Source organism: Sphingobacterium phlebotomi, assembly GCF_008180195.1.
In the GTDB taxonomy this organism is placed as follows: domain Bacteria; phylum Bacteroidota; class Bacteroidia; order Sphingobacteriales; family Sphingobacteriaceae; genus Sphingobacterium; species Sphingobacterium phlebotomi.
Genome location: NZ_VTAV01000013.1, coordinates 57,672 through 146,150, shown reverse-complemented (window position 1 = coordinate 146,150; position 88,479 = coordinate 57,672). Strand labels below are relative to the sequence as shown.

70 protein-coding genes and 2 tRNA genes (1 of these 72 cut by a window edge) are annotated in these 88,479 nt (G+C 40.9%); 42 read left to right on the top strand and 30 right to left on the bottom strand.

All coding sequences use genetic code 11. From position 1 onward, the window contains the following. Positions 1-131: 131 nt before the first annotated feature. Entirely contained in the window at positions 132-1,091 is a 960-nt protein-coding gene (locus tag FXV77_RS16535; protein WP_148920348.1) for a TIGR01212 family radical SAM protein, read from the top strand. A 33-nt stretch (positions 1,092-1,124) separates the two neighbouring features. Here FXV77_RS16535 and FXV77_RS16530 read toward each other — a convergent pair whose 3' ends face one another. Further along, entirely contained in the window at positions 1,125-1,592 is a 468-nt protein-coding gene (locus FXV77_RS16530) for a pyrophosphohydrolase domain-containing protein (RefSeq protein ID WP_148920347.1), read from the bottom strand. Positions 1,593-1,605: 13 nt separating this feature from the next. Then, positions 1,606-2,751, bottom strand: a complete 1,146-nt coding sequence (locus tag FXV77_RS16525) for a pseudouridine synthase (protein WP_148920346.1) — start codon at positions 2,749-2,751, stop codon at positions 1,606-1,608. A gap of 297 nt (positions 2,752-3,048) precedes the next feature. On the opposite strand from FXV77_RS16525, the gene FXV77_RS16520 reads away from it, so the two are divergent. The 7 genes from FXV77_RS16520 to FXV77_RS16490 all read left to right on the top strand — a co-directional run bounded on the left by FXV77_RS16520 (position 3,049) and on the right by FXV77_RS16490 (position 9,784). Further along, positions 3,049-3,810, top strand: a complete 762-nt coding sequence (locus FXV77_RS16520; RefSeq protein ID WP_246162499.1) for a lytic transglycosylase domain-containing protein — start codon at positions 3,049-3,051, stop codon at positions 3,808-3,810. A 173-nt stretch (positions 3,811-3,983) separates the two neighbouring features. Continuing rightward, positions 3,984-6,128, top strand: coding sequence for a cytochrome-c oxidase, cbb3-type subunit I (ccoN, locus tag FXV77_RS16515; protein ID WP_148920344.1), 2,145 nt, complete (start codon positions 3,984-3,986; stop codon positions 6,126-6,128). An 11-nt stretch (positions 6,129-6,139) separates the two neighbouring features. Beyond that, a complete protein-coding gene (locus tag FXV77_RS16510) occupies positions 6,140-6,334 on the top strand; it encodes a hypothetical protein (protein WP_148920343.1) in 195 nt (64 codons plus the stop codon). A gap of 6 nt (positions 6,335-6,340) precedes the next feature. Next, complete coding sequence (locus tag FXV77_RS16505; RefSeq protein ID WP_148920342.1) at positions 6,341-7,231, top strand: cbb3-type cytochrome c oxidase N-terminal domain-containing protein; 891 nt, start codon at positions 6,341-6,343, stop codon at positions 7,229-7,231. 35 nt (positions 7,232-7,266) lie between these two features. Further along, positions 7,267-8,658 carry a cytochrome c oxidase accessory protein CcoG gene (gene ccoG, locus FXV77_RS16500; protein ID WP_148920341.1) on the top strand — a complete coding sequence of 464 codons (1,392 nt, stop codon included), beginning with the start codon at positions 7,267-7,269 and terminating at the stop codon, positions 8,656-8,658. A gap of 8 nt (positions 8,659-8,666) precedes the next feature. Continuing rightward, complete coding sequence (locus FXV77_RS16495) at positions 8,667-9,089, top strand: FixH family protein (protein WP_148920340.1); 423 nt, start codon at positions 8,667-8,669, stop codon at positions 9,087-9,089. A 2-nt stretch (positions 9,090-9,091) separates the two neighbouring features. Continuing rightward, a complete protein-coding gene (locus FXV77_RS16490; protein WP_148920339.1) occupies positions 9,092-9,784 on the top strand; it encodes a sulfite exporter TauE/SafE family protein in 693 nt (230 codons plus the stop codon). Between the two features lie 10 nt (positions 9,785-9,794). Here FXV77_RS16490 and FXV77_RS16485 read toward each other — a convergent pair whose 3' ends face one another. From FXV77_RS16485 to FXV77_RS16475, 3 genes are all read right to left on the bottom strand, one after another. Then, positions 9,795-11,252 carry an efflux transporter outer membrane subunit gene (locus FXV77_RS16485; protein WP_246162498.1) on the bottom strand — a complete coding sequence of 486 codons (1,458 nt, stop codon included), beginning with the start codon at positions 11,250-11,252 and terminating at the stop codon, positions 9,795-9,797. Between the two features lie 13 nt (positions 11,253-11,265). Beyond that, positions 11,266-14,424 (bottom strand): efflux RND transporter permease subunit, encoded by a 3,159-nt coding sequence (locus FXV77_RS16480; protein ID WP_148920337.1) that lies wholly within the window; start codon positions 14,422-14,424, stop codon positions 11,266-11,268. A 248-nt stretch (positions 14,425-14,672) separates the two neighbouring features. After that, positions 14,673-15,827 (bottom strand): efflux RND transporter periplasmic adaptor subunit, encoded by a 1,155-nt coding sequence (locus FXV77_RS16475; RefSeq protein WP_148920336.1) that lies wholly within the window; start codon positions 15,825-15,827, stop codon positions 14,673-14,675. 180 nt (positions 15,828-16,007) lie between these two features. On the opposite strand from FXV77_RS16475, the gene cls reads away from it, so the two are divergent. Beyond that, complete coding sequence (cls, locus tag FXV77_RS16470; protein ID WP_148920335.1) at positions 16,008-17,486, top strand: cardiolipin synthase; 1,479 nt, start codon at positions 16,008-16,010, stop codon at positions 17,484-17,486. Positions 17,487-17,565: 79 nt separating this feature from the next. Further along, positions 17,566-20,286 carry a carboxypeptidase-like regulatory domain-containing protein gene (locus FXV77_RS16465; RefSeq protein ID WP_148920334.1) on the top strand — a complete coding sequence of 907 codons (2,721 nt, stop codon included), beginning with the start codon at positions 17,566-17,568 and terminating at the stop codon, positions 20,284-20,286. A 49-nt stretch (positions 20,287-20,335) separates the two neighbouring features. Here FXV77_RS16465 and FXV77_RS16460 read toward each other — a convergent pair whose 3' ends face one another. Continuing rightward, on the bottom strand, positions 20,336-21,106 hold the full coding sequence (locus FXV77_RS16460; protein WP_317132161.1) for a DeoR/GlpR family DNA-binding transcription regulator: 771 nt from the start codon (positions 21,104-21,106) through the stop codon (positions 20,336-20,338). 202 nt (positions 21,107-21,308) lie between these two features. Between FXV77_RS16460 and FXV77_RS16455 the strand changes: the two genes are divergently transcribed. From FXV77_RS16455 to FXV77_RS16385, 15 genes are all read left to right on the top strand, one after another. After that, complete coding sequence (locus FXV77_RS16455) at positions 21,309-22,577, top strand: MFS transporter (protein ID WP_148920333.1); 1,269 nt, start codon at positions 21,309-21,311, stop codon at positions 22,575-22,577. Between the two features lie 39 nt (positions 22,578-22,616). Further along, on the top strand, positions 22,617-24,011 hold the full coding sequence (locus FXV77_RS16450) for an FAD-dependent oxidoreductase (protein ID WP_148920332.1): 1,395 nt from the start codon (positions 22,617-22,619) through the stop codon (positions 24,009-24,011). Further along, positions 24,008-24,940, top strand: a complete 933-nt coding sequence (locus FXV77_RS16445) for an endonuclease/exonuclease/phosphatase family protein (protein ID WP_148920331.1) — start codon at positions 24,008-24,010, stop codon at positions 24,938-24,940. Before FXV77_RS16450 ends, FXV77_RS16445 begins: the two co-directional genes overlap by 4 nt. A gap of 104 nt (positions 24,941-25,044) precedes the next feature. Then, on the top strand, positions 25,045-26,295 hold the full coding sequence (locus tag FXV77_RS16440) for an MFS transporter (protein ID WP_148920330.1): 1,251 nt from the start codon (positions 25,045-25,047) through the stop codon (positions 26,293-26,295). 28 nt (positions 26,296-26,323) lie between these two features. Further along, positions 26,324-27,337, top strand: coding sequence for an NAD(P)-dependent oxidoreductase (locus tag FXV77_RS16435; RefSeq protein WP_246162497.1), 1,014 nt, complete (start codon positions 26,324-26,326; stop codon positions 27,335-27,337). A 2-nt stretch (positions 27,338-27,339) separates the two neighbouring features. Beyond that, on the top strand, positions 27,340-28,788 hold the full coding sequence (locus FXV77_RS16430) for an FGGY-family carbohydrate kinase (protein WP_148920329.1): 1,449 nt from the start codon (positions 27,340-27,342) through the stop codon (positions 28,786-28,788). A 1-nt stretch (position 28,789) separates the two neighbouring features. Further along, entirely contained in the window at positions 28,790-30,223 is a 1,434-nt protein-coding gene (locus FXV77_RS16425) for an FGGY-family carbohydrate kinase (RefSeq protein WP_148920328.1), read from the top strand. Beyond that, complete coding sequence (locus tag FXV77_RS16420) at positions 30,224-30,820, top strand: histidine phosphatase family protein (protein ID WP_148920327.1); 597 nt, start codon at positions 30,224-30,226, stop codon at positions 30,818-30,820. Positions 30,821-30,854: 34 nt separating this feature from the next. Further along, positions 30,855-31,733, top strand: coding sequence for a glycerophosphodiester phosphodiesterase family protein (locus tag FXV77_RS16415; RefSeq protein ID WP_148920326.1), 879 nt, complete (start codon positions 30,855-30,857; stop codon positions 31,731-31,733). A gap of 57 nt (positions 31,734-31,790) precedes the next feature. Continuing rightward, positions 31,791-35,024 (top strand): SusC/RagA family TonB-linked outer membrane protein, encoded by a 3,234-nt coding sequence (locus tag FXV77_RS16410; protein WP_148920325.1) that lies wholly within the window; start codon positions 31,791-31,793, stop codon positions 35,022-35,024. A 10-nt stretch (positions 35,025-35,034) separates the two neighbouring features. Further along, on the top strand, positions 35,035-36,849 hold the full coding sequence (locus FXV77_RS16405) for a RagB/SusD family nutrient uptake outer membrane protein (RefSeq protein ID WP_148920324.1): 1,815 nt from the start codon (positions 35,035-35,037) through the stop codon (positions 36,847-36,849). A gap of 11 nt (positions 36,850-36,860) precedes the next feature. Next, positions 36,861-38,132: a BACON domain-containing protein gene (locus FXV77_RS16400; RefSeq protein ID WP_148920323.1), complete on the top strand. Its 1,272-nt coding sequence runs from the start codon at positions 36,861-36,863 to the stop codon at positions 38,130-38,132. Between the two features lie 2 nt (positions 38,133-38,134). Further along, entirely contained in the window at positions 38,135-39,715 is a 1,581-nt protein-coding gene (locus tag FXV77_RS16395; RefSeq protein ID WP_148920322.1) for a calcineurin-like phosphoesterase C-terminal domain-containing protein, read from the top strand. 33 nt (positions 39,716-39,748) lie between these two features. Beyond that, positions 39,749-42,739 (top strand): glycosyl hydrolase, encoded by a 2,991-nt coding sequence (locus FXV77_RS16390; protein ID WP_148920321.1) that lies wholly within the window; start codon positions 39,749-39,751, stop codon positions 42,737-42,739. 99 nt (positions 42,740-42,838) lie between these two features. Further along, on the top strand, positions 42,839-43,666 hold the full coding sequence (locus tag FXV77_RS16385) for an endonuclease/exonuclease/phosphatase family protein (protein ID WP_187444162.1): 828 nt from the start codon (positions 42,839-42,841) through the stop codon (positions 43,664-43,666). A gap of 29 nt (positions 43,667-43,695) precedes the next feature. Here the strand turns inward: FXV77_RS16385 and FXV77_RS16380 are convergent, their stop codons facing one another. After that, on the bottom strand, positions 43,696-44,637 hold the full coding sequence (locus FXV77_RS16380; RefSeq protein WP_148920319.1) for a YihY/virulence factor BrkB family protein: 942 nt from the start codon (positions 44,635-44,637) through the stop codon (positions 43,696-43,698). Positions 44,638-44,649: 12 nt separating this feature from the next. Then, positions 44,650-46,410: an AMP-dependent synthetase/ligase gene (locus FXV77_RS16375; protein WP_148920318.1), complete on the bottom strand. Its 1,761-nt coding sequence runs from the start codon at positions 46,408-46,410 to the stop codon at positions 44,650-44,652. A 173-nt stretch (positions 46,411-46,583) separates the two neighbouring features. Between FXV77_RS16375 and FXV77_RS16370 the strand changes: the two genes are divergently transcribed. Continuing rightward, entirely contained in the window at positions 46,584-47,123 is a 540-nt protein-coding gene (locus FXV77_RS16370) for a hypothetical protein (protein ID WP_148920317.1), read from the top strand. A gap of 25 nt (positions 47,124-47,148) precedes the next feature. Here FXV77_RS16370 and FXV77_RS16365 read toward each other — a convergent pair whose 3' ends face one another. Continuing rightward, a complete protein-coding gene (locus FXV77_RS16365; RefSeq protein ID WP_148920316.1) occupies positions 47,149-48,894 on the bottom strand; it encodes a M61 family metallopeptidase in 1,746 nt (581 codons plus the stop codon). A 111-nt stretch (positions 48,895-49,005) separates the two neighbouring features. Between FXV77_RS16365 and FXV77_RS16360 the strand changes: the two genes are divergently transcribed. Together FXV77_RS16360 and FXV77_RS16355 are read left to right on the top strand one after the other, a co-directional pair. After that, positions 49,006-49,869, top strand: a complete 864-nt coding sequence (locus tag FXV77_RS16360; protein ID WP_148920315.1) for an N-acetylglucosamine kinase — start codon at positions 49,006-49,008, stop codon at positions 49,867-49,869. A 19-nt stretch (positions 49,870-49,888) separates the two neighbouring features. After that, entirely contained in the window at positions 49,889-50,404 is a 516-nt protein-coding gene (locus tag FXV77_RS16355; RefSeq protein ID WP_148920314.1) for a glutathione peroxidase, read from the top strand. Here the strand turns inward: FXV77_RS16355 and FXV77_RS16350 are convergent. Next, positions 50,391-50,987 carry a thymidine kinase gene (locus FXV77_RS16350; protein ID WP_148920313.1) on the bottom strand — a complete coding sequence of 199 codons (597 nt, stop codon included), beginning with the start codon at positions 50,985-50,987 and terminating at the stop codon, positions 50,391-50,393. The genes FXV77_RS16355 and FXV77_RS16350 overlap by 14 nt on opposite strands. A 166-nt stretch (positions 50,988-51,153) precedes the next feature. On the opposite strand from FXV77_RS16350, the gene FXV77_RS16345 reads away from it, so the two are divergent. After that, the gene (locus tag FXV77_RS16345) at positions 51,154-52,161 is read left to right on the top strand and encodes a hypothetical protein (RefSeq protein ID WP_148920312.1); all 1,008 of its coding nucleotides are present in this window, start codon (positions 51,154-51,156) and stop codon (positions 52,159-52,161) included. Between the two features lie 30 nt (positions 52,162-52,191). On the opposite strand, the gene FXV77_RS16340 is transcribed toward FXV77_RS16345, so the two are convergent. Further along, positions 52,192-52,626 (bottom strand): ABC transporter substrate-binding protein, encoded by a 435-nt coding sequence (locus tag FXV77_RS16340; RefSeq protein WP_148920311.1) that lies wholly within the window; start codon positions 52,624-52,626, stop codon positions 52,192-52,194. A 165-nt stretch (positions 52,627-52,791) separates the two neighbouring features. Here FXV77_RS16340 and FXV77_RS16335 point away from each other — a divergent pair, with 165 nt between their 5' ends. Continuing rightward, positions 52,792-53,115: a YbaB/EbfC family nucleoid-associated protein gene (locus FXV77_RS16335; RefSeq protein ID WP_148920310.1), complete on the top strand. Its 324-nt coding sequence runs from the start codon at positions 52,792-52,794 to the stop codon at positions 53,113-53,115. A 38-nt stretch (positions 53,116-53,153) separates the two neighbouring features. Continuing rightward, positions 53,154-53,837 (top strand): metal-dependent hydrolase, encoded by a 684-nt coding sequence (locus FXV77_RS16330; RefSeq protein WP_148920309.1) that lies wholly within the window; start codon positions 53,154-53,156, stop codon positions 53,835-53,837. Positions 53,838-53,896: 59 nt separating this feature from the next. On the opposite strand, the gene FXV77_RS16325 is transcribed toward FXV77_RS16330, so the two are convergent. After that, a complete protein-coding gene (locus FXV77_RS16325; protein ID WP_148920308.1) occupies positions 53,897-54,751 on the bottom strand; it encodes an N-acetylglucosamine kinase in 855 nt (284 codons plus the stop codon). 590 nt (positions 54,752-55,341) lie between these two features. On the opposite strand from FXV77_RS16325, the gene rho reads away from it, so the two are divergent. Then, positions 55,342-56,835, top strand: a complete 1,494-nt coding sequence (gene rho / locus FXV77_RS16320) for a transcription termination factor Rho (RefSeq protein ID WP_148920307.1) — start codon at positions 55,342-55,344, stop codon at positions 56,833-56,835. A gap of 76 nt (positions 56,836-56,911) precedes the next feature. After that, a complete protein-coding gene (gene pssA, locus FXV77_RS16315; RefSeq protein WP_148920306.1) occupies positions 56,912-57,601 on the top strand; it encodes a CDP-diacylglycerol--serine O-phosphatidyltransferase in 690 nt (229 codons plus the stop codon). A gap of 16 nt (positions 57,602-57,617) precedes the next feature. On the opposite strand, the gene FXV77_RS16310 is transcribed toward pssA, so the two are convergent. Both FXV77_RS16310 and folK read right to left on the bottom strand, forming a co-directional pair. Then, on the bottom strand, positions 57,618-57,968 hold the full coding sequence (locus FXV77_RS16310) for a hypothetical protein (protein WP_148920305.1): 351 nt from the start codon (positions 57,966-57,968) through the stop codon (positions 57,618-57,620). Further along, positions 57,958-58,461, bottom strand: a complete 504-nt coding sequence (gene folK, locus FXV77_RS16305) for a 2-amino-4-hydroxy-6-hydroxymethyldihydropteridine diphosphokinase (protein ID WP_148920304.1) — start codon at positions 58,459-58,461, stop codon at positions 57,958-57,960. Before folK ends, FXV77_RS16310 begins: the two co-directional genes overlap by 11 nt. Before the next feature lie 85 nt (positions 58,462-58,546). Between folK and sppA the strand changes: the two genes are divergently transcribed. Together sppA and FXV77_RS16295 are read left to right on the top strand one after the other, a co-directional pair. Further along, positions 58,547-60,313: a signal peptide peptidase SppA gene (sppA, locus tag FXV77_RS16300; protein ID WP_148920303.1), complete on the top strand. Its 1,767-nt coding sequence runs from the start codon at positions 58,547-58,549 to the stop codon at positions 60,311-60,313. Positions 60,314-60,396: 83 nt separating this feature from the next. Continuing rightward, positions 60,397-61,587 carry a phosphoglycerate kinase gene (locus FXV77_RS16295; protein ID WP_148920302.1) on the top strand — a complete coding sequence of 397 codons (1,191 nt, stop codon included), beginning with the start codon at positions 60,397-60,399 and terminating at the stop codon, positions 61,585-61,587. A gap of 96 nt (positions 61,588-61,683) precedes the next feature. On the opposite strand, the gene FXV77_RS16290 is transcribed toward FXV77_RS16295, so the two are convergent. Further along, entirely contained in the window at positions 61,684-64,353 is a 2,670-nt protein-coding gene (locus FXV77_RS16290; RefSeq protein ID WP_246162496.1) for a hypothetical protein, read from the bottom strand. 771 nt (positions 64,354-65,124) lie between these two features. Between FXV77_RS16290 and mgtE the strand changes: the two genes are divergently transcribed. Continuing rightward, positions 65,125-66,498 (top strand): magnesium transporter, encoded by a 1,374-nt coding sequence (gene mgtE / locus FXV77_RS16285; protein WP_148920301.1) that lies wholly within the window; start codon positions 65,125-65,127, stop codon positions 66,496-66,498. Between the two features lies 1 nt (position 66,499). On the opposite strand, the gene FXV77_RS16280 is transcribed toward mgtE, so the two are convergent. Genes FXV77_RS16280 through FXV77_RS16270 form a run of 3 tightly spaced genes read right to left on the bottom strand, consistent with a single transcriptional unit; the run spans position 66,500 to position 70,391 of the window. Then, entirely contained in the window at positions 66,500-69,031 is a 2,532-nt protein-coding gene (locus tag FXV77_RS16280; RefSeq protein WP_148920300.1) for an ABC transporter permease, read from the bottom strand. After that, a complete protein-coding gene (locus tag FXV77_RS16275; RefSeq protein ID WP_148920299.1) occupies positions 69,028-69,696 on the bottom strand; it encodes an ABC transporter ATP-binding protein in 669 nt (222 codons plus the stop codon). Before FXV77_RS16275 ends, FXV77_RS16280 begins: the two co-directional genes overlap by 4 nt. Positions 69,697-69,704: 8 nt before the next feature. Further along, positions 69,705-70,391 (bottom strand): arylesterase, encoded by a 687-nt coding sequence (locus FXV77_RS16270; protein WP_148920298.1) that lies wholly within the window; start codon positions 70,389-70,391, stop codon positions 69,705-69,707. 291 nt (positions 70,392-70,682) lie between these two features. Here FXV77_RS16270 and FXV77_RS16265 point away from each other — a divergent pair. Together FXV77_RS16265 and FXV77_RS16260 are read left to right on the top strand one after the other, a co-directional pair. After that, positions 70,683-70,756: transfer RNA gene (locus FXV77_RS16265), tRNA-Asn, on the top strand. A gap of 268 nt (positions 70,757-71,024) precedes the next feature. Then, positions 71,025-71,098: transfer RNA gene (locus FXV77_RS16260), tRNA-Asn, on the top strand. Between the two features lie 112 nt (positions 71,099-71,210). Here FXV77_RS16260 and FXV77_RS16255 read toward each other — a convergent pair. Further along, positions 71,211-71,660, bottom strand: coding sequence for a hypothetical protein (locus FXV77_RS16255; RefSeq protein ID WP_148920297.1), 450 nt, complete (start codon positions 71,658-71,660; stop codon positions 71,211-71,213). 213 nt (positions 71,661-71,873) lie between these two features. Here FXV77_RS16255 and FXV77_RS16250 point away from each other — a divergent pair, with 213 nt between their 5' ends. Next, positions 71,874-73,910, top strand: coding sequence for a heavy metal translocating P-type ATPase (locus FXV77_RS16250; protein WP_148920296.1), 2,037 nt, complete (start codon positions 71,874-71,876; stop codon positions 73,908-73,910). Here the strand turns inward: FXV77_RS16250 and FXV77_RS16245 are convergent. Genes FXV77_RS16245 through FXV77_RS16205 form a run of 9 tightly spaced genes read right to left on the bottom strand, consistent with a single transcriptional unit; the run spans position 73,907 to position 84,392 of the window. Continuing rightward, complete coding sequence (locus tag FXV77_RS16245) at positions 73,907-75,427, bottom strand: AMP-binding protein (RefSeq protein WP_148920295.1); 1,521 nt, start codon at positions 75,425-75,427, stop codon at positions 73,907-73,909. The two genes, FXV77_RS16250 and FXV77_RS16245, sit on opposite strands and share 4 nt — an antisense overlap. Next, entirely contained in the window at positions 75,411-76,382 is a 972-nt protein-coding gene (locus FXV77_RS16240) for a hypothetical protein (RefSeq protein WP_148920294.1), read from the bottom strand. Before FXV77_RS16240 ends, FXV77_RS16245 begins: the two co-directional genes overlap by 17 nt. Then, on the bottom strand, positions 76,379-77,059 hold the full coding sequence (locus FXV77_RS16235) for a diacylglycerol/polyprenol kinase family protein (RefSeq protein ID WP_148920293.1): 681 nt from the start codon (positions 77,057-77,059) through the stop codon (positions 76,379-76,381). Before FXV77_RS16235 ends, FXV77_RS16240 begins: the two co-directional genes overlap by 4 nt. Then, positions 77,059-78,144: a DUF3419 family protein gene (locus FXV77_RS16230; protein ID WP_148920292.1), complete on the bottom strand. Its 1,086-nt coding sequence runs from the start codon at positions 78,142-78,144 to the stop codon at positions 77,059-77,061. The genes FXV77_RS16235 and FXV77_RS16230 overlap by 1 nt, the downstream gene beginning before the upstream one ends. After that, positions 78,137-80,773 (bottom strand): PEP/pyruvate-binding domain-containing protein, encoded by a 2,637-nt coding sequence (locus FXV77_RS16225; protein ID WP_148920291.1) that lies wholly within the window; start codon positions 80,771-80,773, stop codon positions 78,137-78,139. The genes FXV77_RS16230 and FXV77_RS16225 overlap by 8 nt, the downstream gene beginning before the upstream one ends. Before the next feature lie 30 nt (positions 80,774-80,803). Then, positions 80,804-81,766 carry a UbiA family prenyltransferase gene (locus FXV77_RS16220; RefSeq protein WP_148920290.1) on the bottom strand — a complete coding sequence of 321 codons (963 nt, stop codon included), beginning with the start codon at positions 81,764-81,766 and terminating at the stop codon, positions 80,804-80,806. A 43-nt stretch (positions 81,767-81,809) separates the two neighbouring features. Then, positions 81,810-82,520: a phosphatidate cytidylyltransferase gene (locus tag FXV77_RS16215; protein ID WP_148920289.1), complete on the bottom strand. Its 711-nt coding sequence runs from the start codon at positions 82,518-82,520 to the stop codon at positions 81,810-81,812. 6 nt (positions 82,521-82,526) lie between these two features. Then, positions 82,527-83,105: a CDP-alcohol phosphatidyltransferase family protein gene (locus tag FXV77_RS16210; RefSeq protein WP_148920288.1), complete on the bottom strand. Its 579-nt coding sequence runs from the start codon at positions 83,103-83,105 to the stop codon at positions 82,527-82,529. Between the two features lie 6 nt (positions 83,106-83,111). Next, the gene (locus FXV77_RS16205; RefSeq protein ID WP_148920287.1) at positions 83,112-84,392 is read right to left on the bottom strand and encodes a hydroxymethylglutaryl-CoA reductase; all 1,281 of its coding nucleotides are present in this window, start codon (positions 84,390-84,392) and stop codon (positions 83,112-83,114) included. A gap of 119 nt (positions 84,393-84,511) precedes the next feature. Between FXV77_RS16205 and FXV77_RS16200 the strand changes: the two genes are divergently transcribed. Continuing rightward, positions 84,512-85,468: a helix-turn-helix domain-containing protein gene (locus tag FXV77_RS16200; protein ID WP_148920286.1), complete on the top strand. Its 957-nt coding sequence runs from the start codon at positions 84,512-84,514 to the stop codon at positions 85,466-85,468. Positions 85,469-85,548: 80 nt separating this feature from the next. Further along, positions 85,549-86,469, top strand: a complete 921-nt coding sequence (locus FXV77_RS16195; RefSeq protein ID WP_148920285.1) for a PfkB family carbohydrate kinase — start codon at positions 85,549-85,551, stop codon at positions 86,467-86,469. 41 nt (positions 86,470-86,510) lie between these two features. Here the strand turns inward: FXV77_RS16195 and FXV77_RS16190 are convergent, their stop codons facing one another. Beyond that, the gene (locus FXV77_RS16190) at positions 86,511-87,023 is read right to left on the bottom strand and encodes an RNA polymerase sigma factor (RefSeq protein ID WP_148920284.1); all 513 of its coding nucleotides are present in this window, start codon (positions 87,021-87,023) and stop codon (positions 86,511-86,513) included. 275 nt (positions 87,024-87,298) lie between these two features. Further along, positions 87,299-88,315, bottom strand: coding sequence for a UDP-N-acetylmuramate dehydrogenase (murB, locus tag FXV77_RS16185; RefSeq protein ID WP_148920283.1), 1,017 nt, complete (start codon positions 88,313-88,315; stop codon positions 87,299-87,301). A gap of 114 nt (positions 88,316-88,429) precedes the next feature. Between murB and FXV77_RS16180 the strand changes: the two genes are divergently transcribed. Further along, on the top strand, positions 88,430-88,479 hold the start of the coding sequence (locus FXV77_RS16180; RefSeq protein ID WP_148920282.1) for a TetR/AcrR family transcriptional regulator. Its footprint extends 565 nt past the window's final position; only the first 50 of its 615 coding nucleotides appear in the window; it begins with the start codon at positions 88,430-88,432; its stop codon lies off the right edge, out of view.

Here is an 88,479-nt window from a genome sequence, read left to right as displayed (position 1 = left end):
AAAAGGTGGGAGAGTAGGTCGGTGCCGAATCCTATACAGGCCCCTGCAGTCATAACTGCAGGGGCTTTTTTGTTTTGCGGACCGCCTTCACTGCACACATTACTCGTTACTAATTAGTATCTTTGTAAAAGATGGCTACTTTACTAGATAGCGGTATAAAACCGTATAATCATTATGGAGCATACTTAAAAGAAAAGTATGACGGACAAAAGGTGTTTAAAGTTATTGTAGATGGTAATTTTACTTGTCCTAACCGGGATGGCAGTAAAGGCTATGGCGGTTGTACATACTGTAACGTAGACTCTTTTACACCCGATACTGCCCGTAAAATACCTTCTATTCGAGAGCAGGTTGAAAATGGTATAGCAAGAGCGCGAAATTCATACGGTGCGGAGAAATTCATTATTTATTTTCAACCGAATACTAATACGTATGCACCTACACATTTGCTAAAGATGATGTATGACGAAGCTTTAAGCATAGACCCAGAAAATACACTAGGTCTATCTGTTGGCACACGTCCGGATTGTTTGGATTTTGAGAAAATTGATTTATTGGAATCTTATACTGATCAGTTTGATGTCGATCTGGAAATGGGCATGGAATCGATTTATAATGATACATTGGAGCAGATCAACAGAGGTTGTTCTCATGATGAATTTCTTTCCACTATGCGTATGCTTCAAAAGACAAAATTGGAGCTATGTGTACATACAATTTTCGGTTTCCCTTGGGAGACAGAAGAAATGATGCTTCGGTATGCCGACGAAATTAATAAGCATCCTCAAATAAAGTTTGTCAAATTGCATCATCTCCATATTGTAGAAGGTTCTATCATGGGCGTAAAATATAAACGAGATCCATTTAAGTTATTTTCTATAGAGGAATATACGGATTTCTTGGCTAAATTTATTCCTTTATTGCGCCCTGATATTATCATCCAACGTATTTTTGGTATTGCTGATAGGGAATTGTTGATTGCGCCTAATTGGGGTTTTCCAAAATCAAAAATACAGACCCATATTGATAAAGGTTTAGAAAGCCGAGGAGTGAAGCAAGGAAGTCAATATATAGAAGATTATAAAAATTGATAGGAGCTAAAATATTTAGCCCTTATCAATTTTCTATTTTTCTAAAATATCTTTTAGATTAGCGGGGGAATAATTAATGGATTTCAGTGTTTTGTTGTCACCCTCTCTGTACACTAAAAACAGCCCGTCAATTTCTTTATAGTAAGAGTTAACACCTTTGGCAAAATAATGGGCTTGAGTTGCCTTTGCTTCTTCTTCTGTTTTACATGCTTTGCTCATGTTAGAGCGCTGTACTTCTTCAAATAGTGCGTTGAATTTATCTTTTAATCCAAATTCTAATACAGCACCTGAAAGTACATACTGAATATCGCATAACGCATCCGCCACTTCTACAATATCGTTGTTTTCAATAGCTTCCTGTAATTCCTTTAATTCTTCCGCTATTAACGCAACGCGTAGATTGCAGCGTACCGCCGAAGGAATGGTTGGTTCTTCCAGAACAGGATGTTGAAAGGTTTTGTGAAATTCAGCTACAGAAGTCAATGTTTTAGGATCTGTCATGTTTTAATTCTTCTTATTTAATGAAATGTTTTAACTGAATGAGTTCTCTCTCTTCTAGGTATCTCCATCTTCCACGTGGCAAATCTTTTTTTGTGAGATTGGCATAAACTACGCGGTCTAATTTAATAACTTCATAACCTAAAGATTCAAAAATGCGTCTTACGACCCTGTTTTTACCGGAATGAATTTGGATACCGATTTCGCTTTTGCTCCCACCTTGTACATAACTGATATCGTCAGGTTTGATAACCCCATCTTCTAATTCAACCCCAAATTGTATTTTATTAAAATCGCCCTGCGTTAAGTTCTTGTTCAATTCAACATGATATATTTTGCTGATGTTGTTGCGAGGGTGAGAAAGTTTTTCTGCAAGTGCACCATCATTTGTAAGCAGTAGCAAACCCGTGGTATTTCTATCTAAGCGTCCTACCGGATAGATTCGCTCTTTTGAGGCTTTTGCTACAAGTTGCATAACAGTTCTACGCTCTTGTGGATCGTCTGTAGTTGTAATAAAATCTTTTGGTTTGTTCAACACTACATATACCATTTTCTCCCGTTTCAATCGCTCTCCATTGTATCTTATTTCATCTTTCGCAGGATCTACTTTAGTTCCTAATTCAGTGACGACTTCACCATTTACGGTTACTACTCCGGATTCGATTAATTCATCCGCTTTACGACGTGAACATACACCGGAATTGGAGATATAACGGTTTAAACGGATTAGACCATCGTCTTTTGGTTCCGCAGTAGCGATTTTTTTTCTAGGGTACGACGGCTTATGTGTCTCTTTATTTTTGTATTTGTCTTTATTCTTATCATCAAATCGATTAAACGATCTTTTTTCCGGTTTATCAAACTTCTTAGAACGACTATATTCTCCTTTTTCCTCTTTCTGAAAAGGACGTTCTGCGTTTCTCTTTACTAGTTTATCGGATTTATTGAAAGAACGACTGGAATCATCTTTTCTATTTTTCTTTTCAAACTTGCTGAAAGGGCTTGATTTCTTGTTATCTTCTTCTTCAAATCTGGATTTTCTAAATTCATTTGTTGAAGATGACCGTTGTGAGCGACCATTTTTTGAGCGGAAGTTTTCGGAGTTGCTTCTGCTTTTTTTGGAGTTGTCGTCGCGACTGTTCCTTTTGTTATTGAATGGCATATTTATAGAATTAAGGTACAAAGGTAGCGTTTTTATTCGATTCTGAGAAAAAAAATAATTTGATAAAAAATGTGTCCTGTTTATAATAGATAGGGTTTTTCATGGTGGAGATCGTATTGATAAGAGAACGTTGGTTTGGAGGATAGGCAAATTCTTTGTATATTTGCAGGCTGAAATTGAACCAAGCTATTTTTGATCGTTTTTTAAGTACTTTGAACTTAATTTCGTGGATAGGTAGCAGTAAGGGATTGAATGATAAAAAAAAGAGTACTGTGTTGCAGTGTAGTTTTGTCAGTAATGATTTTGTCAAAGCTATATTCCACGCCCAACTCAACATCCAAAAAGGATCCAATACGGAAGGCCTTGTTGGAACAAGTTGAGAAACAAAAAAAAGCGATTGCCTTATCGCCAGAAAAACAAAAAGAAGCGTATTACCGCTCTGTAATGTTTGCTAATAAGCAGGTTCCTCTACACAACCCCTCGGTAGAGCGAAAGTTTGAGAGATATTTGGCCAATTTCTCTTTTCGCAAACAACAAACGTATGATTTGCATAAAAAAGCAGCAAAACATTTACCGCAGATCGCAACCATACTGAAATCATATGGGATTCCAGAGGATTTTAAATACGTTCCACTCGTGGAAAGCGATATGAATCCTCGAATAACTTCTCATAAAGGCGCGGGAGGATATTGGCAATTTATGCCTGCTACTGCGCGGCTATATGGTTTGAAAGTTAATGCAAGTGTGGATGAACGTAAGGATTTAATCAAATCCACACATGCTGCAGCACGGTATTTAAAAAGTCTATACAAAGAATTCAATGACTGGACATTGGTAGCCGCAGCCTATAATGTAGGCGGCGGCAGTTTGAAGAATACCATACGGCGTCAAGGAACAAAAGATTATTATAATTTAAACTTGAACAAAGAAACGGGTTCTTATGTTTATAAATTGGTCTCGATGAAACAAGTTATAGAGAATCCTTATAAACATGGATATAAACGTTACGCCCAGGTGAAGGATAAATATCAGCACTCGAATGAGGCAAATTTATTATAAGCTATAGGCATATATAAGAAAAAAAGGCTTTCCGAAGGGGAAGCCTTTTTTTGTAATCACAAGACGTGTGTAGAGGAATGACAAGTGATTAAAGTCATTTTTTTATCAAAGATATATCATTACAGTGTCATAAGAAAAGATTTACCTTTACCGCAGAAATCAACTAGTAGATTATGCAGGTAGAGCAATTTAATTATGACAATAAGATTGTACGGGACTTCGGGATCGCAACAATTATTTGGGGCTTGGTGGGCATGTCCATCGGTCTACTCGTAGCCACGCAATTGATTTGGCCCGAGATGAATTTTTTAAACCAGTACACGACATTCGGCAGGGTTCGCCCTGTACATACGAATGCGGTCATCTTTGCTTTCGTCGGGAACGCAATTTTTATGGGTGTATATTACTCCATGCAACGTGTTTTAAAAGCAAGGATGTTCAGTGATTTGTTGAGTAAAATCCATTTTTGGGGCTGGCAATTAGTTATTGTGGCTTCGGCTGTTACCTTGCTGTTAGGGTACACGTCTTCGCACGAATATGCGGAAATGGAATGGCCGATCGATATCGCTATTACCTTAATCTGGGTAGTGTTCGGCATAAATATGTTCGGCACTATCATAAAACGCCGCGAACGTCACATGTATGTAGCGGTGTGGTTTTATATAGCAACTTTTGTAACGGTCGCTGTATTGCATATTGTGAATTCTATTCAGCTTCCTGTTAGTTTTTGGAAAAGTTACTATGTATATGCTGGTGTACAGGACGCTTTGGTTCAGTGGTGGTATGGACATAATGCCGTTGCTTTTTTCTTGACGACACCTTATTTAGGTATGATGTATTACTTCTTGCCTAAAATGGCTAACCGCCCTGTCTATTCGTACAAATTGAGTATTCTTCACTTTTGGTCTTTGATATTTATTTATATCTGGGCAGGACCTCACCACCTTCTTTATACCTCATTACCATCATGGGTGCAGTCGTTGGGGGTTGTATTTTCTATCATGTTGATAGCACCGAGCTGGGGGGGGATGATCAACGGATTATTAACATTGCGCGGGGCTTGGGATAAAGTGCGTACAGAACCCACGCTTAAGTTTATGGTGGTTGCGTTGACAGCCTACGGTATGGCGACTTTCGAGGGACCCTTATTATCGTTAAAACAAGTAAATGCGATAGCACACTTTACGGACTGGATTGTAGCGCATGTACACGTAGGTGCATTGGGATGGAATGGTTTCTTGACATTTGCTGTTTTGTATTTTATCATTCCGAAAATTTATAAAACACCGTTATATTCAAAAAAACTGGCGAATGTCCACTTCTGGATCGGTACATTGGGGATTTTATTCTATGCTATCCCGATGTATTGGGCTGCTGTAGTACAAGGTTTGATGTGGAAGGAATTTACGCCGGAAGGTGTGTTGAAATATCCAAACTTCTTAGCTACCACCTTGGAGATTCTTCCGATGCATATGATGCGTGCTGTAGGTGGCGCGTTGTATCTAACGGGTGTTATCATCATGACGTACAACTTAATTAAGACGATGAAAGCCGGAAAATTGGTTGCCGACGAAGCCGCTGAAGCACCTGCTTTGGAACCTGTTGTGAAAAGTGAACCTACGAAGCATCGTCGTTTGGAACGCAAACCAGTTTTATTTATGGTATTAGCCTTAGTTGCTATTCTTATTGGTGGTATTGTGGAGATGATTCCGACATTTACGATTAGTAGCAATATACCTAAAATAGCTTCTGTACAACCCTATACTGCACTCGAACTTCAAGGACGTGATCTATACATCCGGGAAGGCTGTGTCAACTGTCACTCGCAGACGGTTCGACCATTCCGTTCGGAGACCGCTCGTTATGGTGAGTATAGCAAAGCTGGAGAGTTTGTTTACGATATGCCGTTCTTATGGGGATCTAAACGTACCGGACCGGATTTGCATCGTCTCGGAGGTAAGTATCCGAATAAATGGCATTTTGACCATTTGTTGGATCCAACTATTACATCTCCCGGAAGTATTATGCCGGCTTATCCGTGGCTAATCGAGCAAACATTGGATAATAGCCTTTTGGATAAGAAGATGAATGCTATGCGGGTATTAGGTGTGCCTTATTCAGAAGACGAGATCCAAAATGCTTTTACAAATTTGCAAAAACAAGCGGATGAAATAACAGCAGATCTAGTGGCAAATCAAGTAGAAGTTCGGTCTGACAGTGAAATTATTGCCATGATCGCTTATTTACAACGCTTAGGGAAGGATATCAAAGCTGAAGCACCGGAAGCAGCTGAGGATATTGTGGTATCAGATAACTAAAAGGAGGACTTATGTTTAAGCAGATAACAAATTTAAATGGCGATGAGATTTATCTAATCGCATCCTTGTGGGTCTTTTTGGTATTTTTTGTACTCGTGGCCTGTATGTTATTTTGGATGAAGAAAGATCACATCGACCATATGAAAGATATTCCTTTTGACGATGGGGAGTCGGAAAAGGAGAGTGACCAATCATTGCAGAAATAGAGATTTATGAATACATTATTATTAGCAGCCGAAACTACTACAAAAGCCTCCGAATGGGTCTTTGGGTCGGGAAATATATACAACGATATTCTTATTGTCGCCCTTATCATCGTTATGATAGCCCTTTTGGCGTCAGCATTGGTGGTAAATAAGGCAATGAAATCTATTATTAACTTGACGATGCCGCAATTGGCAGCTGAGCAACAGAAGAAAAAGACTAAAAAAATAGATTGGCAGGCTATCTGGGCTAAGTTGCTAAGTTTGCGACCAATTGAAGAGGAGAAAGATCTGGAAATCGATCATGAATACGATGGTATCAAGGAATTGGATAATCCCGTTCCTGCGTGGTTTAATGCGTTGTTCTATTCTACGATTACGTTTGGTGTAGTTTACTTGCTGGTTTATCATGTTTTTGGATGGGGACCTAATCAAGACCAAGAGTATCAACGAGAAATGGCATTGGCGGAAAAGGCAAAACAGGAATTTTTGGCCCAATCAGCAAATCAAATTGATGAGAGTACGATAGAAGTAGACGCTACAGGTGCATTGGCCGCGTCTGGGAAGGCAATCTATATGGCGAATTGTGCCGTTTGTCATGGAAACGCAGGTGAAGGAGGAATTGGTCCGAACCTGAGTGATGAATATTGGCTACATGGAGGTGATATTAAGGATGTTTTCACCGTGGTGAAATATGGTGTTCCAGAGAAAGGAATGGTGCCTTGGGAGCAGACATTGACACCAGGGCAGATAGCGGAAGTAAGTAACTATATTATCACATTGACTGGTACAAATCCACCGAATCCTAAAGAGCCTCAAGGAGAAAAGGTGAAGCCGAAAGCCAATGAAGAAAGTGCTGAAGCCTTAGCAGAGCCGGTGGCTGCCGAAAATGAGGCATAATTAGTATAAATCCGATAATTTTTATTGAAGTAATCATGGGAACAGTGGTAGATGGAAATAGTGCCCGTACAAATTCTGGGAAGGAAAATCGTCAATGGATTTACGCAAAAAAGCCCAGTGGTAAGTTGTACAACTATAGGCAATGGGTAGGATATTCGTTACTACTGTTCCTTTTTGCCGCTCCGTTTATTAAAATAAATGGAAATCCCTTTTTGATGTTCAATATCATCGAACGAAAATTCTCTATTTTCGGTTCCGTTTTCTATCCGCAGGATTTACATATTTTCGTTTTCGGCATGCTGATTATGATGGTAGGTATTGTTCTTTTTACGGCGGTCTACGGTAGAGTCTGGTGTGGATGGACTTGTCCGCAGACTATTTTCATGGAATTGATATTCCGACGTATAGAATATCTTATCGAGGGTGATTGGATACAACAGCGGAAATTAAATGAGGGGCCTGATTCAGATGCCAGAGCTTGGAAGAAAGTATTGAAACACACGATTTTCTTAGTCATATCTTTTTTTATATCGAATATCTTCTTAGCCTATATTATTGGTGTTGATGCACTACTTAAGATTATGACCGATCCGGTGGATCAACATGTCATTGGCTTTGCGTCCATTATTGTGTTTACCCTCGCTTTTTACGGTGTATTTGCGTATGTACGTGAAATTGTCTGTACAACGTTGTGTCCCTATGGTAGGCTACAAGGTGTATTACTCGATGAAAAAAGTTTAACGGTAGCGTATGATGTGGATCGCGGGGAACCGAGAGGGAAGCTGAAAAAAAATGATACAGAACATGGTGACTGTATCGACTGTAAACTTTGTATACATGTATGCCCGACAGGTATTGATATCCGTAATGGTACACAGTTGGAATGCGTGAATTGTACCGCTTGTATTGACGCGTGCGATACTGTTATGGATAAAATAGGAAAACCGAAACGCCTTATCGGTTTTTATTCCATGGATGATTTATCTGAAGAAGGGAAAGCAGGCAAGAAAAATAATACGCGTACTATAGCTTATTCTGCTATACTGGTTGTATTGATTGTCGTATTTGGTTTCTTGTTGTTTAGCCGTTCGGAGATAGACGGGCGCCTATTGCGTGCAACCGGAAGTTCTTATCAACTTCGGGAAGACGGAATGGTGAGCAACTTGTATACGCTGGAACTACTGAATAAATCCGGAAAAGATATTAAATTTGATATTGAAAGTGTTGATGAAAGGGTTAGCGTGCAAATGGTGAACAATATTCATGATTTGAAAAAGGAGGGAAGTGCAAAACTGAGCTTTTTCCTTTTGATGGACAAGGGAGAAATAGCGCAATATAAACAAAATGTCAAGGTGAACATCGTTTCTGACGGGAAAGTAATGGAGACTTTAAAGACAACCTTTATAGCTCCTCCAAGTAAAAAATAAGGATAAGCATGAACTGGGGATTAAAGATCGTATTCGGATTGGGGGCTTTTATTATATTTATTGTGAGTGCAGGAATATATATGGTGACCAAGAATACGGATACATTGGAAGATGAAGACTACTATGAAAGAAGTTTATCTTATGATGAGGTTTACCGACGGAAGCAGAATTTATTAGATAATAATGCCCGCCCAACCGTGAGCGTCAAAAATGATACGCTATATATTACTTTCAGCCAGCCACGTAATCGTGGTGAGCTTATCTTTAAACGGCCATCCGATAATACGTTGGATATGGCGTTGCCCTTCGTAACGGAAAGTCCGCATTACAAATTACCTGTAGGGAGTTTTACAAGAGGGAGCTGGCGACTGGAAATTTCTTGGCAACAAGGCGGAACACCCTATACTTCCGATCATAATTTATACTTTTAATAATGGCTTACCACTATTTAGCTTTTTTTATGGGACTTTTTGGTAGTGTGCATTGTGCCGTCATGTGTGGTCCGCTATTGATCGCTATAAACAGCCAAATGGGGTTATCTTGGAAAGTGATTTTTAATAGGATGCTTTATCAAACAGGGCGTATTCTTACCTATGGGATAATGGGATTCTTTTTGGGAATATTAGGGGGGATGGCAACAGTACAAGGATGGCAAAAAGGATTGAGTGTGACCGTAGGAATCGTGCTCGTGACCATCGGCATGTTTTATCTCTTTGGGAAAAATACACAAGCGTTAACTCGCTTTCAAACGAAAGCTGTCCAGCCCTTTACGAAATATATGGGGCGATGGCTCTATAGGCCCGGAGGTTCTTTTGTCGCAGGAACGTTAAATGGTATCCTGCCTTGTGGGATGGTTTATATGGCATTGGCATCGGCTATGAACGCAGATTCTTCGGCAAACAGTTTTCTTTTTATGGTACTTTTTGGCTTGGGAACGTTGCCCTTGCTGTTCATCTTCTCGTTTGCAGGAAGCTTTTCCAAACCCCTTTTTAAACGTGGGTTTAACCGGGTAATGCCATTTCTTTATTTGATCATGGGTATTTGGTTCATATTGAGAGGAGCGAACCTAGACATTCCTTATCTAAGCCCGCTATTACATGTGGATGGAGCAATTAATTGCGCTTAATCATTACACATTACTCCATGGTGTCCTGCCATCCGCCACCGAGCGCCCTATATAAATCTACATAAGCTTCTAGTTGTTTCTGTCTGATGTCAACCAACGCAAGTTCACTAGAGAGCGCATTACTTTGAGCAGTAATTACTTCGAGGTAAGTCGCATAATCACTCATAAACAGAAGCGAAGCATTTCTAACGGCTAATTCGGAATTTTCTACCCTTCTTCTCGTCAGTTCGATTTGCTCTTTCTGTTTCTCCACAGTAATGACGGCATTGGATACTTCATGCACGGCTTCCATGACCGTTTTTTGTAGTTCTAGTTCTGTCTTTTCACGTTCTATCTTCGCGACTTCCCAAGCGTTCTTTAACCGTCCGTTTCTAAAAATTGGCGTAGTTAATCCTCCAACTACCCCTCCGAGCAATGCTCCGGGGATATTAAACCAATTCTTCGGTAACATTGCATTTACTCCAAATACGCCTCCCAACGAAAGTTGGGGGTACCTCATAATCTGATTAATATTCATTTCTGCGTTTGCAGCCACGAGCGCATATTCTGCTCGTTTGATGTCTGGTCGATTTCTGACTATCTCTACTGGGGAGCCTAACGTAATGCTATTTGCTGTATTCATTAAGCTGTCTATTTTAAAACCTCTGGTTACCACGTTTGGCATTTCACCGATTAAGACGTTCAGCGCATTTTCCTGTAAGGCGATTTCTTTCTCCAATTCGGGGATCAGAGAAGCTGCAACTAATCGTTGTGATTCTGTTTGTTGAATGGCCAATGCCGTAATCTCTCCTGCGTCATATTGCAACCGGATCATACGTAATGTGCTGTCATTGAGTTGTAAGTTACGTTTTGCAACTTCGATTTGAGCGTCTAGCATGATAAGGTTAAAGTAACCTTTGGCAACATCGGCAACCAACATGGTTTGAATTGCATTTTTTGCCTCATAAGAATCTAAAAAGTCTGATTTTAATGCATCTTGTTGATGGGCGATTCTGCCCCATATATCTAATTCCCAGCTAAGCTCTAATCCTGTCGAAAATTGTGACTGATAGTTGAAAAGATGGTCAGGAGCTTCTTTATCTCCATACCAACCGGACGAAGGATTAGCGTAAAAATCTTTTGACCTATATTGTCTATTTACCGTCGCGATATTTCCGTCTAGGGAAGGAAGATATTCTAGCTTGTTCTGTCTCAAATTACGGTTGGCAATTTCGATATTCTTCAATGCCGTCCGCATATCATAGTTGTTTACAAGGGCTGTATCAATAAGTGCTATGAGCTGCGGATCATTAAAAAAATTACGCCAGGAAACCTGTGCGAAGGTAATTGTGTCTTGCTGATAGACCAGCGTGTCTCCTCGAAAATTTTCGGGTAGATTTAGTTCCGGTTGGACATACCGCTTACCGACTTTGCATGCTGATAAGCTGACCAATATTGCCGTAATATATACCAGTTGTTTCAGTGTCATAATTTTCATGCTTTTATTCGTCAGAAGATTTAAGTTTCTCCCTTACTTTTTCATCTAATGTTTTAAACACCATAAACAAGACAGGGATGATAAATATACCAAATATCACACCGGAGAGCATACCGCCCGCAGCACTAAAGCTGATCGAGTGATTTCCGATAGCTGATGGGCCCACAGTCCACATTAAAGGTACTAGTCCAGCTACGAAAGCAAGGGAGGTCATCAGGATAGGGCGGAGACGTAATTTTGCGCCCATGATGGCGGCATCGTAAATACTAAGACCTTTATTTCTTTGTTGTATTGCAAACTCAACAATCAGGATTGCATTTTTTGCCAGTAATCCGATCAACATAATCAGTCCTACTTGTACATAAATATTATTCTGTAAGCCTACTATCCAGATCGTGGAGAATACACCAATTAATCCCACCGGGACAGACAATAATACCGCCCATGGAAGAATATAGCTTTCGTATTGTGCTGCTAAAAGAAAGTAAATAAAGATGAATGAGAGTCCAAAGATAAGAATGGTTTGTGAGCCAGCCTGACTTTCTTCATAAGCCATCCCAGTCCACTCGTAACCATAGTTAGCGGGTAGTTCTGTGCCGGCAAGCTCTTCGATCGCGGCCATTGCATCTCCTGTACTGTATCCGGTGGCGGGGGTCGCGTTCACCGTAATGGCATTATATAAGTTGTAACGGGAAACAGATTCCGGACCAATAACCTTATTTAGCGTCATCAACGTACCTACAGGTACCATTTTACCGTCTTTGTTTCTAACAAAAATAGAATTCAATGATTCCGGATCAGTTCGGAAGTCAAAATCGGCCTGTAAATATACCCGGTAAGTTCGGCCAAAGCGGTTAAAGTCCCCGCCATTTACACGGGCGAAGTAAAGCCGGATGGTGCTCATCATCTCTCGAATATCGACACCAAGACTTTTCGCCTTGACCACATCTATATCGGCTTCAAATTGAGGGAAATTAGATTTAAACGTTGTGTAAGCATTGCCCACTTCGGGAAGCTCATTGATTTGACGGATAAATGTATCGGCAACAAGATCAAAGTCACGAATATCACCTCCCAAACGGTCCTGTAATACCAATTCTAAGCCTGCAAATTCACCGAAACCTTGTACGGTAGGACGTGGAAACACGGTAAACGTAGCTTCGTCAATTTGTGATAGGTCATTTCTGATGGTATCCATAAACGCATCTATGGATGTAATATCCGTACGCTCTTTATGAGATTTTAGGTTGATATAACCTGCAGCAAATGCAGGGCTAGCTCCTCCATCCAACGCGTTAAAGCCAGATACGGTTGTCATACCCGCTATATCTTCTCGCTTTTTTAAGATACTGTCCGCTTTGCGTAATACAGCAGTAGTTCTGGACAAAGAAGCGCCTGGGGGCATAGCCAATGAATACGTTAGGAAGCTATCATCTTCTGTAGGAATAAAGCTTCGAGGGGTATTCATCAAGAACACCACACCAATAAGGGTGATAATCGTTAGACCCAAAAATGCAATCTTTTTATGATTCAATAAATACTTTACACCGACAAGATATTTGGTGGTGAATTTATCAAAAGCTGTATTGAAGGTTTTGAAGAACCTTGTTTTATACCTTTGAAAAGTATTCAGCTTTTTTTCTTCCTCTATCTGCTGGGGATGTATTGGCTTGAGCAATAAGGCACATAGAGCAGGAGAGAGTGTTAGCGCGTTCACAGCCGATATTAATATCGCCGTTGCTAGGGTATAAGCAAACTGTTGATAAAAAATACCTGCAGGACCTTGCATAAAACCTACTGGAAGGAACACTGCGGCCATGACCATCGTAATCGAGAGAATCGCACTTGTAATTTCCGACATGGTTTGAATAGTAGCTTCTTTTGCTTTCAATCCCGTCTCATGCATTTTTTGGTGAATTGCCTCAACAACAACAATGGCATCGTCTACCACAATTCCGATAGCGAGGACGAGCGCAAACATCGTAAGTACATTTAATGAAAAACCAAAAAGGTTTAGAAAGAAAAATGTACCAACGAGAGATACAGGGATAGCAATCGCGGGTATCAATGTGGAGCGGAAATCTTGTAAGAAGATAAACACGATTATAAATACCAAAATAAAGGCTTCAAAGAGTGTATGCTTTACTTGGTTGATAGATTCGTCGATTTGATCCCGAACACTATATGATATCTCGTAATGCACCCCTTTTGGAAAAGCTACCGATATCTCCTCTAGAACTTTTCGTACTTCTTGGTCGATCGCGTGTGCGTTCGAACCACTGGTTTGTGTAATATTAAGGGTTAAACCAGGATAACCGTTCACCTTGTTGTCGCTATTTAAGTTTGTTGCGCCAAATTCAATGCGGGCGATATCTTTTAAATATAGGACAGAACCATCGATATTGGTCTTGATCACCATATTCTCAAATTCTTCCGGTTGCGAAAAACGTCCTTTATGTCGAATAACGGTCTCAAATACTTCGTCGGTAGCCTCTCCAAACTTACCGGGGGCCATTTCGAAATTCTGATCACTTAAAGCTTTCGTAATATCTTGTGGCACTAAATTATATAGCGCTAATTTTTCAGGATTTAGCCAAACACGCATGGAGTAATCCCGTGCACCGATTCTTGCTACTTGCGCTACGCCATCAACCCTTAAAAGAGGGCGAATCATATTAATCTGTGCATATGCCTGCAAGAAGGTTTCATCATAAATGGAGTCTTTATGATCAGAGTATAGATTGATCGTCATGATAGCCCCGCTCTGTCGAGGCTGCACCGTTATACCATTTTCGTTAACTTCTGCTGGAATAGTGGATATTGCTCTGGAAATACGGGTTTGTACGTTAACAGAAGCAATATCCGGATTCGTTCCTGTTTTAAAGAATACTTGTATACTACCTGATCCGGAGTTTGTTGCCGTAGACCGTATGTAGGTCATATCTTCTACACCGTTGATTGCCTCTTCTACGGGAAGCAATACACTTTCGGCTACAGTTTCCGAGTTTGCTCCAGGATAACTTAAGGATACTACGACACTAGGAGGAGCGATTTCGGGAAACCTACTGATGGGAAGTATCATCATTCCGACCAGACCCAAAATGACTAAAATCAAGGACACTACGGTGGCTAACACCGGTCTATTTATAAATGTTTTTAACATTGAACGATACTTTTAAAATCAATCTAGTGAGGTTGCTAACGTGTGTTTGTGTATTATGTCGCGTAGCATTCCCCTAATACCACTTGACTAAAGGTTGATAGCGATATTATGTTGTTACGGTAGCAAGAAAAAATTATGCCACATCTGTACGTGTTTATGCCTTTCGGTGTATTTTCCTCATAAGTAAACAAGCCCTTTTTACCAGCGGCTGTCTTATAACTCTTTATAGGCAAAGAATGTATGTATAATTATTGTGAGATAGGTGTTACGACAGAACCGTCCGTAATTTTATCAATCCCGGAAAGTAGCACCCTGTCTCCAATGTTTAAACCGGAGACAATATAGTTATCTTTACTAGTGCCCTCAATTTTAATAGAACGACGTTCTACTTGATTGTTGTCATCCAAGGTATATACAAATGTTCTATCTTGCAATGAACTGGTCGCAACTTGCGGAATTTGAATAACACCTTTTTTTGTTTCCGAAATTTTTAGGGTACCTGTACTACCGTTTCTTAAGATATTATCTTCATTCGGAAAAGATGCTCTTAACGATATAGCGCCTGTTGTTCTATCGACCTGTCCGTCGATGGCATCTACAATACCTTTTTTACTATATTCTTCGCCGTCAGCAAGAATTAATGTTGCCTCTGGGAAAACAAGTCTATTTTTTGAGTTTTTGATACCAAGTAAGCTATCTTCCCGTGCTTTTATTTTTGAGAAATATAAAAAATCTGATTCATTCATGGAGAAATAAACATATACTTCCTGCACATCCGATAATACGGTCATCGGCTCGCTGTCACCTTTGGAAACAAGGTTTCCTATTCTTTTCGGAATCCGACCAATATAACCGCTAACAGGTGCTGTTAGAATCGTAAATTCTTTGCTAATTTCAGCGTTTCTTACTTCTGCAGCAGCTTGATCAAGTGAGGCTTTTGCAACGTCATAGTCTGACATGACTTTCCGGAGCCTAACTTCCGATATGACATCATTCTCCACTAAAGGCCGTAACCGCTCTACTTCCAATTTCGCATTTTCCAATCTTGCTTTCGCCACATTTTGATTGGCAAGCGCGTTATTAAGGCCTTCCTGATAAACCGAAGCATCTATTTTAAATAAATTTTGGCCCTTTTCGACGTATTGGCCTTCGTCCACGTATATTTGTTGCAATATACCCTCAACTTGTGGGCGAATTTCAACATTTACCTTGCCTTCAATGGTGCCTAAATAATCTTTTACCGTAACGGCACTACTCGTATCGACCATATGTACCGGTAAAGCTAGCGGCTTATTTGCAATGTCTTCTGATTTGCTTGTATTACAGTTTGTGAAAGTAGCTACAGTACCTACAGCCATCAAAGTGTATACAATTTGTTTTAACTTCGAATTTCTTGTGTTCATTTTTTGCCTTATATCTTGTCACACCTGGTCCATCTCTATTTGTAACGGTTTAGTTACAGGTGGTGTGCAATTATAACGTTTTTTATGTGAAATAGTTGCTCGTTTAACAATTCTTAACGTAAACTAATTGTTCGTTTAATTCAGGTAAAAGCACTATTTTTATTGGACGTTGGTTAATATATGGAATTTACACAAGAACTCCTACATTTTTTGAAACAATGGTATTGGATACCTGTTGTTTTTTTGTATTTGGGGGTACTCAGTACTATTTTAATTGAGAATAGGAATCCTACAAAAACTTTATCTTGGATTTTGGTCATTGTTTTCCTGCCTATTATTGGGTTGCTAATTTATTATTTTTTCGGACAGAAATTTAATAAGGTTAGACGTCTTAAGCGTGTGAACGATATTCAGATGACGCGTTTGAAGAAAGAATGGGAGCGTTTGGAACCTTACATGGAACAGAATATTGTCCACATCAGTGACCGGATAGGAACACTTTCTAGGGTGTTTACTTTTTTAAAAAACGAACGGGTGTCATCACCGACAACCGGAAACAGCGTAAAACTGCTCATCAATGGCGAAGAAAAGTTTCCTGAATTTCTGAAATCCCTACGTGAGGCACTTCATTCCATTCATTTAGAATATTACATCTTCGAAGTAGATACGATTGGTAAGGAGGTCTTACAGATTTTGGAAGAAAAGGCGAAGGAGGGGGTTTTTGTTCGTTTATTGGTGGATAGTTTTGGTTCACCGGCGTTGGTAAGACATTTGTCGCGAAGAAAGGATTTAAATTTCGAATATCGTCGTTTTCTTCCCGTGACTTTTACATCTATGGGAAGCAGTAATTATCGAAACCACCGTAAGATAGCCGTCATTGATGGGAAGATAGGATATATTGGGGGAATTAATATTTCGGATAGATATATTAATGATCCAGCAAATAATAATCCTGTTTTTTGGCGTGATACTTCTTTAAAGATAGAAGGGCCAGCTGTTGCGATGCTTCAGATTGGTTTTTGGAATTCTTGGAACTTAGCAGATGGAACACCTTTTCAATTGAGCGAGGGATACCTTCTCCATCAAATGCCTAACCTAGAAAAGAAAGGGAGTGCAGCGGTTTCCTTTGTTGAAAGTGATCCAGGGTCACTAGGGCCCTTTAATATGGAAGCTATTCTTGTCGGATTGGGGGAGGCTGACAGAAAAATCCAACTGGTAACACCTTATTATGTGCCCAGCGATGAATTATCAACGGCATTAAAGGTAGCAGCAGCTTCGGGTTTGGAAGTGGAATTGATGTTGCCGGAGAAATCAGACTCTTTCATCGTGCAGCATGCCAGCCTTTCGTTTATTAAGCCGCTGTTGGAACGGGGAGTAAAAGTCTATTTTTATAAGAAAGGTTTTATCCACGCCAAAACGATCAATATTGACGGAAAGCTTTCTTACATTGGGACCGTTAATTTAGATACACGTAGTTTCTATATTAATTACGAAATAGCAGCGGTCGTCTCCGACAATACGGTTTGTAAACAATTGGAAGAGCAATTTGAACGTGATAAAAAAGATTGTGAACGCATGACCTTAGCAGAATGGAAGAAGCGGAATGTATGGAAACGTGGCCTTGATTCTGTATGTCGCTTACTTGCTCCTTTGTTATAAGGTGTTAAACCCATTGAGAAAACGTACGTTTTCAGAAAAAAAATAGATATATTTAACTCCGCGAAAAAACTGTATATTAATGAAGAAGCTTTTTATTTTCTTATTTGTTATTTTCCTCATCCTTGGATCAAGAAATGGGTTTGCCCAACAATTACCCGCTATACCTATCAATACGGTGGTAGAGCGTGTGCAAAAATATTTTGGAGTTTACCCGGTCGAGAAAGTGCATTTGCATTTTGACAAACCTTATTATGCTGTAGGAGATACCTTGTGGTTCAAGACCTATCTACAACATAATTTATTTGATTATAGCCCTAGTAAGATTGTCTACGTGGAGATGTTGACGAGCAAGGATTCGTTGATACAAACTTTGCGTGTGCCGCTTACAGACAATAGTGGGAAAGGACAGCTGGTGTTAGATCCGCAGTTTATTGCACAAGATAATTATCGTTTTCGGGCGTACACAAAATGGATGGCAAATTTTGATCAGGCTTATTTTTATAATAAGATTGTGCCCGTTGGAGATGCCATTAATAAAAAATTAGGAGCTGAAATTACGTATACGCCTGATGGCAATAATAAAACAAAAGCCACTATACAGTTTAGGAACAGAGAAGGAAACTTGCTAGGAAGACGAAAGCTAACATGGGAAGCCATTGATGGTTGGGATCCATTTAGTAAAGGAAAGGGTGAGACGGATGATATGGGGCGCGTAACCATCAATCTGACCATAAAAGAGAAGGAATACTTGAAAAAGGGACGGCTTAACGTGAAGATTGACGGGAATAAAATAGAGCCGGATTTGATCGGTAGCTACTCCTTACAACACGCTTTATGGGATGCAGACGTACAGTTTTTTCCCGAAGGCGGCGATCTCCTGGCGGGGGTATCTAAAAAATTAGCATTCAAAGCGGTTAGCTCCACTGGCAAGGGTTTAAAAATAGAAGGCAAGATTATAGACAGTAAAAAGAAAGAAGTCGTATCTTTTAACGACGTTGCATTTGGTATGGGAGCAATTGACTTCATGCCTGTTGCGGGTGAAAGCTATAAGGCCATGGTATCTTTTGAAAACGGCGAGCAACGTACGTATGATCTTCCTGAAGTCAAAGCAGAGGGAATCAACGTCGTGTTACATAGTGAAGATGATGCTTCGCTGCAGATGGGATTGATTGCAAATGACGTCTTTTATGAAAAGATGGCAAACCAACCATTCTATGTTTTAGGACAGTCGAATGGACATTTGGTATACGCTGCGCAAGCTACTTTAAAGAACTCGTCGGTATTGATCAGCCTTCCGAAAGATAAACTCCCGAATGGTATCGTGCAATTGTCGATCATGCAGCCCGATGGAAAATTGCTGAGCGAACGATTGGTGTTTAATCAATCTCAACCGTTGTTGAATATTGATGTGAAAACAGATAAAACAACTTACACGAAGAAAGAGGGAGTAAAATTGTCCCTTCATGGGCTAATCACAGACTCACTGAAAAGCAATTATTCGGTATCCGTGATTGACGATGCTAAAGTGCCTTATAATGATGACCAAGAGTTGGGGATTTTGAGCAACTACCTATTAACATCCGACCTTAAGGGATATGTGGAACAGCCGAATTATTATTTTAATGAAAAAAATGAAAATAGAGAGGAAGCCCTAAATGCATTGTTGATGACACAAGGGTTCAGAAGGTTTTCGTACGATGATTTGGTTACCGAAAAGCTTCCCCAAGTACAATTTATGCCGGAACAGGGGATTACGCTTTCAGGGATATTGCGGTTGAATACGGGACGTCCTCAGCCCAACGGTGGGCTTTTGTTGTCGATTCCATCGAGAAACATACGGAAGGATGCCTACACGGATAACCAGGGAAGATTTATATTTGAAAACTTAGTATTCCCTGATTCGTCTAAAGTAACCATAAACGCTCGAGGCAATGATAACTTTAGAAACTTGGTTATTAACATGGATCAAACCTATTTTCCGGGAATCGACCAGGGAAATCCTTATGCAAGTGACAATGTGCAAAATATTGATCAAGAAATGAAAGCCTACTTGAACAATAGTAAGAATGAATATAGAACCTCTATTTTGATAGATGAAGTCCAGGTTACGGGCGTTCAGCGGAAAATGGTCACCAGTAAAGAGTTCTCATCTCTATCTGGGCTGTCTATGCCAGAACATCGTATTGAGGGGGAGCGTCTTTCGGGCTGTAACGTACTGACCATGTGCTTAACAACAATGCTGACTGGTATTACCTATGATAACCAGACGTTGAAATACCATGTCACACGGAACTACAATCAAGGGAGCAGGGTACCGGTTCAGTTCTTCTTAGATGGTATGCCCATTGACGAACCAGCTCTAAATTCTATTATCCCGTCGGACATTGAAGCTATCGAGATTTTTTTGCGGGATGAATTGGGAACAGTAAGCCGTATGTACCAAAATGACGGAGTGGTCTCTATTATGACGAAGAAGAAAGACCAAAGTAAGCAGCCAAGGATGTCATTGGCTGAAATTGAAAGTATGCTGCCGAAGACAAACGTCATTGACATGGTGCCACTTGGTTATGTAAAAGAAAGACAGTTTTATTCACCAAAATATGATACCCCGGATAGCAAAAATACAAACGATTACCGAACAACCATCTACTGGAATCCGGATGTGGTTTTGGATGATGAAGGTAACGCTACCTTAAACTTTTACAATGGTGATGGTAACGGTCGGTATAAGGTGGTTGTAGAAGGACAAGATGAAACAGGAAACGCTGGACGAGCTGTTTATTATTACAATGTGAAATAAGCTTTGTTGTAAATGAAATAGAAGAGGCAATGGGGTATCCCATTGCCTCTTATGCAATAATAACTTGTATTCCGGCTTCTTCCAAAGCACTGACATATTCCTTCGGAACTTTATTGTCTGTAATGACGTAGTCCACATCTTCAATATTGCAGATTTTGCCTATCCCTCGTTTCCCGAATTTCGTGCTATCAGCTACAATAACTACAATCTGGGAAGTATTGATCATTTTTTGGTTAATATTCGCTTCGGTAAGGTTACTTATCGAAAAACCGAAATTCAGATCAATGCCATCTACTCCGATAAAGATTAGCGCACTTGATAACGATTCCAATATATATTCTGCATAAGAGCCAGCAACGGACGAAGAATTTTTACGAATAACACCGCCAAGTTGTAGTACTTCCATATTAGGACGGTCACACAATTCTAAACTCACTTTTATAGCTGGTGTTATGACCGTTAAGGGGGTCGTCGGATGGAGATGCTGTGTTATACTATAAGCCGTTGTTCCTGAGCCGATGATAATGGAGTCGTTTGAACCAATAAGTTTGACAGCAGCGCGTGCTATATTGTTTTTCTGTTCCGCATTAATGGTTGCCTTTTCTTGAATCGGCCTATCGCTGGAGTAAGGATTATGGATGGATGCGCCCCCTCTGGTTATATAAAGTAAACCCTTTTCTTCCAGTACTTTTAAATCTTTACGAATGGTTACGCCTGATACATCGGTGAGTGCTGTCAATTCATTAATGGTTGCACGACCGTGCGTATTGATATGATTTATAATAAAACCATGCCTATCTGTAATATTTTTCATGTCCATCGCTGGCCTGTTTAAAAAGTTGATCCTATGATATATAATTCCATATATAAAATCAAAAATAAGACTTTGTATGTGAAATTAAACATAATGTTAAATTTTTAACATCTTGAAGTTAAAAGTAATTTTATTTTAATTTTATTTTGTTTAATTATGTTTTATTTAGTTATATTCGGTATATCAAAAACGCTACCGCCAAATTTCTATGTCAAAACCTATATTTCAAATACACCCCAATCGACGAAGATGGTTGATCATCGCTGTCATATTTTTGGCTATTGTCTTTAATTATTATGATCGCCAGATTGTTTCTATCCTGAAGCCAATGTTAAAGGATGAATTTGAATTGGGAGATGAGGGATATGCATTGGTTTTGAATGTATTTACGGTTTTCTATGCATTAATGTATCCTGTTTCGGGGTGGTTGGTTGATCGGTTTGGCGAAAGGAAAATTATGCTAATTGGTGTGTTAGGATGGTCTACAGCCTGTTTGGGAGGTGGCCTATCCAGAACGTTTGGCTCCTTTTTGTTTTTTAGAGGATTGCTAGGGGCTGCGGAGCCGACGAACTTTCCTGCACAACTGAAAGTAATTACCGTTTGGTTTTCGGGAAAGCTTCGTGCTACTGCTAATAGCCTATGTGTTGCGGGGAGTTCGGTAGGAGCGATTATTGCGCCTCCTATAGTTGCGTGGCTGGCTATACAATATGACTTCCATACCGTGTTTATTGTTGCGGGCATTGTAGGATTTATCATTGCATTATTGTGGTATCTAATATATATAGAGCCGCCTGCGGAAATATTTAAAGAAGCGGTAAGTGAAACAAGGGTGGATGATTCAAAGATTGGTTTTTCCTGGGGACAATTGTGGGGGCGAAAATCGCTGTGGGGCATTCTTCTCATTCGGTTTATAAGTGATCCCGTTTGGTATTTTTGTCTTTTTTGGCTTCCAGGATATCTACAAGAAGAATCGGGTTTGACATTGGCGCAAATAGGTACGTTTGGTTGGATTCCGTTTTTAGTAGCGGATATCGGCGCCATCGGTACCTCAGCATGGTCGGATAAGATGGTGAGGAAAGGGGTGAAACCACTAAAAGCGCGGAAAATTATGCTGTCATCCGTAGCTGTTCTCGCCCCATTGTGCTGTTTAACAACCTATGTGCATAATCCTTATCTTACGATTTTGATTTTTGCGCTAGTTGCGGTGGCGTGTTTAAGCTGGCTCTTTACCGTTAGTGTGGTTATCGCCGAAGCATTTCCCGTAAAGAACGTCGCATCTGTACTTGGAATAGCAGGTGGATTTGGTGCATTGGGTGCTGTTCTTTTTAATTATTTCGTCGGACAAATGATGGGATCTGTCGATGCAAGTACCATATTTGTTGCGATGGCTTTTATGCATCCATTAGCGGTATTGGTATTGTGGACAATGGTCAAAAAGGAAGCTCCCGCGGACATAAAACCGATAGAGGTTAGGTGAAATGAAAACGAAATAGATCGTATATAAAAAAGTGTAAATATGGAAAAGCTAAAAACAATCATGGAGCCGGCGAGGCAAACACCGGTGAGAATGGAAGTGGATGTATTAGTTGTAGGAGGAGGGCCCGCAGGTATCATGGCTGCGCAGGCAGCTTCTGGAGATGGGGTGCGTGTAGCTTTAATAGATAACCGAAGTTTTGTAGGTGGAAATATGACGATCGGTTTGCCCATTTTGGGTTTTTTAGGGCAAAAAGGAAACCAGATTATTAAGGGGCTGCCGCAGAAATTTATTGATAGACTGAAAGAAGTGAATGCGGCATCTGAACATAGGCCGTGCCCATTACACATGAGTTTGACCTTGGTAGAACCAGAAGCGGTAAAAAATATCGGGCTAAAAGTATTGGAAGAGGCAGGTGTTAAGGTACTGCTCTATGTTTTTTCTGCCGGAGTGGTAATGGACGGGAACGAACTCAAGGGTGTCATTATTGAAAGCAAATCTGGTAGAGAGGTGATTTTAGCCAAAACGATTGTTGATTGTACCGGCGATGCGGATGTAGCTTTCCGTGCCGGCGTAGAATGCGATCAAGGCAATGAATTAGGCGGTGTACAGCCGCCAACGTTAATGTTTTGTATGGGTAGTGTGGATACCGAAAAATTACGTGTGAGTATCGCTAAAGAGCCCCGTACTTATTTAACCGATTTTATTCCTGCCGAATATTTTGGTCAAAATAATCAGTTTATTGTTGTAGGGTTGCGCAGTGTGATGCAAAAAGCGCGGGAGGCAGGTTTTAATTTGCCGGTAGAGCGTACCATCTTGATTACAGGATTGCGGGAAGGGGAGATTTGGGTGAATATGTCTCGGGTTAATGGCGTAGATGGTACCGACCCGGAGAGTCTCACCTTTGGAGAAATGGAGGGGCGCCGACAGGTACAGGAAATCCAGCGTTATCTTAAAGAATTTGTGCCTGGATTTGAAGAGGCTGTCTTTACCAAGATGGCGCCCTTTTTAGGCATACGTGAAACCAGAAGAATCGTAGGTAATTATGTGTTGACAGCAGAAGATTTATTAGACCAACGCCGTTTTGAGGATGCAATAGCAGTCGCTAGCTATCCTTTAGATATTCATCATCCCGAAGGTGGAGATTGTACACTAACTTGGTGTGGAGATAGTTATGATATTCCTTATCGTAGCTTAGTGCCCCAAAAAGTGAAGAACTTATTGGTGGCCGGTCGTTCGATTTCGACTACACATGAAGCGATGTCGGCTATACGTGTCATGGCTCCCTGTATGGCGATGGGAGAAGCAGCCGGTAGAGCGGCTAAATTAGCGATAAAACATCAGGTCTCGCCTGGGGATATTGATGTAGACGAATTGCGGACGGAATTGTTGAAGCATGATGTCTATTTGGGGGAAGAAGAAAAAATAAACAGATGAAAAAGAATAACCGACGACACTCTCGGCGTATATTCCTGCAGTGTGCGGGAACCGCTATGGCTTTGCCTTTTTTAGGTGGAATAAAACTGGAGGCGAAGGATTTGTCTGTAGTAAAGAATAGCTTAAAAATATTGACGTGTAATATCCGGGTAGATCTAGAAGACGATGCGAAAAAAAGAGTAGGATGGCGTGATCGCCGAGAGGCCTGTTTGCATATTATAAACCAGCAGGAAGCAGATGTCATCGGCTTTCAGGAAGTTCTCAAAAATCAGTTTCTAGATCTGAAAGAAAACCTTAAAGAATTTTGGGGAATTGGATTTGACGGGCCTGAAATGGATCAACATACCACGGGATATCATGGTATCGCGAAAAATCCGATTTTTTTTAGAAAAAAGCGTTTCGAATTATTAGCGGCGGGCGGATATTGGCTTTCAGAAACCCCGCTCGTAGCGGGTAGCATGTCATGGGATTCGGCGCGCGCTAGAAATGCTGCATGGGTGCGTTTGTTGGATAAGTCTACGGGGAAAGAGTGTAGGATAATAAACTTACACCTGGATCATGTTAATAAGGAAGCTAAGTATAAACAGATAGAAGTTGTGTTAAAAGAATCTGCTCAATATCCATCTGGTTTTCCGCAAATTCTCGTGGGAGATTTTAACGCTTCCGTTGAGACGCCTGTTGTGCAAAGTGTATTTAAATATGGATGGAAAGACTCTTATGCAGAAGTTAACGGCGATGAAGAACCAGGGTATACCGTGCATCTTTTTAAGGGGGAGAAGTATGAAAAGAAAGATGTCGGTAAAAAAATTGACTTTATTTTTACTCGAGGAGGTATTAAAACCGAGGCCTCCTCTATAGTGAAAGATGCTTATAACAGCAGGTATCCCAGCGATCATTATTTTGTTGAATCTACGCTTGTTTTCGATTAGGAATATTAAAAATAGTTTTATTTATGTTTTATTTTGTTTAATAAAGTTTTTTTTTGTTACATTTGATTTGTGTTCACATGCGAATACCATTATAAATCTTTTTGATGATACAGAACCAAAATCTATTAAACAAAGCAGGACTGCCTAGACATTTGGCATGGGGCTATTTAGGTGTTTTAATTTTCATGATGGGAGATGGTGTAGAACAGGGGTGGTTAAGCCCTTACCTCATCGAGCACGGGATGAATATCCAGCAATCTGCTTCCCTTTTTACCGTATATGGTATTACCATTGCCATTTCATCCTGGTTTTCAGGAGTCTTGGCGGAGAGCTATGGGCCACGTAAAGCGATGCTTATGGGCTTACTCCTGTATATTATTGGAACCATCGGGTTTGTCGGCATCGGAATGGCAAAACTGGACTATGGAGCGATGTTATTTTTTTATGCTATTCGTGGTTTTGGATATCCGCTATTTGCCTATTCGTTTATGGTGTGGGTTACCTATCGTACCCCACAAAATATGTTAGGAAGAGCGGTTGGCTGGTTTTGGTTTGTTTTTACAGGAGGATTGAATGTGCTTGGTGCTTATTATTCCAGTTGGGCAATAGGACGTTTAGGATATGAAAACACGTTGTGGAGTTCCATATTATGGGTTTTGGTGGGGGCGTTTTTTGCCTTAGTTCTCAATAAAGATAAATTTGAAACAAAAGCTTCCCAAGGATCGAAATGGAAGGAATTGGCTAATGGGCTTACCATTGTGAAAAAAGAACCTAAGGTGTTGTTGGGAGGGATTGTACGGGTGATTAATACAACAGCACAGTTTGCATTTCCGGTATTTCTTCCTTTATACATGGCGGAGCATGGCTTTACAACAAAAGAATGGCTGCAAATATGGGGAACAATTTTCACGAGTAACATCATCTTCAATTTGATTTTTGGCTTTGTGGGCGATCGGATGGGCTGGCAAAACACGATTATGTGGTTTGGTGGCGTGGGGTGTGCCATTACTACCGTGTTGTTCTACTACTCGCCAATATGGTTTGATGGTAGCTATTGGGCAGTTATGGCATCAGGCGTGGCGTGGGGTGCGTTACTGGCTGGATATGTGCCTTTATCGGCTTTGGTTCCTTCATTGGTAAAGGAAGACAAGGGAGCGGCGATGGCTATTTTGAATTTAGGTGCCGGACTCCCTGTATTTGTAGGGCCGGCACTAGTTGGTGTTCTGATTGGTACAATAGGTAGTGCTGGCGTTATTTGGGTACTGGCGGGGCTTTATGTATTGAGCGCTATCTTAACCAAGTTTATCACCATAGATAAAGTAGCGGAGTCGAAAGAAGTGAAAGAAATTGTATAACGAGAATAAGATTAAACATTAGCGGATAATGATGAAAGTATTACTGACTGCGCCTTATGAGAATGAGAAAGCGCTGAGAGAATTAGAGGGGTTATTTGATGAAATTATCTACAGATCGTGGAAGCCTCATGGACGGGCGTATAATCCAACCGAATTGAAAGCTTTATTGAAAGAAACAAAAGCAGATGCATTGATATCCGAGCATGATGAAATTACAGCAGATGTTTTGCGCGCTAACCCGCATTTAAAATTTGTGGGCATCTGTCGAGGTACACCTTCCAATATTGATTTGGCTGTTGCTACCGAGCTGGGAATTCCGGTTTTCAATACACCGGCAAGAAATGCACAAGCGGTAGCCGAAATGTTTATTGCGAATGTGATTACACTTATGCGGAATACGATGCCTGCAATTGATTGGCTGGAAGGCAAGAATTGGGGTGAGGGGGCACATACATCTTATCTTCAGTTTAAAGGAAATGAGTTGGCGGGAAAAAAAGTAGGCATGGTCGGATTTGGAGCAGTAGGGCAGTATACAGCACGGATGTTGTTGAGTTTTCCAACAGAGATTTTATACTATGACCCTTATTACGAGGATCCTAATCCTGTGTTTAAAAAAGTGGAATTAGATGAGTTGTTTTCCGTGTGTGATGTAGTGGGAATCCATTTGCCAGTTACGGCTGAAACCAAAGGCATGATTGATAGAAAGTATCTTTCTCTGCTAAAGAAGAATGCCATTTTTGTGAACACCGCCCGTGCTACGGTGGTAAATAGGGAAGATCTTTTAGAGTTGTTGGAAACAGAACAGATTCGTGGAGCTGTTTTGGACGTGTTTTACCATGAGCCTCCCGATGAAATAGATTATAAGATGATTCATCATAGAAATGTGTTAGCAACACCACATATTGCCGGAGCAACGCACGAAGTGGAGGATCACCACGCTTTTATTATGAACAACAACCTGCGGGCATTTTTTCATGAAGGCGATAAAACTATCAAACAGCTTGTCAACAAAGCGGTTTTGGAAAAACAAACAACAAACTGACTATGGCACAAAAAGAAGCGTATTTAATCGTCGATATAGGTACTGGTAATGCCCGGGTGGGCGTAGCGACACCGACAGGCGACATACTAGCTATAAAAAGGGAGAATGTACAGTATCATGCCGATACGAAGTACGAGGAATCCATTTATTTTAGTCCGGAGGCGTTGTGGCAACAGATTTTAAAATTGGCGACAGAGGCGCTGTCGGATGCAGGAGAAGTTTGTATTAAAGCGGTCACAGCCACGAGCCAACGCGAAGGAATCGTTGTGGTCGACAGGGAAGGGATGTCCTTGTTGGGTATGCCTAATATCGATCATCGCGGCCGCAAATGGGAGGAGGAACTGACACAAAAGGATCGGGTTTATGAACTGTCAGGACGTTATCCCACATCCCTGTTTTCTGTATATAAGCTGATTGGTCTCCGTAACGTATATCCCGACTTGTTTGAAAATACGACCTGTTTTATGAGCATTAGCGATTGGATACAATTTAAGTTTTCGGGTGTTACGTGCTATGAGCATTCACAGGCGTCAGAAACGTTATTATACGATGTGGAAAAGAAACAGTGGTCTGCAGAACTCATAGCGCTATTTGATATCCCTAATGATATTTTCCCCGCGTTGAAACAATCCGGAACGGTATTGGGAGAAATACTTCCGGATGTCTCCCAAATATTGCATATCTCAACAGAAGCTGTTGTGGTAGTAGGTGGTGGCGATACGCAGTTGGCGATACGCAGCATGGAGCCATCGACAAACGACCTGGTCATTGTTTCCGGAACGACTACACCCATTATCAAGATTGTGGAACGGTACGTTAAAGATAAAAATCAACGTACATGGACGAGCAGACATATTGACGAATCCCATTTTATTTTAGAAGCTAATGCTGGCGTTACAGGCTTGAACTATCAGCGCTTGAAAGAGATTTTCTATCCGAATGAAGGTTATGACGTGATCGAACGGGAATTGGATGATACCAGTTATTCCCAGTGTGTAGCATCTTTGGGGTCGTTGATCGCCGATGAAGATGAACCATTGACCAAGGGTGGATTTATTTTTAATGCACCTGTCTCACATCAGCTTACTCGTGGAAGCTTCGTGTTTTCCATTTTATGGGATATTGCCTGCTCTATTTATGAGAACTATAAATTCCTGTGTGATGTTTCCGTACATCAGGAAAGCTATATCTGGGCATGTGGAGGTGGGATAGAAAGTAGGAAGCTGAGACAGTTTTTAGCAAATCTACTTGGCAAGAGCATCCGGATTCGGGCTACATATCGACAAGCGTCAGTCTTGGGTGGCGTTTTTGTTTGTAACGATGCGCTCGGAATAGACAATGCAACACCGGTATTGTTGGACGAAACATTTCCAGAAGACCATGAACAATTTGAACAGTTATACGTGGAGTGGAAGAATGCCCGCAAAACCTTTAAACAAATCATATCCTAACATGCGGGCATATTTTATAGGGATAGATATCGGAACACAAGGAGCCAGGACTGTTCTCGTTGATCAGCGAGGAGCATTGATCGCTTCTGCTTCCCGTTCTTTTGTCTTAGACGAGCGTGCACGAGAAGAACAGTCGCCTACCATTTGGTGGAATGCTGGTGTAGAACTTCTTGATGAAGTTTTGAATAGTTTGCCGGCAGATTTTGATAAATCAGCCATACGGGCTGTATCCGTTACCTCGACATCCGGTACGGTTATTCCTTTAGACCAAAATAACCAGCCGCTTCATAATGCTATTATGTATAGCGACGGACGGTCTGCTGAACAAGGAAAACGTATTCAGAAAATAGCTTTGCGACATGTGAAAGACGGCTATACCGGATTTAATGCTTCCAGTGGTATCAGTAAGATGCTTTGGTTTATGGAGCGTTATCCCGACAAAAGAAACCGTATTGCCCTATGGATTCACGCGTCAGATTATATGGTCGGCAAGTTATCGGGGGTTTATAAAACAACAGATTATACGAATGCATTGAAATCGGGATATGATGTTGCCAATTTAAAATGGCCGGCGTATATAATCGATGAGTTGGGATTGAAGAAAGAATGGTTACAAGCGGTAGTTCCATCGGGTACGGTGGTTGGACGGTTACAGGAGGATTTAGCTACCCGTTGGGGGCTAAAAGAGATAGAAGTGGTCGTCGGGATGACGGATGGTTGTGCAAGTCAAGTGGCATCCGGTGCGGTTAAGCCGGGGGATTGGAACACGACTATTGGCACCACGTTGGTTATAAAAGGCGTAACAAGAAACCAAGTGATTGATCCACTAGGAAGGTTATATAGCCATCGACACCCCGAAGGGTACTGGATGCCGGGTGGTGCAAGCAACACGGGAGCAGATTGGATTACTGTTGATTTTTCTTCGGATATATTACAATGGAATCAGGCAGCAGAGAAATTAATACCTACCGGTAAGATTGCTTGGCCTTTGCTTCAAGACGGCGAACGGTATCCGCTATCGGCACCACACGCGCGAGCGATTGTGCCGGAACAGGCGTCTAAAGCGGAATTGTACGCGGCAAACTTGGAAGGCGTGGCTTGTATTGAACGGCTTGCCTACGAAATTATTGAAGAGCTCTCCGGCGAAAAAGTTGCTGCGGTGTATACCGCAGGAGGTGGTAGCAATAGTGATGTGTGGTTAAAGATAAGGGCGTCAATGTTAAATGTACCTATCTATAAATGTAAAGCTGCAAGTGGCGCATTAGGTGCTGCGATTATGGCAGCTTCCAATACATATTATCAATCCGTCATAGAAGCAGCTCCGCAGATGACTACAATGGAAAAAGAGGTTTACCCTGACGACCGATTGGTTGTTCGGTATGAAGATCAGTATCAGCAATTTAAACAGAAACTTAAGGTATTAAATTATTTATAAATGGTTACGATTTGTTTGCTCAGACATGGCGAGACGCTATTCAACGCCGATGGGAATAGATACTGTGGACGGACGGATATTCAGCTGACAGAAAAGGGTGTTTCTCAGGCAAAAAGAATGTATGAATTGTTGGAAGAATACCGCTTTGATGCTGTTTATTCCTCACCACTGCAAAGAGCCCGAAAAACGGCAGAAATTGCTTCCGGTAACACTAAAAAAGTATGGGTTGACGATCGTTTGATAGAGGTCGACTTTGGCGAATGGGAAGGGCTACGTCCAGAAGAATTCCAAACAAAAGATCCCGAATCTTGGGAAAACTGGTTGGCAGCTCCTGAACGTTTTCCCGCAGGAAGAACCGGAGAGACGGCTATGCAGGTGGTTTCCCGGCTACAATCCTTCTACAATGAGCTGATCGAGAAATATAGTGGTAAAACCGTTTTGGTCGTTGGACATAATGGGGTTAACCGATTGTTTTTAGCGAGTCAATTAGGGATGCCGTTAAAAAACTATAGACGCTTGGTTCAAGAAAATTCAGCGCTGACACTACTCACGTTAACACCACATCACGGTTGTCAATTGCTAAAGTTAAATACTTAAAATAAATAGATTTATTCATTAACAAATTTATATTATGAAAAGAATTCTATATCCTACTACGCTCTTCTTTGTATGTATATTCATCTTCTCCTCTGTAACCGCACAAAAACTTCATAAACTGAACTTTAACAATGTGGAAGAGATGTACGCGTACTTTAGGTATGTGCCCGGTAAAAAGATTATTAGCGGACACCGCGGAACAATGGAGCAGGGGCTTCCGGAAAACTCCATTGTAGCCATGAATGGGGTGTTGAAACATACCCCGGCGATTTTTGAAATAGACCCGCGTTTATCCAAAGATGGTGTGCCGGTTATGGTTCACGATGCAACCTTAGACCGTACAACGACCGGAACAGGGAAAGTTGCCGATTATACTTGGAAAGAGCTTAAAAAATTGCGGTTGAAAGATCATGATGGTAATCCCACCAAATATCGTATCAATACCTTAGACGAAATGATCAAGTGGGCGAAGGGAAAAACAATCCTAAACCTGGATAAAAAAGACTTGCCTATGGAGGTAACGGCTGAAATAATTCGGAAGCATAACGCCTACAAATGGGTATGGGTTACGGTGCATAATGTGGAACAGGCGAGGTTCTACCTAAATAAAAACCCCAATCAATACCTGTCCATGCACATAAAGGATAAAAAAGCATTGGAGGAGTTTAAAGCTTCCGGACTTCCCTATAATAGGATGATTGTCTATATCGGCCCTGAAATAAAGGAAGCTAACCAAGCGATGTATGATTTTTTTAAATCCAAAGGCGTGATGTGTATGATATCGACTGCGCCAACGTATGATAAACTACCAACGAAAGAAGAGCGCGCAAAGAAATACCGTGCTGTATTTGCCGATGGTGCTGCAGTGTTAGAGTCTGATTTACCTATCGAGGTGAGTGAGGCGATAAAATAGGGTGGCTGATTTCTGATGGATGTGAATTAACTAACAAAGAATTTAACAAAAACGTGTATGAAAAAGAAAATCTATTTACTCAGCATCCTGGCGATGATTTTTATGTGTTCTTATGCACAGCAAACCAGGACTGTGGACGGCGTTGTACTTGGAGCAGATGGGGCACCACTACAGAGTGCTACGGTATCGGTTTCTAAGGGAGTAACGACAACAACAAATCCAAGCGGGGAGTTTTCTGTAAGCGTAAATAGAGGGGACGTAATTACCGTCAGCCTCATTGGATATAAAGAAGAGATATTCTTTTATAAAGATGAAAAGTCCTTACGATTTGTACTGACTGCAGAGGAGAAAAATCTGGATGAAGTAGTGGTCATCGGGTATGGTACAGCGAAGAGAAGAGATTTGGTAGGAGCAGTAGATCAGATCAGCGGCGACAAGTTACAGAACAGGGGAAACATGAATATTTCTCGTGCCTTGCAGGGGCAGATGCCGGGGCTGAACATAAGCATGAGAGATGGTAAGCCATCTAGAGGCGCAACATTGAATATCCGTGGACAGGGTAGTATCGGCGCTGGTGGCTCTGCATTGATTTTGATAGATGGTGTCGAGGGAGATATGACAACGGTAAACCCGGATGATGTAGAAAGTGTATCGGTTTTAAAAGATGCGTCTTCGGCGGCTATTTACGGTGCCAGAGGTGCATTTGGGGTTGTTTTGATTACCACCAAAAGGGCGAAGCAGGGCAAACCGAGAGTCAGCTATAGTGGCGGATATACAGTCAATGATAGGATTGTGAAAATGGAAAATAATATCGTTGACAATGGATTGGAGTGGACGGATGGCTGGTATAAAGCCTATATGGAAGGTATGGATCTAGGTACACCTCCTGCGGGGATTAATAATGTTTTTAAATATTCGACGGATTGGTACAATGAGCTGGTAAAACGAAATTCGGACGATTCGTTTGAAAAGATGCGGGTGAATAGCCTTGGGGAGTATGAATATTTCGGGAATACGAATTGGTTTGATATTATCTATAAAGACTATAATTTAAGCAGTGAGCACAACGTGTCTGTAACGGGAGGAGGCGATAACGCTAATTATTATGTCTCGGGACGAGTCTACGATCAAGATGGGATATATAATGCGGGTAACGAAAACTATAGACAATACAATTTCCGTGCAAAAGGAGAGGTTAAAATTTTACCTAATCTGGTGCTGAATAACAATACAGATTTCATCCGTCGTAATATCCACCAGCCGATGGTGATGTACGATAGGCAATTGTTACCGCGGATGTTGGAACACCAAGGATATCCCATGACCTTGGAGAAAAATCTCGATGGTACTTGGACGGAGGCAGCTGTGTACATGGGCTGGGCTGGTTTCGTAGAAGGTACATCTTATCAGAAAAACAACAAGTTCGATTTGCGCAATACGACTACGTTAACTTATGACATTATACCCAATAGCCTAATTGCAAAAGCAGACTTCACCTATCTTTATAATCACTCAGATAGAACCCGTGTGGAGAATATGTATGATTTTTATACAGGGCCGGCTATCATGAAATCCAGACAAACATTTAGCTCTTTGGAAGTTTGGAACTATACCAATCAATACATAGCATCCAATGCTACATTGAACTATATCCCCCAATTTAATAATGAGGACCATTCTTTGAATATCCTTGCAGGATTTAATATCGAAGAAAAAATAACGAGAAACCAAATGGCATACCGAAGAGGTCTGCTCTATCCGGATAAACCAAGCTTTGCATTGATGGATGGTGATTTTTATACCCTCAACCAAACGGGTGAGGAATGGGCTTATGCCGGAGCTTTGTTTAGGGTGAATTATAACTATAAAGGAAAATATTTAGCAGAATTCAGTGGGCGCTACGACGGGTCGTCGAAATTCCCAACAAATCAACAATGGGGATTTTTCCCCTCGGCTTCCGTGGCATGGAGAGCATCGGATGAATCTTTCATCAAGGATAATGTCAATTGGATTTCGGATTTGAAATTTAGGGCTTCGGTAGGAAGTTTAGGTAATGGAAATGTGGATCCTTTTCTTTTCATTCCTACAATGAATATTGCACGGACCTCCTATATTATTAATGATGGATTGGTACCCTATACGTATATGCCGGCTAATATCCCAGAATCGTTAACATGGGAGCGCTCCACGACTTATGATGTGGGAGTAGATTTGAATGTGCTTAATAACCGGATGTCTTTGGTATTTGACTATTACCAGCGCTATACGACAGATATGTTTACGCTCGGGCCGGAGTTGCCTCATGTATTTGGTGCAACAGTGCCAAGAGGTAACTATGCGGACTTGAAAACTAAAGGTTGGGAGGTTTCGCTGGAATGGAGAGATCAGTTTTCTTTGGCGGGGAAGCCATTCAATTACGGTGTGAGAGGGATGTTGTGGGATAACAGAAGTTGGGTGACAAAGTTTAATAACAATGAAAAACTGTTGTCTATGACGTATTACGAAGGTATGGAGATAGGCGAGATATGGGGGTATTCTGTTGGAGGTTTGTTTAGAGACCAAGATGAGATCAACAACTATGGTGTGGACCAATCTAGGATTCCTGTATCTGGTAGCAATATTTTAAAACCTGGTGATATGAAATTTCTAGATTTGAATGAAGACGGAGAGATCAATCAAGGTGCGAATACCGTGGGCGACCCAGGAGATCAAAGGATTATCGGGAATTCATCAATCAGGATGCAATACGGATTTCACGTAAATATGTCTTGGAATAACATCGGGTTAAGTGCATTTTTTCAAGGAGTAGGTAGGAGAGATTGGTATCCGGCACGGGAATCAGCTTATTTCTGGGGACAGTACAGTAGACCTTATGGTTATATGTTAAAAGAGCATGTGGGTGATAATGTCTGGACGGAAGAGAACCAAAATGAAAATGCTTACTGGCCGCGCTATAGAGGATATTTAGCTCAAAATGCGAACAGAGCTATGACCGTGACCAATGATAGGTTCTTGCAGAATGCTGCCTATCTAAGGTTGAAGAACTTTCAAATCGATTATACGTTGAGGCAATCCTTTGCATCCAAATATGGATTTCAACAAGTAAAAGTTTTCGTTTCGGGCGAGAATGTATTTACCTGGTCTCCACTTTACAAACGTACAAAAAGCTTCGATCCGGAGGTTATCCATGCAGGGGACACAGACTTTAGATCTACCTCAGGTACTGATGGAGATGGGTATGGTTATCCAATGCTAAGGACATTTTCATTAGGGTTAAATTTAACATTGTAAACAACGAGATATGAAGAAGATATTTTTTCTATATGGTGTGCTGTTAATAGGGGTAACAACATCATGCGAGAAATTTTTGACAAGGGAGCCGGAAAACGAAATAGGTTCAATAAACTTTATGACAAAGGAGGCCGATCTGGAGCTGTATGCCAATGGTTTTATCCAAAGACATATGCCTAGTGAGGAAACGTTGGCTTGGGGAGATCAGTATAGTGATATTACAGCGACGAGAACTTCTACTGCTTTTTTGATCAGAGATACATGGACGGCTGATTTGCAAGGTGGATGGAGTGGGGGATCGAGCGGTACATGGTCCGAACTGCGAAACGTAAATTATTTCTTGGACAATCTACCCAAGGCCCGAGCTAACGTGTCAGATGAAGTCTACCGACATTATGAAGGAGTTGGACGATTTTGGAGAGCATATTTCTACTATGGGATAGTACAGACTTTTGGAGATGTACCTTGGTATGATAAAGCGCTAGAAGTCGATGAGGAAGAGTTACTTAAAAAACCGAGAGATAGCCGGGAATATGTCATGCAAAAAGTACTGGAAGACTTGAGTTTTGCAGCTGAAAATTGTTCTACGGATCCGAGATATGTAGCGAGTTCAACCGTGATTAATAAATGGGTGGCTTTGGCATTCAAATCTAGAGTTTGCCTATTTGAAGGAACATATCGTAAATACCATCCCAAAAATCTTTCTACTGAGAAAGATTGGGAAGATGGCGATCAAGGTGCGAATCTATTTTTGAGAGAGGCGGCGAATGCAGCACAAACCTTAATGGATGCACAGGTGTATGGGTTGGTGAATAATCCTGCTAATGTCGGTACACAATACCGATCATTGTTCACTTCGGAAGCACTGAATACCAGAGAAGTTATTTTGGGCATCAAGTTTCAGACAGATGTACGTATGCACTCCATGACCTGGAAACTTTTCTCCGCTTCCTTTGGTAATAACTGGTCGTTAACCCAGGATTTTGTGAACCATTATCTCCACTTGGATGGCTCTCGTTTTACTGACGACCCAAATTATATGACCAAGAGCTATCAAGAGAATTTTGTAAACCGCGACAATAGACTAAAACAAACCGTTGTCGGTCCGGATTATGAACGGAGGGTAGGTGGCACAGTCAGGAAAGATGCACCGAATTTTGCACTGACTTCTACAGGCTACCAATTGATCAAGTGGGCTATTGATGATGATGTGCATGTGGGTATTGCCACATCCTACAATTCGGCTCCCATGTTCCGTTATGCAGAAGTGTTGCTAAACTATGCGGAAGCTAAAGCTGAACTCCGTGAATTTGGCATACCGGAATGGAATAATTCTATTCGGCTATTGCGGGAGCGTGCTGGTGTCAATGGTACTCCACCTACTTCGGTGGACTCCTATTTGGCTAATTATTACCATAATATATCGGATATGTGGTTATTGGAAATTAGACGGGAAAGGACAGTAGAGTTAGCACATGAAAACCTACGATATGATGATCTGATGAGATGGAAATTGGGTGATAAGACTGCACAGACTTGGAACGGGATTTATTTTGCTGCGAAAGACACACCTTATGATTTGAACAATGACGGAATCATGGACGTGGCTGTTGTAGATGCAGAACCTCCTGCGGCTTCTAGAGTACCGGGTGTAGTTTATGTTGTATTAGGTTCGACTTATAGACTGACAAATGGCACATCGGGCAATTTAGAGTTCGGATTTCAGCAGAACCGCGAATGGTCCGATAAAAAATATCTGAGACCAATTCCTACTACCGCTTTACAAATGAATGAGAATCTTAAACAGAACCGTCACTGGGAGTAAACTATATTGTTATGAAGAATTTTTATTATATGGGGATAGCTGGATTGTTATTCTTTTTCGTACTCTCGTGCTCGAAAGATGAAAACAGCGCACTGTTTTTAAAACGAGATACAGATCAGCTTAGTTTTGCTTATGAAGAATCTAACGAAACATTTACCGTAAGGGCAAATGGCTCCTGGTCTATTGATTTGAGCGAGGCGGATTGGGTGTCCGTAGACCCAATAGAAGGGGTGGGCGATGGAGAGACGGTGCAGATCGTCAATGTAACAGCATCCCGGAATGTAGGGGATATGCGAAATGGTATTATCAAGATTGTATCCGGAGAAAAAGAGGCTTTAATTAATATCAGCCAAGAGGAAGGCAAGGTAATCTTCGGCACACCCTATTTCACGGCTGGACTGGTCTCTAACTTTCCCTTGGAAGACACTTATCTTGTGATACCTTATAATAAAGGAGGTTTAGAAGAAGGGGTCTCGGTAAGTACCCAAATTAGCGGTATCGGATCTGCTGGTATTCAAGTGTCTAATACCGACGTGGATATGTCTTCCGAAAACGGAGAAGTAAGGTTGCCGATTACCGGAACGCCGACGACAGACGGGCAGGTTACTTTCAACATACAGATTTTAGGTCAGACATTGATTGTGAATACTGCGGTGAGAGAGCAGGGTAACAACGACCCGATAGGTACGGTATATTTATCACAGGATTTTGATCTTTTGGTGTTAGGAGGGGATCATGTAGGAAATGCTCAAGGATTACATTTGGTGGGGACCTGGCCTACAGAAGCAGGACTGAGAGTGCTTCCTCCAAATCCAGCATATGCTGTCAGCGGTACGCGGAATACAGATGGTACAGGAGATTATTTTGCGACAATGCATCCCACGTTTGTAGCTTCCAGGGGATTAGAAGGATGGACGGGTCTAAGAGTGTACGAAAGACCTGGTTACATTAAGATAGGCACAGCGGCTAGTCCGGACGGATATTTGGCTACGCCGCCACTGACTGCGATAGCGGGTTGGGCAGATGTGAAAGTGAAATTTACCGCAGCCAGATGGAGTGAAAGTGGGTCTTTGGATCCCAACGCTACCGTTACGGTGCGCGTATTGAACGCCGGTACATCGGATGATGCCAATCGCGAAATATCTTTGACTCCAGGCTGGACGGATAAGGAAATCATCGTGGAGGGCGCAACAGCAGAGACGGTAATTGAGTTTAGAGCCAGAAATGCAGGCAACGGTAGATTCTTATTGGACAATATTGAAATTTCTAAAGTAATTAAATAGTGATGAAGAGCATATTTGTAAATGTGAGAGGTCTATTTGTCTTCCACTTTATCTTAGCCTTTTTGATCCTCGGCTGTTCGAAAAACAACGGAAGTGGGGACAATGGACCGGGTAATGGAAAAGGTGATGATGAACCCGACCTACCCCAGGTGGAATTGGTTAACGGAAATAATGTGTATGGTTATATTTTGGATGAGGCCAATAACCCTATCGCAAATGTGGTTGTTACAGATGGATATACGGTAGTAAAAACGGACAACAAAGGTGTATATCAATTTAAAAAAGATAATAACGCTAAATTTGTACATTACTCTACACCGGCTGAATATGAAATTGCAGTGGAATCGTCCAACAGAAAAGCACCTTTATTCTATAAAACGTTGAACACGTCTAATAATCCTCAACAGCATAATTTTACGTTAAACAAAAGAACAACAGTAGATAAGAATTTTGTTTTGTTTGGATTGGGCGATCCGCAGGTCGCTAGTCAAGCAGAGGTAGGAAGGTTTACAGAAGAAACGCTAATAGATGTCACAACAGAGTTAGCAACGATTTCGCAACCGGTCATTGGAATATCTTTGGGCGATGTGGTGGCGGATAATGCTAGCCTATTGAATACGATGAAAATAAGACTGGGATCGACAGCAATGCCGGTCTTTACCACTATTGGTAATCACGATAAATTTTCCAGTGGTACTGTAAAAACAAATGAGGTGTTTGAGAATGTATTTGGTCCTACGAACTATTCATTCAGCATGGGCGATGTACACTTTGTCTGTCTGGACAATGTGGTTTTTTCGAATACTTCGGATTATAGTATGGGAATAAGTCAAGAACAGATTCATTGGATGGAGCAAGATTTAAGTCATGTTCCTAAAGATAAAATGTTAATTGTGTATTACCATATGCCATTGAGAGGAACCAATTTTTCTACCAGAACACAGTTTTTTAATCTGATTAAAGATTTTAAGACCGTGCATTTAATGAGTGGTCACACCCATTACGCAGAAAATTATATTCATAGCGTTTCGGGCAAGGAAATATATGAGCACGTACATGCGGCAACTTGTGGGGCTTGGTGGAAATCGACTATTAACGGTGATGGTACGCCGAATGGTTATATGATTTTTCAAATCGAAGGTACGACTATTAAGGATTGGATTTATAAACCCACAAAACTGCCGCGAGATTTTCAATTTAGACTACATTGGGGTGATATGTCGTTTGGGGGACAATATGGTTATTTTACTTATGGACAGCCAGGAAATACATTAATCGCTAATGTCTGGAATGCCGATCCGGCTTGGAAAGTTGAGGTGTATATGGATGGTGCCAAGCTGGGTGATATGACTTTAACGACAAGTAGCCCGTTAAATCAAGATGCGTGGTCTAAAGGTTATCATTTAGGTGTATTGAATAGAAATCCAAGTAACTATAGTACAACCACAAGACATCTATACACGTATAGGATTGATAATCCTAATAGTACCTTGAGGGTCGTGGTGACGGATCGATTTGGCAGAACTTATGAACAAAATCATGTAGACATCGTTACCGAGTTGAGCTCGGCAGCGGGTTACTAATATGAGCTATAAACACTAAATAAAGTTATTTTCATGAACAGAAGAACGTTTATTTCATCGACTGCGCTGTTAGCTGTATCCAAAAAAATATTTTCGCAGGGTTTGACCTTTCCGGAACCAGATCCCTTGCTTGATTATTATCAAGGATTTAGTAATCCGGCTGATGAAAATAAAGCGGGGTGTTATTGGTGGTGGCTTAATGGTTTGATAGATAAGGAAGGTATTGAGCGAGATTTGACGGAATTCAAGGACAAAGGAATCATGGATATTTTATTGGTGAATTCTGCCGGGTCGAATATGCCAGTAGGTGTTCAGTTTCTTTCTGATGAATGGCGGGAGCTTTTTTGCTATGCATTACGCCGAGCGAAAAGCCTAAATATAAAAATTGGTGTTAACCTGTGCTCAGGATGGGCAATGGGTGGCCCTTGGATTACGCCTGATATAGCAGGAAGATGGTACTTACAATCTGAACTCAAAGTCTCGGGACCAACCAAGTTTCATGACAGACTTCCGTTACCGGGAAATCGGGTAGGTTACAACAACTTGCACAATGCACCTGGATACAAGAATTATATCGATCTTCCTCTACACGAGCTGGATTATAGGGATACTGCAGTCGTTGCCTTTCCGTACAGAGGAAATGAGAAAATTCTAGATGAAGAAAGACTAGATAATATTACAACTCGTGCAAACAGAGCAGATGCGAGTCATGGGCTCAAGGCAGATGAATTGATGGAAACGGTAACGATTCCCTTGGAAAGTTTACCGACGGATGGAGCAGTATCTAAAGATAGTGTTATTGATCTTACGCAATACTTTTCAGCTGATGGTACATTAAATTGGGATGTACCTGAAGGTGATTGGATGATCATTAGAACCGGTCATCGCATGACCGGTTCCAGATTATCTATAGCGCAGCCCGAAGCTGACGGGCTTTCCGTGGGATGGTTGAATGGTGAAGGCGTAATTAAGCAATTTGAACATTTGGGGAAGATTCTGCTGGAAGATGCAAAAAAAGAGGACTTCAATCTCCATTTTTTTGCGGACGACAGTTTTGAGGACGGTTTCCCGAATTGGACAGACCAGATTATAGCGAAATTTATCCATTACAGAGGCTACGATCCTGCACCGTATTTACCGGCACTTGGAGGTTACATTGTTGATACGTTGGATGTGACTGGGAGGTTCTTGTTAGATTACCGTAAAACAGTTGCAGATTGTATGGCTGATGGTCATTACAAGAAGTTTGCGGAATTATGTCATGAGAATGGTTTGTTAGTTCAGAATGAATCGGCGGGGCCAAGTCGATCAGCCTCTATGTCGATGGATGGGATGAAGAATCTGGGTCGCAGTGATCTGCCGACGGGAGAATTTTGGTTAGGAATTAAGCATGATGAACCAGACGGTCTTTCTGAGAACCTATCTTATTGGACAAGAAGACTGGACGATGGTTATAATAAAGTTTGTAAGATGGTGGCTTCTGCGGCCCATATTTATGGTAAACCTCTCGCTTCGGCGGAATCCTTTACCACCTATCGTCATTGGAAGGACTCCCCAGCAACATTGAAGCAATCTACCGACCGAGCTTTTTGTGAAGGAATAAATCGGATATTAATCCATACTTCTACGGCTACTAGACCGCAGGATGGAAAACCTGGGTACGAATATTACGCCGGTACCCATTTTAATCCCAATGTAACCTGGTGGGAATACGCTGCTGATTTCCTCAATTATATTGCCCGATGCCAGTATTTACTCCGGAAAGGAAAATTTATTGCGGACGCCCTTTATTACAATGGAGATACTATTCCCAATGTTGTCGGCGTAAAAGGTTCGGTCAAACAACTCGGGGAAGGGTATGATTATGATGCTTGTAATGAAGAGGTTCTGTTGACAAGATTAAAAGTAAAGGATGGATTGTTAACCTTACCAGACGGCATGCAGTATAGTGTGTTGATTTTGCCGGACGATGAAAGTATGCCAGAAGCTGTATTAAGGAAGGTTCAAGGTTTGGTAAAAGAGGGAGCGATTGTTGTCGGAAAACCACCGACAAAAGATTCTGGACTTTTGAATTTTCCGGCGTCGGATAAGCATATTCAACAGATTGTTTTGGATGTCTGGGGAAAATGTGATGGCCATACCGTTCTGATGAACCGATATGGCAGCGGTAGGGTATATTGGGGGAAGACTGCTCATGAAGTTTTGAACGATATACGTATTACGCCGGATTTTGTATCAGATTTGGGATCTGATACAATTGATTTTATTCATCGGAAGGACGACGTGGCTGATATTTACTTTGTTTCGAATAGACTTAATAAAGAAGTAAAATCTGTATGTACATTTCGGATGAGTGGGCGTAACCCCGAAATATGGCATCCCGTGAAAGGCGAACGAATCCGAGATATCGCTTTTAAAGACATCGACAACCATACGGAAATTTCGTTGAAATTTGCACCGTTCGAATCCTTTTTTATCTTGTTCCCTAAAAAAATACAAAAACGAAACACATTAAGTGCTCTTCCTGATTATTTAAAGGATGTGCAGGTTTTAAAAGAGATTTCAGGCTCTTGGACGGTAGACTTTGATAAAGAATGGGGAGGACCGGAAACAATAACATTTGATCAACTGCAGGACTGGAGCCAACATGCATTAGATAGTATCAAATATTATTCGGGAAAAGCAATTTATCAGAAAGATTTTCAGGTGGATAAGCAAATGACGTCGTATACGAAGTTATTCATCAACCTTGGCGTCGTGAAGGAAATTGCTTCGGTAAGATTAAATGGAAAAGATCTGGGGGTGATATGGACTTCTCCTTGGAGGGTAGACATTACCCACGCAGTTAAGTTAGGTGCTAACCGATTGGAAATTGCTGTAATCAATTTATGGCCGAATAGACTTATTGGCGATATAGGGCTACAATCGTCTGAACGGTTGACCCGTACGAATATCTCATTTGAAAAGGATCAAAAATTATTGCCCTCGGGCTTGCTTGGCCCTGTGAATATTGAAGTAATATAAATTTTTGTATTATTGTAAATAAGAGATCAACTTAAACTTACTATGCAAAATAGACTTCCAATTTTTTTATTAACCGTTTTTTTCGTTGCTTGTATAAATGTGACGACGATAGCCCAACAGAAAGTTAAAATTTTATCCTACAATGTGCTGTATGGTTTGCAAAAGGATTCTGTTGAGAATATCGAACGATATAAGCAACTGATTAAAGATTTGCAACCCGATATCGTTGCTACGCAGGAAATGAACGGCTGGACTCAAAAAGCATTGGAAGAGCTTGCCAAGGATTATGACCATCCGTATGCACTGCAATCAAAAGAAACAGGATTTCCGGTGGCGCTAACATCGAAGACGCCCATGGTGAACTTTAAGAAAGTAACGGAAAATATGTGGCACGCCTATATCTACGCCAAAGTGAATGGGATCCATATTTTTGTTATTCATTTCTCACCTTTCAGCTATCAAAAACGTTTGGAGGAGGTGACCAACATTATTGCGCAGGCCGCTGAGATACCAGTTGATGAACCGATATTGATCATGGGTGATTTTAATTCCATGGCGGAATCGGATCGCGAACATTATGGAGACAACCTTGCGAAAGGAATGAAAAAAAGTGAGGAAAAACATGCTCATATCCGTAATTTGAATAATGGGCAAATTGATTATTCTGTTTTGAACAAGCTCAAAGATGCTGGATTTAAGGATTCGTACAGATTGTTGAACAAAGATTTTGCTAGCAGTATGCCTACTTTCAAAGATGGTAACGGAAACATCAAGCAGACGCAGTCAGGAACCCCGAAACGTATAGACTTTTTGTGGTGCAATGATGTGGCAGCTAAGCGGGTGACAACCAGCACGGTATTGAAGAACGCACAAACACATTATATCTCCGATCATTACCCGGTATATGTAGAACTGGCGGTTGAATAACCATTTTCCATCCTTCGAGTTCGTGGTTTTTATTCCACCTCTTTTACTTCTACGCGAACTGCGTACGAATTAGGTCTTACGCCTCGTCCGTATTTAATGGCGTAATGTTTGGTGAACTCGGCTCCGAAATACAAAATGGCCGCAGAATAATAGACGAAGCTCAGCAAGATTATAATCGAACCGGCTGCTCCAAAGGAGCTTGCGGTAACATTGGAAGATAAATACCAGGAAATAAGCGATTTTCCCAATAGAAAGAGTAAAGCCGTGAAAATCGCGCCCCATAATACATCTCGGAAGCGCGTCTTCGCATCGGGAAGAAAAGCAAAGACACAAGCAAATAAGGTCGCGATAATTAAAAACGATACGCCGGTATTAATTAAGCCGATCATCTGCAGGTTGATGTTCGGAATATATTCACTTAAAAAATCACCCACTTTGCCCATCAACAGTCCGATCACACTACTAAGGATAAGAGAGACCATGAGGAGAAATCCCAAACCTAAAATCATAGAAAAAGAAAGAAGACGATCTATTATGACTTTAAGCCAGCCCTTTTTAGGTTTTGCCTTGATTTGCCAAATTTCGTTAATGGAGTTTTGAATATCCACGAAGATCGTTGTGGAAGAAAAAATAAGGGTACCGATACCGATATAGAGACCGATGCTATTTTTACTCTCTAACGATATTTTTTGGATGGCGGAGTCGAGCATACCAGCAATATCGGGGCCGAACAGCTCATTTAGCTCCGTCATAATTTCATCTCGAGCACCGTTTGGTCCCTCCATCTGGCTACCATAAAAGAAACCCAGTGCCCAAATTAGAATCAAAATCAAAGGACCGATAGAAAATACGGTATAGTAAGCTAAAGAAGCACTTTTTTTAAAACATTTGTCATTGAGGAAACCATTCACTGTGTCGAATAAAAGTAGTCCAAATCCTTTTAGTTTTTGCCAAAGCGTTTCTTTTTCCATGCGTGTGATTTTTTAATGTTCGTATAGTCGGTTGATTATATCTTCCGTATTTTTTAGAATAATTTTTCGTTTCAGACTCAGCTTAGGTGTTAGTTCGCCGTTGTCGATGGTCCATTCTGTGGGAAGCAGCTCAAACTTTTTCACTTTTTCCCATTGTCCAAAGCCAGTATTCAAACGGTCAATTTCTCGCTGGTATTTTTCGATGACCCGTGAATCCTTAACGACCTCTTCTTTCGAAACAAAAGGTATGTTTTTATGTTTGCACCATTTTTCCAATTCCTCGAAAGCGGGTACAATTAGTGCTGCAGGGAAACGCTGATTTTCACCAATGACCATGACTTGTGCAATCAGGGTAGACTCCATTAGTTTGTTTTCTATTGCCTGTGGTGCGACATACTTGCCACCTGCAGTCTTAAACATTTCTTTTTTTCGGTCAGTGATTTTGAGGAAACCATCAGATGTAACCTCGCCAATGTCGCCGGTATGCAAATAACCTTCTTCATCAATTACCTCACGGGTAGCCTCTTCATTTTTATAGTATCCGGGACTAATGCTTGGTCCCTTAACAAGGATCTCTCCGTCGTCTGCAATTTTTACGTCCAGATTCTTCAACACCCGCCCTACGGTACCAAATTTAACGTCGGTATCAACAGGAGAGTTGACGGCTATAACGGGGGATGTTTCTGTTAAGCCATAACCTTCTAATACTTTAATGTCCGCAGCCCAAAAAATGCGACCCAATCGTTCTTGAAGAGCAGCCCCACCGGATACAATTAATTTGATGTTACCACCCAGGGCATCTCGCCATTTGGAGAAAATTAGTTTACGTGCTATCGCCAGCTTCAGATTATAGAAGAAGCCGTTTTTTGGAGGTTCTTGATATTTATGTCCAAGGTCTACTGCCCAAAAAAACAAAGCTTTTTTTATGCCAGTTAGCGCTTTCCCTTTTTCGATTATTTTATCATACACCTTTTCTAACACCCGAGGCACCGTTGTAAAAATCTGAGGTTTGACATCGTTGATATCGGCGACGATATTATCAAGATTCTCTGCATAATGAATTTGGATGCCCTTGGAAAGGTAGATGTAAACTACCATCCGCTCAAAAATATGGCATAGCGGCAAAAAACTCAGCGCCTTCGTTATATCTTCTGGAACCAGATGTTGACAAGCTACTACATTGCTGATAATGTTTTTATGTGTCAGGAGTACGCCTTTCGGTTTTCCGGTTGTGCCGGAAGTATAAATGAGTGTAAGCAAATCATCGCCTTGTACAGCATCCTTATAAGGTTGCAAGTCCATATTTTGTGGTGCACCCAGATCGATGAGCTCTTGGTAACATGGTTTGCCCGGCACATCGTCGAAGGTGTATATTTCCATGGACAATTGTTGTTCTTGTATAGCTTGTTCTGCTTTATGGGTCAATTCAGCATTACTCGCAAAGAGCAGTTTTACTTCTGCATTATGGAGGATATAAGAGAGGTCCTGAGCCGATAGCGTTGGATACAGTGGAACGATAGCAATTCCAAGTTGGTTACAAGCGAAGTCTACAATATTCCATTCAGGACGGTTTCCAGACATCAACGCCACCTTATCACCCTTTTTTAATCCTTTGGAAAGCAACGCTTTGCTCAAATTGTTGGTGAGTGTTATAAAGCGCTCGCGAGGGTAAAGCTGCCATTCACCGTCCTTTTTTCCCGCAACCATACAGGTATTGGCGTTTGCGGATGTATATCCGTCTAGAATATCAAACAATCTATTTAGCTGACTCATATATCGCTCCTGTTACGAGGTTTACAATCTGTTTTTCCTACACTAATATAACGTTTTATCAATAAAAATGTTAGTATTGATACAAATATATGATAGAATGATAACAGAATTTAACTTTTGAACGTTTAAATAAAGTATTACTTTTGATCTACGTAAAACTTAGTATAATATTCATGAAGAAAGCAAATTGGCTGTTATTGACATTAGGGATTGTTTTATTTTCATTTGATACATCATGGGCGCAATTGAATAGCCAGCATGCTGTGGGTGGACGTTTTGGAAGTGCCACCGGCTTTAGTTACCGTTATACGTTGGCGGATGATCGGGCTGTAGAGGGACTCCTCAGCGTACAAAGCAATTCCAAATATAGACGTTTCCGTTTAGGTGGGCTTTATCAATATCATCGGCCGTTAGCGGAAAATTTCACTTGGTTCTATGGTTTTGGGGGAAGTATAGGTAGTTTTAAATATAAGGAGATTGTCACACAAACCCAGCATACGGACGAGGATGGTAAAACATGGGTCAACACAGAACGAACTAATCCTAGTTCAGAATTGGCGTTAAGTATAGACGGAATTATAGGGATAGAATACAACATCCCCACGACGCCATTATCTATTTCGGTTGACGTTAAACCCTATTTCGAGTTTCTACAGGAAAGCAGTATTAGGCTGTTTGACCCGTTTGGGTTGACGATTCGATATAAATTTTAGCTGTAGAGACATCAGATGGATGTCTCTACAGATATTTTGATACGGAAAGCCAGATCTCCGCTATTTTCTTTTCTATAGATGTTGCTTCTGGCTTTTCTCGAATACACCATTGCTGTTTGGTTGAGGGGCGAATTGGGGCATGGATAGTACGTATTAAACCGTCTCTGGAAATCAGGACGTCAACGATTTCGTCTATTTGACCATTTTGTAGTATAAACTCCAGTTCTTTGCCGGCGGTATCTAATCTGTTTCCGTTGATGGCAATAAGTTCATCGTCCACATTTAAACCTGCATCCCAAGCACCTGAGCCACGTTCTACATTTTTAATGAATGTTCGCCCGTCTTGGGTTGCTATTTTTATCCCCAAAGATAATTCTTGTCTGTCGCGATTTAAATCGATCAATTCGTATCCCACGCGATTGAAATACAGATTGTAGTCAAGTTCCTCCGTACTATGTGCGGCTTCAAATATCGCAGAAAGATTTACACCGGTTACATTTTCTGCCAACGTCTGAAATTCTTTCTCATAGAAGCCCCTATTCTCTTGTTTGTAAAAAGAACGATAGGCAGCTCGAAGCACATCATCTAGTCGTTTTGTACCTTGTGTTTCCGTGAGAATATAAAGATCTAATGCGACAGCGAGCATGGCGCCTTTATTGTAATAGGATATACTCGTATTTGCGGAATTTTCATCGGGTCGATACTGTTTTATCCAGGCATCAAAACTCGCTAAAGCTGCGGATTGGATGCGATAACCCGGACGATTGTACACTTGGTTGAAATCGTTGGCGAGCATATCGAGGTATTCTTGTACGGAGAAGAAGCCGCATCGCCGGATGACGAGATTGTCGTAGTACGATGTGAATCCCTCCATTATCCAAAGACCTGTAGTATAGTTCTCTTCATCATAGTTGAAAGGACCTAGCTCTTTCGGTCGAAGTCTTTTGACATTCCAAAGATGAAAATATTCGTGCGCGATGAGACACAGAAAGTTTTTATAGGCATTAGGCACTTGGTAAGCATTTCGGCTAGCACCCAACACGGTAGAATTGAGGTGTTCCAGACCACCACCCCCTGTTTGATAGTTGTGTGTAATAAAAACATAATTTATATTCGGATTTTCTCCCCATATAGCGGTCTCTTCTTTTATGATTTTTGTTATATCAGATGTTAATTGTTGCTTGTCGTAATTTCCACTACCGACCATGGCGAACTCATGTTGGACACCTGCTGCTTCGAAATACCAGATATCTTGATTTCCGATTTCGATAGGAGAGTCGTACAACACATCAAAATTTTCAGCATAAAAAGTGTGCTCATCGTTTGCTGTTTTTGGCAAGCCTGTTGAAATATGGTGCCATTTTTCCGGAAGGATAACTTGTACAGTACAGGAGAGGTCGATACGATTTTTTATATACATAAAGGTAGCCGACGGACTAAGAAATGCACGATCTACATTGATCATATTTGTTCTCACGGATATCTCGAAGCCGTATACCCGATATCGTATTTTGGTATGAAGGGGTGGATCTTGTATACGCCATGTATTTTTAGAAATCTTCATGCAATGGATACGATCTGTCCCTGCAAAAGCTTCGACAACCTCAACATGGCGCTCATATTCGCGAATCAAATAGGATCCTGGTGTCCACACGGGCATCCCGATATCTAACGTTGTTTCGGTGAAATCAGTGATGTCCATTTCGATTTCTACGTAGTGTGCCTGAGGTTCTGTAAATGAAATGGTAAAGCGTATGCGAGGGTCTGACATAATCTGTTGATTTTATCGCAAAGCTACATAGATTGAAGCAAGCTTCAAAAGTATTTTATACACGAAAAATTGTTATCTTTGGAATGCACAATGTAAATTTAAACATCATATATGATTTTAGTTGCAGATAGTGGTTCTTCCAGTTCTGATTGGATGCTTAATTTGCCAGATAGCGCTCCTTTATCTTTTCGTACAAAAGGATTGAATCCATTTTTTGTAAATGAGAAAGAAATTGCCCGTGTGATGCAGGAGGTGCCGGAAATATTGCCCTATGCTAGCGAGATTCATGAAGTTTATTTTTTTGGAGCAGGGTGTGTTACACCTGATAGACGAGAGATTGTTTCCAATGCGCTTACAGAAATTTTTCCAACGGCATTCATTTCTGTTGAAAGCGATATGCTAGGGTGCGCTTATGCTACTTGTGGACATAGTAAAGGGTATGTTTGTACGATAGGCACGGGATCGGATATCGGTTATTATGACGGTGAAGAATTGCATCCGAGTGTACATGGAGTAGGGTATGTGCTAGGCGATGAAGGATCGGGAGCTTGGTTGGGGAAAAGGCTTATTGTTGATTTTCTTTACGAGAAGATGCCCAAAGACCTTAGTAAAAAATTTGCAGAGAAATATCGTGTTAATAAAGATATCGTCATTAAGAATGTTTACCAGAAGGACCGCCCAAATGCTTATTTGGCATCGTTTGTGGAATTCATGGCCGAAAATAGATTGCACCCCTATATTGACACATTGTTGAAAAATGGGTTTGACGAATTTATCCGCACACACGTGATTACATATCCAGACTTTTGGGAGTATAAAGTGAATTTTGTCGGACGTATAGCCTACTATTTTGATTTACAATTACGGGAAGTCTGTGAGGTACTGGGTGTCCGTGTTGGTACAATTTTAGGTAATCCGATAGAACAATTATTCCATTTTGTTGTTGAAAGAGAAACGAAATTGATCATTAAGTAAAGTGTAAAAAAAGATAACAATGAATATAATAGCGAGCATAATGTTGTGGGCTTCAGTGATGTCGCCGGCAACGTCGATTTATGATTTCAGTTTCACGTCAATTGATGGCAAAGAGGTCAAGATGTCGGATTTTAGAGGTAAAAATATATTGATTGTCAATACCGCTTCAAAATGTGGCTTCACGAAGCAATATAAAGATTTACAGGCTTTGCACGAACGGTACGGTAATAACTTGGTTATCCTTGGTTTTCCATCTGATAACTTCGGTGGACAGGAACTCGACAGCAATGCGGAAATCCAAGATTTTTGTGAGAGAAATTATGGGGTTACCTTTTTGTTGTCCGAAAAAATAAATGTAAAAGGCGAAAATATCAATCCGCTGTTTAAGTTTTTGACTACGGAGGAAAATCCCGATTTTACCGGGGATATCAACTGGAATTTTGAGAAGTTTTTAATCAATAAAGAGGGGAAGTTGGCACATCGTTATCGTTCTCGTACAAATCCGATGGACAAAGCGATTGTCAGCAATTTATAGGTTTGTCCGATAAACCAAAATAACAAGCGCGACAACGGGGCTCATAGCTGTCTTTCTCACCTAAAAGTATGCGATTTTCACTTGCTGCTATTCGGTGGGAATAGGTTGCGGGTGCACCACATCGAACACAGACAGCATGTACTTTCGTAACATGTTCGGCCATAGCCATGAGGGCGGGAATCGGTCCAAAAGGAAGCCCCTTGTAATCCATATCCAATCCGGCGACGATGACACGAACACCTTTATTGGCCAGCTGCACACAAACGTGGGGAAGTTCATCGTCGAAAAATTGTGCTTCATCGATACCAACTACCTTTGTTTCTGCACTTAATAGCAAAATTGCGGAGGAGTTTGGGATCGATGTGGAAGGAATACTGTTGCTATCGTGCGACACAATCGCTTGATCAGCGTAGCGAATGTCTATTGCTGGTTTAAAAATCTCGATGGGTAACTTAGCAAATTGCGCTCTTTTCATCCGCCGGATGAGTTCTTCTGTTTTACCGGAAAACATCGAGCCACAAATGACTTCGATACTGCCTGCCTGTCTATTCTTTTGTATAAAATTATGTTCGGAAAATAGCATGGGATTCTTTAAATTATTCTTCCCTATAATCTGTGCTAATATCGAAATTATATCTTAAATTTGAGTGTTCTATATCAGAACAAAGTATCTATCAATGTATTCTGTTATCGATGGAGGGCAGGAATGTATTGTTGAAAAAGACATTAAAGCAGATAAATAAATAAAAATGGCATATACAAAGGAATCTATATTTTCAAAAATAGGAGAGTTGTTGGTGGAGATTAACGATGATTATACAACATTATCGGATAAAAATATAGTAGAATCAGATGAAGCCTTGTTATTATTGGAAGCAAAGGCTAAATTTTTAACCAGCCATATCGAAGTATTACGAAAATTAACCGTAACGATAGGAAGAGAACCCGCGTCTATACAAGTAGAGGAAGGATTTACACCTCCTGTAGCCTTGGAGGGAGCAACAGATAAGCAGCCTGTTTACGATGAGATTCAGGAAGTAACAAAGGTAGAAGTGCAGCGACCAGAAGAGGAAGCTGTAGAAGCAGTGCAGGAAGACCCGTTGCAAGTTGTTGAAGAACCTGTGTCTGAGGCGGAAGAGGCACCGTTAGTAGAAAACCCAGAACATATCGCCGCTGATGAAGAGGAGCCATTGACTTCACAAATAGAATCAACACCTGTTGAAAAAGGAGAACAACCTCATCAAGTAGCAGAAGAGTCGAAAGGCGTGGTGCAGGAAGAAATTAAGTTTCAACAAAAGCCTGAGGAAGAATCGAAGGCAGAGGTTGTTATCAACGAAGTTATAGAGGAACCCAAGGAAATTGTATTGGAGCAAAATCAAAATGTACCGGCAGTTGAGGAAGCGAAACCAGCACGTCCGTTGACATTGAATGAAATTCTTCAACAACAACGTAAAGCAGGAGCGATGGCGGCAGTATCCGGCACGACATCTTCGGCATCGACAGGAGGGGATAGGGATAAAATCGTGGATCTTAAATCGTCTATCAGTTTGAATGATAAGCTCTTGTTTATTAAGGATTTGTTTAATGGATATTCCCTAGCATATAGCGAAGCAATTGAACTTTTGAACAGATATGCTACTTTCGCGGAAGCAGATGCTTTTCTGCAGACAAATTATGCCTTAAAAAATAACTGGGCAGATAAACCACAAACGGTAGAGAAACTTTATGCTATTCTGCGTAAGAAATTTATGTTATAAAAGAAAAGAACGGGCATATTGCCCGTTCTGTTATGCTATATCAAACTGAACCCAATCAGTTCCTTTTCGACCATAAATAAAATATTTCGGCTGTATAATCTCGGCGCTTATTTCGATGTCGTGTAGAAAATCGACGCTTTCCGTTCCAAAATTTCTTTTTTGGATAATATAAACGTTATTTGACTGTAAGGCATCTGTTCTGCTTAATATTTCATCTTGAAGAAGATCGGGAACAGCTGTATAGAGCTTATCGTTTTCTTGAACAATGAATAATAATGAGGGATTATCGTATTTCTCCGTAAGCAACTTTCCGCCCGCAATAGCTATGCTATCCGCAAGCTGTTCATTAAATAGCGGATGAAAGCCAATTTGTGTTAGTATAAGAACCGAGGGTCGTTGGTCTTCGGAAATGAATTTGAGTTTGTGTATGAGAATATTAACCTCTTCTTCCAAATATTCAGCCATATTGGGCTCAGTTTGTTGTGTGTTTTGGAGTAATGTGGTGTAAAAATTAAGATTTTGCATGTATGTTACGCTCATATAAGTACTGCAAAGTTAAGTTTTTGTTTGTTCTTTTTTGCCCCTATGTCAGAGGTTTCGTAAATTGCATCATAAATAAAGGAATAGATTATGTTTGACAAGTTGTTTCAAGCGCAGCAAAAGGCTGAAGAAGTAAAAAAACGTTTAGATAGCATTTCTGTTTTTGGAGAAACAGAGGGAGGCAAAGTGAGAGTCGTGGCTTCCGCTAGTAAAGAAATAAGAGAAATTACGATTGATGACGAATTTCTTAAGCAACTTCATGATAAAGAAGAGCTGGAAGAATTGTTGGTCGTTGCATTGAACAAAGCTTTGCAACAAGCCGAAAATGTTAGCCAAGCGGAGATGCAAGTGGTATCACAAGATTTGCTTGGTGGGCTTGGTGGCTTAGGGAATTTGTTCGGTAGCAATAAATAGTATTGCATCCGACTTATAGTTTATATAAAGGAAAATATATGGAAGTTACTTATTACGGACAGTCGTGTGTAGTGTTTGATTTTAATGGCAGCAAGATTTTATTAGATCCTTTTATTACGTATAATCCGTTGGCAAAAGATATCGATGTCAACGTTTTAAATCCTGATTATATTTTTTTAACGCACTGCCATCAAGATCATGTCGCAGACATGAAGAATATTCAATCGAATAGCGGCGCCACCGTGGCGGCAGTTGTAGAAACGGCAGCGTGGGTAAGAAAACAGGGCGTGCCAGATGAAAAGGTGATTGAATATAATTTTGGAGGAACACTTTCTTTGCCTTTCGGAAAGGTAAAAATGGTTTACGCATTGCACACCAACAGTACACCCGAGGGCGATTATGCAGGAGTACCTGTAGGATACGTGTTTTTTGTGGACGATAAGAAAATTTACTTTGCAGGAGATACAGCGTTGACACTGGAGATGAAACTATTGGAAGATTTAGCGTTGGATTGGGCATTTCTGCCTATCGGCGGACACTATACCATGGACGTTGACGATGCGATTAAAGCTGCGCAATTTGTGAATTGTAAAAATATTATCGGGGTTCATTATGATACCTTTCCGCCTATTCGTATTAATACGGAAGAAGCTAAGCAGAAATTTGAAGCAAATGGATTGCGATTGTATCTGCCGAAGATCGGCGAATCGGTCGCATTATAAAAAGTAGAGGTGAGTATCTTCCGTCTGACAGATAGATACTCACCTCAAAAAAAAATATATTAGTTTTTTGCTCTATTGATGTGGAAAACTACTAAATCATCTATTGGTGAGCGTATAATTTTGCCCACTTTCATTCCGTAACGCGTCGCTGTCTCTTCTAAAACATTGCGGAAATTATAGGCTACAGAACCAATACAATTAAAAGTATGTTTTTGATAATCGGGGTATTTGCTTACGAGGTTCTTAAAGAATGTATCAAAGGCTTCTGTCACTATACTGCGTGTATACTCCATATTAACGTTGTTATCGTATACAAATTTACTGAAGCTAGCACAGAACCGGTTAGCTAGCGGTTTTGTATAAACGTTGTCCATGATTTCATCAGGAGTCAATTTATATGTTTCAAAAAACAATTTTTCTACCGCTTCTGGCATTAATCCACGGATAAAGTCTGCTAACAATTTCTTTCCGATATAGCTACCACTTCCTTCATCACCTAATATATATGCAGCAGAATCAATGTTATGGGTAATCTTCTCGCCATCATAAATACAAGTATTTGTACCCGTTCCTAAAATTGCGGCAAAACCAGGTTGATCTGCCAACAATGCGCGTGCGGCGGCAAGCAAGTCGTGACCAACTTCTACTTTGGCATTCGGAAATACCTTTTGCATAGCCACTTCTACGATTGTAGCTTTCTCTTCGTTATGTACTCCGGCTCCGTAATAATTTACTTCGGTAATCTTTTCGAAAGGCAAATCGCTGGGTAATCCTTTTTTTAACGAATTAACAATATACTCACTGTCGACAAAATAGGGGTTATAGCCCTCCGTGTTGAAGTATATCTTTTTGTTTGAGTCATCTAACAAACACCAGTTTGTTTTTGTCGATCCTCCGTCCGCAATGATTATCATTATAGATTTGGTTTTATTGTGTTATGTTTTTGTTGCTAATTTATTCTTTAATTTTTTGCTAATACTTGCCCGAAAATACGGGTTTCTGTTCAAAAACAAGAATTTTAAATATTAAAAAATAAGCCATTAATAAAAAAAGAGAACCTTTTTTTAGAAAAAATGCCCTTTAAGGCCTTGTTAAGGCGGTTTTTTTTATGTCATGATTTTTTTGAAGCTTAGTGTATTTTGTACAATATGTTTTAGGGTATTTAGGAAAATCTCTTTTTCATCTAGCTGTTAAAATAATTTTGGGTTATGAACGTTATAGTAGTGGTTGTTCGGGAATCTTAGTATCCCCGGTTCGTTAAAAACGAACAGCTTCAAAAAAATATTTAACAAAATTTTCTTTGAATATACAAATGTTATGTTATTTTTGTGCCAATTCTCAGATTTATCCTGAAGAGGGGGCAAATAGCTTACATTATTAATTAAAATAGTTTAGTTATACACCCCTATCATATTTTTAGCACATCTAAAAACAGCATTTGCTAAAAGTATAATTTGGATAAATTCAAAAAAAGTAAAATCCTATATCTCATAGTAAAAAGTTAATGGATATTAATGCACTAAACACCAAACTCGTGTCAGAGTTACGCGAGATTGCAAAAGTATTAGGCATCACTGATGCCGATAAACTGCGCAAACAAGAATTGATTGATCGTATTAAGGTTATAGCGAAGCGATCTATCGAAGAAGAAGATCAAGAAGAGAAAGCGGTCGAAAGCTCTGCTGCGGAAAGAACGAGAAAGCGAGTCAGAACATTAAAAACGGAGCCTGTGGCGATAACCAAACGGACATCACCAGCTGATTTTTCAAAAACAGATGACGTTTCGTCAACTGAAGCAGAATCCGAAACCAACGTAACAAGAGAAAAAGAATCTACTTCCGTTCCTAAAACAGAAACTTCATCTCCGGTACTTCCAACAGATTTTGACAATGTTATCGTTAATGAAGGCGTGTTGGAAATTATGCCGGATGGCTACGGTTTCTTACGCTCATCGGATTATAACTATTTAACATCTCCGGATGATATTTATGTTTCTCAATCCCAAATTAAATTATTTGGATTGAAAACAGGTGACAATGTGCGTGGTTCTATTCGTCCACCAAAAGAAGGGGAAAAATATTTTCCGTTGGTTCGAGTAGAATCTATCAACGGTCAAAACCCTGCGGAAATTCGGGATCGGGTACCATTTGATTACCTGACTCCTTTGTTTCCAGACGAGAAACTAAACCTAGACTTAGGAGCAGGTAACCATTCGACACGTATTATGGACTTGTTTACACCTATCGGTAAAGGTCAACGTGGATTGATTGTGGCGCAACCTAAAACTGGTAAAACAAATCTATTGAAAGAAGTCGCTAATGCGATTGCAAAGAATCATCCAGAGGTTTACCTTATTATCTTACTGATTGACGAACGTCCAGAGGAGGTGACCGATATGGCAAGAAATGTACGTGCTGAAGTGATTTCTTCTACTTTTGATGAGCCTGCAGATCGTCATGTGAAGATTGCTAATATTGTGTTGGAGAAGGCAAAGCGAATGGTCGAGTGCGGACATGATGTCGTTATTCTATTAGACTCCATTACGCGTTTGGCTCGGGCGTATAACACAGTTGCTCCAGCATCTGGGAAAATCCTATCGGGTGGGGTAGATGCTAATGCGTTACACAGACCAAAACGTTTCTTCGGAGCGGCACGTAATATCGAGAAAGGCGGGTCATTGACGATATTGGCAACCGCTTTGACAGATACAGGTTCAAAAATGGACGATGTGATTTTCGAAGAATTTAAAGGTACGGGTAATATGGAGCTTCAGCTTGACCGTAAGCTGGCTAACAAACGTATTTTCCCAGCCATCGATTTGACAGCTTCCAGTACGCGTCGTGACGACCTACTTGTAGATCGCGATATCTTGCAACGTATGTGGGTATTACGTAATCACTTAGCCGATATGAATTCTACGGAAGCAATGGAGTTCCTGTTGACACAAATGCGTGGAACAAGATCAAACGAAGAGTTTTTGATTAGTATGAATAAATAGCTAATTTCTTTGATATTTTCTATTTTTAAGCCATCCTTTGTTCTCAAAGGGGTGGCTTTAATTTTTTGTAATTGTGATGAAAAAACATATTCCAAATACATTAACGTGTCTCAATCTTTTTAGCGGTTGTATTGGTGTTCTATTTGTATTAAAGGGAGAGTTTCTGTTGGCGTTCTACTGTGTCCTCGTTTCGGGAATATTTGATTTTTTTGATGGAATGGTGGCTCGGTTACTTGATGTTAAATCGAATATTGGGAAAGAATTAGATTCTTTGGCCGATGTCATCAGCTTTGGTTTTTTACCGGGAGCGGTTTTGTATAAGTTACTGGAGGCATCTACAGACCATGTTTACCTTCCGTATTTGGGATTTGTTGTCACGGCATTTTCGGCATTGAGATTAGCAAAGTTTAATATTGATGAACGACAGACGTCCGAATTTATAGGCCTTAATACACCTATGAATGCTTTCTTTATCATGTCCTTGCCCTTTATTGGTGCTGTACATCCCACCTGGATATATCAACCTTGGATATTGCTTGTTATCGTGGCGATTGTTAGTTTCTTATTAGTGTCTGAAATCCGTTTATTTAGTATGAAATTATCTTCGTTGGCGTGGCGTGAAAACAAGTTCAAATATATTTTCCTGTTTATCAGTATCGTTTTTCTATTTACACTCCACTTTTTAGCTTTACCACTTATTCTATTAGCTTATTTCATTTTGTCACAACTGCATTTTACTTTACAGAAACGGCGGGATCGATCGTAGTCCGTATTGGGATATTTCACGTACGCTGCTTATAGTCGGCGATTTCTTGCAGTAGTGTTAATATCTCATTTTCTATATCCAAAAATAGCGTATGGATGTGGAGGATTTCAGCACCATTTTTTCCTGCGTACTCTAGTTTTTGTAGCTTCTCTCGTAAAGTGTGCGCCCCGATATATTCCATTGTTGGTTTTATATGATGAGCCTTATTAGCAATTTCAATATGTACCCCTGATGTCGTTGCTTCTTTTAATGCTTGTAAGTCAAGAGGTATCTGTTCTTGATAGAGGCTAAGAAATTGGAAGATTAACTCTTCGTTATTCATCAAGTTTTCTTTGATAACCGATGGATTGATCAATCTATATTGCATTGTTATCGTCTGGATTATAAAGATGTACACCTAGATGATCTTCACATTTTGCTAATAAGTCAACTGTTGTTATGCCTAATGTAGGATGTGTGAAGGAAGGTGCGATTTCAGAAAGCGGAACCAATACAAATCTTCGGTCGGGCAGATATGGATGCGGAACAATTAAACGTTCGTGTTGAATGCAGTCGTAATTAAAGTACAAAATATCAATATCAATGACTCTGGCACCCCATTTTGATATTCGTACGCGTCCCAAATTATCTTCAATTGCTTGGACGTTATCTAGTACATCCAACGGCGAAAGAGAAGTAGATACGAGTGCCACTTGATTAAGAAATATGGGCTGATCCGTTACGCCCCAGGCTTCGGATTCGTAAAGCGATGAACAAGCCTCTATCTTCCCCACCACGCTTTCAATTTTCTCGAGAGCCTTTGCTAATTGCGTGGCGGGATTGCCCAAGTTTGCACCTAATAACAAAAACACCTTGTTCATAGTTTAAAGATAAAGCTAATCTATTTAAATTTCGAATTCTTCAAAAGAAACCTCTAAATTAGAGACGTAAAAACAGAAAATAATTATGAAGTCTTTTTTTAAATACGTCTTAGCGACTATCACAGGAACGATCATCGTTTTTGCTATTTTATTTATGGTGATGATTGGATTTATCACCGCTACGGTCAGTAATATGGGGTCGAAAGAGGAGGTGTATGTTCCGTCAAGCGCAGTACTATACGTTTCGTTAGATTACAATATTCTTGAACGTACATCATCGAATCCCTGGGAGAGTATGAGCCTGCCCGGTTATGGTGAGATGAAATCGCTCGGATTAAACGATATTATTTCCCGTATCGCAGCAGCAAAAGAAGACAATCGTATAAAAGGGATATATCTCAATCCTACATACGTTAATACCGGTATGGCAAGTTTGAGAGAAATTCGCGATGCGTTAGTTGACTTTAAATCCTCCGGTAAGTTTATTGTGGCACATAGTGATGTCTATACACAAAAAGCATATTATATAGCGTCGGTAGCCGACGAAATTTATTTGAATCCCGAGGGTTCCTTGGAGTTTAAAGGACTTTCTGCCTCGGTCATGTTTATGAAAGAAGCGTTGGATAAACTGGGAGTGGAAATGCAGGTGGTTAAGGTAGGTACCTATAAATCGGCTGTTGAGCCTTTTATTCTGAATGAAATGAGTAGTGCCAATAGAGAACAGATGACAGCCTATTTGGGGAGCATGTATAGCGCATTCCTGGAAAATGTATCGGAAGGAAGGCAGATTTCCACCGATACCCTTAAAAATATTGCGGATAACTTTTTGATAAGAAATGCTGATGATGCCGTACAATATAAATTTATCGATGGTAAATGTTACAAAGATGAAGTACTCTCCAAGTTAAAAGAGCGCTTGGAGATAGATGAGAAAAAGGACGTTCCTGCGGTTTCCTTATTAGATTATAATAAGGAAGGAAAAACGGAAACAAAAGGTGATCGTGTAGCTGTGTTGTATGCGTATGGTGATATTGTTGACGGGGAAGGTACGGAAGGCAATATAGGCGGTGATAAACTTTCTCGGGAACTTCGCAAACTACGTCGTGACGATCGCGTGAAAGCCGTGGTGTTACGGGTGAATTCACCCGGTGGTTCTGCGCTGGCGTCTGACATCATTGCCCGCGAGGTAGAGTTAACGAAGAAAGTAAAGCCTATTATGGTATCCATGGGCGACTATGCGGCCTCCGGCGGATATTATATTTCTGCCTTGGCCGATTCCATTTTCGCAGAGAAGGAAACACTTACGGGTTCTATAGGGGTATTTGGCTTGATTCCCAATCTACAAGGCCTGCTTAATAATAAATTGGGTATACATGTGGATGAGGTCAAAACAGGCAAATTTGCAAACTTGATGACGTCTGTAGACCGTCCATTGACAGAAGAAGAGAAAGTTATTATACAGGCTGAGGTAGATCGTATCTATAATACGTTTACGGGGAAAGTAGCAACAGGCCGAAATATGGATGTAGCCGCTGTAGATAGCATTGGACAGGGAAGAGTATGGACGGGCAGCCAGGCGTTGGAACATGGATTGGTAGATGGTATCGGAAATCTCGATCGCGCTATACAAGCGGCGGCGGCAAAGGCGAAACTAAAGGACTACAGCGTCATGTATTATCCAACACTGAAAGATCCATTCGCGACGTTATTTAGTACGTCTAAAGAGCGGATAAAGATGTGGATGATGGACGAAGAACTGGGCGAATACAGACAGCATGTCGAGCAGCTTCGTACAGTATTAAAATCGTCTGGCATACAAGCTCGTCTTCCGTATAGGGTTGAAATTAGATAAATAGGTGTAAGTATTCTTACTTTTTTCTATATTTAGCCCACGGTTTAAACCGCGGACTATAAAACATAAATAAAAAGATATATATGAAGACTATTGATGATTTAAATTTCTCTGGTAAAAAGGCGTTGGTTCGAGTAGATTTTAATGTGCCTTTGGATGAGAATTTTAATATAACAGATGATAACCGTATACAAGGGGCAGCTCCTACCATCAAAAAGATTTTAGCTGATGGTGGTGCTGTTGTATTGATGTCTCATCTGGGGCGCCCAAAAGAAGGGCCTACTGACAAATATTCGTTAAAGCATATTGTTAAACATCTATCGAGCGTATTAGGTGTCGATGTGCAGTTTGCCAATGACTGCATAGGAGAGGAAGCTATTCAAAAAAGCGTGGGGCTAGCGGGTGGGGAAGTGCTTCTTTTGGAAAATTTACGCTTTTATAAAGAAGAAGAAAAAGGAGACGTTGGGTTTGCTGAAAAGTTGGCAAAACTGGGTGATGTGTATGTGAACGACGCTTTTGGTACCGCACATCGCGCGCACGCTTCTACAGCGATTATTGCACAATTTTTCCCTAACAACAAATATGCTGGCTATTTGATGGCGGCAGAGATTAACAATGCGGAGAAAGTATTGAACAAGTCGGAACGCCCTTTTACAGCAATTATGGGAGGGGCAAAGGTTTCAGATAAAATTCAGTTGATCGAGGCACTTTTAGACAAAGTGGATAATTTGATTATTGGTGGGGGTATGGCGTATACATTCGTAAAAGCCCGCGGAGGAGAGATTGGAAAATCTTTAGTCGAATTAGACAAATTGGATTTAGCCAACGAATTGGTGAAGAAGGCGGATGAAAAAGGCGTGAATCTCGTGCTACCAACGGATGCACAAATCGCCGATAAGTTTGCGGAAGATGCAGATACATACAATGGACCTAATGACCAGATACCTGCTGACAGGGAGGGATTGGATATCGGTCCGGAATCTTCTGAACACTTTGCAGAGGTCATTAGCGCATCGAATACATTATTATGGAATGGTCCTATGGGGGTTTTTGAATTTGATACGTTCGCGAAAGGTACGAAAGCAGTTGCTGATGCCGTGGTAAAAGCTACTGAACGCGGTGCATTTTCCCTTATTGGTGGTGGTGATTCTGCTGCTGCGGTTTCTAAATTCGGTATGACCGAGCATGTTAGCTATGTCAGTACAGGTGGCGGTGCTTTATTGGAATATATGGAGGGTAAGGTATTGCCGGGAGTGAAAGCTTTGGAAGACTAACAATAACATATATCATAGGTAAAAACAGGGTAGACTTATTAGTCTGCCCTGTTTATTTTTAACCTATTTAAATGTCGTCCTATACTTTTATCAGTTCTAATAACTATAACTAATCCCAAATGTGGGAACTATTTTGTTAGGGGCAGTGTTGTCATTAATATAAGTAAGCCTCGTTGACACATTGACGTCAGGCAGTACATACCTGAAAACGTTAAAATCTGCCGATAAGCCTATTCCAAAAGTTTTTGGCGCTAAGCTTTCATCTACATTTTGGAAGTCAGAAAATAGTAAGCCCTGGAAACGCTTAATATAAGCGAGAGAACCAATGCTCCAGTCCGGATAAAAGAGCGGTAATCTGTAATTTGCCATCGCCGTATTGTTGACAATAGGCGAACTAAAATGACCCCATCCGGATACCATCGGGATGTCATACGTCCCTAAATATATGCCATTGTTCTTTTGCGCGGCAAACCGTAATTGCAAGCTGTGATTCGACCACAGACCAGGGAAGTAAAAGTTTGTGCGTAGCGATAAAACTTCTCCGGATAGACCGCGCTCAAAAGGAAGGTGTCGGAAAGTTAGGCTCATATTTTGCCCCCAGCGTGGCGCCAGATCCATTTTACTACGCATACTATTTCTATTGATATACACTTGGTAGTTTAATGGGAAAGCAACCACCTCTTGGAAGTTTTGCAAATTTAAACTGGTATTGTAACGCTTTGTATACGATGTGCCGAAGTTAAGGCCGTAGCTATATACGATATTACGCCGATAAATGGAGAGGGGGATAGACATTTCGAAGGTTGCTTGATGGTCACGGTAGTCAAACATGACGATATTGTTGGGGTTATTACCCAATACTGCATTGCCTACCATTCCCCTGTTCATGTAGCGTGCAGTGAATGTGGGAAGGTAACGTTTATAGGAAACCTCTACAGAATAATGGCTTTTTGATATATCGGGGTCAAACTCGTAGCCCAGTTTCATCTGCGTCGTATTTAGTATATCGTTTGATAGCCAGAATATGCCCGGAATATAATTGTCAAAACTTTCAAAGTTGGTGCTGCTAATAGATAAGCTGTGAAAATTAATCAAATGCGAGCTAGGGTTATAGTTTTGGACAATTATAGGAGTAGTCGATTCATTCGATAAAGTGTCTCTTTGGACACTATTCAATGTAGGTGAAATATAGGGGAGACGAGTCTGGTCGCGTTTTCCTGTTGTAGGAAGCGCTATTTCCTTCTGTGCGAGTTTGTATCCGTTATATTGATAATCATTGTATAACAGCAATCCATTCGTGCCAATAGAAGGGTTGAATGCACCGAACGCAACGTCTGTTAACCTATGTTGTCCGCTTATCTTATTAAATAAATAGATATTATCGATACCGTCACCGTTCGCTTTGAAGATAATATCATCATGATAATAAGACGGACGTTCCAGTTGCTGATTTCCCCATGGAAGAAACAGATGATGCTCTTTAGTTTCTAGGTTAAATTCCACTAAATTTGTTCCTTGTTCGGCAACCGCGATGGCTATAATTTTTGTGCCGGAGCCGTGATATTGCGGCTGTTGTATATGCATTCCATGAGGAACGGTAATGCTGTCCAGTATATCGCCGGTTTTAGAATGCAGGATAACCAATTTGCTGATATTTGCCGGATCTACTTCAACAACTACAATTTCATCACGAATGGGATGAAATGCAGGAGCGTAATAGCGTGATGCTTTTGTCAGTGTTTTGGTCCGTCTCGTTTCCGTATTATATACATTGATTACATTGTACGTTTGTTTGCCAAATCGAGCATGTTTGCGATGTTCGTCCCAAACGATTTCGTTCTTTCGAAGATGAAAATAGGGTGTTATTTGTCGACCGGTTTTTATGATGCCCGTTTCATTTCCCAAATTATCCAAACGCTTGATTTCATTTACTGTAGTAGGAGAGGATTTCAGGACATACAGCTCTTGATTTTCATTCATCTGAGGCAATAAGTAATCGCTAGGATACCGGCTGTCTTTTGTCTGGAGGTTTGGTGTGTCTGGTGAAACGGAAGATTCTTGTTCCCATTTTTTTGTCAGCTCCATGATGGTGTTTTTAAAGATCTCCGGGGGTTTCTCGTCCGAAATCTGTTTAACTGCTCGCTGGAAATTAAAAGGACGGAGTAATTTTTTACGCATATCCGCCATTATTTTTTCGTGACTGGCGATACCATGGTGATTGGTTAAATAGCTGTTCATGAAAAAACCAATCGTGTAGTACGAGGGTACATTGTCCTTAAATGACCCGAGTACATATTTGTTGAAATCATACGATTTACCCGAGAGGATGTTCGCTCGTAATGGCATTTCCCATGAAGGCAGCCTTCCTCGTCCACCGGAACTATATATCGTTTCGACTTGCACCGCATCCCCCTCAAAATACCACGCCGGCAAGTTTAATCCATAGAGGGCGAAAGCGAGTTGTTCAAAAAAAGGACCTTTTAGTTTTCCTGTCAATTTGTCAAGCTGGGCTACATGCCGAAGTTCATGAAGCGCAAGATTAGGTAGCCATTCTTGATTATCTGCGGTAGAGGAAGGGACTGGAAACATCTCGGATTTTTGGGGAGCAAGTTGTACAAAACCATTTTGAGTAAGATGATTTCCTTGTAAAACTAACGTTATTTTTGGAGGAGAGACCTTCAAGACTTCGCGACTTTCTCGCTGTATTTTCGGAAGCTGTTCTGCCAGTTTTTTTGCGGCATTTTCAAAAGTGTTAGGGAAAACCAAACGGAAATTTTCTGTATCAATTTGACGCCATTTAATAGAAGAATGGGCTTGGTCATTGTCGATAATCTGACAATATGATCTATATGAACTTATAAATAATATTATATATATTAGTAGTCTGATATTTAGATATTTATTCATTTATATTTGTTGATTTTAATGAATTTGCTAATAATATTAGCTTGTTTTTGTTTTTATAAATGTATTATGTGTTTATATTAATAATATTAAAATATTGATTACTAAATTAATATGTTTTTTTGTTGTTGACCTTTATATATCGATACAAAAGATTTTATTCTGCAAGATTGAACACTATCATGTCACCAATAAAATACACGGAGGCTGTTAGTGTGGTTGTCCTATTTTGTTTGCAATATAGATAAAATTGTTAGATTTCTCCATTACTGATAAGTTGTTTTCATCCGCATTAAAAAGATATTATTGGATGGTGAAAAAAAGATGCTATCAAAAAATGTCATCGCCAGGTTGTGCTTTAATCGAGTCAAGATTAAGTATCCTCATTCGATTACAACAATCTGTTTTTGTTTATAGCATACATGTACAATGATCATTATTTATGCCGTAAGCGAAGCGTCGAAAAATAACTATTTTTGTTGCTGACATGTTGTCATTTTTTTATGGTTGGAAAATTAGAAGTCGAAACAATGGCATTAAAAAAAGTATTAGTTATTTCCAATTAAAAAGGCGACTTTTGCTCCGACAAAAATAATTGAATACCAATGTAGGAAATATAAAATAGGAGGGCTTATGGAAGAATTAGAAATGCAGATAGAGCTTTTGGAAAATTGGATCGAGTCCGGTGATATCGCCCAACTGCAAGATTTTCTAAACGAGCAGAACATTTCCGATGTCGAAGAACTAATCGACGGACTTCCAGAGCATGCTGCCTTATTTATAGAAACACTCAATATAAACCGAGCCGTCCGTGTTTTCGGTATTTTGGATTTCCCAACACAAGAACGGATATTCAAAAAATTATCAGCTAATAAAGCCCGCGAGCTGATTAACGAAATGCCCCCCGATGATCGTACATCTTTTCTAGGTGAGCTGAAAGGAGATGTCGTAAAGCATCTTATCATCATGCTTTCTCCAGACGAAAGAAAAGAAGCATTGTCTCTTTTAGGATATCCTGAAGATAGTGTAGGACGATTGATGACGCCGGATTACATCACGGTGAAGTCCCACTGGACCATCACGCGGGTGTTGGATCACGTAAGACGGTATGGTAACGCATCCGAGACGATAGATGTGTTATATGTTATTGATAGTGAAGGACGTTTGATGGATGACCTTCGTATTCGGGATATACTTATTTCAGATCCGGATACAAAGGTTGAAGATCTAATCGATAACCGGTTGATATCATTGCATGCCAATGACCCGCAGGAGGAGGCCGTCAACGTGTTCCGGATGAACAATAGAGTCGCTCTTCCCGTTGTGGACGAGCAGGACATTATGCTGGGGATCGTAACGATCGACGATATTCTTTGGGTAGCTAATGAAGAATATACAGAAGACATGCAGCGTATCGGGGGTACGGAAGCCTTAGATGAACCTTATTTAGATGTTTCCATTTTTCACTTGGTTAAGAAGCGTGGTGGATGGCTAATTGTCCTTTTTCTAGGGCAGCTTTTAACGTTCAACGTCTTGAAGTATTATGAGGATAGGTTGACTACGATTTTGGTATTATTGATGCCGGTCATTATGTCGAGTGGGGGGAACAGCGGTTCGCAGGCATCTACGTTGATTATTCAGGCAATGGCCATGGGAGAGGTTACATTGCGAGACTGGTGGCGTGTAATGCGTCGAGAGATTTTTTCCGGACTATTCTTAGGGCTTATTTTGGGAACACTAGGATTTGCTCGAATTTCAATAGATCAAGCTTTCAGTGGCATGTATGGAGATGTGTGGGTATTGTATGCCTTGGCTATAGCATTTTCCTTAGTAGGTGTCGTGATGTGGGGTTCTTTGATTGGGGCGATGCTGCCGTTTGTCCTGAGACGGTTTGGCGCGGATCCAGCAAGCTCTTCTGCACCATTTGTATCGACGCTAGTAGATGTGACGGGATTGATTATTTATTTTACTATTGCGACATTGATATTGGGAGGGGTGCTTTTATAAGCTATTCCTTTCGCAATGCCTCTAAAGGAGAGCGGTTCATTACCGATAAGCTATTGATCACGCCTATACCCACAGTCAATAGCGACACCAGCACCGTCAATACTAAAATAAAACCGATGGAGGGAACAAAGACAATTTCAAATACAAATATACCCAAAAGATTACTTGCAATAAGCGCGATCACAATACCCGTGAAGGAAGCAAGCACACCCAATAATAGGTATTCAGTTGCCGTTATTGTAAACACCTGACGACGGCTAGCACCTAAAGTACGTAAAAGTACATTTTCCCGTAAACGCTGATATTTACTGATTCTTACGGACGCAATCAAAACCACCACGCCTGTCAGGATACTGAATGCACCGATAAATTGAATGACAAAGGCAATCCTCTGTAACAGGCTATCTAAAATATCAAGTGCCGTATTGATGTCAATGACAGAAACATTGGGAAAACGATTGACAACGGTTTGCTGGAATATAGCCGATTGATTTTCATCGTCAACGTGGGTCATCATGAGATAGAACTTCGGGGCGTTGTCAATGGTGCCTTTTGCGAAAACCACTCTAAAATTTGATTGAAAACGATTCCAGTCCACTTCTCGAAAGCTGCTTGCTACGGCGGGTACTTCAACTCCTTGCACATTGAACAACAGGCTGTCTCCAATCTCTACACCTATTCTGTTTGCATAACTTTTTTCTAAAGACACCTGTCCCACTTCTTTCCCTGACACATTCCCTATCCAGTGACCTTCTACTACTTTTTCTGATAACGTGAGAGAATCTCGGTACGTTGCCCTGATTTCTCCGCGGAACGATCTTGTAGAAATGTTTGAAGTCGAATCCGAGAGGACATCATTTGCCCTTTTTCCGTTAATGGCTGTGAGCTGCATGGTGACAATCGGAACGTCCTCTAAAATAGATAATCCTGCCTCCCGTGTGATGTTTTTAATTGCATCCTGTTGCAGAGGTTGGATATCAAAAAGTACCATGTTCGCTTGGTTTTCGGATGATGCTAATTTCACGCGTTGTAAGAGCATATCCTGAACAAAAAATAGGGTTGCTATCAGCGCGGTACTCAGGCCAATGGAAATCAATAATACAATGGTTTGATTGTTCGGCCGGTATAGGTTTGATAGTCCCTGTCTCCACAGATACGGCCACTTCTTGGGAAAGTATCTCCTGATTAAATAAGTGAATCCCCTTGCTACACTGTACAGAAGAGCAAATGTAAGACCTAAGCCCATTATAAAAAACAATGTTTGCATCCACCCATTCAATTGTAAACGGGAAAATACAACCACAAAAGCCAATATCAATAAATAGATCCACCATTTCAGCCTATCTTTCCATAATTGTTCCGGCTCATCACTAACTCGTAGCGAACGCAGTGGGGAAATGCGTCTCACTGAAATAAGGGGCAATAAGGCAAAAAGTATGGAAATTACGAAGCCCAAGCCGATACCTTCGATGATGGCGTTTAACGATATTCGATTGCTCAATGTCACAGGGACTATATCCTGCATGACGATTGGGATGGCATACTGAATTAATGTTCCCAATAATGCACCTAATATGCCGCCTATTAATCCAATGCCGGAAAATTGAACGAGGAAAATAAAAAAAGCTTGACGTGAGCTCGTGCCCAAACATCTTAATATGGCTACAGAAACCAGTTTTTCACGTATATAGATGTGGACGGCACTCGACACGCCAATACAACCCAATAGTAAAGCTACGAAACCAACAAGCTCCATGAAACGAGCCATATCGGAGAAGGAACGCCCTGTGTTTTCTTTGGTCGTCGATACCGTGGAACTGCGCAATTGCAGTTGGGTAAGGCGTTCTTTCTGCTTCTCCACGAAATCATCTACGTTGAATTGTGCCGGAAATTTAAAATAGTAATGATATTCAATCCGGCTTCCCGTTTGTTGCAATCCGCTGTTTTCAAGATGTTTGAGGGGGACAAATACGGCAGGTGCCATGGCTCCCCGTATGGCTGCCTGTCCAGGCTGGGTTATAAGGTTTCCACTTATGGTAAAATTGGTTGTTCCCAATTGAACGGGATCATGCAATTGGGCGTTATACTGTATCATGAGCGTCTTCTCGACAAGAACTTCGGGGTCTTTTCCGAAACGTTTGTAGGCATCTTCTGGAAGCGTTTCTAAGTTTCCATAGAAAGGGAAATCCCCTGTTAAAGCACGTACCTGTACCAAACGCGAGCCATCGGCTTTTGGAAAACGGATCATCGACATAAACCGTTCTTCACTTGCTGTCTGTTCGCTCAGTTTCTTGATAGAATCTATGAAAGCTAAGGTCGAGCTATCCGGTTTTCGTGTGCTATGTAAATCAAGATCTGCGCCGATAAGTAGCGCAGCCTGTGTATCTATATCCCGTTTTAGATTTTCGTTAAAGGATTTCATAGCGACCAGCGCAGCTATACCGAACACAATAGAGGAAATGAAAAGCAATAACCTGGAACGGTTTTTTCGACTATCCCGCCATGCCATCAAGAAGACCCACCGCCAATTCATGCTATTGTTCCTCCTCTAATGGGAATGATACGATCTGTTTTTGCTGCGAGTTCCATGTCGTGTGTAACAACGACCAATGTCGTTCCCGATTCACGGTTAAGCTCAAAGAGCATATCTTCCACCACCTTACTGGTTTCCGCATCAAGGTTTCCTGTTGGCTCGTCTGCAAATAATATCTTTGGGCTATTGGCAAATGCCCTGGCTAAAGATACGCGTTGCTGTTCTCCACCTGAAAGTTGTGATGGATAATGCCCAGCTCTCCTTGATAAGCCTACCTTATCCAGTAATGCTAAAGCCTTCTCGTTCATATTCCGCATACCACGTAGTTCCATCGGAACCATTACGTTTTCGAGTGCGGTGAGCGTAGGGAGCAACTGAAAGTTTTGAAATACAAATCCCACATGGGCATTGCGTACCTGTGCTAATTGATCTTCCGTGAGACCGTTGAGTGTTATCCCGTTCAAGGTGATCGTTCCCTCACTGCACTGATCCAAACCGGCACATAAGCCTAGTAAGGTTGTTTTACCGCTACCTGAAGGACCTACTATAGATACCGTGTCGCCAGTATTAATCTCAAAGCTGATGTTTTTTAAAATAGGGATGACGGTATTGCCAAGATTATAATTTTTAGAAACTTGGTTCAATTGTAAAATAGTGGATGGCATAGTTATTTTTAGAGTAAAGGTTCTAGAACAGCCCAAACATTATATGCCAAAATTTTTTGTCCTTCGGCAGTCGGGTGCACGGCATCTGTTTGATTTAAGTTTCCTATACCGGCTACATTATCTAGCAGAAAAGGTACCAGGGCCATATCATATTGTTTCGCTAAGCGAGGAAATAGAGCCTCGAATTCGTTAAAGTATTCCTGTCCCATACTAGGAGGTACCTTCATTCCGGCAAGTACTAATTTACAGTCGGGGTTTGCTTCCAACACTTTTTCCACAATATCGCTTAGATTTTCATAGGTGGAGACTGTAGATACTCCTCGTAATCCGTCGTTGGCACCGAGTTCCAATATAAATATATCGACAGGTTGTTGTAATAGCCAATCTATACGTTCTTTTCCTCCAGCACTTGTTTCTCCACTCAGCCCTGCGTTGATACAATGGTAGGGTAGACCTAAAGAGTCTATCTTTGCCTGTATAAGTGCAGGGAACGCTTCCTGCGGATCATCTAAACCATAACCAGCTGTCAAGCTATTGCCGAAAAAAAGAATGTTTTGAATAACTTCTTTTTTGGCGGGGACTTCCGCTTCATTTTTATCTTTTTTGTTTTCGGCGGTGTGTGATGTTCCATTATTACAGGATAACAGTAAAAGGCCAAAAAATAAACAGAAATAACATTTTAAGATATGAATCATAACACTAATTTTTCTTTGTCCCCGCTATATGAGGAGTTAAAATAGGAAATTATTATAAGAAAAACGATATTTTGTCATTATCCGCATTATGAAAAAGCAAACAGTAATAAGAACTGGACACATTTTTATGTCGGTTTTATGCGCCGAAATTTAAAGTATTGGCTTACAAATTGTTTGCATTTTTGCTTCAAATTTGCCCCAAAACAAGTTTGTAGATTTAAAAAAAATAATTAACATTGCACCCGTAAATCAAGAACATTGGTTTTTAAAGTTGCTTGATAGTAAAAACATTCCTCAGTAGCTCAGCAGGTTAGAGCATCTGACTGTTAATCAGAGGGTCGCTGGTTCGAGCCCAGCCTGAGGAGCAAAGCCACGGAGAAACGCCGTGGCTTTTTTATTATTAAAAATCTTTTTTGATACAAAATGGGCTTTGTTTCAGGAAAAGATTAAGTACACCTTCGTTTGACTGATCTGATTCTATTAAATCGTGTGAAACTCTCATTTAGGTTACGCGAAAAAGCGATAATATAGATAAGAATATCTTTTTTCTAATTTTTTTTGGATATTAAAAACGAAGCTGTATCTTTGTGTCACTTTAGAAAAACGAGTGAAATCGCGGCCTAAAGTACAAATTCCTGAATAGCTCAGTTGGTTAGAGCATCTGACTGTTAATCAGAGGGTCGCTGGTTCGAGCCCAGCTTCAGGAGCTCAATAAAAAAGCTGTTTTTCGCTAAGAAAAATGGCTTTTTTGCGTTTTTGTACGTCTCGTTGTCCATAAAATCACGGAACATAATCAATAAATCATTTGCCGTATTAGCTTTATCGCTGTACATGACGTAAATGCACCGTGCATGCATCAACATGTATATGTACGTAAACACGATGAAATTCTTTCCTGTTATTTTTCCGTGCGCCGACATCACGTTGCCGTACGCCGACGTGATGTCGGCGTACGGCTTTAACGGTATACCGGGCAACGACATGGTTTCTTCGTGCGGGAAGATGGTTTTTCCGTCCGGCGAGGTGACAAAGATACTCTTCCGGCTTATTTCCCCGTTCAGGGAAGCCATTCTTCCGTGCGCCGACGTGATAAAGATGGACGGAAGTTGTGTACAGATGGACGGCAATGACATTTCCCCGTCTGCCGATACGATCCTTCCGTGCGCCGACGCGGTACTTCCGTGCGCCGATGCGGTACTTCCGTACGACGATGCGGTACTTCCGCACGACGACGCGACACTTCCGCACGACGACGCGACACTTCCGCACGACGACGCGACACTTCCGTGCGACGATGTGACACTTCCGTCTGCCGACATGATGTTTCTATCCGCCGGCATCGCATTTCCGTATGGGTTTGACATCATTTTGTGTTGCATAAACAGAGAAAAACATTCCAAACTGTTTATTTCATCCGTATGAACTTTGCAATAGTAATTGTGTAAATTAGTAAAGTATCTGAAGATCATTAAAATATTTGTAATGGCACATAAACATATATACGATGCGGAGGGCAAACAGCTTTGTTGTACACAAGAAGAAAAAATATATACGAAAGCAGACGGGGCAAATTTTATAGTGGAAGATAGTTGTTGCAGTACAAAAAAACGTCATCATGAAGAACATGATCATGGACACGATCATTCGGATAATAGCGACAGTGTTTTCAAGATGTTTATGCCAGCAGGTGTTTCCCTTGTACTGTTGCTTGCGGGTATTGCCATGGATCATTGGTTTCCACAAACATGGTTTACAGATTGGGTAAGGGTTATTTGGTATGGGGTTGCCTATATTCCTGTTGGCCTGCCGGTACTCAAAGAAGCTGTGGGGAGTATAGGAAAAGGCGATATTTTTTCAGAGTTTTTTCTCATGGGTATTGCTACGATCGGCGCATTTGCTATTGGCGAATATCCGGAAGGTGTCGCCGTCATGTTGTTTTATAGTATTGGTGAAGTATTTCAGACGATGGCTGTCTCGAAGGCAAAATCTAATATTAAATCTTTGCTTGACCAAAGACCCGATGAAGTAACGGTTTTAAGAAACAACGAACCACAAACCGTAAAAGCAGAAACCGTGGACATCGGCGCGATCATACAGCTGAAGCCCGGAGAAAAACTTGGCTTGGATGGTGAATTATTGTCAGACTCGGCATCATTCAATACGTCCGCATTAACAGGCGAAAGTAGACCGGATACGAAAAGCAAAGGAGAAACGGTTTTGGCTGGAATGATTAACTTAAATACCGTATCACAGGTAAAGGTAACAACGGCTTATACTGATAGCAAATTGAGTAAGATATTGGTATTAGTACAAAACGCATCCTCTCAGAAGGCGCCAACGGAATTGTTTATACGAAAGTTTGCCAAAATTTATACACCTATCGTGGTGTTCCTCGCCATTGGAATTACGCTCTTGCCTGCATTGTTTGTTAGTGATTATATTTTTGCGGACTGGTTATACCGGGCCTTGGTATTCCTGGTGATTTCTTGCCCCTGCGCTTTAGTCATTTCTATTCCGTTGGGTTATTTCGGTGGAATTGGAGCAGCCAGCCGGAATGGTATCTTGATAAAGGGTAGCAATTTTTTAGATACCCTTGCCCGTATCCAAAACGTGGTAATGGATAAGACCGGAACGATGACGGAGGGTGTTTTTAACGTGCAAGAAGTGAATCTTAGTTCGGAATTTGACAGCGGTGAGATGCTTCAAATGGTCAATGCTTTGGAAAGCCACAGTACACATCCTGTCGCCACGGCAATTCACCACTATGTTGGAGGTATAGATCGTTCCATTGAGCTGGTCCATATAGAAGAAATTGCAGGATATGGGTTGAAAGCGACTGTTAAGGGAAAAGACTTGTTAGTCGGTAATTTCAAACTGATGGATAAATTCGGGATCCGATACGATTTAGATGTTAACAGCATTGTTTATACGACTATTGCCGTTGCATACGATCATAAATTTGTGGGGTATATCACGATTGCAGACAATATCAAAGAGGACGCCCAATTGACGATTGATAAATTGAAGTCACTTGGCGTGAAACCAACCATGTTGAGTGGCGATAAGAATACGGTTGTACAATACGTAGCAAAAACGTTGGGAATTCGTAATGCGTTTGGAGATCTGTTACCGGAAGATAAAGTAAACAAGATAAAAGAAATCAAAGCTAAGGGCGAAAGCGTTGCGTTTGTCGGGGATGGCGTGAATGACGCACCGGTGGTGGCATTGAGTGATGTTGGGATAGCTATGGGTGGACTGGGGAGTGATGCTACTATCGAAACGGCGGATGTGGTTATTCAAGATGATAAACCGAGTAAAATTCCTATGGCGATCAACATGGGTAAACAAACAAAAAAAATCGTGTGGCAAAATATCGGATTAGCTTTCGGAGTAAAGGCCATCGTACTTATTCTCGGAGCAGGCGGACTGGCCACCATGTGGGAAGCTGTATTCGCTGATGTGGGCGTAGCACTATTGGCGATTTTGAATGCCATAAGAATACAGCGGATGACGTTCTAGATTAACTTGCTGTATTCAATCTTAGAATGATGGCGGGGATCCCGTGGCAACCGCTGGAATTTTACGGTTGTTATTTTAAACGGTAGTTTCTGAAATTCGCTTAGGATATTTTCTTTGGTTGACTGCTTATTTTCTGTTAGTTCAATAAATGCTATTATACCGTTGCCGTCGGAAAGAATCGTTCCCATTTCAACGCCGTTGATAGACTGTACGAAGTTTTCAAAAACAAAAGTAGAAAGCCAATCTTCGCCTTGCGGGATGAGCGTATTGCACCTTCCTGTGAGGAAGAGACGTCCATCTCGGATATAACCACTGTCACCGGTTCGGTGCCAGTAGACACCATCAATCAGAATCTTATTAGCCCGGAGGGCTTGTTCATTTTTATAATATTGCGTGAGGACATGCGGACCGGCAACAATGATTTCTCCCCATACGCCTTCGGGCTGTTGCATATGCGCAAACGCTTCAGAAGAAATATCGAAAAGCGATTTATCTGTAATAGGAATAATCTTTACTTGCGCTTTATGAAAAATACTCCCTACGGATAAACCTTGTTTTAGGCTGAATGTATATGTTTCGGAAGCCAATTCAGCTGCGGTTATTGAACTAATAGGCTCCGCTTCCGTAGAACCGTAGAGAACTTGTACATTTTTACCCGGGAATGCCTTATTGTACAGTTTCGCTTCTTTTAAAAATACAGGCGCGCCACCGGTAAAGATATCGTTCAATTGCGGTAATGAAATTTTATGTTCGGAAACATGTTCGGCAATACGTTTGACAAAATAAGGGGAAGCCACCAATCTGGTAACCCGATAATCCAAAAGCTGTTTTACTATTCTTCGTGGTCGGATTTTCGTTGGTTTCGATGGGTTGAAGTCGGCAATCACCGACGTTGACCCCAGTGCCAGATTGATGAGCAAGACAATGGGCAAAACCGACATATCCACGTCCGATGGTTTTGCATTGATCTCCTCTTCCAGTGCTTTAAATTGTTCGTATAAGAAACCATGTGTCCGCAGTGCCGCCTTCGGCATTCCGGTACTGCCCGTCGTAAAGGTAATAAGTGCTGCATCTTCCGATAACGTACGGCAAATTTTATCATGTTCCTCCTTGGAATAAGACAATCCTAACTTGATCGGAATTTGCCGGATACCTTTGGAAAAGAAGCGCAATAGGTGGGCTTTCCAGCTACCGACAAAAGCTTTGCAATCCGCTATTTGACAACAGGTATCCAAACGGTCGATCTTGCTCCATTGGTCTACAAAAACGACAGTCGCTCCCAGGTAAAAGAGGGCCAATACATTTCGGTAGAGATCAATGCCCATCGGTACAAACAATAAAACCCGATCGCCTTTTCGTAGCCCTTTCCGTTCAAAGTGATTTGCTGTTTTCCGAACATGCTGTGCGAGTTCTGAAAAAGTAATTTTATCACCGCTTTTATCCCGGATAGCCGTTTTGTCAGGGTACCTTGCAGCTGTATGCAAAAAAAGACCAACGATGTTAAATGGATTTTCCATAGAGCGTATAGGTTTTTAACAGATGTCCATTGTAGTGATCGGATAGGGGAGTTGCATCACCCTCGTCAATCATGAAAGCAAAAACAATTTGCTGATATGCCCCGGATATTCCTTTTTGATAAAATTCATCGACCAATACTAATCCTAAACCCCGATATAGTCGTTCTGGACTACGAGCGAGCGTTTTGATGATTAAGGTTTTGCTTGTTGGGTTCAAAAGATCATCCGTACCCAGCAAAACACCAACGATCTTACCCTCGTGTTCTGCAATTTGGACTAATTCTGGCTTCAGCACAGGTTGCAATGGTAAGTACTTTACTAAAAAAGACGATTCGCTAATGGGCGTGTATAAAAAGTTTTGTTTGAAGGATTCGTGTAAAAACGGATATAGTTTTTTCAGATCGGCTTCGTAATTATCCATATCTATTCCCCGGATGACAACTCCATCACGAAATAACCTGCTTTTTACCTGATCGGTTTTTTCATTTCGTCGTGGTGTAAGGGTGGCTATCGCCGAATAGTAATGCGCTATCGGTTGAAAGCACATTGATTTCCATTGTTTGGCATAATGAGATTGGTGTTTCATCTCCATAAAGAACAAGGGATTTTCGGGATGGTCATGAAAGCGGTAATTTTCCCAGGTTGAACCGTTCATCGGACCAATGAGGAAATCTAGACCTTTTTCCTTGGCCAGCTTTTCGACGGCCTGAAACAATTGCCGCACCGCCTCCTCGTTTTCTTGTGCCTCGTATGCACCAACCAATCCTACATTTTTATATTGATATTTTATCCCCTTATTTATATATAAAACAGCTTTTGCAAGGTAATTGTCTTGCTGTTTAACCGCAATACCTGCGTGGTAGTGATCCGTAGGAATATATTCATTTTCTTGCGATACATTTATTCGAGCAAATGTGTCGGATTGGTCCTTATCGTAAATTTCGGTGGTCATCATATTATCCATGATTGTGTCAATAACATGCTCGCTATGACTGTGAAAGGAATCGAAACATTATCATAACCGTCCCGGCTGACGGCTTCGGCAATAGTCGATAATAACGCAATAAACGCAAAAGCTAACACCTTACTCGTATTCATGTCAGATAAATAAAAGTATCGCCAGCTGAGAAAGGCAATCAAAAAGGCACCGATAAAGAAGACCAAAGACCCTGTTGCTGTTTTCGTAGCCCCGGCTATTCGATAAGAACCCCAAGGCCATTTTTTACCACACAATGCCGCCAAAGGGTCACTGATAGCGAGTATCATGATAGGAAGGTAATAATAGATGTATTGATGTCCTTGATAGCTGTACGAAAGGTAGCATCCGTAAACGGCTACCGGATAGGCTAAGCTACCTACTGATTTGCGATCGATCGCGTTGATAGATTTTAGCAGATCGAAGCGCAACGAACAAATCAGTATCACCGCAAATGAAGCGCATAATAATAGCACCCACCAATGGTTGTCGAGCAGTACAGGGAAAAGTAAGGCTAGCAGTCCTGTACCCAGATGCACCAATTTTCTTGTTAACTCGACTTTTACTTTTAAACCGTGATACAAGAACTCTCCGAGGCCGAAGAGCACCAGATAGCATCCTGCGAGGATAAGTGTATGTTTCAGGTTCGTTTCCATTACTTTTCTTCCACGATAAATTGATTGTAAAAGAAGCCGTTGTCATCCGCTGTTAGTGTTTGGGACAGTTTGCTCAAATAGCGTACTTCGGACGGAAAAATGCCGGAGATACGTCGTGGTACCATCAAATTCCAATAACCGATTCTGCCACCATCTGCCAACAGTTGTATCAGTTTTTCTGCGGTTTCCGTAAAGAGTTTTTTGTCCATGTACTCGAATATATTGGATAAATTCATGCTATGAAATCGACCATAATCCTGCGCTACCTGCTCGGCGAATCCCTGACGTATAATTAAACTATCCAAATTGCCCTTTATCTTATTATAGGACTCGGGGCGTAAATAATGCGGCAATAGCGAACCGAAATTTCCGGTTAGGTTATAACGCAGCAGCGGATTTCGCTGTGCACCGACCTTTTTTAGCTGTTTCTCGGCTTTCTTGAAGATGTAAGCGGAAACGTCTATGCCTACTTCTTTTAAGAACTGTGGATCACGTCCCCATTTCCCCATCACGAAACGACTAAAGAAGATATTGAAGAATAAACGCCAACGCCAGGTATTCCAATTTTTGTGGTAAAACTGGACTTGTTCCATTTCATCTTTTGATGCCAGCAATTGTTCGACCTGTCGTTTACGGTGAATGAAAGGCAATACGCGTTTGGCAAACAGCTGAAAATACCGTTCGAATTTTCCTTGGTGTATGATGCCTCGGGTTATCGTATCGGTATGTCGTTCCCAATATTGACGCGTATCAGTAGTTAACTCCTGTTTCAACTGTTGGAATAGTTTCAGTCTGTCTGCCCCCTCGTGAAAACCCAGAAAAATAAGTACGTCTTCATAGTCCAAAGAACGAATAGCAGCTTTTTTCAACTCTACGAGGTATAGTTGGGTCAGATTTACGTCTACGGCGATAACCAGTTCGGGATCAGTGTTAAGCAATGAAAAACTGTTGTCTCCGGCGGAAGCGATGGATAAAATTTTCGAACCGCTTTTAGGTGCCAGTCCCGGGAGCAGAATCTCCGGATCTTCCCAACAATTGGCATAACGGATAATACTAAAATCAACTTTTTTATCCAGATTACCCATGATGGTGTTTTTTTTGTTCTTCGTCCAAAATCTTGATTTCACCTGTACTCCCATCCATCTTGATCCAATCGCCTGTTTTGACACGAGACAATAATCCTGTTACGCTAACAATACAGGGAATGCCCATTTCCCGGGAAACGATCGCCGAATGGCTCAGTAGACTTCCTCGTTCCACAATAATAGCTCCTGCACTGGGGAAAAGCGTTACCCATCCGGGGTCGGTACTGGTTGTTACTAGAATATCGCCATCCAAGGAATCTATGTCGTTCGGATGGTGTACGACACGAGCTCTCGCTTTGACCTGTCCCGGACAGCAACCAATTCCTTTTAAGTCGCTTTCTGCTATTTCTATCTTGCTCTTGCTATAAAAATCGTTACTTTGGTACACAATGCCGTACGTACCGATGCGTTCGGACGGCATCGGCATCTGCTGGAAGCGCTCGTGCTCTTCTTTGCGTACGGCGACGAGTGATTTGAGGTCGGTTGTTAAACTGCGACCCTCAATATAGGCGAAAATTTCTTCTTTGCTCAAGAAGAAGATATCGCGATCAAATTCCAGTACATCTTCTTCATAGAACCGCTTACCGATATAGGTGAAAATCTCCCGCACAATCCCAAAACCTCTGGTTCGTTCATAGCGTAGGTTTTCACGTGCGCTCACCAAATCACGGGTGCGATTTAATGTTTTCTTGAAAATCCATTTTTTGAACGGCTTATGGCGTAGCGCTTTCTTCATGACGGCTTCCGCATCTGTTCGGAGCTTTTCCTCTATTTGGTTAGAAGTTTTAGCGGATGTGATTCCAGACTCGACGTATGATTTCAGTACCTGTACAAATCGAGATGGATCTTGTGTATAGGAGATGGTTTCCAACTTTAATTCCCCAACACACCGCTCTCCAAAATCTGTTAAGTATTGTTGAACCATCTGTTTTGCTTTCTTGCTTTCTGGGAGATGGTCGTATAGCAAAAACTGCCAGATATCCTCGGACGTTTCGCGGAGGAACACTTGTTTCAAATAGGGGGTATCTGAAATATAGGTTGCTATCTCGACACTGCGGTGAATCGGTTGTGTAGAGATGATATCCGAACTGCCGCATAACAGGTCGTTATGGATATTCGGATGTTTTTCTTTTGTATACTCCTCACAGCGTTTTTTGAGCAATCCAAACCATATCATCGCGAAAAAATCATTGAGTAGGGGAGCCTTCCACTGATGGAGAAGTGTTCGTTCGAAATGAAGATACAAATTCATCAATTCGTTGGCGTCCTTGGATTGAAAATCTATTCTTTTGTACTTATCGATCGTGCGGTCCAATAAATTTTTGAACGCTATCCGCTGTTTGGGTAAAGTTCTGAAATGTCTGTACATCTTAACGAGCATTTTCAAAATACGTCTCCATGCTTTTCCTTTTGGTAAGAGATAACTTTCCGGAACATCGAAACTTTCTTTGACGCCCATCATTTGCTCCATAAAACGTGCATTCAGGCTGTATCCGGGTAACATCGCCAATAAATGATACCAGGATCGTAAATTATAATATACCCGCCCATTGATGAACCCGAGCATATTCGCAAACACCCCTTGATGACGATGGATAGTCTGCTCATCCACGCCTAATATCGATACAAATATTTTGTAAGCGGTTTCGTATGATTGGCTGATAAAAGAAAAGGTTAATGGTGTGGTTACGCCAGGGTAAGATTCCACGATATTACTGTTGTCCCATACAATATATTCGCTGGTCGGATCGGGCAATTTGGAAAGTCCCGTTATCGGACGTGTCTGTAAGATATACAGGTTATCGTCCTTAACGGCGAACTCCATATCTTGATATAGCCCGAAGGATTTTCTTAGCTTCTCCAATAACTCGTCCAGTTGCCAAAGGATTTCGTCCGAAACGGCCTGGTCATTTTGATTGATTCTCGGAACGTCTATCAATACAGTTCCACCTGCACCGCTCGGGTTGAACACCATTTTCTGTTTTTTGCGAACGGTCTGCCGATCGATAAGCCTGTTGGTGATCATATAATGATCTGCTTCCAGCTCACCGGATACCAAACCTTCGCCCACGCCAAATACAGCCGATATGAGTTTCTCTTTCCGATGTCCATTTACGGGGTTCATACCAAAAGCGACTCCCGCAGCATCGGCATCAATCATTTCCTGTATGATAACGCCGATGCCCAAGCTTGGGCCCAGATGGTTTGCCTGTCGGTAAGAAAGCACACGTTCCGAAAAAACGGAACGCCAGACATCTTTTATGCTTTCCAGCACGTGTTCTTTTTTGACATATAGATAGCTTTCAAACTGTCCGGCAAAAGAATGTTGCCGTCCATCTTCGTCCAACGCGGAAGAACGTACTGCCAAATAGGTGACATCGGCGAACAATTCGTTTAATTTGGCTTGTACGACAGGAGGGAAGACGTATCGGTCGATGGCATGCAATACATCTTTTGTATGCTCGATGGAGGATACATTTTTGAAGACCTCGGCCAGAAAATCAGCGGGTAATACGGCCCATTTCGGAACATGCAGACCTAACTGACCTAATTTCAGTAGATTTTTAGCTTTGCCTCCAATCGCCGGATGTTCTATATATTGATATTGATTACCTTGAATAAAAATCATTTGTTTTTTCTTTTTTTTGAATGAGGGTTGTTATCCAAACAAGCGTTCCAACATCGGCACACCACCTAAGCTGAGATACATAGCGATTGTCCATCCTGCTGAAGTCAATTCAATTGCTTTTGCACGCTTACTTGTCATGTTGTTCATAAACAGAACAGCCGAGATACAACTCAACATAAATATAGCGGTTAAAATGATATAAGCAAGTATACCGTACCCGGCATAATAAGATGCTGCTATACTTAACAGCCATGTAACGAACAAAATAAATATCCATAATTCTGTCGCTTTTTTAGCGCCAAGCATATACGAATAGGTTTCTACACCAACCTTCTCATCGGATGGGGTTCTTATTTTTCGTCCAATTTCAAGGACGATACCATTCATGAAAGAAACAGCGAAAAAGAACAGTAATCCTCTTGGTGCATCGGCACCTGCCAGCAACCAATCCAGTCCACTGGCGTAAATATCAATCAGCGGAATAATCAGCATGTGCGAAGTCACGTACCAAAAGGGATGCTTCTTCAGCCAATCCGCCACAAAAAATTCTTTCCCCATCAAGCACAGGTAAAAAATGACGATGCCATAAATGATCAGCATCTTGGGGAAGAAAATGAGGTTGACGCTGATTTGTACTAAAAATAGCACCATACCTGTTAATCTCAGTTCTTTAAAAGAAATCAACCCACGTGGAACAGGCAATTCTTTCCGATACATCGCATCTTCTTTGGCGTCCTTGAACTCGTCAAATATCCTAACCAGTAAAAAAAGTGTGACTGTGGTAAATACGCCTACCAAAAAATGTTGCCAAGAGATGAAACCCTCCACACCTCTCGAAATTCTGGAATAAGCTATGGCCGAAAAACTAAAGGCACTAATCATAATCCCGTGTGCCAACAACGGGAAACGCTCTCGTTGATATATCCAGAAACGCTTTATGAAAGAAGCGTTGTTTTCTTCCTGATTGCTGTATTCATTTTGTTGTGTTCCCATAATATGTTGTAGGGGCGACGTGTTTCTACCCCGAAGTTTTGATTTATAAATAAATTAACCAAAAAACTGCTCCTGCAAAAAGGAAACTGTCAAACCTATCCAATACACCACCATGTCCAGGAATGAGGTTGCTATAATCTTTTAGATTACACCGACGTTTGTACCAGGAAGCTAGGGCATCGCCTACAAAGGCTGCCGTGCAAATGAGTAATGGCGAAAACCCTATCGCATATCCCGACATGTTCAGCCACTGCATCACGAACAATCCCGTAGCTATTCCCATGACATACCCGCCGATAACACCTGCTATGGTTTTATCCGGACTGATTCTCGGTAGAACTTTCTTCCTGCCAAAGAGCTGACCGATAATTTGGGCGAATCCATCAAACGTAAACACGATGGCATAGACATATAATATCCTTTCTAATGCGACTTGACTGGAAAATTGATAAAAGCCAAAAGCTATGGCCATATAAAATAGGATAGATAGTCCTAAAAACAATATCCCGTTGTTTGACGAACGCCAGCTCGTCAGGATTTCGTATGTTCCAATGAGGAGTAACCCGATCGCCAAATAGTGCATCATGCCATATTGGATACACCAGACAGTTAAACTGACAGCAAGGAGGTAGAAGATATATTTCACCCAACGTGCTCTCCGTTGTTCAGCATCACTCGTTCTATTGAGTACGAATATGGCTACCGCACCGATAGTGAAGAATACAATGATAATATAGAATAATGTCCAAAACATAGTCCGTCATATTTTATGTCGGAAGACAAAGAATGCGCTTTTGAGGTTAGAACGGAGCCTGGGCAACGATACAACCAAGAGCAATTCTTCCAGATATGATAAGCAGCTGATCACCACCATGAAATAAAAATAGGGTTTCCAAAAACCCAAAAGGAAAAAGGTGAATATAAATATACCCTGAACATAACCGATGGCTTTGCTCGACCACAGGTGAAAGCTGGGAAAACGTCCAAACCGGAATATAGCTAACAACTGCAGAAGCAACCATAAGCCTATCAATACTATAAATTCAAATCTATACTCTTGTACGAAATCTTGTTCAAGCACAATCATGCCTACAAAGGCCATGATGTAGGTTCCGATATCCGCTAAAGAATCCAGTCTTGCTCCGAGCTCTGTCTGCAGTTTGAAAGCGCGGGCAATCAAACCATCCAAAATATCGGTAATCAAATTAATGGATAAGAGAGTGATGAACAAACTTTTATTTCCGCTAATAATAGCGTATATAATAAATGGTAACGCCAAGATGCGGTAAGCGGACAGTGCATTAGGTACATTCCATATATTTTCCTTATTGGTTGCCATGATGTTCTATTTTTTTCGTCCAAACTTCTTGTGTGCCTGCGTGAAATGTCCGGCGGACAAAGCTGCTGCAATAGAAAGTTCGCCTGCTAGAACAAGTGCTCCACATATTTCGGCGAATTTCCGGGCTTTGCCCGCACCATAACAATCCATCATCTCCAGGCATTCCCGTTGCGTAGGCAGATGTGTTCCACCACCTACGGTGCCCACTACCAAATTGGGCAATGTCACACTTGCATACAAGGACCCGTTTTTATTCCACTCCATCCTGGTGATGCCGGTAGCGGCTTCTGCCACGCAGGCAACATCTTGACCGGTAGCCAAAAACAAGGCTGCTAATCCATTGGCGTAATGTCCTTGTGCGCCAATTGCACCGCTCTGTATAATGCCAATGGTAGATGAACGCCAATATTCGGCCATTAGTTCAGGCGTGGTTTTAAGAACCTTATTTACAATTTCCTCCGATAACACAATTTCGGCAGTTACCTTTTTTCCTCTGACATTGGTAAATGACAAAGCCGTTGCCTTTTTGTCGCCAGAATAGTTGCCTTCAATGAACCACAATGTTGGTTTGGTAGGGCATTGTTCTACCATATATTGGCAAATGGCATCCGTACATATTGTGACCATATTTTGGCCAGCGGCATCACCTGTATGATATTCTAGGGTTACAATGAGATGATTGCCCTCGATTTGGACTTTGATATCCATCAATTTGGCAAATTTACTGGTCTGTCCGACGATTTCTTTCAGCTTGTCGACTTGTGGAAGCAGCCAGGCTACGAAAAGCCCGAGATCGGCAATATTCTCGAATTTGAATACTGGGCTACGTTGTACGCCCTCCAACAGACAGATAGAGGTGATGCCGCCCGCCATGGAACAAGCCTTTGCGCCTCGATGGTACGACGCGACTAAAGCTCCTTCACTCGTGGCCAGCGGTACATAGAAGTCTCCTTGGGCAGATGAACCGATCACATGCAATGGTCCAATAACGCCTGTGGGGACACGGGTCATGCCGATATAGTTTTCGATATTGCCATTCAAAAAAGTGAAGTCGTCAAAGATTTCGTTCTCGATAAGGTAGGGAGAACTTTTAGCTGTTTTATTTTCTAAAAAGGTTTTTCGCTGTCGGACGCCATCTGCGCTCACTTCCGGTTCAAAAGGTAATGTATTTTTCTCGTTAGGGACCGAAGCTTGACGATTCCTAATATTTCCGATAATATGTTCCATGTTCTGCACCGTATTAATAATGTTCAGTGCGGTACTTGCTTTTTCTATTGATGATGCCATGAGTCAAAAATTATATTTACTAAATAACGATCGTACTATGCAAATCTATTGTGATTTTCACGTAAACATTTGCGGGAAAAAATATTTTTTAGCTTTATATTTGTGATTATCGCAAAAATATGTATCAGGAAATTCTAATCGATGCTATACGAAAGAAAATTGGCCAACACAAATCTCTCATAGAGGAAGTGGCAGGAGCATTGGATATCAGCTACGATGCAGCCCATCGGCGTATTTCGATGAAAAGCAAGTTTTCGATTGAAGAAGTAGTTCAATTGGCTAATCACTATGGTATTTCAATGGATAAGCTTTTCCAGGGGAGTGACAGCGTATTGGTCAAGAAAACCAAAGATGTCCGCAGTTTTGAAGGTTTAAGCCAATATCTAGAAAGTTCGTTTAAATATTTAAACGCTCATGCCGCAGATAGGGATACTTCGTTATATTACTCGGCTAAAGACATTCCTTTGTTTTATACGGTGAATACGGATTTATTATCGAAATTCAAACTCTATGTATGGCTTTATTTACTGAATCTCGAAGATATGAACATATCTTTTGATGCCTTTTGTAGCAAAGCACCTATCATCGATCACAGTCAAAAATTAACGACGTTTTATGCCTCGGTGCAGACAAACGAGATATGGAACGATACCACGATTAACAGTACATTACAGCAGATCATTTACTTCTTTCATTCCGGCTTGTTGTCTGCTGAACACGGTAGAACGCTTTGTGAATGCCTCAAAGAGTTGGTGTCTGGGCTAGAACAGAAATGTACCGACAAAAATGATCAATATCGTTTATACTATCATGATTTGCTTATCTTGAACAACAACGTGCTGATTTCAGATCAACAAAAAAAATCCCTTTTCGTGCCATACACCATGTTGGGATATTATGTAACCTATGACGAAAATACCTGTAAAACGGTGTATGATTTCTTTCAATATCAGTTGAAAAACTCCAAATTACTTAACACCGCAGGTATAAAGGATAGGAAAATGTTTTTTAATCGGGTATATCAGAAAATTGATTTCTACAAAAACCAAATGACGGTCTTTCCAGATATACTGTAGTTTATTCTTCAGTTTTTGTTATTTTTAATACATTCTTATACCTTTGTCTCCGTCTTTTAGGGCGATTAACGAAATTGAATATGAGTTTAGTAATTGTAGGTACTGTGGCTTTCGATGCCATTGAAACACCTTTTGGGAAAACCGATAAAATTGTAGGAGGTGCTGCTACATTTGCGGGCCTTGCAGCTTCATATCTATACAACAAAGTGAAGTTAGTTTCTGTCATTGGAGAAGATTTTGGAAATGATAATCTGGATATTCTCAAATCAAGAGGTATTGATGTAGAAGGTGTAGAGGTGGTGAAGGAAGGAAAATCTTTCTTTTGGTCGGGAAAATATCATAACGACATGAATAGCCGTGATACATTGGTAACTGAATTGAATGTATTGGCAGATTTTGATCCGAAATTACCAGCTTCTTATCAAGATTGTAAATACTTGTTACTGGGCAACTTAACTCCTCAGGTACAGATGACTACTTTGGATCGTTTACAAAATAAGCCGAAATTGGTCGTCTTGGATACGATGAACTTTTGGATGGATGTGGCTTTAGACGATCTTAAAGTTGTATTGAAAAAAGTCGATGTTTTGACTATCAACGACGCCGAAGCGCGCCAGCTTTCGGGCGAATACTCCTTGGTCAAAGCTGCGCAGATTATATTGGAAATGGGACCCAAATACCTTATTATTAAAAAGGGGGAACATGGGGCTTTACTGTTTGGTGATGGACAAATATTTTCTGCTCCTGCGTTACCATTGGCTGATGTTTTTGACCCAACAGGTGCAGGCGATACCTTTGCTGGTGGTTTCATAGGTTATTTAGCAAAAGTGAAGTCAATTAATTTTACCAATATGAAAAATGCCGTTATCTACGGTTCGGCATTAGCTTCGTTCTGTGTGGAGAAATTCGGAACAGAACAGTTACAGCAATTGTCTGCAAGTGATATTCGTCATCGAATCCAACAATTTATCACATTGTCTAGATTTGAGTTGAAAGACTAGAAAACTATAAAAAATGCCCATTTGGGCATTTTTTATAGTTTTTAATAACTGAACTTATAGGCGTTCAATGTTTTTTTCATGACTTTTCGTGCCACGTGAATACGTGTTTTTACCGTTCCTATTGGTATGTTCAGATGATCTGATATTTCATGATATTTATAGCCTTCAAAATACATAGTGAAAGGAACATAATAATCTTCTGACAGGTTAGACAATGCGTGATTGATATCCTCCATAACGAATTTATTTTCGCCTCTATTCTTTGTTGCGGAGACAACGAGGTTTGCACTGGTAATTTCTTCCTCTTTCGTAATAAAAGAATTTGTTTTTACAACCCGTCGATAATTGTTAATGAACGTGTTTTTCATGATGGTATACAACCAGCCTTTCAGATTGGTGCCTTCTTTGAAATTCTTAAAATAAGTAACGGCTTTCAAAAGAGTATCTTGCACTAAATCATTGGCATCATCCTGGTCTCTGGTGAAATTTCTTGCGTACGCTTTTAGTGATTCTGATTGTCGAATGACCAAAGTGTTGAATTCTATTTTGTTCATATTAGACTGGATTAAAAAGTTTACACTACACTAAGTGAACATACGTTCGTTCAATTAGCTATTTTAAGGTTGTATTTCATTTGCATGAACTACGGTTGCATCCGAAATTATGCAAATGGCGTGCTAAACTTTTTGATTATCGTTAAGTCTAAATGAATGTTTCGTTAAATTTAGTTGTAAAGAGCATTTTTTTTCAAAAATAACTCTTTAAAAGCCAACAGGATAAGGGGGGTAATCTATTTTTCACAATCTAAATTAACAATTGTTGAAAACTTTTAGAGAACATTTACTTCCCGTTCTAGCATAATTCCAAATTTTTTATACACATCGTTCATTATTTTAGACGATGTCGAGTAAATTTCTGAACCACTCGCGTTACCTAAATTCGTAATGACCAATGCTTGGTTTTTCCAAACCGCGACATTCCCATCTATTTTTCCTTTCCATCCACATGTTTCTATCAACCAGCCCGCAGCGAGTTTGACGTAATATTCATCGACGGAGTAGAAGATGATATCCGGATATTTTTTTTGCAATTCGTTAAACGTTTTCATAGGAATGATAGGGTTTTTAAAAAAACTGCCCGCATTACCAATGGTAGAAGGATCGGGAAGTTTTTCTACACGAATATGTGATACTACTTCGGCGATATCTTTTATCGTAGGAGAGGATATACCTCTTTTTTGCAATTCCATATGGATGGCACCGTAGGACGTATTAATTTTATGGTGTAGGTGTAATTTATAGGTAACCGATGTTATAACGAAACGTCCTTTATATTTGGATTTAAATATACTGTCGCGGTAGGTGAATTTGCAGTCCTTGTTGTGGAAAGTTGTAAATTCTCCGGTAGTCGTATCAAACGCTTGACAGGAATAGAATACGTCCATGAGCTCCGTGCCATAAGCACCGATATTTTGAATAGGAGAGGCTCCTACCGATCCGGGAATGAGAGCCATGTTTTCCACACCGCCAAAACCCCGTTCCACGCAATACCAGACGAAGTCGTTCCAAACTTCGCCCGCTTTGGCGGTTATATAAATAAAATTACCCTCTATAAAATGCGTTATTCCTCTATTTCCCATTTGTATAATCAGGCCATCGTAGTTTTCTGTAAACAGCACATTGCTGCCTCCACCTAATACAAAGAATTTATTGGAAAATTGCCTTTCTTTAAATAAAGCCGGCAGTTGGTTTTCATTGTTTATTTTGATAAAATCTTTGCAGAAAACCTCGATGCCAAATGTGTTATACGTTTTTAGTGAAATATGCTGCTGAATGGCGTTCGTCATTTGTTGTAAATGTCTTAACTTGACTAATTCTTTTAAAAAATCAAAAAAAGAAGTAACTTTATAATGTTAGTGTAAAGATAACATAAAGCTTAGTATTTAAATAATAAAAATAGCATGACCAAGAATGTTGATGTAAAGAGAGCGAAGATACTTGATGTTGCAAA

What these genes read in the sequence shown, in the direction of transcription:
- FXV77_RS16535 (WP_148920348.1), top strand. Translation starts at nt 132, where the DNA reads ATGGCTACTTTACTAGATAGCGGTATAAAACCGTATAATCATTATGGA.
- FXV77_RS16530 (WP_148920347.1), bottom strand. Translation starts at nt 1,592, where the DNA reads ATGACAGATCCTAAAACATTGACTTCTGTAGCTGAATTTCACAAAACC.
- FXV77_RS16525 (WP_148920346.1), bottom strand. Translation starts at nt 2,751, where the DNA reads ATGCCATTCAATAACAAAAGGAACAGTCGCGACGACAACTCCAAAAAA.
- FXV77_RS16520 (WP_246162499.1), top strand. Translation starts at nt 3,049, where the DNA reads ATGATTTTGTCAAAGCTATATTCCACGCCCAACTCAACATCCAAAAAG.
- ccoN (WP_148920344.1), top strand. Translation starts at nt 3,984, where the DNA reads ATGCAGGTAGAGCAATTTAATTATGACAATAAGATTGTACGGGACTTC.
- FXV77_RS16510 (WP_148920343.1), top strand. Translation starts at nt 6,140, where the DNA reads ATGTTTAAGCAGATAACAAATTTAAATGGCGATGAGATTTATCTAATC.
- FXV77_RS16505 (WP_148920342.1), top strand. Translation starts at nt 6,341, where the DNA reads ATGAATACATTATTATTAGCAGCCGAAACTACTACAAAAGCCTCCGAA.
- ccoG (WP_148920341.1), top strand. Translation starts at nt 7,267, where the DNA reads ATGGGAACAGTGGTAGATGGAAATAGTGCCCGTACAAATTCTGGGAAG.
- FXV77_RS16495 (WP_148920340.1), top strand. Translation starts at nt 8,667, where the DNA reads ATGAACTGGGGATTAAAGATCGTATTCGGATTGGGGGCTTTTATTATA.
- FXV77_RS16490 (WP_148920339.1), top strand. Translation starts at nt 9,092, where the DNA reads ATGGCTTACCACTATTTAGCTTTTTTTATGGGACTTTTTGGTAGTGTG.
- FXV77_RS16485 (WP_246162498.1), bottom strand. Translation starts at nt 11,252, where the DNA reads ATGACACTGAAACAACTGGTATATATTACGGCAATATTGGTCAGCTTA.
- FXV77_RS16480 (WP_148920337.1), bottom strand. Translation starts at nt 14,424, where the DNA reads ATGTTAAAAACATTTATAAATAGACCGGTGTTAGCCACCGTAGTGTCC.
- FXV77_RS16475 (WP_148920336.1), bottom strand. Translation starts at nt 15,827, where the DNA reads ATGAACACAAGAAATTCGAAGTTAAAACAAATTGTATACACTTTGATG.
- cls (WP_148920335.1), top strand. Translation starts at nt 16,008, where the DNA reads ATGGAATTTACACAAGAACTCCTACATTTTTTGAAACAATGGTATTGG.
- FXV77_RS16465 (WP_148920334.1), top strand. Translation starts at nt 17,566, where the DNA reads ATGAAGAAGCTTTTTATTTTCTTATTTGTTATTTTCCTCATCCTTGGA.
- FXV77_RS16460 (WP_317132161.1), bottom strand. Translation starts at nt 21,106, where the DNA reads ATGGACATGAAAAATATTACAGATAGGCATGGTTTTATTATAAATCAT.
- FXV77_RS16455 (WP_148920333.1), top strand. Translation starts at nt 21,309, where the DNA reads ATGTCAAAACCTATATTTCAAATACACCCCAATCGACGAAGATGGTTG.
- FXV77_RS16450 (WP_148920332.1), top strand. Translation starts at nt 22,617, where the DNA reads ATGGAAAAGCTAAAAACAATCATGGAGCCGGCGAGGCAAACACCGGTG.
- FXV77_RS16445 (WP_148920331.1), top strand. Translation starts at nt 24,008, where the DNA reads ATGAAAAAGAATAACCGACGACACTCTCGGCGTATATTCCTGCAGTGT.
- FXV77_RS16440 (WP_148920330.1), top strand. Translation starts at nt 25,045, where the DNA reads ATGATACAGAACCAAAATCTATTAAACAAAGCAGGACTGCCTAGACAT.
- FXV77_RS16435 (WP_246162497.1), top strand. Translation starts at nt 26,324, where the DNA reads ATGATGAAAGTATTACTGACTGCGCCTTATGAGAATGAGAAAGCGCTG.
- FXV77_RS16430 (WP_148920329.1), top strand. Translation starts at nt 27,340, where the DNA reads ATGGCACAAAAAGAAGCGTATTTAATCGTCGATATAGGTACTGGTAAT.
- FXV77_RS16425 (WP_148920328.1), top strand. Translation starts at nt 28,790, where the DNA reads ATGCGGGCATATTTTATAGGGATAGATATCGGAACACAAGGAGCCAGG.
- FXV77_RS16420 (WP_148920327.1), top strand. Translation starts at nt 30,224, where the DNA reads ATGGTTACGATTTGTTTGCTCAGACATGGCGAGACGCTATTCAACGCC.
- FXV77_RS16415 (WP_148920326.1), top strand. Translation starts at nt 30,855, where the DNA reads ATGAAAAGAATTCTATATCCTACTACGCTCTTCTTTGTATGTATATTC.
- FXV77_RS16410 (WP_148920325.1), top strand. Translation starts at nt 31,791, where the DNA reads ATGAAAAAGAAAATCTATTTACTCAGCATCCTGGCGATGATTTTTATG.
- FXV77_RS16405 (WP_148920324.1), top strand. Translation starts at nt 35,035, where the DNA reads ATGAAGAAGATATTTTTTCTATATGGTGTGCTGTTAATAGGGGTAACA.
- FXV77_RS16400 (WP_148920323.1), top strand. Translation starts at nt 36,861, where the DNA reads ATGAAGAATTTTTATTATATGGGGATAGCTGGATTGTTATTCTTTTTC.
- FXV77_RS16395 (WP_148920322.1), top strand. Translation starts at nt 38,135, where the DNA reads ATGAAGAGCATATTTGTAAATGTGAGAGGTCTATTTGTCTTCCACTTT.
- FXV77_RS16390 (WP_148920321.1), top strand. Translation starts at nt 39,749, where the DNA reads ATGAACAGAAGAACGTTTATTTCATCGACTGCGCTGTTAGCTGTATCC.
- FXV77_RS16380 (WP_148920319.1), bottom strand. Translation starts at nt 44,637, where the DNA reads ATGGAAAAAGAAACGCTTTGGCAAAAACTAAAAGGATTTGGACTACTT.
- FXV77_RS16375 (WP_148920318.1), bottom strand. Translation starts at nt 46,410, where the DNA reads ATGAGTCAGCTAAATAGATTGTTTGATATTCTAGACGGATATACATCC.
- FXV77_RS16370 (WP_148920317.1), top strand. Translation starts at nt 46,584, where the DNA reads ATGAAGAAAGCAAATTGGCTGTTATTGACATTAGGGATTGTTTTATTT.
- FXV77_RS16365 (WP_148920316.1), bottom strand. Translation starts at nt 48,894, where the DNA reads ATGTCAGACCCTCGCATACGCTTTACCATTTCATTTACAGAACCTCAG.
- FXV77_RS16360 (WP_148920315.1), top strand. Translation starts at nt 49,006, where the DNA reads ATGATTTTAGTTGCAGATAGTGGTTCTTCCAGTTCTGATTGGATGCTT.
- FXV77_RS16355 (WP_148920314.1), top strand. Translation starts at nt 49,889, where the DNA reads ATGAATATAATAGCGAGCATAATGTTGTGGGCTTCAGTGATGTCGCCG.
- FXV77_RS16350 (WP_148920313.1), bottom strand. Translation starts at nt 50,987, where the DNA reads ATGCTATTTTCCGAACATAATTTTATACAAAAGAATAGACAGGCAGGC.
- FXV77_RS16345 (WP_148920312.1), top strand. Translation starts at nt 51,154, where the DNA reads ATGGCATATACAAAGGAATCTATATTTTCAAAAATAGGAGAGTTGTTG.
- FXV77_RS16340 (WP_148920311.1), bottom strand. Translation starts at nt 52,626, where the DNA reads ATGGCTGAATATTTGGAAGAAGAGGTTAATATTCTCATACACAAACTC.
- FXV77_RS16335 (WP_148920310.1), top strand. Translation starts at nt 52,792, where the DNA reads ATGTTTGACAAGTTGTTTCAAGCGCAGCAAAAGGCTGAAGAAGTAAAA.
- FXV77_RS16330 (WP_148920309.1), top strand. Translation starts at nt 53,154, where the DNA reads ATGGAAGTTACTTATTACGGACAGTCGTGTGTAGTGTTTGATTTTAAT.
- FXV77_RS16325 (WP_148920308.1), bottom strand. Translation starts at nt 54,751, where the DNA reads ATGATAATCATTGCGGACGGAGGATCGACAAAAACAAACTGGTGTTTG.
- rho (WP_148920307.1), top strand. Translation starts at nt 55,342, where the DNA reads ATGGATATTAATGCACTAAACACCAAACTCGTGTCAGAGTTACGCGAG.
- pssA (WP_148920306.1), top strand. Translation starts at nt 56,912, where the DNA reads ATGAAAAAACATATTCCAAATACATTAACGTGTCTCAATCTTTTTAGC.
- FXV77_RS16310 (WP_148920305.1), bottom strand. Translation starts at nt 57,968, where the DNA reads ATGCAATATAGATTGATCAATCCATCGGTTATCAAAGAAAACTTGATG.
- folK (WP_148920304.1), bottom strand. Translation starts at nt 58,461, where the DNA reads ATGAACAAGGTGTTTTTGTTATTAGGTGCAAACTTGGGCAATCCCGCC.
- sppA (WP_148920303.1), top strand. Translation starts at nt 58,547, where the DNA reads ATGAAGTCTTTTTTTAAATACGTCTTAGCGACTATCACAGGAACGATC.
- FXV77_RS16295 (WP_148920302.1), top strand. Translation starts at nt 60,397, where the DNA reads ATGAAGACTATTGATGATTTAAATTTCTCTGGTAAAAAGGCGTTGGTT.
- mgtE (WP_148920301.1), top strand. Translation starts at nt 65,125, where the DNA reads ATGGAAGAATTAGAAATGCAGATAGAGCTTTTGGAAAATTGGATCGAG.
- FXV77_RS16280 (WP_148920300.1), bottom strand. Translation starts at nt 69,031, where the DNA reads ATGAATTGGCGGTGGGTCTTCTTGATGGCATGGCGGGATAGTCGAAAA.
- FXV77_RS16275 (WP_148920299.1), bottom strand. Translation starts at nt 69,696, where the DNA reads ATGCCATCCACTATTTTACAATTGAACCAAGTTTCTAAAAATTATAAT.
- FXV77_RS16270 (WP_148920298.1), bottom strand. Translation starts at nt 70,391, where the DNA reads ATGATTCATATCTTAAAATGTTATTTCTGTTTATTTTTTGGCCTTTTA.
- FXV77_RS16250 (WP_148920296.1), top strand. Translation starts at nt 71,874, where the DNA reads ATGGCACATAAACATATATACGATGCGGAGGGCAAACAGCTTTGTTGT.
- FXV77_RS16245 (WP_148920295.1), bottom strand. Translation starts at nt 75,427, where the DNA reads ATGGAAAATCCATTTAACATCGTTGGTCTTTTTTTGCATACAGCTGCA.
- FXV77_RS16240 (WP_148920294.1), bottom strand. Translation starts at nt 76,382, where the DNA reads ATGATGACCACCGAAATTTACGATAAGGACCAATCCGACACATTTGCT.
- FXV77_RS16235 (WP_148920293.1), bottom strand. Translation starts at nt 77,059, where the DNA reads ATGGAAACGAACCTGAAACATACACTTATCCTCGCAGGATGCTATCTG.
- FXV77_RS16230 (WP_148920292.1), bottom strand. Translation starts at nt 78,144, where the DNA reads ATGGGTAATCTGGATAAAAAAGTTGATTTTAGTATTATCCGTTATGCC.
- FXV77_RS16225 (WP_148920291.1), bottom strand. Translation starts at nt 80,773, where the DNA reads ATGATTTTTATTCAAGGTAATCAATATCAATATATAGAACATCCGGCG.
- FXV77_RS16220 (WP_148920290.1), bottom strand. Translation starts at nt 81,766, where the DNA reads ATGGGAACACAACAAAATGAATACAGCAATCAGGAAGAAAACAACGCT.
- FXV77_RS16215 (WP_148920289.1), bottom strand. Translation starts at nt 82,520, where the DNA reads ATGTTTTGGACATTATTCTATATTATCATTGTATTCTTCACTATCGGT.
- FXV77_RS16210 (WP_148920288.1), bottom strand. Translation starts at nt 83,105, where the DNA reads ATGGCAACCAATAAGGAAAATATATGGAATGTACCTAATGCACTGTCC.
- FXV77_RS16205 (WP_148920287.1), bottom strand. Translation starts at nt 84,392, where the DNA reads ATGGCATCATCAATAGAAAAAGCAAGTACCGCACTGAACATTATTAAT.
- FXV77_RS16200 (WP_148920286.1), top strand. Translation starts at nt 84,512, where the DNA reads ATGTATCAGGAAATTCTAATCGATGCTATACGAAAGAAAATTGGCCAA.
- FXV77_RS16195 (WP_148920285.1), top strand. Translation starts at nt 85,549, where the DNA reads ATGAGTTTAGTAATTGTAGGTACTGTGGCTTTCGATGCCATTGAAACA.
- FXV77_RS16190 (WP_148920284.1), bottom strand. Translation starts at nt 87,023, where the DNA reads ATGAACAAAATAGAATTCAACACTTTGGTCATTCGACAATCAGAATCA.
- murB (WP_148920283.1), bottom strand. Translation starts at nt 88,315, where the DNA reads ATGACGAACGCCATTCAGCAGCATATTTCACTAAAAACGTATAACACA.